Source organism: Desulfobotulus sp. (genome assembly GCF_034006065.1).
In the GTDB taxonomy this organism is placed as follows: Bacteria; Desulfobacterota; Desulfobacteria; order Desulfobacterales; family ASO4-4; genus Desulfobotulus.
The window spans coordinates 1-115,343 of sequence record NZ_JAVETM010000004.1; the positions used below are offsets into that span (position 1 = coordinate 1).

General features: G+C 56.0%; 90 protein-coding genes, 1 tRNA gene and 1 pseudogene (1 of these 92 running past the window's edge). 35 read left to right on the top strand and 57 right to left on the bottom strand.

What is annotated here, in order from left to right:
* Together RBR60_RS03040 and guaB are read right to left on the bottom strand one after the other, a co-directional pair.
* The coding region (locus tag RBR60_RS03040; protein ID WP_320354351.1) for a PHP domain-containing protein at positions 1-672 on the bottom strand (672 nt) is incomplete at its 3' end.
* Positions 673-971: 299 nt separating this feature from the next.
* Complete coding sequence (gene guaB / locus RBR60_RS03045) at positions 972-2,432, bottom strand: IMP dehydrogenase (protein WP_413815446.1); 1,461 nt, start codon at positions 2,430-2,432, stop codon at positions 972-974.
* 327 nt (positions 2,433-2,759) lie between these two features.
* Between guaB and RBR60_RS03050 the strand changes: the two genes are divergently transcribed.
* Positions 2,760-3,368 carry an L-threonylcarbamoyladenylate synthase gene (locus RBR60_RS03050; protein ID WP_320354353.1) on the top strand — a complete coding sequence of 203 codons (609 nt, stop codon included), beginning with the start codon at positions 2,760-2,762 and terminating at the stop codon, positions 3,366-3,368.
* 30 nt (positions 3,369-3,398) lie between these two features.
* Here the strand turns inward: RBR60_RS03050 and sppA are convergent, their stop codons facing one another.
* From sppA to RBR60_RS03105, 11 genes are all read right to left on the bottom strand, one after another.
* Positions 3,399-4,292, bottom strand: coding sequence for a signal peptide peptidase SppA (sppA, locus tag RBR60_RS03055; RefSeq protein WP_320354354.1), 894 nt, complete (start codon positions 4,290-4,292; stop codon positions 3,399-3,401).
* A gap of 217 nt (positions 4,293-4,509) precedes the next feature.
* A complete protein-coding gene (locus RBR60_RS03060; protein ID WP_320354501.1) occupies positions 4,510-6,225 on the bottom strand; it encodes a 30S ribosomal protein S1 in 1,716 nt (571 codons plus the stop codon).
* 251 nt (positions 6,226-6,476) lie between these two features.
* Positions 6,477-7,160 (bottom strand): (d)CMP kinase, encoded by a 684-nt coding sequence (gene cmk, locus RBR60_RS03065; RefSeq protein ID WP_320354355.1) that lies wholly within the window; start codon positions 7,158-7,160, stop codon positions 6,477-6,479.
* Positions 7,161-7,272: 112 nt separating this feature from the next.
* Positions 7,273-8,382 (bottom strand): histidinol-phosphate transaminase, encoded by a 1,110-nt coding sequence (hisC, locus tag RBR60_RS03070; protein WP_320354356.1) that lies wholly within the window; start codon positions 8,380-8,382, stop codon positions 7,273-7,275.
* A gap of 209 nt (positions 8,383-8,591) precedes the next feature.
* Positions 8,592-9,692, bottom strand: coding sequence for a chemotaxis response regulator protein-glutamate methylesterase (locus tag RBR60_RS03075; protein ID WP_320354357.1), 1,101 nt, complete (start codon positions 9,690-9,692; stop codon positions 8,592-8,594).
* Positions 9,679-10,185, bottom strand: a complete 507-nt coding sequence (locus tag RBR60_RS03080) for a chemotaxis protein CheW (RefSeq protein ID WP_320354358.1) — start codon at positions 10,183-10,185, stop codon at positions 9,679-9,681. Before RBR60_RS03080 ends, RBR60_RS03075 begins: the two co-directional genes overlap by 14 nt.
* Positions 10,178-12,868, bottom strand: coding sequence for a methyl-accepting chemotaxis protein (locus tag RBR60_RS03085; RefSeq protein ID WP_320354360.1), 2,691 nt, complete (start codon positions 12,866-12,868; stop codon positions 10,178-10,180). Before RBR60_RS03085 ends, RBR60_RS03080 begins: the two co-directional genes overlap by 8 nt.
* Positions 12,865-14,952 carry a chemotaxis protein CheA gene (locus RBR60_RS03090; protein ID WP_320354362.1) on the bottom strand — a complete coding sequence of 696 codons (2,088 nt, stop codon included), beginning with the start codon at positions 14,950-14,952 and terminating at the stop codon, positions 12,865-12,867. Before RBR60_RS03090 ends, RBR60_RS03085 begins: the two co-directional genes overlap by 4 nt.
* Position 14,953: 1 nt before the next feature.
* The gene (locus RBR60_RS03095) at positions 14,954-15,334 is read right to left on the bottom strand and encodes a response regulator (protein ID WP_320354364.1); all 381 of its coding nucleotides are present in this window, start codon (positions 15,332-15,334) and stop codon (positions 14,954-14,956) included.
* Position 15,335: 1 nt separating this feature from the next.
* A complete protein-coding gene (locus tag RBR60_RS03100; RefSeq protein WP_320354365.1) occupies positions 15,336-15,626 on the bottom strand; it encodes an STAS domain-containing protein in 291 nt (96 codons plus the stop codon).
* A gap of 9 nt (positions 15,627-15,635) precedes the next feature.
* A complete protein-coding gene (locus RBR60_RS03105) occupies positions 15,636-16,046 on the bottom strand; it encodes a response regulator (RefSeq protein WP_320354367.1) in 411 nt (136 codons plus the stop codon).
* A gap of 194 nt (positions 16,047-16,240) precedes the next feature.
* On the opposite strand from RBR60_RS03105, the gene RBR60_RS03110 reads away from it, so the two are divergent.
* Positions 16,241-17,437, top strand: a complete 1,197-nt coding sequence (locus tag RBR60_RS03110) for a DUF1343 domain-containing protein (protein WP_320354370.1) — start codon at positions 16,241-16,243, stop codon at positions 17,435-17,437.
* Between the two features lie 193 nt (positions 17,438-17,630).
* Positions 17,631-18,884, top strand: coding sequence for an ATP-binding protein (locus tag RBR60_RS03115; RefSeq protein ID WP_320354372.1), 1,254 nt, complete (start codon positions 17,631-17,633; stop codon positions 18,882-18,884).
* Between the two features lie 134 nt (positions 18,885-19,018).
* On the opposite strand, the gene rnhA is transcribed toward RBR60_RS03115, so the two are convergent.
* Positions 19,019-19,750 (bottom strand): ribonuclease HI, encoded by a 732-nt coding sequence (rnhA, locus tag RBR60_RS03120; protein WP_320354373.1) that lies wholly within the window; start codon positions 19,748-19,750, stop codon positions 19,019-19,021.
* Positions 19,751-20,098: 348 nt separating this feature from the next.
* Here rnhA and RBR60_RS03125 point away from each other — a divergent pair, with 348 nt between their 5' ends.
* The 6 genes from RBR60_RS03125 (at position 20,099) to RBR60_RS03150 (ending at position 24,188) form a co-directional block, all read left to right on the top strand.
* Positions 20,099-20,905, top strand: a complete 807-nt coding sequence (locus RBR60_RS03125; RefSeq protein ID WP_320354374.1) for an ABC transporter permease — start codon at positions 20,099-20,101, stop codon at positions 20,903-20,905.
* 6 nt (positions 20,906-20,911) lie between these two features.
* Positions 20,912-21,667, top strand: coding sequence for an ABC transporter ATP-binding protein (locus RBR60_RS03130; RefSeq protein ID WP_320354375.1), 756 nt, complete (start codon positions 20,912-20,914; stop codon positions 21,665-21,667).
* A 28-nt stretch (positions 21,668-21,695) separates the two neighbouring features.
* Positions 21,696-22,145 carry an outer membrane lipid asymmetry maintenance protein MlaD gene (mlaD, locus tag RBR60_RS03135; RefSeq protein WP_320354376.1) on the top strand — a complete coding sequence of 150 codons (450 nt, stop codon included), beginning with the start codon at positions 21,696-21,698 and terminating at the stop codon, positions 22,143-22,145.
* 35 nt (positions 22,146-22,180) lie between these two features.
* A complete protein-coding gene (locus tag RBR60_RS03140; protein ID WP_320354378.1) occupies positions 22,181-22,867 on the top strand; it encodes an ABC transporter substrate-binding protein in 687 nt (228 codons plus the stop codon).
* 124 nt (positions 22,868-22,991) lie between these two features.
* Positions 22,992-23,741, top strand: a complete 750-nt coding sequence (locus RBR60_RS03145) for a VacJ family lipoprotein (protein WP_320354379.1) — start codon at positions 22,992-22,994, stop codon at positions 23,739-23,741.
* 126 nt (positions 23,742-23,867) lie between these two features.
* Entirely contained in the window at positions 23,868-24,188 is a 321-nt protein-coding gene (locus tag RBR60_RS03150; RefSeq protein WP_320354380.1) for a YbjQ family protein, read from the top strand.
* Positions 24,189-24,291: 103 nt separating this feature from the next.
* Here the strand turns inward: RBR60_RS03150 and RBR60_RS03155 are convergent, their stop codons facing one another.
* From RBR60_RS03155 to RBR60_RS03180, 6 genes are all read right to left on the bottom strand, one after another.
* On the bottom strand, positions 24,292-25,035 hold the full coding sequence (locus tag RBR60_RS03155) for a hydrogenase (RefSeq protein WP_320354381.1): 744 nt from the start codon (positions 25,033-25,035) through the stop codon (positions 24,292-24,294).
* A 60-nt stretch (positions 25,036-25,095) separates the two neighbouring features.
* Entirely contained in the window at positions 25,096-26,604 is a 1,509-nt protein-coding gene (locus RBR60_RS03160) for a hydrogenase (protein ID WP_320354383.1), read from the bottom strand.
* Positions 26,604-28,025 carry a proton-conducting transporter membrane subunit gene (locus tag RBR60_RS03165; RefSeq protein ID WP_320354384.1) on the bottom strand — a complete coding sequence of 474 codons (1,422 nt, stop codon included), beginning with the start codon at positions 28,023-28,025 and terminating at the stop codon, positions 26,604-26,606. Before RBR60_RS03165 ends, RBR60_RS03160 begins: the two co-directional genes overlap by 1 nt.
* 11 nt (positions 28,026-28,036) lie before the next feature.
* On the bottom strand, positions 28,037-28,678 hold the full coding sequence (locus RBR60_RS03170) for a hydrogenase (protein ID WP_320354385.1): 642 nt from the start codon (positions 28,676-28,678) through the stop codon (positions 28,037-28,039).
* A complete protein-coding gene (locus tag RBR60_RS03175) occupies positions 28,675-29,595 on the bottom strand; it encodes a respiratory chain complex I subunit 1 family protein (protein ID WP_413815447.1) in 921 nt (306 codons plus the stop codon). The genes RBR60_RS03170 and RBR60_RS03175 overlap by 4 nt, the downstream gene beginning before the upstream one ends.
* 127 nt (positions 29,596-29,722) lie before the next feature.
* Positions 29,723-31,681, bottom strand: coding sequence for a proton-conducting transporter membrane subunit (locus tag RBR60_RS03180; RefSeq protein ID WP_320354389.1), 1,959 nt, complete (start codon positions 31,679-31,681; stop codon positions 29,723-29,725).
* Between the two features lie 731 nt (positions 31,682-32,412).
* On the opposite strand from RBR60_RS03180, the gene RBR60_RS03185 reads away from it, so the two are divergent.
* Positions 32,413-33,132, top strand: coding sequence for a glutamine amidotransferase (locus RBR60_RS03185; protein WP_320354391.1), 720 nt, complete (start codon positions 32,413-32,415; stop codon positions 33,130-33,132).
* Between the two features lie 146 nt (positions 33,133-33,278).
* On the opposite strand, the gene RBR60_RS03190 is transcribed toward RBR60_RS03185, so the two are convergent.
* Both RBR60_RS03190 and RBR60_RS03195 read right to left on the bottom strand, forming a co-directional pair.
* Positions 33,279-35,240 (bottom strand): ABC transporter ATP-binding protein, encoded by a 1,962-nt coding sequence (locus RBR60_RS03190; protein WP_320354393.1) that lies wholly within the window; start codon positions 35,238-35,240, stop codon positions 33,279-33,281.
* Positions 35,227-36,981, bottom strand: a complete 1,755-nt coding sequence (locus RBR60_RS03195; RefSeq protein ID WP_320354394.1) for an ABC transporter ATP-binding protein — start codon at positions 36,979-36,981, stop codon at positions 35,227-35,229. The genes RBR60_RS03190 and RBR60_RS03195 overlap by 14 nt, the downstream gene beginning before the upstream one ends.
* A gap of 218 nt (positions 36,982-37,199) precedes the next feature.
* On the opposite strand from RBR60_RS03195, the gene RBR60_RS03200 reads away from it, so the two are divergent.
* On the top strand, positions 37,200-39,248 hold the full coding sequence (locus tag RBR60_RS03200) for a site-specific recombinase (RefSeq protein ID WP_320354395.1): 2,049 nt from the start codon (positions 37,200-37,202) through the stop codon (positions 39,246-39,248).
* Between the two features lie 134 nt (positions 39,249-39,382).
* On the top strand, positions 39,383-39,643 hold the full coding sequence (locus RBR60_RS03205) for a hypothetical protein (protein ID WP_320354396.1): 261 nt from the start codon (positions 39,383-39,385) through the stop codon (positions 39,641-39,643).
* Positions 39,644-39,753: 110 nt separating this feature from the next.
* Here the strand turns inward: RBR60_RS03205 and RBR60_RS03210 are convergent, their stop codons facing one another.
* From RBR60_RS03210 to RBR60_RS03245, 8 genes are all read right to left on the bottom strand, one after another.
* Positions 39,754-40,650 carry an LEA type 2 family protein gene (locus RBR60_RS03210; protein ID WP_320354398.1) on the bottom strand — a complete coding sequence of 299 codons (897 nt, stop codon included), beginning with the start codon at positions 40,648-40,650 and terminating at the stop codon, positions 39,754-39,756.
* Positions 40,651-40,664: 14 nt separating this feature from the next.
* Positions 40,665-41,273: a superoxide dismutase gene (locus RBR60_RS03215; RefSeq protein ID WP_320354400.1), complete on the bottom strand. Its 609-nt coding sequence runs from the start codon at positions 41,271-41,273 to the stop codon at positions 40,665-40,667.
* 129 nt (positions 41,274-41,402) lie between these two features.
* Entirely contained in the window at positions 41,403-42,860 is a 1,458-nt protein-coding gene (locus RBR60_RS03220) for a protein adenylyltransferase SelO (RefSeq protein ID WP_320354402.1), read from the bottom strand.
* 48 nt (positions 42,861-42,908) lie between these two features.
* On the bottom strand, positions 42,909-44,660 hold the full coding sequence (locus tag RBR60_RS03225) for a uracil-xanthine permease family protein (protein ID WP_320354404.1): 1,752 nt from the start codon (positions 44,658-44,660) through the stop codon (positions 42,909-42,911).
* A gap of 54 nt (positions 44,661-44,714) precedes the next feature.
* On the bottom strand, positions 44,715-46,868 hold the full coding sequence (locus tag RBR60_RS03230) for a cation:proton antiporter (protein ID WP_320354406.1): 2,154 nt from the start codon (positions 46,866-46,868) through the stop codon (positions 44,715-44,717).
* A gap of 35 nt (positions 46,869-46,903) precedes the next feature.
* Positions 46,904-47,665 (bottom strand): imidazole glycerol phosphate synthase cyclase subunit, encoded by a 762-nt coding sequence (locus RBR60_RS03235; RefSeq protein WP_320354407.1) that lies wholly within the window; start codon positions 47,663-47,665, stop codon positions 46,904-46,906.
* Positions 47,666-47,873: 208 nt separating this feature from the next.
* Positions 47,874-49,319 (bottom strand): GntP family permease, encoded by a 1,446-nt coding sequence (locus RBR60_RS03240; RefSeq protein WP_320354408.1) that lies wholly within the window; start codon positions 49,317-49,319, stop codon positions 47,874-47,876.
* Positions 49,320-49,324: 5 nt separating this feature from the next.
* Positions 49,325-50,407: a patatin-like phospholipase family protein gene (locus tag RBR60_RS03245; RefSeq protein ID WP_320354410.1), complete on the bottom strand. Its 1,083-nt coding sequence runs from the start codon at positions 50,405-50,407 to the stop codon at positions 49,325-49,327.
* A 382-nt stretch (positions 50,408-50,789) separates the two neighbouring features.
* Here RBR60_RS03245 and RBR60_RS03250 point away from each other — a divergent pair, with 382 nt between their 5' ends.
* On the top strand, positions 50,790-51,929 hold the full coding sequence (locus tag RBR60_RS03250) for an ABC transporter substrate-binding protein (RefSeq protein WP_320354411.1): 1,140 nt from the start codon (positions 50,790-50,792) through the stop codon (positions 51,927-51,929).
* The gene (locus tag RBR60_RS03255) at positions 51,926-54,139 is read left to right on the top strand and encodes an ATP-binding protein (protein ID WP_320354413.1); all 2,214 of its coding nucleotides are present in this window, start codon (positions 51,926-51,928) and stop codon (positions 54,137-54,139) included. The genes RBR60_RS03250 and RBR60_RS03255 overlap by 4 nt, the downstream gene beginning before the upstream one ends.
* Here the strand turns inward: RBR60_RS03255 and RBR60_RS03260 are convergent.
* A complete protein-coding gene (locus tag RBR60_RS03260) occupies positions 54,121-54,807 on the bottom strand; it encodes a superoxide dismutase (RefSeq protein WP_413815445.1) in 687 nt (228 codons plus the stop codon). The two genes, RBR60_RS03255 and RBR60_RS03260, sit on opposite strands and share 19 nt — an antisense overlap.
* A 345-nt stretch (positions 54,808-55,152) precedes the next feature.
* Here RBR60_RS03260 and RBR60_RS03265 point away from each other — a divergent pair, with 345 nt between their 5' ends.
* Complete coding sequence (locus RBR60_RS03265) at positions 55,153-60,852, top strand: alpha-2-macroglobulin family protein (RefSeq protein ID WP_320354415.1); 5,700 nt, start codon at positions 55,153-55,155, stop codon at positions 60,850-60,852.
* A 78-nt stretch (positions 60,853-60,930) separates the two neighbouring features.
* Positions 60,931-63,120, top strand: a complete 2,190-nt coding sequence (locus RBR60_RS03270) for a transglycosylase domain-containing protein (RefSeq protein WP_320354418.1) — start codon at positions 60,931-60,933, stop codon at positions 63,118-63,120.
* Between the two features lie 8 nt (positions 63,121-63,128).
* On the opposite strand, the gene RBR60_RS03275 is transcribed toward RBR60_RS03270, so the two are convergent.
* The 8 genes from RBR60_RS03275 to RBR60_RS03310 form a co-directional block, all read right to left on the bottom strand.
* Positions 63,129-63,800: an ABC transporter ATP-binding protein gene (locus RBR60_RS03275; RefSeq protein ID WP_320354419.1), complete on the bottom strand. Its 672-nt coding sequence runs from the start codon at positions 63,798-63,800 to the stop codon at positions 63,129-63,131.
* Positions 63,793-64,968 (bottom strand): ABC transporter permease, encoded by a 1,176-nt coding sequence (locus RBR60_RS03280; RefSeq protein WP_320354420.1) that lies wholly within the window; start codon positions 64,966-64,968, stop codon positions 63,793-63,795. Before RBR60_RS03280 ends, RBR60_RS03275 begins: the two co-directional genes overlap by 8 nt.
* Before the next feature lie 10 nt (positions 64,969-64,978).
* The gene (locus tag RBR60_RS03285) at positions 64,979-65,374 is read right to left on the bottom strand and encodes a hypothetical protein (RefSeq protein WP_320354421.1); all 396 of its coding nucleotides are present in this window, start codon (positions 65,372-65,374) and stop codon (positions 64,979-64,981) included.
* Positions 65,375-65,647: 273 nt separating this feature from the next.
* On the bottom strand, positions 65,648-66,094 hold the full coding sequence (locus tag RBR60_RS03290; RefSeq protein WP_320354422.1) for a hypothetical protein: 447 nt from the start codon (positions 66,092-66,094) through the stop codon (positions 65,648-65,650).
* Positions 66,095-66,198: 104 nt separating this feature from the next.
* Positions 66,199-67,182, bottom strand: coding sequence for a rhomboid family intramembrane serine protease (locus RBR60_RS03295; RefSeq protein WP_320354423.1), 984 nt, complete (start codon positions 67,180-67,182; stop codon positions 66,199-66,201).
* 140 nt (positions 67,183-67,322) lie between these two features.
* Positions 67,323-68,171 (bottom strand): carboxylating nicotinate-nucleotide diphosphorylase, encoded by an 849-nt coding sequence (nadC, locus tag RBR60_RS03300; protein WP_320354425.1) that lies wholly within the window; start codon positions 68,169-68,171, stop codon positions 67,323-67,325.
* Between the two features lie 116 nt (positions 68,172-68,287).
* Positions 68,288-70,951 carry a valine--tRNA ligase gene (locus RBR60_RS03305; RefSeq protein ID WP_320354426.1) on the bottom strand — a complete coding sequence of 888 codons (2,664 nt, stop codon included), beginning with the start codon at positions 70,949-70,951 and terminating at the stop codon, positions 68,288-68,290.
* Positions 70,952-71,246: 295 nt separating this feature from the next.
* On the bottom strand, positions 71,247-72,971 hold the full coding sequence (locus RBR60_RS03310) for a hypothetical protein (protein WP_320354428.1): 1,725 nt from the start codon (positions 72,969-72,971) through the stop codon (positions 71,247-71,249).
* Between the two features lie 294 nt (positions 72,972-73,265).
* Between RBR60_RS03310 and RBR60_RS03315 the strand changes: the two genes are divergently transcribed.
* Positions 73,266-74,060 (top strand): RsmE family RNA methyltransferase, encoded by a 795-nt coding sequence (locus RBR60_RS03315; protein WP_320354430.1) that lies wholly within the window; start codon positions 73,266-73,268, stop codon positions 74,058-74,060.
* A gap of 207 nt (positions 74,061-74,267) precedes the next feature.
* A tRNA-Phe gene (locus RBR60_RS03320) sits at positions 74,268-74,343 on the top strand.
* Positions 74,344-74,473: 130 nt separating this feature from the next.
* Here the strand turns inward: RBR60_RS03320 and RBR60_RS03325 are convergent.
* The 5 genes from RBR60_RS03325 to panP all read right to left on the bottom strand — a co-directional run bounded on the left by RBR60_RS03325 (position 74,474) and on the right by panP (position 81,047).
* Complete coding sequence (locus RBR60_RS03325) at positions 74,474-75,250, bottom strand: amino acid ABC transporter ATP-binding protein (protein ID WP_320354433.1); 777 nt, start codon at positions 75,248-75,250, stop codon at positions 74,474-74,476.
* Positions 75,237-76,196 (bottom strand): ABC transporter permease subunit, encoded by a 960-nt coding sequence (locus RBR60_RS03330; RefSeq protein ID WP_320354434.1) that lies wholly within the window; start codon positions 76,194-76,196, stop codon positions 75,237-75,239. Before RBR60_RS03330 ends, RBR60_RS03325 begins: the two co-directional genes overlap by 14 nt.
* A gap of 135 nt (positions 76,197-76,331) precedes the next feature.
* The gene (locus tag RBR60_RS03335) at positions 76,332-77,114 is read right to left on the bottom strand and encodes an amino acid ABC transporter substrate-binding protein (protein WP_320354435.1); all 783 of its coding nucleotides are present in this window, start codon (positions 77,112-77,114) and stop codon (positions 76,332-76,334) included.
* A 297-nt stretch (positions 77,115-77,411) separates the two neighbouring features.
* The gene (gene lepA, locus RBR60_RS03340) at positions 77,412-79,205 is read right to left on the bottom strand and encodes a translation elongation factor 4 (protein ID WP_320354436.1); all 1,794 of its coding nucleotides are present in this window, start codon (positions 79,203-79,205) and stop codon (positions 77,412-77,414) included.
* A gap of 183 nt (positions 79,206-79,388) precedes the next feature.
* On the bottom strand, positions 79,389-81,047 hold the full coding sequence (panP, locus tag RBR60_RS03345) for a pyridoxal-dependent aspartate 1-decarboxylase PanP (RefSeq protein WP_320354437.1): 1,659 nt from the start codon (positions 81,045-81,047) through the stop codon (positions 79,389-79,391).
* Positions 81,048-81,561: 514 nt separating this feature from the next.
* Here panP and RBR60_RS03350 point away from each other — a divergent pair.
* Positions 81,562-82,116, top strand: coding sequence for a GerMN domain-containing protein (locus RBR60_RS03350; protein WP_320354438.1), 555 nt, complete (start codon positions 81,562-81,564; stop codon positions 82,114-82,116).
* Positions 82,113-84,143: an elongation factor G gene (gene fusA / locus RBR60_RS03355; protein ID WP_320354439.1), complete on the top strand. Its 2,031-nt coding sequence runs from the start codon at positions 82,113-82,115 to the stop codon at positions 84,141-84,143. The genes RBR60_RS03350 and fusA overlap by 4 nt, the downstream gene beginning before the upstream one ends.
* A gap of 13 nt (positions 84,144-84,156) precedes the next feature.
* Here the strand turns inward: fusA and RBR60_RS03360 are convergent, their stop codons facing one another.
* On the bottom strand, positions 84,157-85,599 hold the full coding sequence (locus RBR60_RS03360; protein ID WP_320354441.1) for a M48 family metalloprotease: 1,443 nt from the start codon (positions 85,597-85,599) through the stop codon (positions 84,157-84,159).
* Between the two features lie 151 nt (positions 85,600-85,750).
* Between RBR60_RS03360 and RBR60_RS03365 the strand changes: the two genes are divergently transcribed.
* The 6 genes from RBR60_RS03365 (at position 85,751) to RBR60_RS03390 (ending at position 93,444) form a co-directional block, all read left to right on the top strand.
* Positions 85,751-86,515 (top strand): AAA family ATPase, encoded by a 765-nt coding sequence (locus RBR60_RS03365; protein WP_320354443.1) that lies wholly within the window; start codon positions 85,751-85,753, stop codon positions 86,513-86,515.
* A 66-nt stretch (positions 86,516-86,581) separates the two neighbouring features.
* On the top strand, positions 86,582-87,478 hold the full coding sequence (locus RBR60_RS03370) for a ParB/RepB/Spo0J family partition protein (protein WP_320354445.1): 897 nt from the start codon (positions 86,582-86,584) through the stop codon (positions 87,476-87,478).
* Between the two features lie 17 nt (positions 87,479-87,495).
* The gene (gene ispH, locus RBR60_RS03375; RefSeq protein WP_320354447.1) at positions 87,496-89,223 is read left to right on the top strand and encodes a 4-hydroxy-3-methylbut-2-enyl diphosphate reductase; all 1,728 of its coding nucleotides are present in this window, start codon (positions 87,496-87,498) and stop codon (positions 89,221-89,223) included.
* A 53-nt stretch (positions 89,224-89,276) separates the two neighbouring features.
* Complete coding sequence (locus tag RBR60_RS03380; protein WP_320354449.1) at positions 89,277-89,819, top strand: MarR family transcriptional regulator; 543 nt, start codon at positions 89,277-89,279, stop codon at positions 89,817-89,819.
* A gap of 143 nt (positions 89,820-89,962) precedes the next feature.
* Positions 89,963-92,170: a FapA family protein gene (locus RBR60_RS03385; RefSeq protein ID WP_320354450.1), complete on the top strand. Its 2,208-nt coding sequence runs from the start codon at positions 89,963-89,965 to the stop codon at positions 92,168-92,170.
* Between the two features lie 344 nt (positions 92,171-92,514).
* Entirely contained in the window at positions 92,515-93,444 is a 930-nt protein-coding gene (locus RBR60_RS03390) for an acyltransferase (protein ID WP_320354452.1), read from the top strand.
* 63 nt (positions 93,445-93,507) lie between these two features.
* Here the strand turns inward: RBR60_RS03390 and RBR60_RS03395 are convergent, their stop codons facing one another.
* The gene (locus tag RBR60_RS03395) at positions 93,508-93,798 is read right to left on the bottom strand and encodes an integration host factor subunit alpha (protein WP_320354454.1); all 291 of its coding nucleotides are present in this window, start codon (positions 93,796-93,798) and stop codon (positions 93,508-93,510) included.
* Positions 93,799-94,323: 525 nt separating this feature from the next.
* On the opposite strand from RBR60_RS03395, the gene RBR60_RS03400 reads away from it, so the two are divergent.
* Positions 94,324-94,827: an acyl-CoA thioesterase gene (locus RBR60_RS03400; RefSeq protein ID WP_320354455.1), complete on the top strand. Its 504-nt coding sequence runs from the start codon at positions 94,324-94,326 to the stop codon at positions 94,825-94,827.
* A 49-nt stretch (positions 94,828-94,876) separates the two neighbouring features.
* Positions 94,877-96,550 (top strand): hypothetical protein, encoded by a 1,674-nt coding sequence (locus tag RBR60_RS03405; protein ID WP_320354456.1) that lies wholly within the window; start codon positions 94,877-94,879, stop codon positions 96,548-96,550.
* A gap of 180 nt (positions 96,551-96,730) precedes the next feature.
* Here the strand turns inward: RBR60_RS03405 and RBR60_RS03410 are convergent, their stop codons facing one another.
* The 3 genes from RBR60_RS03410 to trmB all read right to left on the bottom strand — a co-directional run bounded on the left by RBR60_RS03410 (position 96,731) and on the right by trmB (position 99,102).
* On the bottom strand, positions 96,731-97,627 hold the full coding sequence (locus tag RBR60_RS03410) for a glutamate--tRNA ligase family protein (protein WP_320354458.1): 897 nt from the start codon (positions 97,625-97,627) through the stop codon (positions 96,731-96,733).
* The gene (locus tag RBR60_RS03415; protein WP_320354459.1) at positions 97,621-98,331 is read right to left on the bottom strand and encodes a hypothetical protein; all 711 of its coding nucleotides are present in this window, start codon (positions 98,329-98,331) and stop codon (positions 97,621-97,623) included. Before RBR60_RS03415 ends, RBR60_RS03410 begins: the two co-directional genes overlap by 7 nt.
* 105 nt (positions 98,332-98,436) lie before the next feature.
* Positions 98,437-99,102, bottom strand: coding sequence for a tRNA (guanosine(46)-N7)-methyltransferase TrmB (trmB, locus tag RBR60_RS03420; RefSeq protein ID WP_320354461.1), 666 nt, complete (start codon positions 99,100-99,102; stop codon positions 98,437-98,439).
* A gap of 220 nt (positions 99,103-99,322) precedes the next feature.
* Between trmB and RBR60_RS03425 the strand changes: the two genes are divergently transcribed.
* The 3 genes from RBR60_RS03425 to RBR60_RS03435 all read left to right on the top strand — a co-directional run bounded on the left by RBR60_RS03425 (position 99,323) and on the right by RBR60_RS03435 (position 101,970).
* Positions 99,323-99,733, top strand: a complete 411-nt coding sequence (locus RBR60_RS03425) for a thioesterase family protein (protein WP_320354463.1) — start codon at positions 99,323-99,325, stop codon at positions 99,731-99,733.
* Between the two features lie 168 nt (positions 99,734-99,901).
* On the top strand, positions 99,902-101,299 hold the full coding sequence (locus tag RBR60_RS03430; RefSeq protein ID WP_320354465.1) for a TrkH family potassium uptake protein: 1,398 nt from the start codon (positions 99,902-99,904) through the stop codon (positions 101,297-101,299).
* 8 nt (positions 101,300-101,307) lie between these two features.
* Complete coding sequence (locus RBR60_RS03435; RefSeq protein WP_320354467.1) at positions 101,308-101,970, top strand: TrkA family potassium uptake protein; 663 nt, start codon at positions 101,308-101,310, stop codon at positions 101,968-101,970.
* A gap of 115 nt (positions 101,971-102,085) precedes the next feature.
* On the opposite strand, the pseudogene RBR60_RS03445 reads toward RBR60_RS03435, so the two are convergent.
* The 3 genes and pseudogenes from RBR60_RS03445 to RBR60_RS03455 all read right to left on the bottom strand — a co-directional run bounded on the left by RBR60_RS03445 (position 102,086) and on the right by RBR60_RS03455 (position 105,015).
* Positions 102,086-102,669, bottom strand: a pseudogene (locus tag RBR60_RS03445) (acetate--CoA ligase family protein).
* Complete coding sequence (locus tag RBR60_RS03450) at positions 102,600-104,189, bottom strand: acetate--CoA ligase family protein (RefSeq protein WP_320354473.1); 1,590 nt, start codon at positions 104,187-104,189, stop codon at positions 102,600-102,602. The pseudogene RBR60_RS03445 and the gene RBR60_RS03450 overlap by 70 nt, the downstream one beginning before the upstream one ends.
* 223 nt (positions 104,190-104,412) lie before the next feature.
* A complete protein-coding gene (locus RBR60_RS03455) occupies positions 104,413-105,015 on the bottom strand; it encodes a TetR/AcrR family transcriptional regulator (protein WP_320354476.1) in 603 nt (200 codons plus the stop codon).
* Positions 105,016-105,283: 268 nt separating this feature from the next.
* On the opposite strand from RBR60_RS03455, the gene surE reads away from it, so the two are divergent.
* Positions 105,284-105,970: a 5'/3'-nucleotidase SurE gene (surE, locus tag RBR60_RS03460; RefSeq protein WP_320354478.1), complete on the top strand. Its 687-nt coding sequence runs from the start codon at positions 105,284-105,286 to the stop codon at positions 105,968-105,970.
* 171 nt (positions 105,971-106,141) lie between these two features.
* Here surE and RBR60_RS03465 read toward each other — a convergent pair whose 3' ends face one another.
* Positions 106,142-106,447: a helix-hairpin-helix domain-containing protein gene (locus tag RBR60_RS03465; protein WP_320354479.1), complete on the bottom strand. Its 306-nt coding sequence runs from the start codon at positions 106,445-106,447 to the stop codon at positions 106,142-106,144.
* A gap of 24 nt (positions 106,448-106,471) precedes the next feature.
* On the opposite strand from RBR60_RS03465, the gene RBR60_RS03470 reads away from it, so the two are divergent.
* Positions 106,472-106,618, top strand: coding sequence for a hypothetical protein (locus RBR60_RS03470; RefSeq protein WP_320354480.1), 147 nt, complete (start codon positions 106,472-106,474; stop codon positions 106,616-106,618).
* A 183-nt stretch (positions 106,619-106,801) separates the two neighbouring features.
* On the opposite strand, the gene RBR60_RS03475 is transcribed toward RBR60_RS03470, so the two are convergent.
* Together RBR60_RS03475 and dnaA are read right to left on the bottom strand one after the other, a co-directional pair.
* Complete coding sequence (locus RBR60_RS03475) at positions 106,802-108,187, bottom strand: FAD-binding oxidoreductase (RefSeq protein WP_320354481.1); 1,386 nt, start codon at positions 108,185-108,187, stop codon at positions 106,802-106,804.
* A 99-nt stretch (positions 108,188-108,286) separates the two neighbouring features.
* Positions 108,287-109,663, bottom strand: a complete 1,377-nt coding sequence (dnaA, locus tag RBR60_RS03480; RefSeq protein ID WP_320354482.1) for a chromosomal replication initiator protein DnaA — start codon at positions 109,661-109,663, stop codon at positions 108,287-108,289.
* A 1,007-nt stretch (positions 109,664-110,670) separates the two neighbouring features.
* Here dnaA and pdxA point away from each other — a divergent pair.
* A complete protein-coding gene (pdxA, locus tag RBR60_RS03485) occupies positions 110,671-111,669 on the top strand; it encodes a 4-hydroxythreonine-4-phosphate dehydrogenase PdxA (RefSeq protein WP_320354483.1) in 999 nt (332 codons plus the stop codon).
* A 39-nt stretch (positions 111,670-111,708) separates the two neighbouring features.
* The gene (uvrA, locus tag RBR60_RS03490; RefSeq protein WP_320354484.1) at positions 111,709-114,543 is read left to right on the top strand and encodes an excinuclease ABC subunit UvrA; all 2,835 of its coding nucleotides are present in this window, start codon (positions 111,709-111,711) and stop codon (positions 114,541-114,543) included.
* Between the two features lie 103 nt (positions 114,544-114,646).
* On the opposite strand, the gene atpE is transcribed toward uvrA, so the two are convergent.
* Positions 114,647-114,931: an ATP synthase F0 subunit C gene (gene atpE, locus RBR60_RS03495; protein ID WP_320354485.1), complete on the bottom strand. Its 285-nt coding sequence runs from the start codon at positions 114,929-114,931 to the stop codon at positions 114,647-114,649.
* A gap of 146 nt (positions 114,932-115,077) precedes the next feature.
* Positions 115,078-115,343, bottom strand: partial view of a F0F1 ATP synthase subunit A gene (gene atpB, locus RBR60_RS03500; RefSeq protein ID WP_320354486.1) — the end only. It continues 424 nt past the right edge of the window; 266 of the gene's 690 nt are visible here — the last part of the coding sequence; the start codon falls outside the window, past its right edge; it ends in the stop codon at positions 115,078-115,080.

A 115,343-nucleotide genomic window follows, 5' to 3' on the forward strand; every position in this document is an offset into this window, starting at 1 on the left:
AAGCTCATGGGCCCGGGTGTCTTCGGCATCAAGGTAGTGGCAGTCATTGGTGGCCACCAGGGGAAGGGAAAGGCGTTTCGCCATATCCACAAGAAGGGTGTTGGCCTCCCGCTGGGGCATGAGTCCGTTTTCCTGAATTTCCAGGAAAAAATTCCCCTCCCCGAAAATTTTCTCGTAATACCGGGCCTTTTCCTCTGCGGCAGCCATCTGGCCCTTTAAAAGAAGCTTGGGAATTTCCCCCTGAAGGCAGGCGGAAAGGGCAATGATCCCTTCACTGTATTCGGCCAGAACAGCGTCATCCACCCTGGGTTTGTAGTAAAAACCCTTCATCTGGGCGATGGTGGCAAGCTTGCAGAGATTGCGATAGCCCGCGTTGTTGCGGGCCAGCAGCACCAGATGGGAAAGGCTTTTGGCATCTTCTGCGGTTTTGTCGGCAAGGCTGCGGGGAGCCACATAGCACTCGCATCCGATGATGGGCTTGATGCCCGCCTTGTTCGCCTTGTCATAGAATTCCAGCACACCGAACATGGTACCATGATCCGTGATGGCCACAGAATGCATGCCATCGGCTTTGGCTTTGGCAAACAGAGGATCCAGACGGATGGCCCCGTCCAGAAGGCTGTACTGGGTATGAAGATGCAGATGCACAAAATCCGGAACCGGCGTTTCCATGGCAACCCTTCCTTATTTTAAAACCCAAGGCGCAAGGCCCCCCCAAAAAAAAATTTTTGAGTCCAGGACATGAATGCCTTGATCCGAAACCTGGTGCACCTTTCATGAAGACGCTGCCTGCGGCCGCGTCTTCCAGATGCACCCTTTTTCAAAAAACTCCTGCCCCTCATAGCACAGGGAGAACGCCCTGTCACTTTCCCCTGGGACGGAAAAAAAACCCTACCTCCCGAAACAAACGGGAGACAGGGCTTGTCCTTTTTTCACTGCGCTGCGATCCGCATGGCCCATGGCCATCCGCCTTATTCCACCCGGTAGTTGGGGGCTTCCTTGGTGATGATCACATCATGCACATGGCTCTCACGCAGACCTGCGGCCGTGATCCGCACGAACCGGGCCTTTTCCCGCAGATCCTCAATGCTGTGCGCACCCACATACCCCATCCCCGCCTTGAGTCCCCCCACAAGCTGGTAGATATTCTCCGCAATGGTGCCCCTGTAAGGCACCTTGCCCACAATGCCCTCGGGCACCAGCTTGTCGTCTTCCTCCTCATCACCGAGGTAATAGCGATCCTTGCTTCCCTTTTTCATGGCTTCCAGGGAACCCATACCCCGGTAAACCTTGTAGGTCCGTCCCTGATACAGGATGGTTTCTCCGGGGCTCTCCTCTGCACCTGCCAGCAGACCTCCCAGCATCACGGAATGGGCGCCCGCACCAATGGCCTTGGTAATATCGCCGGAATACTTGATGCCACCATCCGCCACAATGGGAACACCATGCTTGTTGGCAACGCTGCGACAGTTCATGATGGCGGAAAGCTGGGGAACGCCCACGCCCGCCACAATGCGGGTGGTACAGATGGAGCCGGGTCCAATGCCCACCTTCACCGCATCCACGCCCGCTTCAATGAGGGCCTCTGCACCCTTGCCCGTTGCCACGTTGCCTGCAATGACCTGGGATTTCGGGAAGGCGCTCTTGATGGCTCTTACGGAATCCAGCACGTTCTTGGAATGACCGTGGGAGGTATCAATGCAGAGGACATCCACCCCCGCCTTGATCAGGGCAGCCGTTCTTTCCATCATATCCGGCCCCACCCCCACAGCCGCGCCAACACGCAGACGGCCCATGGCATCTTTGCAGGCAAGAGGATATTTCTTGATTTTCTCGATGTCCTTAATGGTGATCATGCCCGTAAGGCGTCCATCCTTATCCACCACAAGGAGCTTTTCAATGCGATGCTGATGCAGACGTTCCTTTGATTCTTCCAGGCTGATGCCCTCATGTACGGTCACCAGATTTTCCGAAGTCATGACCGTACTCACCGGACGGGTCATGTCCGTTTCAAAACGAAGATCCCGATTGGTCACAATGCCCACAAGCTTGTCGCCATCCACCACAGGCACACCGGAAATGCGGTAACGACTCATGACCTTGAGTACATCTCCGATGCGCGCCGAAGGGGAGATGGTCACAGGATCCACGATCATGCCGCTTTCGGATTTTTTCACCTGATCCACTTCCCGGACCTGCTCTTCAATGGTGAGGTTCCTGTGGATGATCCCCATCCCCCCGGTTCTGGCCATACTGATGGCTGTGAGGGATTCTGTCACCGTATCCATGGCCGCGGAAACAATGGGAACATTGAGAGTGATCTCACGGGTCAGCCTGGTGGAAACATCACAGTCACTGGGCACCACATCGGAATAATTGGGTAAAAGGAGAACATCATCAAAGGAAAAGGCTTCTTCGGGTGGCATGCTCATCATGGATACTCCTCCGGAATCGGTGGGTTCAAAACGCTTGTGGCGTAGGGGATACGTCCGCCAAGGGTAGCGGGGACGCAAATCAGATATAGGGGCGGCCGGTGGGAAGCCCCCTAACCGGCCGTGAAGACAGAGAAACCGGCCCATGGAAACGAGCCGGTCTGAATTTTGGGCGTATACCTAACAGACAAAAAGGTCTTAGGCAAGTTTTAAAAAGCCTGCTTGACAGGCCACAGAGCACCCTGTAGGAGAGATTCACCTGTATTTTCCTTCCTGTCCGCATCCTCCGCACCGGGATGCCAAAGACCCTGGCAATGGGAGACATCCATGCTTATCACCATTCATCCCCAAACACCCCAGCCCCGGCAGATCCGTCAGGTAGTGGAATGCCTGAAAGATGGCGGAGTGATCATTTATCCCACAGACACCCATTATGGCATCGGATGCGACATCCAGAATAAAAAAGCCATTGAAAGGATTTACCAGATCAAGCAGAAGGAAAAAAAAGAGCCTTTCAGTTTCATCTGTCCGGATTTAACCGACATCAGTCGTTACGCCAAGGTACACAATACCGCCTATCGCATTCTGAAACGCCTTCTGCCCGGACCTTATACCTTTATCCTGGAAGGCACCCGGGAAGTTCCCCGCATGATGCTCACCAAGAGGAAAACCGCAGGCATACGGGTGCCGGATCATGCCATCGCCCAGGCCATTGTGCGGGAGTTGGGCAACCCCGTCATCTCCGCGACCGCAAGCCGCCCCGGAGAAACGGTAGAAACCCATCCCAGCCTTCTTTATGAAATATTCGGATCCCAGGTGGATATGGTCATTGATGGCGGACCTGTTCCGGGAGAGCCTTCCAGCATCATTGACCTTTCCGGCGAAACACCTGAAGTGCTTCGGGAAGGCCTGGGCAAGGTGCAGGAGTTCCTTTAAGATCCAACTCCCTACCCCGCCAGATCAGAGTCATCGTCCTGCATCCGGCATCCAGAGAAACCCTGCGTTCAGGGAAACACGACGCTCCACAGCACTCACCAGAGCTTCGGCGCTGCCGTTGATGAGATCCCAGAGCCAGGAGCGTTCCCGCTCCGGGTATACGGCCTGCCAGCCCTTATCCGGAATTCCGGCCTTCTCCGCAGCCCACACCAGGGCATCCTCAAAGTTTCCCATGCGATCCACCATCCCCAGCTCCATGGCCTCTTCTCCGGCATAGATCCTGCCGTCCGCCAGAGCCGCCACGACCCCCTCCTCCAGATTTCGACCGGAGGCCACATCCCGGACAAACTGACGGTGAAGACGATCCACAAAGGCCTGGAGAATTCTGCGGTGTTCCTCTGAAAGCTCTTTCATAGGCGAAGCCATGTCCTTGTTTTCACCGCTCTTGATCACCACAGGCTCCAGACCGATCTTCTCCACAAGGCTGCGGAAATTCGTGTACCCCATGATAACGCCGATGCTGCCCGTTACCGTGCCGGCATTGGCCATGATGCCATCGGCCGCGGCCGCCGCATAGTAACCGCCCGAGGCCGCCACACTGCCAAAGCTTGCAATCACAGGCTTTTCTTGTCGGGCGCGACGGATGGCGGTGAAAATCTCCTGGGAAGGTCCCACCCCGCCGCCCGGCGAATCCACCCGCAGGACAATGGCCCGGATGTCCTTATCCTCCCGGAATTTACGGATGTCTTCAAGGATCTGGGAGCTGTCCGTGATGACACCGTAAAGCTCCACCACGCCTATGCGCTCTCCCCCAGGCTCGGATTTTGTCATCACTGCACCCACACGCAAAAGCAGGGTACTGCCCACAATCATGGCTGTCATGGCAAGAATAAAAAACAGGTAGGGATGTCTGCGCGAGAACATGGAGTTGTTTCCTCCGTGGATGGGATGGTGCGGTGTACGCGATATCGGTTTTTTCTGCGCTCCGCCAAAGAACCCAGGACAACACAGATAAAAAAAGGGCGTAATTTTCCGGCCTCCGGGACAGGGTCCATCCCATCGCCGGTTACGCCCTTCCGTAGCCGACAAAAAAACCCGAAACCACCCGGACAAGGCATGGTTTCGGGCTTGAACTTATTTTTTACTGATCCTTGTACTTCGCCTCAAGGGTTTCCTTGAGGGTTTCTCCAAGGGAGGAGGTGGGCTTGGCATTTTCCATGGATTTCAGGTAATCGCTCATAATGGCGTCATCATCTTCCATGTCCAGCCTTTTGATGGAAAGCCCGATACGGCGCTCTTCGGAGTTGATGTTCATCACCTTGGCGGTAATGGGCTGACCAACGCTGAAGGCTTCAGAGGGCGTTTTCACCTTTTCCGTGCTGATTTCGGAAATGTGCACAAGACCTTCAATTCCCTCTTCCAGCTCCACAAAGATGCCAAAATCGGTGATGTTGGTGATGGCCCCGCTGATTTCCGTACCTACGGCATAGCGTTCCTGGACACTCTTCCAGGGATCTTCGTGGGTCTGCTTGATACCCAGGGAGAAACGCTCGTTTTCTTTGTCAATATCCAGTACCACCGCCTGAACCGTATCCCCCTTCTTGAATACTTCCGAAGGGTGCTTGATGCGCTTGGTCCAGGAAATATCGGAAATATGTACAAGGCCGTCGATGTCGTCATCAATACCGATGAAGAGACCAAAGTCCGTAATATTCTTGATCTTACCTTCGATGATGGTTCCCACGGGGTATTTTTCGCTGATCACTTCCCAGGGATTGGTCATCACCTGCTTCATGCCTAAAGAGATGCGGCGGCTGTCCGGCTTGATATCCAGCACCATGGCATCCACCACTTCCCCCACGGTAAGCACCTTGGAAGGATGGCGGATCTTACGGGTCCAGGACATTTCGGAAACATGGATGAGGCCTTCAATGCCTTCTTCCAGCTCCACAAAAGCGCCATAGTCCGTGAGGCTCACCACTTTGCCCTGCACCCGGGTTCCCACAGGATATTTGCCTGCGGCAATGGTCCAGGGATCGGGGGTCAGCTGCTTCATGCCGAGGGATACACGCTCCCGCTCCAGATCAAAGGAAAGCACCTTGACCTTGATCTGGTCTGCAACGGAAAACAACTCCGACGGATGTTTCACACGGCCCCAGGAAATGTCGGTGATGTGGAGAAGTCCATCCACACCGCCAAGGTCCACAAACACCCCGTATTCCGTGATGTTCTTGACCACGCCGTCCATGACCTTGCCTTCTTCCAGAGCGGAAAGAGTCTTGGAACGGGCTTTTTCCCTGGCGTCTTCCAGAAGAACTCGGCGGGAAAGGACGATGTTGCTCCGTTTCCGGTTGAACTTGAGTACCTTGAACTCAAAGCTCTTGCCCACAAGTTCATCCAGGTTACGCACAGGCCGCAGATCCGCCTGTGAGCCAGGCAGGAAGGCCTGAAGACCGATATCGACGGAGAAACCACCTTTGACGCGGTTGGTGATAACCCCTTCCACCACGCCGTCTTCGTCGTAGATCTTCTTGATCTCTTCCCAGACCTTGATTTTTTCGGCTTTTTCCTTGGAAAGCACCACCCGCTCTTCTTCTTCATCCCAGAGCTCGATCATGACTTCCACTTCATCGCCGACGGCAGCCTCCACCTCGCCCGCTTCGTTTCTGAATTCGTGGGCAGGGATCATCCCTTCGGATTTATATCCCACATCCACCAGAACATACTCGCGGTCCACAGAGATGATTTTGCCCTTCACCACCTCGCCTTCGGCAAACTTGCCGAAACTTTCCTCGTACTCGTTGAGCAGCTCTTCCATGCTGGGAAGGGCTTCCCCGTCGAGTTCAAGATCGTCCATTGCTTCGTTGTCTTCGAAAGCGTCCATGTTGTTACGGTTTCCCATGAAAAGTTATCCCCCTAAGCGTTATTCATGCCTCTCCCCTTCCTTTTATTATTTGAGGATGGCATATCCTTTCTTTTTTATCAGAGTTGCAGAGGGGATACAAGACAAAATATTCCGTCTGTCCTCAGGCCCTTTCCGGACAGGCCGCCCCAGGCCTTTTTCCCAAAAAAAACCCGCCGGGAAACACGAACGCTTTCCCCGACACCTCATCTTCCCTGAATTCCGCTCTTGTCTCGGATGCAACGCATCATCATGGCAAGCACCTCATCCACCGTGAGTTCGGAGGCGTCAATGTGTACCGCATCGGGAGCCGCAGCCAGGGGCGCTAAATCCCGTCCCGCGTCCTGGGCGTCCCTGCGCTGCATATCCGCAAGCACATCCTTGAGATTCTGACCTGCATGGTCAGGCAGTTCGGCATGACGCCGCCGGGCGCGCACCAGAACATCCGCTGTCAGAAAAAACTTCACATCCGCCTGGGGAAACACCACCGTACCCATGTCCCGCCCCTCAAATACCACGTCCTTTTCCGCACCCAGCTGACGCTGCACATTCAGAAGAAAGGCCCGAACCTGGGGACGCTTCGCCACAGAGGAGGCGGCCATGGACATGGCCGGGGTCCGGATTTCGGCTGTGATGTCCTCCCCATTGGCCAGAAGCTTCAGGCTTCCGGAGCCATTGCGCTCCAGGTTCAGACGCAGATTCTGAAGGAAAGCACCCAGGGCTTTTTCGTCCTCCAGGTCCACATGCTGACGCTCGGCCATCCAGGCAACACCTCGGTATAAAGCCCCCGTATCCACATAGCGATAGTCAAGAAGATCCGCAAGTTTTCTGCTGATGGTGGTTTTCCCCGCGCCTGCGGGCCCATCAATGGTAATCACCATAGAATTCATAACAACAATCTGCTTTCTGTCATCTCTGGAAAACGTTACAGTTCCCTTAAACTCTGTCAGGCCCTTCTCATCTGCTCTTCACCCGCGCTTTTGCAAAAAAACTTCATGGAATTCATCCCTCATCTTCCGGAATATCCCCAAGCACGGCGTCCAGCGCGGCCAGGCATTTTTCGTTTTCCTCCCGAAGCCCTACGGTAATCCGGATGCAGCGGGGAAAACCATACCCATGCATGGAACGCACAATCACCCCCTTGCGCAGCATGGCATCAAACACCTTTCTACCCTCCCGCCGCACATCCACAAGAAAAAAATTCGCCTCACTGGGGTGGGCGGTCAGCCCCATGGCCGCAAGCCTTTCCTGAAACCAAGCCTTGCCCTCTGCCACAACCTCCCTGGTTTTTTCAAGGAAAGCAACGTCTTCCAAAGCCGCACAAGCCCCCACCTGGGCCAGAATATTCACATTAAAGGGCTGACGCACCCGGTGCAGCCAGCCCGCCACCTCCGGTGCCATCACGCCATAGCCCACCCGGATGCCCGCCAGGCCATAGGCCTTGGAAAAGGTTCTCAACACAATGAGATTGGGATAACGATCCAGAAGGGAGATCCCCGAATGGTAATTTTCCTTTTTCACAAACTCCACATAAGCCTCATCCAGCATCACCAGCACGGAGGAAGGAATGGCATCCAGGAAGGCACACAGCTTTTCTTCCGCAATGAAGCGACCCGTGGGATTGTTCGGGTTGGTCACAAAAACCAGACGGGTCTCCCCGTCCACCGCCGAAACCATGCTATCGAGATCAAGGTCCATGTTCCGAAGGGGCACCGGAACGGCAACCCCACCTGCGGTTTTCACCAGGATATCGTACATGAGAAAGGCCGGATGGGGCATGACCGCCCTATCTCCCATCCGCATGAACGCCCGCACGGCCATGGCGATCACATCATCGGAGCCATTGCCCAGCACAAGACAATCCGGCGTCACACCCAGATGACGGGCCAGAGCCTGGGTCAGGTAATAGGCGGATCCGTCGGGATACCGATGCAGTTTGAAAAGGGCCTTCTGCATGGCATCAAGGGCCTTGGGTGAAGGCCCCAGAGGGTTTTCATTGGACGCCAGTTTCACCGCCTGCTTCAGGCCGTATTCCCGCTCCAGCTCTTCCAGGGGCTTACCGGGAACATAGGGGTCTATGGCGCGGATAAATTCTGGTACGCATATCTGCATGGTCTGATCCTTATCATGTCGGGTCTCAACCCCATCAAACATCAACGTCCTGGATCCGGTCCGGACACAGGACGCCCTCTTCCTGCCGGTGGGCAGTGATTAAAAGGAACCAGGTCTTTTGTCAACGAAGAGCAGGATCAAAAAAGGCTGCCCACCTCCAACCACACCCCCAAAAAGGGCCGGAAAGAAATCCCAGGCCAGCCCATAACTTACAGGCTGTCTTCCGGAAAAGCATTCTTTTCACAATGCCCCAGAATTTCCTCCGCCATCCGGGAAAGGGGAACTTCCCGCATACCCGCACCCCGACGCAGGGCTTCTCCGGGCATGCCGTAGACCACGGAACTTTCCCTGTCCTGGACCAGGGTAAGGGCTCCGGCCTGCCGCATTTCCCAAAGGCCGGTCACCCCATCATCCCCCATACCCGTCAGGATCACGCCGATGGCATTGGGACCTGCGGCCACAGCCACAGACCGAAAAAACACATCCGCAGAAGGCCGGTGACGGGATACCAGGGGACCGTCTTTCAGACGGATCCTGTATGTGCGGTCCCTGCGCTCCACCAGGGTATGGCGGTTCCCGGGAGCCAGGTACACATGCCCTTCCCGGAGCATATCCCCCTCTTCCGCCTCCTTCACTTCACAGGCTACGCTCGTATTCAGGTCAAAGGCAAAATTCCGTGTAAAACGCGCTGGCATATGCTGCACAATCACCATGGCAGGGGCCTGCCTGGGCCAGTTTTCCAGAAGAAAACGCAGGGTGGAAATGCCCCCTGTCGAGGCCGCCACAGCCACCACGGGCTGGGTTCTCAGATTCATCCTGCCCGTGGAAGCCGCAAGGATGGCGTCTGCGGAAGCCAGAGAACCTCCGCGCAGAACCGGGTTGTTTTCCGCAGCCGCAGCCGCATGCACCGCGTCCAGGATTCTTGCGCCCGCCACATCCATGGAGGCCGCATCTTCCGCCTTGGGCTTGGGGATAATGTCCACAGCGCCCAGGGCCAGGGCTTCTTCGGCAATGGCGTCTCCCCTGCCTGCCGTAAGAGCCGAGCAGATCACCACAGGAAGCGGATGCTGGGCCATGATCCGCTTTAAAAACTTAAGGCCGTTCATACGGGGCATTTCCACATCCAGCAGGATTACATCCGGTACTTCCCTGCGGATTTTTTCCACCGCCCCATAGGGATCCGTTGCGGTCTCCACCCGGCTTATGGCCGGATCCTTTTCCAGGATGGAGCAGAGCATGCGCCTTGCCAGGGCGGAGTCATCCACCACAAGAACGCGTAAGCCCCTGCCTTCCTTTTCACGACGGATCATCAGCCTCCCCTCCATCCTTTCCCTTCTCTGCCCTGCGCACATCCCTCAATTCAGAACGCGTGAATATCCGTGCAATGTTGAGGAATAAAAGTACCTGATCCTCCTCAAGCAGTATGGCTTCCAGAAAATCCAGGGGGACCGGTACGCCCATCTGGGGCGGCGGGCAGAGGGCGGTTTCCGCAAAGCTTCTCACACTCTCCACTCCGTCCACCCGGATACCCGCGAGAAGCTCACGGTTTTCAAAGGGAATACAGACCACCACCACAGCCGTGTCTTCCGTATGGGGGGTATGGGCCATGGCAAACTTTTTTTTGAGATCCACCACTGGCACAATGCGGCCCCTCAGATTCATCACCCCTTCGAGAAAATCCGGCGTTTTTGGGATGGGGGTGATCCGCACATCCTGGAGAACCTCCTGAACCACGGTGATGGGCAGGGCGAACATGGTATCCAGCAGCCAGAAGGTCAGACACTGTCTTTGCCCTTCATCCATGGCGCTCCCTCCCATCGGTTTTCGGATCCTGGCCATCTCCCATACCCCAGTCCTCATCCAGATCAATCACCGCTCCGCAACAGGCGGGAAAGGCCAGAGGCTTGGCCCCTGCATTTTTGCTCCCCTCTGAGGCCTCATTTTTCCTTTTTACCTTTGACAGGGAATCCGCCAGAATCTTCCGCGCTTTCGCCTCCTCTTTCTGGGAGGGCAGAGGCGTTTTTTCCCCTTGGTCATCACTGAAAAAGGCCATGGCCTGCTGCAACTGCTCCGCCTGCTCCTCCATCTGACCTGCGGCGGCGGCCATCTCCTCCGCCACATGGGCATTCTGCTGAATAATTTCGTCAAGCTGCAAAATGGCCTGGTTGACCTGGGTCACGCCCTCACTCTGCTCCTGGCTGGCTGCCGCGATCTCCTGCACCAGGGCCGCAGTACGCTCAATGCCAGGCACAAGTTTTTCCAGCATCCCTCCGGCCTCGTCCGCCTGGGTCACGCTGGTTGCAGCCAGCATGCCGATTTCACCAGCAGCCTTCTGGCTTCGTTCTGCAAGTTTGCGCACCTCAGAAGCCACAACGGCAAAACCTCTGCCATGATCCCCCGCCCTGGCCGCCTCAATGGCCGCATTCAGGGCCAGAAGATTGGTCTGACGCGCAATCTCTTCAATCACGCTGACCTTGTCCGCAATGGCTCGCATATCCTTTACCGTCCTTGCCACGGAATCGCCCGACTTTCTGGCCTCCTCCGCAGCCCGGTTGGCGATGGCCCGGGTTTCTTTGGCATTTTCCGCATTCTGATGGATGATGGAACTCATCTCTTCCATGGAGGCCGAACTCTGCTCCGCGGATGCTGCCTGTTCCGAAGCACCCTGGGCCACCAGCATGGCCGTTTCTTTCAGTTCACTGCTGGCCGTCCGGACCTGAGCCGCCGCCTCCCTCACCTTGTTGACCACAGTACTGAGATTCTCCATCATTTCCAGCAAAGCCGCTGCGATGGCATCCTTTTCTCCGATCACGCCAAAGGAGGGGCGCAGATCCCCCTGGGAAACCCGATGGGCCAGTTCGGCGGTCCGCCTCAGGCCCACCAGCATCTGATCCATGGCCTGGGCCAGACGCCCCAGCTCATCTTTCTGATGCAGGCCAATGACAAGATCATACTGACCGGATTCAATTTTTCTCGCCGCATGGGCCAGCTCCGCCAAGGGTTTTCGAATCAGCCGGATGAGCATGCCTGCCGTGAAAAGCCCAAGAATCAGAGCGCAAAGACCCAGAAGACCAAAAAGCCAGCGGGTATGACTTGCCGCCTGGGCCAGCGCCTCCACCCCTTCGGTATGCAACCGCACCGTATCCCGCGCCTGATGAAGAACTCCCAACATTTCCTCAAACTGAGGCACAACAAGGGTATCGAACATCTCCCTGGCCTCTGCAGCACCACGATTGCGCTGGGCCACCTTCTGGATCACCTCACCCAGAAGAAGATCCAGTTCCGCCAAAGCGCCCATGGTTTCCAGTTCATAAAACCCCATGGCTTCTTCCACCCGACCCAGGTTGATGGCCTCTTCAATATGGCCTGCGGAAGCATACAGACGCTGCAGGGGGGCCCTCGCGGCCCTCAGCCCCTCTTCAATCCCCAAGCCCTCCGGCCAGAGGGATTCTGTGGTGATAAAACGCCCCAGAGCCGTGCTTTCCATGGAACCCGCCACGGAAAAAGAAAAGGGAATGCCATCGGAAAATTCAGCCGCCCTCCGTAAAAGGGCCTGATTCTGCTCAAAAAGGTACACCCCTGTTCCCAGGTACCATCCCCAGGGTTCAAAATACTTCACATACCCAAGCTTGGGCACATTCCTCTCTTCCCTGTAATGGGGCCAGGCGTAGAGAAGGTAGCCCTCGCCGGAGCCCTCCACCCTCTCATTGATTTTAATAAAAAGTCCTTTCAGATAACGGTGCTCCTCCCCCAGCTCCAGGTCCTGCAGTTCCGGGAAATAGGGATGGCCCACCATGCGAGGTCGCCTGTCATGCACCCAGACATAGTCCAGCCCGCCCTTGCCGTACCGCAAAGCCATCAACAGGGACAAGGCCTTTTCCTTGCGCTGGGCCTCCGTGAGTCCGGGTTCTTCATGACATTTCTTCACAATGGACTCCGCCTGCTGGATCACATTGCGCAAAAGATCCTGATACCGGAAAAGGGAGCCTGCGCCCAGGGCCAGCTGCTCTGCCACGCGCTGACCCCACACCTGGTTCTGCTGCTTAAAAGATTGAAGCTCCTGAAGAAAATCCGGATGATCGGGCTGATACCGGGTCAGAACCCCCAGCACCCTGCGGTGCAGCAGGCCGTACTGCCCCTCCATCTGAACAAAAAGGGGGGCCAGCTCCGGAATGCGGGCTTCCATCCAGGCGCGCTCTTCGCCAGCCAGCCAGGCCCCAAAGGCTGTGGCCTCCTTCTTCTTGTGCACCACAACCTTTTCCCCGCCCATGAGGTGGGCCCCCAGTCTGCGGGAAGCCTGCAGAAGCTCCACCTCTTTCACGGCCAGGATGCCATCCATGCGGCTTCCGTCAATCAGGGCGTTTCCCCGGTGGGCCATACGATCCACTCCCAAAAAACCTGTGAGGATCATTCCGGCAAGAAATACCAGCAGGATACCAAAACCAAGGCCCAGCTTCACGCCAATTCCCAGATCTTTCCACCTCATGGACCCACGCCCCTTCCTCCGCCCTCTTCTGAGCGGACGGCTTCCGCCACGGTGTTTGCCCTTGCTCCGGGGCCGCCCTTCCTGGTTTCCACACCGCCCCCCCCGTCCTTCTCCCTTTTTTCCGCACAGGCCCGACGCCATACGCCCTGAATATCCAGAACAAAGGCGATACTCCCGTCTCCCATCACCGTTGCACCGGCAATGCCATCTTGCCGGTCATCGTACCATGCACCCATGGATTTAATCACCACCTGCTGGACACCGCAAAGGACATCCACCACAAGGCCCACAAACCCGGCCTCTGTCCGGACAAACACCACCTGGGCGCCTTCTGTGCAAAGACTTTCCATGGCGAAAAAATCCGCCAGCACGATATAGGGCAGGGCGGTTTTCCGGAAACGGATCAGACGCTCCCGGGCTCCCACTTCCCTTTTCAGAGGTACAAAGTCCATGCAGGCCTCCACCTGGGAGATGGGAATGGCAAAAACGCTCTCCCCCACCCTTACCATGAGGCATTCCACAATGGCCAGGGTCAGAGGCAGGGATAAAAGCACCCGGGTGCCCTTTCCAGACTCGCTGGTCAGCCGGATTCTTCCGGCCAGAGCCTCCACCTGACGCCGCACCACATCCATCCCCACCCCGCGTCCGGAAACCGCTCCTACGGCAGCGGCGGTGGAAAGGCCGGGATAAAAAATAAGGGCGTCCACATCCCCGGCTTCCGGATTCTCATCCTCCCTGACCAATCCCCTTTCCCGCGCCCTGGACAGCACAGCCGTTCGGTCGATGCCCCTGCCATCATCCTCAACGGTGATCTCCACACGGCCTTCCACCGCAGCAGCGGAAAGTTTCAGCCTGCCTGCGGCGGTTTTTCCCTTCCGCCTGCGCTCCTCAGGCAGCTCTATGCCATGGCTTAAGGCATTGCGGACCAGGTGCACCAGGGGTTCCCCGATGCCGTCAATCAACCCCTTGTCAAGCTCCGTTTCCCCACCTTCCATTTCAAGGATCACCTCCTTGCCAAGGTCCCGGCAGAGGTCCCGCACCATACGGCGGAAACGGGCAAAGGTTCCGGCAATGGGCGTCATTCGCAGATTCAGAACACAATCTTTCAGATTCATGGCAATGCGGTCCAGCCCCTCGAGACATTCTTCCAGAACGGGAATCCGCAGCGTACGGTTCAGATCGTTGAGCCGGGCCTGCTGCATCACCAGCTCTCCCACAAGACTCATGAGGGTGTCCAAGCGAAAGGCCGCAATGCGGATATCTTCTCCTTCGGGGGGATGGGGCTCCACCGGGGGCTTCTCGCGGGAAAAGGAATGGCTTGCCGTTTTTCCGTCCGCATTTTCAGCCGGGGTCAGAGGGGAGGATGGGACTGGGGGCTCAAAGACCATGGCGGAAGGCAGAACCTCCATGCGAAGCACACTGTCTTCCGCCACAAAAAGAAAAACATCCTCGATCTCCTTTTCCAAAGCCTGGGTTTCCAGCACCATGTCAAAGGCCAGAAAACAGGTTTCTGGGGCAAGATTCTCAAGGTCGGGCACCTCATCGGTCACCACCCGCACCGAAAGGACGCCAAGGTCCCGCAACTCCTCAAGAACCATGCCCGGATCCATACCGGCTGTGAAAATGGCAGGAAAGGGTTTGAAGAAAATCGCGATTTTTCTTTTTTCCGCAGGGGACTGTTCGGGTTTTTCCGAAAGGCTGGCCGTGGCTTTCACCAGGGCTTGGGCAAGATCACGCTCATTCACCGCCCCGGTCTCCGGATCTTCCGCCAGAAGACGCAGGGCATCGGTAAGGCGCAGCACCAGGGAAATCAGTTCCGCGTCCGGATGCACCTTTAATTCCCGCACCCGCTCAATGAGGGATTCCAGTTCATGGGCCAGACCGGCAAGCCGCGTAAGCCCAAACATGGCGGCGGAGCCTTTCAGGGTATGAACCGCACGGAACAGGCGATGCACAGCATCCGGGTCCGAAGCCTCCGTCTCCAGGTCCAGAACCGCCGTTTCCATGTCGCTGAAAAGATCTGCGACCTCACTGCGGAATACATCCCCAAGCTCCTTTTGCAGGGAAAACTCCATATCCGTCATGTCAGGCTCCAGGAAGACCGATGAAACGTCGGATCAGCTGCTGAAGGGCATCCGGCTTAAAGGGTTTTTCAATCCAGGCGGAGGCCCCGGCCTCCCGGGCTTCCCGCCGTTTTTCCGGCTCCAGGGGATTGGTGAAAATAATCACAGGAACAAAACGACAAGCACCTTTGGCGCGGATCCGTCTCACAAGCTCAATGCCGCTGCATCCGGGCATGTGCAGATCCGTCACCACGAGATCCGGGCACAGACCCTGCTCCAGAAGAATAAGGGCCTGTTCTCCGTCTTCCGCCTCATCCACCCCATATCCGGCACGGGTCAGGGAAAAACGCACCAGCATCCGGATGCTGGGCGCGTCATCCACCACAAGAATCCTTTTGCCCATATCAGGCTTCTCCGCCGGAGACCGGGATTTCCTCTGACAGATCCAAGCCAATGCGCATGGCGGCTGCGCTCAGCTCAGGGCCGGGAATAAGGGAAAAGGAGAGTCCCCGCTTCACGCAGGTTCGGGAAAGGGCGCAGAGCATCTGCACAAAGGCCGTGTCACAGCGGCTGGCTTCGCTGCAATCCAGAATCAAACCCGGAGTCTCCTCCAGTATTTTCAGAACCTCGTCTTTCAGACCCGCCACCTCATAGATGGTCAACGGCCCCGAAAGCCTGTGGACAATGGCCTCCATGTTTTCCCTTTATACGCCCTGCATGGCTTCTGCGCCGCCAGTGCCGAGGTGCCGGTGATAACGGACGGCATTACGGACTTCCATACGCAGCTCGTTGTCATCCCAGGGTTTCTTCAAAAAGACATTCACAGTCCAGGAATTGAGTCCTCCCACCACCACTTCCACATCCGAATAGGCCGTCAACATGATACGAACGGTTTCCGGGGAATGATCCCGCACTTTTTCAAGAAGCTCAAGACCTGTCATGTGGGGCATACGCTGATCCGCCACAACAACCACAGGCTGAAGAAGGGGCAGGGCTTCCAGGGCTTCCAGGGGATTTTCAAAGGTGTGCAGGACATAACCGTCATTGCGGAACAAACGACGGAGACTCTGGAGGATACGGGGTTCATCATCCACAAAAAAAATGCAAGGGGTCATAAGCGTACACCTGGGGAGAGTTTCATTAGGGAACAAAAAAACAGGATCAGGGAGCCTGCAAAAGCAAAGGTTTACAACTTATGGAGATTTGTAGCACAATCCCGCTCCGAGGCAAAGAATATCCTTGTTCCGGGGTCCGGCCCCCAGGAAATCCGGGCCCCCAATTCTCCCCCCACCCCCACTACGGAGTTGGTATGATCCGCACAGGGCTTGAAAATCTTTTACAAAATCCCCCCGCCTTTCTTGCGGGAAAAAAACTCGGCCTTCTGGCCAATCCCGCTTCCATCGGTCCCGATTACCGCCATGCAAAGGAGCTCATCGCCAAACGCTTTCCCGGTCGGCTCTGCGCTCTTTTTTCTCCGCAGCATGGTTTTTTTGCTGAAAAACAAGACAACATGATTGAATCCGACCACAGCCGGGATTCCCTCTTGGGCATTCCCGTTTTCAGCCTTTACGGAGAAACCCGCATCCCCACCCAGGAGATGCTCGCCCATGTGGACGCCCTGCTTGTGGATATCCAGGATGTGGGAACAAGGGTCTACACCTTCATCCATACCCTCACGCTCTGCATGGAAGCCGCACGGGATGCGAATATCCCCCTGGTGGTTCTCGACAGACCCAACCCCATCTCCGGCATGCGGGTGGAGGGCAACGTGCTGGAGCCTGACCAGGCCTCCTTTGTGGGACGCCACCCCATCCCCATGCGCCATGGCCTCACCATGGGCGAATACGCCCTCATGGCCAACAAGGTCTTCCATATCGGAGCGGATCTTGCCGTCATTCCCATGACCGGCTGGCGCAGGGACATGTTTTTCCGGGATACAGGGCTGCCCTGGGTGCTGCCTTCGCCCAACATGCCCACTCCGGAAACCGCCCTTGTCTATCCCGGCCAGGTCATCTGGGAAGGCACCCAGCTTTCCGAAGGCCGGGGAACCACCAAGCCCTTTGAGTTCTTCGGAGCCCCCTGGCTGGACACCGGGGCTATCCTTAAAAATCTGCCCCAAGACGCCCTGGAAGGCAGCATCCTGCGCCCTCTCATCTTCGAACCCACCTCAGGCAAGCACGCAGGCACACCCTGCCATGGTTTCCAGATCCATGTGACCCAAGCCACAAAGCACCAGCCCTATTACCAGAGCCTCTGTCTGCTCAAGGCTGTGATGGATCGCCACCCCACGCATTTTGCCTTCAAGAATCCGCCCTATGAATACGAAATGGAAAAGCTGCCCATGGATCTCATCCTGGGAAGCAGGCGACTGCGGGAAGCCATTGCTGCAAGACAAAGCGTGAAGGAGATGCGGCAGAACTGGGAAAAAGACCGCCTTGCCTATTGCCGGAAAACCGCTGGCTTTCTTCTTTATGGGCCCAAAGGAGATTTTGATCCTGATTCTTAAAAGACCCTATGCTGCGTTTTTTTAAAATCCCCCCGATCTTTAAAAAAAATCCCCTGATCATCCCCCTTTAAGGGGAGCGGGTTTAAAAAAAGTCTAAACCCCGCCCCAAACCCTGCCGATGAGAATTTCAAACGCCCCGCAGCAAGGTCAGGGGGTTTTTTCACCCCGGCGGCGTTTACGAAAGGGGGACATCATGTTGCTTGAAGCCTTCAAAAAATACAAAGCCATCCGCAATATGGAGATAGGAGAAGAAGGGTATGGTCAGGTGGGTTCCCTTTTCCGGGATGAACACGACCGCCTCTGGCTGCACCTGAATGGCAAGGTTTCCAGACGTTATAACGGCAATCTCACACCCCTGATCCGGAGAACCGGAGAACAGCTTTTTTCCTTTGATGTCGACACCAGCGAAGATCTGTTTACACCTTTTCTCGCAAAGGCCCGCAATCTGGAGCGCCACGCCGATTTTCTCTGCCTCGACGCCCCAGCCGTTTTTACGGAAAAAGCAACCCTGCAAAGGCCGCAGCTGACTCAGGCCTCTCCTTCTCCCTATGGGGAAATCCTGGCGCCGCTTTTTCATATTTTCATGGCGCCTGAAGTCCTCAATGAGGTACTCATCCGGACCAGTGTTCCGGAAATCATCCGGGGAGACCTTCCCTTAAGCAGCGGTGTTATTCTCTATGGAGAAGGGGGCACGGGAAAAACGGCTCTGCAGAAGGCCATCGGCGAGGTGTATGAAAAGGCAGGCTGCCATTGTGCAGAGCTCAATGTGGCGGCCCTCAGTGAAAAATACATTGGCTCTCTGGCCCATAACCTGGATGCCGCCATTGCAGAAATTCTGGAAAAAACCCGTAAAAACCAAAAACCCGCCTTCATCTTTCTCGATGAGGCCACGTCCCTTGTCATGAACGGAGCCAGCCATAACAGCTCCGGCGTGGACTATTACCAGGAGGCTGTGGATGTATTGAAAAAATACATCGCCAATTATCCGGAACTGGTGTTCAGCATCACCACCAACGCAGATCCAGAAGTCTTTGACGACACCCTGGTACGGGACGGTCGCCTGGCACCCATCCGGATTCCGGCTCCGGGCCCAGGGGAAAAAGCCGCCATGTGGCGCTTTTTCCTGAAAAAATACGGTATATTCCAGGAGGTAAGCCCAGAGGAGGCCATGGTTCTTGCCCATGGTATCCCCCATGAAAAGGGGGCCTTCATCAGTCGATTCTGCAAGGACTACCTTGCCAGAAAAAAACTCGACATGGAAACCGCACGGGCGGGTTCCGCATCTCTGCTGGATGCCCTTGCAGCCGGCAACTTCATTACCCTGGATGCGGTAAGGCAAACCCTGTCCCTTGATATCCTCATCACGGACATACGGAAGACCCTTGATTTAAGACCTTCCAAACCTCAGAAACCCGCTGTGGGCTTTCTCAAAAAATCCGCAGCCTGAGAAAATCCCTTTCATCCGTGCCCGCACGGGGCGTGAGGATCCCGTAAGATCCCCTTGCAGCCAAGGCCTCACCCAAGCGTCAGCTTACCCCGTGCCCTCCCTCCTCCTCCTTGTGGCCTTGCGTCCCGGACATCCTATGGGGACGCGCCATAACCCCGGTCCGGCGGCAGATTCCCACTGCGGGCTGCCGCCTGGGCCAGGGTATCACAGCGCTCATTCTCCGGATGACCGCTGTGCCCTTTCACCCAGGCAAACCGCACGTCCATAGCCTCCGAAAGCTCCAGAAGCCTTTCCCATAAATCCGCATTCAGGGCTGGAGTGCCATCGGATTTCTTCCATCCCCTTGCCCGCCATCCCAGGGCCCATTTTTTTTCAATGCCCTGCACCACATATCGGGAATCCGAAGTAAGCAGAACCGGAAGCCCCCTGCCCTTGACCGCCTCCAGTCCCACAATGGCTCCCATAAGCTCCATGCGGTTGTTGGTGGTCAGGGAAAATCCACCACTGAACACCGCCTCGCTTCCATCCTCATAAACCACCACGCATCCGTAACCCCCAGGCCCCGGATTCCCGATGGCTCCTCCATCGCTGTACACGCGGATGGGACGATCTTCTGCCTCTGAAGAGGCCTGTAGCAGGGCCGAAGGGGGCTTAACCACCTTTTTTCCCTTTCCGCCGACAGGCAGTGTATCCACCGCCTGCCCCCGCATGAAGGCTTCAGCGTCTTCTTTTCGCTCAAACCCCTTATACTGCGCTGCGGGAAATCCCGTCACCTGAACCTGTGCACCCTCCGGCCCGAACCACTCCGTGTAGATTCCCGGTTTTCTGCCGCGCAGCACCGCATAGTATTTTTTCTTTGCCGCCAATGGGACCCCCTGCTTTCTTGCTGGCTTTCCATAAGAAATCATTGCTGAAAAAAGAAAGCCATGGTAAAAAATTTTTAAAATACCCGCCAAAAGAATCCCGCCAACGACACCCGCCTCCCTGATCTCAGGCGGCCGATGGGCCGCCGCCCGCCTTACTTCTGTCCATTTCTGCCCCCAAGTCTCTGGGCATGCGCAGGTCCTCCTGATTTTCCCCAAAAAAGAGCCCAAAGCCCCCTTCCCGTCCGGCCATCCTTGACACTCTCAAGGCTTTTCACATATAGGAATAAACACTGAACGGACGGATTCAGAGCCGCCTTTCCCCTCTTCTATGCAAGGACGAAAAAAACCATGACGCAGGAATCCCCCCCTTTCACAGGCATGCCCGCCGCTCTGGGCGCACTGGTTCTGGAGCGCATCCGCCTTGCCGGACATTTTGCCCTCTTTCTGGGGGCGGGTTTTTTTCACATTTTTTCCTGGCCCCTGCAAGCCCGTAAAATCCTGCAGCAGATCTATTTCATCGGTGCCAAGTCCCTTCTTGTCATCTGCCTCACAGGCCTTTTCACGGGCATGGTCCTGGGACTCCAGGGCTATTACACCCTCATCAAATTCGGCTCCGAAGGCTATCTCGGATCCGCCGTCGCCCTGACCCTCATCCGCGAACTCGGCCCCGTACTGACCGCCATTATGGTCACAGCCCGGGCCGGTTCCGCCATGACCGCAGAAATCGGTATCCTGCGCATCTCAGAACAGATAGACGCCCTTAAAACCATGAACATCCAGCCCATCCGCTTTCTCTTCAGCCCCAGGCTGGCCGCAGCCATCATCAGCATTCCCCTTCTTGCATCCTTTTTCAACGTGGTGGGTATCATCGGCGGCTATCTCACAGGCTCCAAACTCCTTGGCATCAATCCGGGCGTCTATTTTGCCAGGGTGGAATCCAGCATTCTCCTCAGCGATGTGACCGGAGGGCTTTTAAAATCCCTGGTCTTTGCCGTTGTGGTGGCTTCGGTCTGCTGTTACCAGGGATATTACACCCACAGACGCAAAGGCTCCTTCGGATCGAAAAGTGTGGGGCTCTCCACCACTTCCGCCGTTGTACAGAGCTCGGTGCTGATTCTCATCACCGATTATATCCTCACCTCCTTTCTCCTGTGAGACGCCATGGAAACGCCTCTGATCCGCCTTGTCAATGTTCATAAGAATTTTGGATCCAATGCCGTACTCCGCGGTGTTTCTCTGGATATCGCCGAAGGAAAAACCACGGCCATCATCGGAAAAAGCGGGGAAGGCAAAAGCGTGCTGCTCAAGCACATCATCGGGCTCATGCAGCCCAGCCAGGGAGAAATCCTCTACAGGGAAAAACCCATCCTGAAAATGGACAGAAAAGAGACCCGGGCCTTTCGCAGCCGCATGAGCTATATGTTCCAGGGCTGCGCCCTCTTTGATTCCATGACGATCTTTGATAACATTGCCCTGCCCCTTGTGGAAGGAACCCGGCTTTCTCCCGCAGCCATCCGGAAAAAAGTGCTCCTCCGGCTGGAACAACTGGATCTTGGGGATGTGGGCCGCCTCTACCCCTCCCAGATTTCCGGCGGCATGATGAAGCGGGTCGCCATGGCCAGAGCCCTGGTCACAGATCCCGAGGTGGTCCTTTTTGATGAGCCCACCACGGGCCTTGACCCCATCCGCAAAAACGCCGTGCACGCCATGATCGCGGACTACCAGCGTCAGTTCGGCTTCACCGCCCTTGTGGTCAGCCATGAAATCCCGGATATCTTTCACATCGCCCAGAACATTATCATGCTTGATGAAGGCCTGATTGTCTTTTCCGGCGTGTCGGAAGAAATCCAGGCCTGCCAGATCCCGGAGGTCCGTCGGTTCATCCGGGGTGAAAACCATTTAAAATCCATTGACTGATGGCCTCCCAACCCCCATGGAGTCTTTTATGAAAAAAAGCGCCCTTGAAACCACCGTCGGCATCTTTGTCATCATCGGCATTTTATGCACGGCCTACCTTACGGTCCAGCTGGGCAAGATGGAACTCATTGGCAGCAATTATTACACCATTGAAGCCCGTTTTGCCTCCGTATCCGGCCTGACCAACGGTGCCCGCGTGGAAATCGCAGGGGTGCAGGTCGGCAGTGTCAGCCGGATCTCCCTCGACCCTGAACGCCTGGTTGCCGTACTGCACCTGAAAATCCAGAAAAACATTCCCATATCCGAAGATACCATTGCCTCCATCAAAACCTCAGGACTCATCGGCGACAAATACATCCGCCTTTCCCCCGGCGGCTCCGACCTCCTCCTGGCTGAGGGTGATCTCCTTCTGGAAACGGAATCCCCCCTTGATATTGAAGATCTGATCGCAAAATACGTCTTTGGCGGTGTTCAATAGGCAGCAGACTAAAAAAAACAAAAAGGAGTTCTCCCATGGCTGCACTCCGGAATCTCTTGATTCTTTTTCTCTTATCCCTTGCTCTTCCCCTGGCTTCCCTTGCGGAAACAGGTCCCCTTGAAACCATACGGACCCGCATTGATGCCGCCATCGCCATTCTGCAGGATCCCACATACAAAGACGCAACCCCTGAGCTTGCCGAGCAGCAGCACCAGCAACTCTTTGATCATGTACAAGACATCTTTGACTTCAGAACCATCTCCATGCTGGCCACAGGCCGCAACTGGCGTCGTTTTTCCGAACCCCAGCAGCAGGAGTTTTCCGATCTTTTCGCAAAGCTTCTTGCCAACACCTATATCGAAAAGGTGCAGGACAATTTTAAAAACGAAAAGGTGGTTTATGATCAGGAAACCCTGATCAGCCAGGACAGATCCGAAGTCAGCAGCCGGGTGGTTCTCAGCCAGGGCGAGGTTCCCGTGCTGTATAAACTCCGCAATATCCGCAACGAGTGGCGCATTTACGATATTCAGATCGAAGGCATCAGCCTTGTGCAGAATTACCGCAGCCAGTTTGAAGACTTTCTTTTTCGCAGAGAACCTGCGGACCTGATCCGCCATATGCAGGCCAAAATCAAAGAACTGGAAACAAACCGCATCCAGCGCCGCAAGGATGGAAAAACCAGCGAAGAGGCCGACAAGGACAAAGCCCTGCGCATCCTCTGATCCCGCTTCTCTGGGGATCTATTCCGTTTCCGGGCCTCCTCCCTTACCCGGGGCAGGCCCTTTTTTTTACGGCTCCGGTAGTCCGCCAGGGCCTTAACGCCAAAAATCAAGGAACTCCCCTTCCATGCGCGCCTTCTCCCTTTTACTTTTCAGTCTTCTTTTTCTTCTCAACCTCCCTTCCCAGGCCCATGCCGAGGCCTACTGGGACCATGAGGACAATGATTTTTTTGCCGAACTTGAAGCCGAATACGCCACATCCCCAGGCCTTTACGTTGCTGACCCCCTGGAGTCCCTCAACCGGGGCATTTTCATTGTCAATGACCGCCTCTACTTCTGGGTCCTCAAACCTGTTGCCACAGGTTGGCGCACTGTGACGCCCTCTCCTGTACGCACAGGCATCCGCAATGCCTTTCACAACCTTGCCGCTCCGGTCCGGGTGGTGAACCAGCTGCTCCAGGGCAAGGGCAAGGCTGCGGCTGCGGAAACGGGGAAATTTCTCGTCAACTCCATCTGGGGCATTTTCGGGCTTATCGACGCCTCCCAGCAGATCCCCTCCCTCCAGGTACCTTCGGAGGATCTGGGCCAGACCCTGGGAAAATGGGGCATTGGCAACGGCTTTTACCTGGTCCTTCCCCTGCTGGGCCCCACCACCCTCCGGGACGGTATCGGCCAGGCGGGTGACTTTTTCCTGCAACCCACCACCTATGCAGATTGGGACACCCGCACCCGCCTTGGGGTGAAAGGCGGGCAGACCGTTAACACCACCTCCTTTCACATCGGTGATTATGAGACCATCAAGAATGCCTCGGTGGATCCCTACACAGCCATCCGCAATGGCTATATCCAGATGCGTATGCAGGCCATCAGCCAGTGAGAAGGGAAAAAAGGGTCTCCCTGCATCACGGAAACACCCAAACCATAACAACAACCTCTTTTATCCGCCCTCTTTCAGGATTTTCCAGGAAAATTCACAGCCATCTCCCACTTAAAGGAACCCATCATGATTATGATCATCACAACCACCAATGAAATCCCAGGATCACCTCCCTATACCATATTGGGCATGGTGGAAGGATCCGTTGTCTTCAGCAGGCACCTGGGTAAGGATATTCTCGCCGCACTTAAATCCCTGATCGGGGGTGAGCTCAAAGGCTACACCCAATTGCTGGAGGAATCCCGGAAAAGGGCCATGCAGCGCATGATCGCCCAGGCCCAGGCCATGGAAGCGGACGCCATCCTCTGCGTCCGATATTCCACCTCATCCATCATGGCCACATCTTCAGAAGTCCTTTGCTACGGAACAGCCGTTTCCTTCCGCTGATTCTTTTCACATCATAAAAAACCACTGAAAGCACAAGGCTGTCCCCCCTTTGCATGAAAGGAGAACAGCCTTATCGTCTCCCCGGTGTCTTCCAGAAAATTTCTTATTTAAAATAGTTCAGCAGGGCATGGAGGTTGGTCAAAGGATGGGGCGGACATCCGGGGATGAAAAGATCCACGGGAAGAATGCTGTCCAAGCCCTCACTCACTTCAGGGCTGCCCCGGAAAGGACCGCCGCTGAGGGCACAGCTTCCCACGGCAATGACCACCCTGGGAGAGGGAACAGCCTCAAAGGTCTGGAGCAGGGCTGTTCTCATGTTCCGGGACACAGGCCCTGTCACCACAATGCCGTCCGCATGGCGGGGGGATGCAACAAAATTGATGCCGAAACGGGCCAGATCAAAAAAGGGGGTGGCGAGAACATTGAGATCCGCCTCACAGGCATTGCAGCCCGCAGCCGACACCTGCCGCAGCTGCAGAGAGCGGCCAAAGAGCTTTTTGAAATGCTTTTTCGAGTGCGCGGCCAGCTCAGGCAGGCCCCCATCGGTCAGAAGGTGGGCCTTTTCCGCAACGGATATGCCGAAATCCCGGGTAAAGGTGACAAACTTTCCTTCGGAAATCCGCTCACAATCTCCGCAGAACACACAGCGGCCCATGTCAATGCGAAGGTTTTTTCCGTCAATGGCCTGCTGGGGACAGCTTTCCACACAGCGTTTTACCAGATGGGAAGGTGCTTTGGCATTCACCTCGGGTCTTCCCCGGTAGCGTTCCGGCAGGGTGATCCCTTCTTTGGGATAGGGGGATGTCCTGTAGCCCTGCTCCATTCTGTTTTTCAGTATTTTCAGCATGGTATTCTCTCATCTATCCGATATCCGAAGGCAGAACCGCCCTCAGGGAGGTCCGGATTTTTAAAGGTCAAAACCGCAGTAGGAGAGGTTGAAGCTCTTGTTGTTCAGGGGAAAATCCGAGATCTCCGTATTCCGCAGGGCCATGGACAGACCGTTCCAGTTGTGGAAAGAAGGGTCCTTCACCTTGTAGCGAAGAATGCCGCCCCTTTCATCGGTGAGAATGCAGTGGGAAACCTCACCCCGCCAGGCCTCATTGAGGGTGACCACAAAGGAGGAAGGGGTCAGGGCATGATCCCCGTTCTCCACACACCGGGTCACGATGGGGCCATTGAGAAGGGCTTTTACCATATCAAGGGATTGCAGAATCTCTTCGGCCCGCACCATGGCCCGGGCATGGACATCGCCTCCGGTTTTGGCGTTTTCGGGAATATCAATCCGTCCGTAATGCTCCGTCGGAAAAACCCGCCTTGCATCATAGGCCAGCCCACAGGCCCGGCCCGCAGGTCCCACAAGCCCCAGCTTCCGGGCATCCTCCTGACTTACAGCGCCGCAGTGGTCAAAACGGGCCTGCACACTGGGCGTGGTAAGAAGGAGTCGGATCACATGGCTCACCTGGGGGGCCAGCTCCCCAAGCCGTCTGTTCAGCTCTTTGCGGATCTCATCGGTGATGGCAAAACGCACCCCGCCGGGACGCACCAGCCCCTTACCAAAGCGATTGCCGCAGACGAGAAGGGAGAGGTTGAGAAAATCCCCCCGGAGCCGTCCGAAATAGCTGGCGGGCGGCAGAAAGGCCACATCTCCGCTCAGAGCGCCCAGATCGCCAATGTGATTGGCCAGACGTTCAAACTCTAAGGCCACGGTACGGATCACCCGGGCTCCCTCATCCGGAGTCAGGCCGGAAAGGGCCTCCACCGCCTGGGCGCAGCAGAGCCCGTGCCCCACGGAGGTGTCACCCGCAATGCTTTCCGCAAGCAGGGAAAGCCTGCGGGAAGAAGCACCCTTCAGCAGAGCCTCCACCCCCCGGTGCTGGTAACCCAGCTGGATTTCGAGGTTGAGCACCCGCTCGCCGATGCAGTTAAAGCGAAAATGCCCCGGCTCAATGACTCCCGCATGGACGGGCCCAACGGCCACCTCATGGATTTCTTCGCCTTCCACCCGGTAATAGGGATAGTTTCCGGGAATATCCTCCCTGTAGTCATTGCCGAACACATCGGCAAGGCCCCGCTCGTTGGCGTGGTAACGCACCATTTTCAGCCAGGGATGTCCTTCTGGCCGAATACCGGCCTGCTCTGCAATCTCCCGCTCAAAGAGATGAAAGGGTTCGCAGCGCAGGGTTAAGGCAGGATAGCTTTCCTCCGCCTCACAGCTTGCCACCAGCAGGCGGTCTGTCCGCAGCACGGCCAGGAGCCGGGGCCGCTCTTTTTCCATGAAGGCGAAAAAATGTACCACCTGTCCGCCCTTTTCCACAATGCGGCAGGCCCCCTCGCGGAAATCTTCAAAGGAAAGGAGGGGAAGATCCTCCCGCGCAAGAAGCGTGCTGTGGGAAATTTCCAGAAATTTCGTTTCCATCAGTATCCTCCTCCAATGGAGCGCACCGCAGCCGCGATGGTCCGGTACAGGGTCTCCGGCATCCAGAAGGAGAGAACCAGAGAGGTGGCCAGCAGGGCGTACTGGGGCCAGAGCATCCAGTTGGTGACATGCAGCCTGTGGGCCGTTGTGGTCTCGTCAAAGGAAATGGACATGATCTGATAGCAGAATCCCGCAAAAATCACGCAGAGACTTGCGATGAAAAGACAGGCCACCGCATGGTGACCGGCCTGAAAGGTTCCGATGATGATGAGCATTTCCCCGAGAAACATGCCAAAGGGCGGAAAACCGGAGATGGCGGCAAAACCTGCGAAAAAAACCACAAAGGTGCGGGGCATGCGGGTTACAAGATCCCCCACGTTCTGGATGATCCGGCACCCGTAGCCCAGGAGGATGTTCCCGGAGGTGAGAAAAAGGGAAGACTTGATAAGGCTGTGGTGGATGAGGCAGAGCATGGCTCCGTACACACCGATTCCTCCCACGCCGGTGCCAAAGGCGATAATCCCCATGTTCTCAATGCTGGAGTAGGCAAGAAGCCTTTTGTACTCACTCTGCTTAAGAATGTAGGTGGCTGCGGCCAGGATGGAAAGGATGCCGAAAAACATGAGGGTTCCGCCGGAAAAAGCCCCCAGACCTGCGGCCACCATGACCTTGTGGGTTTTGAAAATCCCAAGATAGGCGCAGTTGAGCAGCACCCCGGAGAGAAGGGCCGAGGCCGGGCTGGGGGCCTCGCTGTGGGCGTCGGGAAGCCAGGTGTGCATGGGGGCCAGGCCCATTTTGGTGCCATAGCCCACCAGAATGAAGACAAAGCCCGCCTTGAGCCAGAAGGGATCCAGACGGGTGGCCACATCCGTGAGTGCGGAAAAGGACACCGGAGCCTCCACATGCCCCGCATCCATGGCCACGGTGATGAGCACGGAACCGAGAAGGGCCATGGCAATGCCCACGGAGCAGATCAGCACATACTTCCAGGTGGCCTCCAGGGCCTTGGCCGTGCGGTAGGTGTAGATCAGAGGGGCGCTGGCCAGGGTGGTGGCTTCAATGGCGATCCACATGACCATGATATGGTCTGACACGGTGACCATGGTCATGGTGGAAAGAAAAAGCAGCATGGAACCGATGAAAACGGGCTCGGACTCGAGCTCCGCCATTTTGAGGTAGGAGGTGGAATAGATGGATACGAGGAAAAAAAGGAGAGAAATCACAATAAGGGAAAGGAGTCCCTCGGGTGTGACCGCAAAATAGGCCGGGTAAAGGGCCTCGGGTCTTAAGGCCCAGAGCATCAGGGAGAAAAAAAGATGGGCAACCCCTGTGATGACCAGCAGCATCCGGCCCATATTTTTCGGTATGAAAAAGGCCAGAACCCCCGTGATGAAGGGGATGAGAATAATGAGTTCAACCATGGATCACGCCCCTATTCCTTTAATGTACGGAGCAATGCCGTATCAATGTCGTCAAAGGTATGTTTGATGTTCTGGAGAATGATGGCCATGATCATGACCGCAGCCAGAATATCAAGGAGAATGCCGAATTCCACAATGTGGATGGCGCGGATGGAGAAGGTGGTGCCCACAAGGTAGATGCCGTTTTCCATCATGATATAGCCAAGCACCATGGCAATGGCGTTTCTCCTTGCAATGAGAATGAACATGCCCGCCACAAGGAGGGTGATGGTGGTGGGCATGAGCAGGACGCTCTCACTGCTGGAAGGCAGGGTGAAATTCCGGCTGACAAAGGTAGCGGCCACAATGAGGGCAAGACCGATGAGCACGGAGGCGTTGTAGCCTATGATGGGTTCCACCTCCCGCCGGATGGCCACCTTGCGGATGGCCATGTAAATGCACAGGGGAATGATGATCCCCCGGATCACCAGGGTAACGAGGGTGAAGGCAATGCCACCCAGCCCCGTGGTGTGATCCAGAAACAGAGGGGCCAGGGAAACAAAGACCCCCTGAAAGGCCACCAGCTTGATCAGTCCGGGCAACATGCTGGATCCAAAGGAAAAGAGGATGGAAAGCAGGACAAGGGCCAGTATGGTGTCAAGGGGTTCGATCATTTGATAAACTCCAGGGTGATGATGGTTGCAAAAACAGCCAGCCCAAAGGAGGTGATGACAAACCTCGGCACGCGATCCATCCGGAAACGGGCCACAACGGATTCCGTGATGCCCACAGCGCCGTACACCAGAAAGAGGGCCAGACCGAAAAGGGCCAGATCCATGAGAAAAAAGCCCGTATGCACGGGAATCACCAGCAGGGCCACAAGCGACGCATACAGAAAAAGCTTGCAGAAGGCTGCAAGCTCAATGAATCCGAAATCCGGGCCGCTGTGATCCAGCACCATGACCTCATGGATCATGGTCAGCTCCAGGTGTGTGGCGGGATCATCCACGGGTACCCGGGAGTTTTCCGTCAGAAGGACAATGAAAAGGGCAATGACCACAATGAAAAGGGGAGCCCCCGCCATCTGCCAGAGCAGACCGGGCTGAGTGCCACCCCAATAGGTGGCAAGGCTCAGGCCGCCCGTGAGTTTGTAAAAGAGTACCAGTACCATGAAGAGAGTGGCCTCACAGATGATGGGGAAAAAGGCTTCCCGCGCAGCCCCCATGCCCTCAAAGGGGGAGGCTGTGTCCAGGGCCGCAGCAATGGTGAAAAAACGGCCAAGACCCAGCAGATAAAAAAGAAAGATCACGTCTCCATGAAAGGAAACCACCGGAGCGCGACCCGCCATGGGCACAAAAAGAAGGGCCACCAGAACGGAAGCCAGGGAAACCATGGGGCCCAGCTTAAAAATGAAGGTGGTGCTGGTGCTGTAAACGGAGCCTTTCTGAAAAAGCTTGATCAGGGTGTAATAATGGATGAGAAGCGGAGGCCCCTTCTTACCGCCGAAAAGGGCTTTGATCTTTAAAATCAGCGCCGCGAAAAAGGGAGCCAGTCCAATGGCCAGCACCCAGAGTATCAGGGATTCAATCATCATGGATTCTCACCTGCTGGCGCTTCCATCCGCCAGAGAAGCGGAGTGCGCCATAGAAAATGGGTCAATGAATTTTTTCCATATCGTTTTTCTTCAAATTTTCCATGGCCTCAAAGGAGCCTGGAATTCAGATGAAAAACAGGAGCACCACAATGGTCAGAAGGATATAGCCCACATAAAGGTGGATATCGCCGTGCTGAATCCAGCGGAGCTTATCAAAAAGGGCCAGCACCGGCTTCACCACCACTGTGCCGAGATGCATTTCCGCGATATCCTTCACCTCGCTCCGGAAGTGGGTTTTTTCCGGAAACACCCCACTCACCGGAGGATGATCCTCGCTGAAAGGGGCCACGGGCCTGAAAAAGGCCACGATGGACGCTGCATAGGAGGTTCCCGTGTACTGCATCCTTGCCGTGGGCCGGGTGAAACCGCAACCCCAGGTGCCAGATCGGGTGATTTCCTTATTTTTGTACAGCAGCACGCGCAGCCCGAAAATCAGGGCAAACACCCCGATGAAGAGAGCGGCTCCCAGGCTGATGTTCGTGGTGAGGGTCAGAAAAGGCTCCAGGGAAAGATCCCCATATCCCGGCCCGATGCAGGCCGCACCCTTCAGGGCCATCTGAAAAAAGGGCCTTGGGAAAAGGCCGATGAGGATACAAGCACCCGCCAGAAGGGCCATGGCCCCCATCATGGCGGGCCCCTTTTCTCCATGGACATCCGTAAGAGACCTTCTCGGCTCTCCCTGGAAGACCACACCCATCACCTTGGTGAAGCAGGCCAGGGAAAGACCGCCGATGATGGCCAGGCTGATGATGGCAAAATGGCTGAGGAGAAAGGCCGTACGGTCGAGGCCAATACCCTGGAAAGCCCCCTGATAGATAAAGAACTCCCCTGCAAACCCGTTAAAAAGGGGCAGGCCGGAAATGGCCAGGGAACCGATGAGAAAGGTCACACCCGTCCAGCGCATGGTTTTCAGAAGCCCGCCCAAAGCATCAATGCGGCCCGTGCCCCTGCTGTGGATCACAGCCCCGGCCCCCATGAAGAGCAGGGATTTAAAAATGGCATGGTTCAGCACATGAAAGAGGCAGCCTGCAAAGCCCAGAGTGGCCATCACGGCATTGCCCGAAGAAACGCCGATCATGCCGATGCCCATGCCCATGAGGATGATCCCGATATTTTCCACGCTGGAAAAGGCGAGAAGCCGTTTCAGATCCTGCTGAGCCAGGGCATACACCACACCGATGATCCCTGAGCTCATTCCCGCAAGCAGTATAAGCTCTCCCACAATGGGGCTGTACAGCCCAAGATCCGTGTACACACGCAAAAATCCGTAGATGCCGGTCTTGATCATCACCCCGGACATCACGGCGGAAATGTGGCTGGGGGCTGCGGGATGGGCCTGGGGCAGCCAGATATGCAGGGGAAAAACCCCGGCCTTGGACCCAAAACCAATGAAAAAGAGGGCCAGCACCACAAATTTTGCTCCCTGGGGCAGTCCGGAGGCGGCAGAAAGGTCAAAGCTTCCCGTAAAGGAAAAGATCAGACCAAAGGCCGCAAAAAGAAACATGGCACCCACATGGGAAAAGACAAAATAAAGATACCCGGCCTTCCGGTTTTCCACGGACTCATGGTTGCAGATCACCAGAAAAAAGGAGGAGAGCGACATGACTTCCCAGGCCAGCATGAAGCTCAGCATGTTGCTCGCTGTCACCACAAGAGCCATGGACGCGATGAGCAGGCCGAAGAAGAGATAGCTGATGGCGGTTCTTAGGGCTTTTTCCGCCCCATCAAGGTAGTGGAAGCTGTAAAGCACAGCCACAAGGGAAATGGCAAAAACCGGAATGAGGAAAAAAGAGGACAGCCCGTCCATGCGAAAGGACAGGGAAAAGATATGAAGAAAGGGAAAGGAAAGGGTCTGGGTCTGCCCGCGAAGCAGGGTGAAAAGCGCATCCATAAGCCCCAGAAAACATCCCCCACCCATGAGAATGCAGGTGGTGGCCTTCATGCGTGCAAACCATCGCTGAAGCACCAGCGCCAGCCCCCCCCCAAAAACGACCGCAACAAGGGCCATGAGAAAAGAATCCATCCATACTCCTTTCATCCTGAGGAACCATTTAAAAAAGACCATTCACATAAGCCTATCTCACAAAGGGGGCTTTTCTCCCCCTTTCGTACGCAGATCCGATGGCCGGACACTAGCCAGTTTCCCGGAAGCTGTCCAGAAGCTCTTTTCACAGAAAATCAGGATGGTTGGGATGGTCCAGGATGGCAAATTCGATAAAACGCGATTTTCATTCGTTTATGGCGAAAAAAACCCGAAAATCAGAGGATCCAGCCGTATCAAAATACAAAAAGCTTTATTTTAAAACATTTGGAAACAGAAACATCTAAAAACCGCCATCCTTCAGCCCAAATGAGGATGGTGCAACGCAAAAACCATGACATAAAAAAACGCTTTTCCCCCTTCCGGAGAGCCGCCACAAAGAGCCTGGGATCCTCCGGAGTTTCCCAGCGGGTAATTTTTTTATCCTGAAATAAAGACCTGAATTTTTAAAAAAACTTTAAGCCTGAATTTTATTCATCAGAATAAAATTTTTTATCAAGAGCCCAAAGACTACCCTTTTTTCTGGGAGTCAAAGGCTTTTCTGGGGCAAGAGAAAAAGGAGGCGGGCAAGGCGTGAGGTCTTTCAGGAATCTTTGCCTAAAAAAAGGCAATTTGACAAAAAAATGCGAATTTCTGATAAGAAAGGCGAGAATTCCGGCTGAAACCAAGAGCCATCCGGCTCTCCATTTTTCCCTTTGCAGAAAGGACAGGCCATGCAGCCCCTTTACATCATAAAAACCGGCAGCACCTTTCCGGATGTGGTCCGGAAATTCGGAGACTTCGATGCCTGGGTTCAAACCGCTCTGGGACCGGTGAATTTTGAAATCCGAACCCTGGATGTGCACTCAGACCCCAAACTTCCGGAGGCGGAGGCCTGTGCAGGCGTCATCATCACAGGCTCCCACGCCATGGTGACCGATGCCCTTCCCTGGAGCCTTCGCCTTGAAGCCTGGATTCCCTCCCTTCTGGCCCGCAGCATCCCCCTCCTTGGCATCTGCTACGGTCATCAGCTCCTCGCCCGGGCAACGGGAGGGGAGGCAGGGTTTCACCCTCTGGGAGAGGAGATCGGAACCGTAACCATCCAAAGGCTTCCCGAAAGCCAGGACGATCCCCTGTTCGGAATACTTCCCCATTTTTTTCAGGTCCATGCCACCCATGCCCAGACCGTGCTGCGTCTCCCGCCCCAGGCGATCCGGCTGGCGGCCAACGACCATGAACCCACCCATGCTTTCCGCCTGGGTTCCTGTGCCTGGGGCGTTCAGTTCCACCCCGAATACACAGCGGACATCATGCGGGCCTATGTGGAAAAAGAAAATTCCACTCTGAGGAAGGGAAGAATACAGCGGGAAGACAAAGGCAATGGGGTGAGGGACACGCCGGAAGCGGCAAGGCTCATGCACCTCTTTGCCCGCCTGGTGGAAAAGGGCCTGTAAAAAACCCCGCTGCCCCCTTCTCTTGTCATGGGCAGCAGAGGACGGCCACCATGTTCTCTGAAAAACTTTCTGACCTGCCCGCATTCGGGCCTTTGGCCTGGACAGGGGAAAACAGTTAAAAACCCTTCCCCTCTTCCTGCTTTCTTTTATCCCAAAGGCCTTTCCGGAACCGCCCCTCCTTCTCCCAGGGCTTCCAGCTGCTGCATCCGCCAGTAAAGTCCCTGCTGGGCCATGAGTACCTCGTGACTGCCGGTTTCCACAATCTCCCCCTTTCGCAGCACCAGAATCCGGTCTGCATGCCGGGCCGTGGAAAGACGATGGGCAATGAGGATGGTGGTTCTGCCTTCCATAAGCCGGGAAAGGGCCTTCTGCACCACACCTTCGGAAAGGGAATCCACGTAGCTTGTGGCCTCATCCAGAATGAGAATTTCCGGATTCCGGGCAAAGGCCCTGGCAATGGACACCAGCTGACGCTCCCCACTGGAAAGGGGCCTGCCATCTTCCTCCAGCCGGGTATGGAGCCCCTGGGGCAGGCGGGAAAGCAGAAGCTCGCAGCCTGCAGCCTGCACAATCCTCTCCAGGGCCTCATCGGAAAGCCCCCCTGAATCCGCCTCCATATTTTCCCGCAGGGTGCCTGCAAACAAAAAAGGATCCTGCATCACCATGGCAAGACGGCTGCGCCAGCCCTCCAGGGAAAGCAGACGAAGATCCACGCCATTCACTGTGATGCAACCGTCCACAGGGTCCCAGAACCGCACAAGAAGATTCACAAGGGAGGTCTTGCCTGCGCCCGTAGGCCCCACAATGGCCAGGGTCTGCCCCCTTCGGATCTCAAAATTCAGGTTTTTCAGAATGGGATTATCCCTTTCATAGCCAAAGGAAAGATTGGAAAAAACAAGGTGTTCCACAGGGCCTGCATCCAGGCCGTCCTTCTTTCCCTCAGCCCCCAGGGGCTCGTCCAGAATCTGAAAAAGACGCTCCGCACTGGAAAAGGCATTCTGCAGGGTGTTGTATTTTTCCGCAATGTCCCGCACAGGCCGGAAAAACATCCGCAGATAGGAGATATAGGCCACAAGCACCCCCAAGGAGACCCCGCCCCCCATCACGCGAAGACCACCGTAATAAAGCACCAGGGCAAGCCCTACGGAACTTAACACTTCCATGGCGGGCATAAAGACGGCAAAAATCTTCACCTGTCGCATGCCTGCCTCATAATGCTTCCGGCTGATCCCGGAAAAGACCCGGTTGGTTTCCCTCTCCCAGCCAAAAAGCCGGATCACCGTCATGCCGCCGATGGTTTCGGAAAAACGTGCATTGATCTCCGCAATGCGCACCCGAAGCTCCCGGAAGGCCTTTCGCGAACTCCTTGCAAAAAAAACGGCTGTGAGAATCACAAGGGGCAAAACCACAAGGGTGACCAGGGCAAGGCGCACATCCAGAAGAAAAAGCATGATCACGATGCCAAAAAGCAGGAAAAAATCCTTAAACACAAAGGTCACCACAGAGGTGAACATTTCACTTAAATTTTCCACATCTCCTGTCACCCGCGTCACCATGCGGCCCAGGGGAGTTTCATGAAAATAGGAAAGGGGAAGCCTGCGCAGATGACCGAAAATGGCAAGACGGATGTCATAAATGATGCGCTGCCCCCCAAGCTCCAGGAGAAGGGTATGCACAAAGGCGATGCTTCCATGGACAATGGCCACAAAAAGGAGAATCAGGGCCAGCGTCAGCACGCCCTGCCTGTCCGCCTCCCGCAGGGCGCTTCGGGTTTCTGCATCCGCAAAATCCAGGCTTTCCCGGAATACGCAGATACCTTCACAGGAAAAGTCCAAAGCCTCGGGATGCCGGACAAGAAAGGCCGCCACCAGGGGATTTTCCCCATCCACGGCAAGGCTTTTTCCCGCAAGACCGCCCGTGGGCACAATGTGGCGATCCACCGCCTGCTGGGTAAGCCAGGGAATGGCAAGATCCAGGGCCGTGAGACCAAAAACCAGAAACACCGCCAGCCCAAACACCAGCATGTGGGGCCGCATGAAAGGAAAAAGGCGGCGCACAAGCCCCATGTCGTCCATCGGATGCAGCTTTTTTTCCTCATGGGGTCCCATGATCATCCTCCGACAGCTCGGCTTCCATGGCCTGAATCCGCCAGGTCCTCGCATAGTAATCATCTGTTTTCATGAGTTCGTCATGGCTTCCCATGGCCCGGATCCGCCCTTCTTCCATCACCACAATGAGGTCTGCCTGGGAAATGGCGGAAAAACGGTGGGACGCCACCAGGCGGGTGCACCCTTCAAGCTTGTCCAGGGCTTTCAGCATACGGGTTGCCGTCACCGTATCCACCTGACTTACGGGATCGTCAAGGAGCAGCACCGATGCAGGATGCAGAAGGGTCCGGGCCAGAGCCACCCGCTGCTTCTGGCCGCCGGAAAGGGTAACGCCCCTCTCTCCCACCAGAGTTTCCAGGCCCTGGGGCAGGGAGGCCAGGGTTTCAGAAAGCTCTGCCGCCTCACAGGCAGCTTCCAGGGCCTCTTCATTCACAGCTCCCAGGCCTGCAATGTTCTCCCGCAGAACACCGGAAAAAATCCAGGGCTCCTGGGGCAGAAATCGCACCTGACGCCGCAGATCCCCAAGGCAGAAACTTCGCACATCCACGCCATCCAGAAGAATGGTACCCGAAGAGGGATCATAGAGCCGGGCAAACAATTGCAGGAGGGCCGTTTTTCCGCTGCCCGGCGGGCCGGTTATCCCCACCCGCATACCCGGTTCAATTCGCAAAGAGATATCCCGGAGCACTTCCGGTCCTTCCCTGCGGAAGGAAAAAAACACATGCTCCGCCGCAAGCCCGCCCATGGCCTTATCCAGAGGCAGGGACGATGGCATCTCCCGGACCTCCGGGCTGCTTCCCATGACTTCGGCAAGACGTTCCAGAGAAGCCCGGCCCCGCTGGATCAGGTTGGTCATCCAGCCCAGCGCCATCATGGGCCAGGTCAGCATGCCCAGATAGGAAAGAAAGGCCACAAAATCGCCGGTGGTGATGCTGCCGTCCACCACCATGCGACCGCCAGCCCCCACCACAATGGCCAGGGCCAGGTTGGTGAACAGGACCATGGCGGGCATCATAAGGCCCGTGCTGCGGGCAAGGGACATGCGACGGCCAAGGTAGTCTGCGGAAAGACGCCTTAAACGTCCATCCATGAGTTCTCCCATGCCAAAGACCTTCACCACCCGGATGCCGGAAAAGGACTCCCGAACCATCTCCGTCATCTCCCCGAGCCCTTCCTGCACGGCGGTATAGTCCTTGTGCATGCGCGTTCCCATGAGCCGGGTGGTCAGCACAATGAAGGGCATGGGAATGAGGGCCAGGAGGGTCAGGGGACCACTGATCCAAAGCATGAAACCCACCGCAGCGCCCCCCAACAGAATGGCATCCGTGACCGCCACAATGCCCATACCTGTGGCCATGCGCACATTCATGATATCGCTGGTGGCCCTGGACATGAGATCGCCGGTGCGGTTTACATCAAAAAAGGGCGCATCCAGGGTCAGGACGTGGCCATAGAGCCTGTCCCTCAGCCCCCGTTCGATCCTGCGTGAGGTCCCGATGAGGCAATGACGCCAGCCATAACGGAACACACCGATGAAAAGGGCCAGGAAAATCACAAGAAAACCATAAAAAAGCAAGTCCGCATGCCCCGCAGATTCCTCGGCAAGGTCATCCACCACATGCTTGACCACCCGGGGAATCCAGAGCTGCAGGCCATCCACAAGGATGAGACAGAAAAACCCCAGAAGCAGAAGATGACGATTTTCCACAAGATGGGGCCGTAAAAGGGCATAGGGCTTCATGAAAAATTCTCCGTTGTCGTGCATGCTTTTTCTCAACCCAAGCATCTGAGAGGCACCATGCACCCCAGAGCCCTTCCGGTCAAGACGGAGTTTTAGTCGCCTTTGTTCACCTCTTCTTGTGCAGCCGGAAAAGATGCCCTATATTCCATCCACACTGCAGCGGAAAAACTGATCCTCCATCCCTGCCAACTACGGGCCTTTTTTTTCGGAAAAACCCCATGCAAACCAATATTCGCCCCACACCCCGGATGATTTTTGAAACACTTTCTTCTGAAAATGTTTCCGCAGTCCATCTTCTCCGGCTGATCGCGGACTGGCTGCGGCCCGACCCCAAAGAAAACACGGAAGCCATCCGCCAGCGCATAGAAGACCTTGACAAGGCCATGGAAGAAAACCCCGAAGCCAGCCGACTGCTTGCGGATATTCTGAAGAAATGGCTGGGAACGGCCAACTATTTCCTGGCCTTTGCCGTACTGGGCCTTTTTTCACGCCAGGGCTTTCTCCGGGAGTTGGGAAAACGCATGTACGAACACATCAACCCCGCTCCCCTCAACCGAGACAGCCTTTCCGACGCCCTCAGCCTGATATTCCATGAAAAGCATGACCCCCAGTGGATTCAAGCCCTTCCCGAAGAAAGCTGGCTGCACCTTTTCAGAATTCTCTGGAATGCGGAGCATGGAGATGCCCCGGCTCTTCTGGGAAAAACCATCAGCGAACTGCTCTATGCCCTGGAAATGCTCTCCATCTGGGTGGCGGGAGAAGAACTGGAACCGGACCTTGTGCGCCTGGAGCCCAAAATTATCGCCAGAGATTCGGCCTTTGTGGCCCTTCAGCGGGAGGTCTCCCGCTACTGCCGCAGCTATGAGGCCTGGATTGGTGGCGAGCGCCAGAGCCTTGAAGATGATGCCCACGCCCGGGTACTGCTGGATCAGTGCATGCAGGCCGTGAATGCCTTTCGTAAAAAATCCGTTTCCAAAGGCACCAGCATTCCCCTTTCCTATCTGCTGGAGCGCCTGGACCAGACCTTAAACCGCATTCACGACATCCTCAATCTGCTGAACCCCAAAGACCCCGACACATCAAGACAGACGGCCATCCGTCTTTTCCGGGAACTGGCCTGCGCCAGCCGCCAGCGTTACAGTGTGGGGGCTCTCTTCCAGCGCAACATCAAACTGCTTTCCCGGAGCATCACAGAAAACACCAGTGATCACGGCGAACACTATATCACCCGCAACCGCAGAGAATACCTTGCCATGCTCCGATCCGGCGCAGGCGGCGGCATTCTCATCGCCCTCATGGCCCTCATCAAAATCCAGATCATGGGCATGAAGCTTGCCCCATTTCCGGAAACCGTTCTGGTCAGCCTGAACTATGGCCTGGGGTTCATGCTCATTCACATCCTGCACTTCACCGTCGCCACCAAGCAGCCCGCCATGACCGCCTCCCGTCTGGCGGAAGCAGTACAACAGGGGGAACATGGCGGTGCCAACCCCAAAAAAATCGCAGCTCTTCTTGTGCAGGTAAGCCGCTCCCAGTTCATCGCCATTGTGGGCAATGTCAGTGTGGCCCTTTCTCTGGCTTTTGGCATCGGATGGACTTTCACCTTCTTCCAGGGTACCCCCCTCCTCAGCCCGGAAGCCCGCGCCTACCAGATTTATGAACTGAAACCCTTTGCCAGCCTGGCGCTTCTCCATGCCTGCATCGCCGGGGTCTGGCTCTTTGTGGCGGGCCTCACCGCAGGCTTTTTTGATAACCGCGCCGCCTATGTCGGCCTTGGAGCCCGCCTCAGAAACCACCCCCTTCTCCGCCGCATCCTTCCGGAAAAACTCCGCCACCGCTTTGCGGATTACATGCACGAAAACTACGGCGCCCTTGTGGGAAATTTTTTCTTTGGCATGCTTCTGGGCGGTACGGCCTATGTGGGACTTCTCCTCGGTCTTCCCCTGGGCATCCGTCATGTGGCCTTTGCCTCAGGAAATCTGGGGTATGCCATGTCCGCCTATTTTCCAGGCTTTCTGGAATTTGCCCTTTACTTCTTCTATGTTTCCCTCATTTCCTTCTGCAACCTCTGGGTAAGCTTCGGGCTTGCCCTTTACGTTGCCCTCAGGGCCCGTGGCACCCGCATCCAGAGCGCCTCCAAGGTCATGGCCGCCTTCAGAGAGCACATCCGGGGCGCGCCCTTTTCCCTTTTATTTCCGCCGCCTGAACCCAGAGAGGAGAAGACCCAGACGCCTGCAGCAGAAAAGGAAAAGGAAACCAAACCTTAAACTGGTTAACTTTTGTAAGAAAAATACTAAAAACATACTTGCTTTTCCCAAAAGGATGCCTTATTGTTGAATCAAGCTTTTTTGGAAGTGGAAAAAAGCCGGATGCCCTTAGCACCCAATCGAAAGGAGCAACCATGGAAAAAAGCACCAGAAAGGCAGAACGCAGACATCACAAGGCCAGAGTTCGCAGAAGAAGAATTGATGTTGTGGCCCACTGGAAAGCGCACAATCCCAGGGCTCGGGGCGTTGCCGTGGAAACCCCCACCGCAGTGGCGGGCTACAAGGAAAAAATTCCAGCTCTTCAGGATCTTCGCCACAAAGACTGGCGAAAAGATGCCATCCTCGCCTGGGACCTGAGCTTTGTACAGGGCAACCGGACCGTAGTATTTCACTGATCCACTTTCCTTATGACCTGGGCCCTCATGCGAAACCCGGGTTTCCCACAAGTCCTTAAAGGATGAAAATCCATAAACGATAAAGGAATCCTGGACAACCAGGATTCCTTTTATGCTTTCACGAGCAAGATGTTTACGCTTAAGCGGCTCAGAGCCACCTTACCCTGCTGCTCGGATTGAAAGGGAAAACTCTTCAGTACAGGCAGACCACTTCCCACCTCGCTGTCAAAACCCAGCCTGTAATCCATTTCCCCGCCACGGCGCAGGGCATTGTACAGGGCAAGCCCCGTCTGAGCAAAGGAAAGCCGCAAAGGCAAAACGATCTCATTTTCGCTCCCCGCCTCCCAGACACCTTTGCGCGCCACCTGGCCTTCAGCCACAGCATGACCGTTCAGGATCAGAGAATAATCAAAACGCTCCAGCATAAGGGAAAAGGCATTGGGATTTTCAAGTACAAGGTGCAGGCTCATTTCAGCCCCACCAAGGCTCATGCTTTGAAGATCAAGCCCTGCAACCCGTATCCTCGGAAGCTGGGGTATGGGAAGTTCTCCCTTGGTTTTCAGCGGTACTCTGAGGGTTCCGGCCACAGGGACGTCAAAACGCATCCCCGCTTCAATGGCATAGCTTAGGGTATTTTTCTGACGCAGATGACCCACAAGTTCTGCAAGTTCTGCAAACTCCAGCCCCAGGGGCAAGGTCAGTTTCTGCCGCTGCCCCGCCTCCAGGCGAATCCCCTGATTCTGTTCCCCGGACATCACCCTTGTCTCCTGGATATCCAGGGCATAATCCAGTGCGCCTACGAAAATACTGTAGGGATTGGGGTTAAAAACCTCCATCTCCACTTCCATTTCCGCGCCGCTGAGGCTTAAGGCCGTAAGGCGGGTTGCGGTAAAACTGGCCTCCGGTGTCTGCCACATGCCAGCATCTTTCATCACCGCACAGCCTGCGCCCGCAACCATAACAAAAATCCAGATACAGCATCGCAGCAGAAACACCGGCTTTTTCATTGCATCCCCTTTGCTCAGGAAGCATTCTCCAGGGCAAAACTCCAGTTGATGAGCCTGTCAAGTACGGCCTGAACATAATCGGCCCGACGATTCTGATAATCCAGGTAATAGGCATGCTCCCAGACATCCAGGGTCACAAGGGGCTTCATCCCAGAGGTGAAGGGCACTTCCGCATTGGCGGTTTTCACCACCTTCAGAACGCCCCCATCCATCACAAGCCAGGCCCAGCCACTGCCAAACTGAGTAAGGGCCGCATCCGAAAGGGCCTTTTTGCAGGCCTCCACACTGCCAAAGGCCGCCTCCATCTTCTCTTTCAGGGCCGCAGGGGGTTCTCCTCCGCCACCGGGTTTCAGGCTGTTCCAATAAAACGTGTGATTCCAGATCTGGGCCGCATTGTTGAAAATACCCGCTTTGTCCGGTTTTCCCGCCACAGCGGTGATGATTTTTTCAAGGGAAAGACCTGCGTATTCCGTACCTGCAATGAGCTTGTTCAGGTTGTCCACATAGGCTTTGTGGTGTTTTCCGTAATGAAATCCGATGGTGTTGGCGCTGATGACTGGATCCAGGGCGTTGTCCGCATAGGGCAGAGGGGGCAGAACGATGGAAGATGTTTCCTGACTCATAGCAAACCTCCTTGAATGATGTCGTTTACGATTGAACACCTCGAGAGATGGAAAATCAACACGGATTTTTCATTTCACAGTAGTGAAAAACCCAGGGTTTGCCAAGCATGAAAAAGGATAAGGCCAGACTCAAGTCCCGCAGAAGGTCTTTAACACCCTCTCTCCCGGCTCCGGAGGCAGGGCATGGTTTTCAAACCCCTCCACCACCTCAAAGGGATGGCGAAGCACACAAAGCAGATCCTCAAAGGGTGTCATATCCCCTTTTTCAGCCGCACGCAGGGCCGCTTCCACCCGATGGTTTCTGGGAATCACCGCAGGATTCACCCTGCGCATCTCCATCCCCAGCGCCCGTGCCTCCATCCCTTCCCGTCCAAGACGTCGCCGCCAGTGTGCAAGCCAGGCACGGCAGGCCTCAGAATTCTCAAAAAGGGCAACAAAGACCGAATCCTCCAGAAAACCCCCTGCAAGATCCGAGAGGAGACGGAACGCCAGGGTAAAATCCGCCCCATGAGCCTCCATGCACCGGAAAAGATCCTGAACAAGCCCTGCGTCTCCTGGCTCTTCCGTAAAAAATCCAAGCTTTCTGCGCATACCGGAAAGCCAGTAAGCCTCAAAGCGCCGGGGAAAATCCTGAAGCAAAGCATTGAGTTCCTCAAAGAGTCCCCCGTCATCAGGGGAAAGCAGGGTTTCCGCAAAACGGGCAAGGTTCCAGTGGACAATGCGCGGTTGGTTGGCATAGGCATAGCGGCCTCTTGAGTCAATGGAACTGAACACCCGATCCGGATGATAGTTGTCCATAAAGGCGCAAGGGCCAAAGTCCATGGTTTCTCCGGAGAGGGCACAGTTGTCCGTGTTCATCACGCCATGGATGAAACCCACATGCATCCAGCGGGCCACAAGGTCTGCCTGACAATCCAGCACTCTTTCAAACAGGGCAGGTACGGGGGAAGGACTTCCCTCAAGATCCGGAAAAAACCGATGGATCACATAATGGGACAGGGTACGGACGGCAGCCCCATCCCCCCTTGCCGCAAAATACTCGAAGGTTCCCACCCGCACATGGCCCGAGGCCACCCGGGTCAGCACCGCACCGGGAAGGGGGACTTCCCGCAGAACCGTCTCTCCCGTGTGTACCACGGCCAGGGATCGGGTGGCCGGGATGCCCAACCCGTGAAAGGCTTCGCTGATCAGGTATTCCCTCAGGGCAGGACCTAAGGGACAACGACCATCCCCGTTGCGGGAAAAGGCGGTTCGCCCTGCCCCCTTGAGATGAATGTCCCTGCGGATTCCGTTCCTGTCCAGCACCTCCCCCAGAAGAAGGGCACGGCCATCCCCAAGACTTGGAACAAAATGGCCGAACTGATGTCCCGCATAGGCCATGGCCAGAGGCTCCGCCCCCTGGGGAACCCGGTTGCCCGCAAAAATGGCAGCCCAGGTCTCTTCGGAAAAAAGCGTGGCGGAAAGGCCAAGGCTTTCGAGAAGCTCCGCATTCAGCTTAAGGAGCCTCGGAGCTTTCACGGGTATGGGGTTCTGACGGACATAAAAATGCGAAGGCAGGCGGGCATAGGTATTGTCAAAGGGAATCATGGAAGCACTCCAAGAAAAATAAGAGGGATGCGGTATCGGTGAGAAAACTCAGTCCACAGCCAGATGGTAGGTGATATAATTCACCCCACCGATGCGCAGATGCCGCAGCCCTGAGGCAAAGCGACCCAGAATCCTGAGACCCAGCAGATCGGGATCCATGGACGGCTCCCCCTTTCCTACCGCCTCCACCGCAAAGTCCAGGTCCTCCAGATCAGAGGTATCCACAAACTCCACATGCGCCCTGCCCTCTGAAAAATGCAGGATTATCTGAAGATGGGAGCCTTTGAAGGCTTTGGAGCTGCACAGATGCATAAAGAGCTCTTCTGTGGTGAGATACAGATGCTGGAGCATCTGTGCGGGAATCCTGCGGGCTGCGGCGTATTCATGGATGAAATCCTGAAGCTCCGTGATGGCTGCCGCCTGACGGTAAAAGATACGACGGGCCCTGCCCACGGGCTTCATCTGAAAAAGAAGGCTCAGAAGAATGGCGAAAAGTCCGCCTGCGGCTATGCCGTTGTTGAAAAAAGGCCCCAGCCAGGCGGGCATGAGATCGGCGAAAAAGAGTTTGTTCTGGAACACATATCCCATCCAGAAAGAGACACCGATGATCACCCCGCTTTCATAGTTGAGACCTTCGGAGGCGGCAAGCTGAATGCCTGTCACAAAAAGCATGGCAAGGAGAACAAAAAGAAAAGCACCCACCACGGGCGAAGGAATCGCTGTGAGGAGGGCGGAAATTTTCGGGGAAAAAGCCAGAAGTCCCAGAAAAAAAGCCACATAGAATCCTACTTTTCTCGACGCCACACCCGTGAGCTGAACTGCGGCAATGGCGTTGGAGTAGGTGGTATTGGGAAGGGTTCCTAAGGCCCCTGCCACGGCATTGGCCACCCCATCGGCATACATGGCACCCTGCACCCGCTCATAATCCACTTTGCGGAAATTACGCTCGGAAATCTTCTGGATGGCCATGCCATCCCCCAGGGTTTCCACCGCACCCACAATGGTCACCATGGCAAAGGCCAGGTAAAGGGCGACCCATTCCGGCCTGAAATCCAGGGCAAAACCCTGCCACTGCCCCTGGGGAAGCCCCAGCCAGGGACGCTGTCCCACAGCGGAAAAATCCGTAAGTCCCAGCCCCGCAGCCACAAGACTGCCCGCCAGCAGACCGATGACCAGACTCCAGAGCCGCAAATGCCTGTTGCCGAACACCGCCACGCCGAGAATCACCGCAAGGGTGGCAGCCGAAACCCAGAAACTGTACAGCGGGGGTGCCGAAGAACGGGCATTGGTCATCATATCAAGGGAGATGCCCAGGACACTCACCACAATGAGCATAATCACCACCCCGCCCACCAGCGGCGTGATGATGCGACGCATGGGGCCCAGAAACCAGGCAAAGGCCAGTTGCAAGGGTGCGGTCAACACTGCCATGGTGGCCACAAGGGCCATGCCGCCCATCTGGGCCGCGGCCAGACCGCAGGCGATAAAAGAACCGGAAGAACCGATGACCAGAAAATAGCCTGAGCCCACAACGCCGAAACGTCGGACCTGTATCAGGGTGCCGATGCCGCTGGCAAGGAGGGATGCGAAAATGATCCACCCGTATTCTCCGGGATCAATGCCCGCCATGCGAGCCACCACAATGGGCGTCACAGCGATGGGAGCCAGAACAAGCACCACCATCTGCAACCCCAGCAGCGCACTCATCCACTCCGGCGGATTCTCATCCACCGCGTACAAGAGGGGGGAGGTGGAGAGGGACGCATTTTTCACACCCTGACGAAATCCATTGCCTTTCATCTTTTCCTCCGGATCATCCAGTTCAAAAAAGAACCTTTTCCATACCATCTCAGCCTAAAGCACTTTCAGGTTTTTCAGCTTCCCGATGGCAGAAGCAACACCAATGACAATGAGACAGTCCCCGCCCAAAAGACGCTCTCCCGGATGAATGACGGTAATCCGCTCCCCTTTTCTGCGGATGCCCACCAGGGTCGCTCCGTATTCCTGGCGAAAACGGATATCTCCCAGGCTTTTCCCGGAGAGAGGAGAATCTTCCGCCACCGGAACTTCCGCGATCTCAAAGCGGTCCTTCATACCGGCTCCTTTCTGAACTTCCATCTGATTCAGTACCCGTTCCGCATCCTTCAGACCACCGGGAGGTCCCATGACCAGCAGACGGTCTCCGGGAAAAATCCGGAAATCCGGGCCTGGATCGTAGTGCATTCCCCCTCCCCGGCTCACGGCCAGGATGGAAACGCCGGTCAGGGTACGAAGGGGAATGTTCCGGATACGCTGGCCTGCGGAGGACGCATCGGAGCGAATCCGCACCTCAAGAAAGGAGATGGGCCAGTCGATGTTTTCCGGCAGAAAATCCATGGCATAGGCCAGGGCGTCGGCGGCCTGTTCCGTCGCATCCATGAAAGGCCTGAAGATCAGATGGGCTCCGGCGGCTTCAAAGGCAAGGGCCTCCTCTTCGCTGGTGGCGGTGAGGGCCAGTCTCCCATGGAAGCCCGCCTCCTTCAGATGGTGGGCCAGGGCGAGGTTCATCTCACGGGAGCGCACCGTGCTGATCACCCAGCGTGTTTTCTGAAGCGGCAGGTGCTCGTGCATGTCCGGATCCGCCACATCCCCGTAAAGTACGGCCATTCCCTTTTCCCGCCAGCGATCCAGGGTGGCGGGGTCAAAGTCAACCCCCAGAATCTCCTTGTTCCGCCGCAAAAGGTAGGCGGCAAGCCCGCTGCCATAATTGCCAAGCCCCACCAGGATCACATCCAGGGTTTCCTTTTCACCGGAAGAGTCAATGGCTGCTTCCCGGTGGGGATGGCGGCGCTCAAAAACTCTCAAGGGTTCCGAGAGAAAATGATAGAGGGAGCTGGAATACAGAATCATGTACGTGGAAATAAAAATGGTGACCACACCAACCAGGGTGATCAGCCCCACGGCCTCTGCACTGATATGCCCGAGGCTGAAACCCAGAGCTGCCACAATCAGGGAGAACTCGCTGATCTGGGCCACGGTGAGACCGGCCAGGAAACTCGTGCGGCGACGATAGCCCATATACCCCATGATGATCAGCACAATGAGGGGGTTGCCGATGAGCACGAAAACGGAAAAAACCATGGCGGACCCCAGCTGGGAACCCACGGCGGACCACTCCAGCCGCGCGCCGAGATCAATGAAGAAAAAGAGCAGAAGAAAATCCCGAAGGGTGGTCAGACGGGCTCCGATGGAATCCCGATACTCCGTGGGCGCCAGCGAGACCCCCGCAAGAAAGGCTCCCACTTCCTTGCTGAAACCCAGAAGATCGCTGGCAGCCCCCAGAAAAACGGCCCAGGCTATGGCAAAAAGGGTGAGAAGCTCCAGGGAATGGGCAAGGCGCTTCACCAGAGGAGGAAGGACGCTTTTCATTAAAAGGGCCACAAGCCCCAGAAATGCCATGCCCTTCACCACAATGAAAAGGGTTTCCCCATAAGCCGCCTTTCCCCCGGCCACGGAAGCGCCGAAGGTGGTCAGCCCCACCAGGGCGAGGATGGCTGCAATGTCCTGAACAATGAGAAAACCGATGGCAATCTGCCCGTGGAGGGAGTCGATCTCTTTTTTATCGGAGAGAAGCTTGACAATGATGATGGTGCTGGAAAAGGTGAGGGCCACGGCCACATAGGCCGCATTGAGGGGGTTCATGCCGAGGAGAAGGGCAAGGCCGTAGCCGATGATGGAGGTGAAGACAATCTGCCCGAGACCTGTGGCCAGGGCCACAGGTCCTGTGGTTCGGATCAGGGAAAGATCCAGCTTGAGTCCCACAATAAAAAGCAAAACCGCAATCCCGATCTCCGCCAGAAGCGCAATCTGCTCGTAGCTGTGGATAATGCCAAGAAAGGAGGGGCCTGCCAGAATTCCGGTGGCAAGAAACATGATGATCAGCGGCTGACGCAGCTTCTGGCCCACCATGCCCGCCAGGGTGGCCAGACTGAGAATGGCGGCCATCTCTAAAAAGGCGCTTTCCTGCATCCTCTCCCCTCCCCCTCGTCTTAAAAAAATCCACCTCAGGCCAGATTCACACCCTTTTCCCGGAGGTAGGCTTTCAGGTCCGGAATGCGGATCATACCGAAGTGAAAGACCGAGGCGGCCAGAAGAATGTCCGCTCCCGCGACAACCGCCTCATGGAAATGCTCCAGGGTTCCCGCACCGCCGGAAGCCACCACCTGAGCGGATACCGCCGCCCGGATGGCCCGGATCACGGGCAGATCATAGCCCGTTTTCGCCCCGTCCCCGGCCTTGCTGGTGGGCAGGATCACAGGAACACCGTAGCCGTCCACTCTTTTGGCCCACTCCACCGCATCCCAGCCTGTGGCCGTGCGGCCCCCATCAATATAGACCTCATACCCTGAAGCCATGGAAGGATTCAGATCCACGTCAATGGCTACGGTGAGCCGGTCTCCGCCAATGGCCCGGATGAGATCCGGGATGAGACCGGGGTTTTTGAAGGCCGCACTGCTCACGGAAATTTTATCGGCTCCGGCTTTCAGCACGGCCTCCGCAGCCCCGGGATCCGCAATGCCGCCCCCCACGGTAAAGGGTACGGTGGTGACTGCAGCCACCCGGCTGACCACATCCAGCATGGTCTTTCTGCCTTCCACGGTGGCGGTGATGTCAAGAAGGGCCAGCTCGTCCGCCCCGCTTTCACAGTAGGCTCTGGCGCAGGCCACAGGATCGCCCGCGTCCTGGATGTTTACAAAATGAACGCCCTTGACCACACGGCCGTTCTGCATGTCAAGGCAGGGCATGATACGAATGGGGGAGGCCATCGGATCTCCTCTTAGTCTTGAGAAGTCATGGGAAAAAGATGGCCTCTTTTCTCTAAGGCATCCCGGAAAGGGCATACCCAAAAAAAGGCCATCGTCACAGGTGCAAGAGCTTTAGCATATTTTCTTCCAAAATACAGGGGACGGTTTGATAACCGCCCCCTGCATACTCAAAAAAACAAAACCCCATGGCTTTGCAGCGAAAATCCCCCTAAAAACTGCCAAAAAGGGTTCCCAGGGTGATCAGCACGATCAGAGCCAAAAAAGGTGCAAGCATGGCCGTCATGGCCAGATCAAAATAGGATTCCTTATGCGTAAGACCCGTGATGGCCAAAAGGGTGATCACCGCACCGTTATGGGGCAGGGTATCCAGCCCGCCCGTGGCCACGGCCGTCACACGGTGCAGAAGATCCGGACTGATGCCATGGACCGCTGCCATCTGCACATAGGCATCCCCCAGGGTGGAAAGGGCGATACTCATGCCGCCCGAGGCCGACCCTGTCATACCGGCAAGAATGTTCACGGATATGGCAAGGGAGATCAGAGGATTCTCTCCGCCAAGGCCCACCACACCGTCGCGGATCACCAGAAATGCGCCCAGAGAAGCAATCACAGCACCGAACCCCACAAGGCTTGCCGTATTGAAAATGGGCTGAAGGGAGGCATTGGCCCCGCTGTCCATGGACTGTTTGAGCCCAGGCAGGCGTTTCAGATTGGCCACTGCCAGCACCCCAAGGGAAAGGACTAGGGCCGCAATGACCGACCAGATCCCCCTCACCTTGTCAATGCTGGTTTCCCCGTAAAGGGGCAGGGAGAGGTAATCGGTGTCCATGCGGGGAAAAACCAGGGCGGTGAAAATGAGGTTCGCACCAATCACCAGCACCAGGGGCAGCACAGCAATGAAAAAGGAAGGCGGCGCAGGCGGCTTTTTTTCCACCGGCAGCTCCATCAGGTCAAAACCCTCGCAGGCGGCCCTTTCCCTCAGATCCTTATCCGGCGTGAATTCCCTGTCCCTGTGATCGCCGTACCCGTCGGCCGCAAGTTTACGGGCGCGATACTGAAGCCAGACCATGCCCAGGACAAACATCACAAAGGCCGTGATCAGACCAAGTCCCGGTGCGGCAAAGGGAGAGGTGCCGAAATAGGGCATGGGAATGGCATTCTGGATGGCGGGTGTTCCCGGCAGGGCCGTCATGGTGAAGGTGAAGGCTCCGAGGGCGATGGTGGCGGGAATGAGCCGTTTGGGAATGTCCGCCCGGCGAAAAAGGGCCGCAGCGATGGGGTACACGGCAAAGGCCACCACAAAGAGGGATACCCCGCCATAGGTCATCACAGCGCAGGAAAGCACCACGGCGAGAATGGCCCGGCCTGATCCCAGCTTCGCAATGATGCCGTTGGCCAGCACCTCAGCACTGCCCGAATCCTCCATGAGCTTGCCAAAGACAGCGCCCAGAAGAAAAACGGGAAAATAAAGAGCAATGAATCCCGCGGTGGCGCCCATGAAAATCTGGGTATAGCTTGCAAGCACCCGACCCTCCAGACTGGCAAGAACGGCAAAGCATGCCAGGGCCGGAGCCAGAATCAGAAGACTGATGCCACGATAGGCAAGGTAGATCAACAGTCCCAAGGTGATGAGAATAACAGAAATCCCCAGCATGGCCCTTACACCCCTTTCTTTTTCTGAGCCGAGGTGTCCTCCACCTCCGGCGGTCTGAAGCTGTCTGTAAAAAGGCTTTTCAGGTCAAAGGTGGAGCGTACCCCGAGATCCGCATAATGGCGGGTCAGAAAACGATCCGCCCAGGCCCTGCCCCGATCCTTCAGATGCACAAGATAAGCCCATTCCGCGTTCATCTTGCTCGATGCCTCCATACCCCTCAGATCCTCATGGGCATGGATGAGGTGCACAAAAATATCCCGGTAACGTTCGGATTCCAGTTTTTCCGAGGCAATGACCTGGTGCAGAAGCTCAATGGCCCTCAAATCCTTGATGAGGCTGGCGTTGAAGGTGATTTCGTTGATACGGTTGACAATCTCCCGGCCCGTCCTCGGAAGGGTATCCCGGACCAGGGGATTGATCTGCACCACAATGAGATCCCTTGTGGCCGTATCCTCCACCAGAGGATGCAGGGCCGGGTTCCCGATGTAGCCCCCGTCCCAGTAGGCTTCCCCGTCAATTTCAACGGCCTGGAACAGAAAGGGCAGACAGGCCGAGGCCATCACCGTATCCACGGAAAGTTCCGGCTGGGTGAAGGTCCGGCCCCTGCCGGTGCGCACATTGGTGGCCGTTACAAAAACCCGGATGTCGGTACAGTGGTTGACGTGGTCAAAATTGACCCTGGAAGCCACCAGATCCCGCAGCGGGTTGATGTTCATGGGGTTCAGCTCGTAGGGAGAAAACTGGCGGGTCAGGTGTTCGAAAAAAAGATAGCTGAAGGAGCGGTCCAGGGCATAACTGTTGGTCATGCGGTCCCAGAGACTGCGCTGGATGGGGGAAAACAGAGCTGCGTCACTCACGGCTTTCCAGAAATCCGCCAAGGCTTCCCGCGCCCCTCTTCGGCCCGCGCAATCCAGGCCTTCTGCCACCACAACGGCATTCATGGCCCCTGCACTGGTACCGCTCAGGGTGGCAATCTCGATTCTCTCATCCTCCAGCAGCCGATCCAATACCCCCCAGGTGAGAGCGCCATGGGCGCCGCCGCCCTGCAGGGCCAGATCCACGATCTTGCGGTCTTGTCTTACGGTCATTGCGGCCTCCTTTTTTTGCGTTGCAAGATCCATATACCTGCAAGAAGGGCAATTTGTCCAGCATCACAGACTCTGCAATGCACACACAAAGGGCGAACCCCCTGGTCCAAAAAACCGGACTGACCGCCCCCCCACGCCACCACCGACAGCAACCTTGACACAGCCAATCCTTGTGGGATACCTTGTCTTCAATGCTCAAATGACCCGAATCCCTTCCTTATTTCACCCGGTAATAAACCCGAAACGCCACGGTTCTCTTGACGCTTCCCTCTTCTGCACCGGAGGTCTCCTGAACTGGCAGTTTCGTTTTCCCTCCATCAGGAAGACACCCGCAACCTCTCTCCCTGCGGACAAGGTTTCCTGAAGAAAAAAAAGGTGCGCCATGGCCAAAGGAATCTCATTTTCATGGTTTGTAGTGGGCCTCGCCAGTCTCCTGCTCTGCGCCTGCGAAAAACCGCCCATCCGCATCGGATTTTCAGGAACCCTCACTGGCCCCTACGCGGATCTGGGGGTGCATGGACGCAACGGCGTTCAGCTGGCTCTGGAGGAAATCAATCAGAAAGGCGGGGTGGCCGGTCGTCGTCTGGAACTGGTGATCCGGGATGACAAAGGGTCCAGTGACGGTGCGATCCAGGCGGACAGGGAGCTGATCCAGGCAAAGGTCGCCGCCATCATCGGCCACATGACCAGCGCCCAGTCCGTGGCCGCACTCCCCCTCATCCAGCAGGCAGAAATGGTACTCCTCAGCCCCACCACCTCCACACCGGAATTAAGCGGCATCAAAGACTTTTTTTTCCGGGTTCAGCCCGCAACGGACAAGGTGGCCATGGCCCTGGCCCGCCATGCGGTCCTGGAAAAAGGTTTTCTTCACCTGGGAACCGTCCGGGATTTAAGGAACAAAGCCTTTTCCGAGCCCTTTCACCATTTTTTCATGAAGGAATTTCAGGCCCTGGGCGGAACCCTGCACCTTGAAAAAACCATTTCTCCCGCAGAAACGCCGGACTGGGAAGGCCTGGCCAGGGAACTCAGCCAGATAAAACCCCAGGCCCTGCTTGTCATTCTTTCGGCAAGGGATGCCGCTGCCCTTGCCCAGACCCTGCATGCCCGCAACCTATCCCTTCCCCTGCTCAGCTCCAACTGGGCCATGACAGAGGATCTTCTCACAGCAGGGGGAAAAACCGTGGAAACGGTCATTTTTGCCGCCCACACCTTCCGTGAAAACCCAAGCCCCCAATACCAGATGTTTTTGCAGCGCTATTTTGACCGTTTCGGTCATCTGCCCTCCTTTGCTGCGGAATATGCCTATGACGCCATGCATATTCTCGCACTGGCCCTGGAAAAAACACGGGGAAAACGGGAGGGACTTCCCCAGGCCCTCACCCATACTCAGGACTATCCTGGTCTGCACTGGCCCATTTCCCTGGACGCCTTCGGGGATACCCTAAGCCCCATTTACATCCTGGAGGTGCAGGAAGGACGCTTTGAGTCCATTCGTCAGATCCTGCTGGAGCCAGCCCCATGAGTCCTCCCGCCCTCAGTAACCTCCTCCGCCGTTACCTGGCCTGGCGCCTGCTTCTGCCCGCAGTGCTGCTCATCCTGGGCATCGGCGCCCTTCTGGGCTGGCAGCGCTGGTTGGGCATCCAGAGGGAACAGCATCTCCAGACCCTTGCCATCTCCGAATATGTCGCTACCTACCTCGCCTTTTCCGCAGAAATCGTTAACCTGCTGGCAGAAACCGCTCCCATGTCCGTTTTCCCGGCCCTCGCCGCCGAATACCTCAGAAGCACCGACTCTCTGGAGCGCATCCTCCTGCTCACGGAACAGGGCGAAGTTCTGAAGACCTTTCCACCGCTGGGCCTTCTCAAAGACTACTCCCGTCTCATTTCCATGCGACAACGCAGCCCGAACACCGCAGCGCTCCATATCTCTTCCCCTTACCTTGCACCCCTCAGCGACCAGATCACCGTCAGTCTCTTCAGCAATGTGGTAGACCAACGCATGGTGGTGGGCGAACTGAACCTCCTCAGCCTCCAGAACTTCATTGCAGGTCTGGGTCAGATGGAGGCGGGATCCTTGATTTTCGTAACAGATCGTTACGGCACCCTGGTGGCCCATCCGGACAGAACCCTTGTGGATCAGCAGACCAATCTTGGCAGTCTGAGGCCGGTGCGCCTGGGGCTGGAAGGAGAGACGGGATTTCTCGGCATTCACCCGTTAGACGGTCTCCCTTACCTGTTCAGTACGGCTCCGGTCAGAGACGGGCAATGGGTGGTTTTTACGGCCTGGAACGCCCGCAAGCAGTTTTTTCCCGTTTTCACCGTGCTGGGAGCCCTCATGCTTCTCCTGCTCCTCCTGCTCGTCACAACGGTCTGGATGCTCAAACAGAATCTGGATCGGGAAGTATCCCGGCCCCTGGCCCTTTTTGCCCAGGCCATGGACAGGCTGGAACGGCAAGATCCGGAGGCCATGCAGACGATCCCCCGGTCTGCCGACCTGCCTTTCCATGAATTGCAGGTACTCCGCCGGGGGGTTCTTGATATGGCCCAGGCCATTGCCCTGCGGGAACAGGCCTTACGTCTCAGTGAAGAACGGTTCAGAACCCTTGCGGACACCCTCCCGGAAAGCGTATTTGAGGCGGATCTAAGCGCAAAACTCACTTATGCGAATCGTAACACCCTTGTCCGCTTCGGCTACACCCAGGCGGAAATGGATTCGGGACTCCGCCTCATGGACTTTGCTGTGCAGGAAGAACACAATCTGATTTTTGATTACACCTTGAAAATCTTCCGTGACGAACAGCTCCCTCCCCTTGAATTCCGGGCCCAGTCCAAGGTGGGGGAAACCTTTCCCGCCCAGCTGCACACTTCGCCCATCCGCATCCATGACCGCGCCTGCGGACTGCGGGGCTTTATCGTAGACATGACCCAGACAAGACAGAAACAGGCACTGCGCCTCGAAATGGAGCGTCGTTTCCTCCATTCGCAGAAGCTTGAAAGTCTTGGCGTACTCGCCGGTGGCATTGCCCACGACTTCAACAACCTGCTCATGATCATTCAAGGCAACCTGGAACTGGCCATGGCCGCCATCCGGGACAGCACATCGCCTCCCTACATTCATATGGCCCAGGCCAAGGAAGCTGTGCAAAGGGCAGCGAACCTCACCCGCCAGATTCTGGCATACTCCGGAAAAGGGCACTTCATGGTACAGCCCATTGAACTCAACGCCTTTATCCGTGAAAACAGCCCCATGCTCCAGGCTGTGATCGCCAAGGGGCGGACCCTCACCCTGGATCTTTGCCAGAAAGAACTCTGGACTATGGCGGATCCCGGACAATTACAGCAGGTCTTCATCAACCTCACCACCAATGCATCCGAAGCCATGGAAGAAGCCCAGGGGACCCTCACCATCCGCACAGGCAGTCGTTTCTGTGATGCGGATTTTCTGAGCCAAAGTCAGGTCATGGAAAAACCCAGACCCGGCCGGTTTGTCTATCTCGTGGTGGAAGACACAGGCTGTGGCATTGCACCCGAGAACAGGGACCGGCTGTTTGAACCCTTTTTCACCACAAAGGCCATGGGCCGCGGTCTGGGACTGGCGGCCGTGCTGGGCATTGTCCATGGCCATGGAGGCGCTCTTTTCGTGGAAAGCCCCCCCGGCCATGGTTCCTTGTTTCAGGTTCTTTTACCCGCCACACCCCAAAACCGTCCTTGCTCTCACCGGGCCGATGCCTGAGCCAACCGCAAAGCCGCCTCCTCCCAGTTCACCACATGCCAGAACGCATCCACGTAGCGTGCCCTGCGATTCTGATATTGCAGATAATAGGCGTGTTCCCAGACATCCAGGGCCAGAATGGGAAAACCGCGCCTTTCAACCGTATCCATCAGGGGATTGTCCTGGTTGGGCGTGGACGTCACAAAAAGGGAGCCATCACTGGCCACACAGAGCCAGGCCCAGCCACTCCCAAAACGTGAAAGCGCTGCCTGGTTGAAGGCTTCCTGAAATGCGCTAAAGGAACCAAAGGCCGCGTCAATCCTCAAGGCCAAATCTCCCTGGGGAAGCCCTCCGCCTTCCGGAGAGAGAATCCTCCAGAACAGGGCGTGATTATAATGTCCACCCGCATTGTTGCGCACCACCTCCGGCAGACGGCTCGCCTGCCCCAGAATTTCCTCAAGGCTTTTTCTGGCAAGGGGCGTGCCTTTCACCGCAGCCACCAGGTTCTCAAAATACGCGCGGTGATGTCCATCGTAATGCAGGGCCATGGTCTGCCGATCCATGTAAGGCTCCAGGGCGTCATAGGCATAGGGCAGGGGCTCAAGCCGCCATGCGGGCACGCCTCCGTCCCGTGTACAGGAAAACACAAAGGCCATGGTCAGGACCAGGGGAAAAATCCATCGTTTCATCGCAACCTTCCATCCAGGACCCTTGATCTTTCGATCCGAAAGGAAAGGGCCCTCTGATTCCCACCGGATCGGCAAAAGCAACCCAAGGCCAGGCCCTAAAGCGCCTTCTTCATACTGGGGATGCATCCTTGATCCATGATTCTTAACACCTTCCGGGCAGGCCGGGCAAGCATTGCTCCCCAAAGATCCTTAAAAAATAAGCCCCCTTTCTCCTTTAAGCCGAGCCTGCCTCCCCCTGCCATAAAGATTCCCCTGTTTTTCTTGAATCCCCACGGCCCTGTGTTATATAAGGTTCGTTAAGCCCCTTTTGCATCCACCCTTCCCCGTGCTGTGAGGATTTGCCCCATGTATACCCGAGTACCTGCCCTCCTTTTTTTCCTCCTTTTTTTTCTCTGTTCCTCCCTCGCTTCCGCCAGTCCCCTCCTGCGCATTGTCCCCCAGGGCGAGGAAGCGCCAACGGATCAGCGGATCCGCCTGGAGTTTGACCGTCCCATGATTCCCCTGGGCCAGGCTGCCCCTGCGGATGTTCCCGTACGCATATCCCCAGCCATTCAGGGCCAGTGGCGCTGGACCGATCCCCAGACCTTAAGTTTCCGGCCCGACCCCGAAACAGCGCTTTCACCCGCCACCCTGTACACTCTTGAGGTGGAGCCAGGCCTTGTGGCTCTGGATGGCACGCCTGTGCCCGCACTCCGGGACCACCATTTCGCCACCCCAAGGCCCCGCATTGAGCATGCCTTTTTCCGGAACTGGCTGGACGCCAGAACGCCGGTTTTTGAAATCCACGCCAACCTGCCCCTCACCCGGCAATCCCTCATGGAAGCACTGGCTTTCCGCGTGGATCAGACCCTTTACCCCGTCACCGCCCAGGCCTCAGGGGAAAATCCCGACCCGGACATCGCCACCCGCTGGGAAATTCAACCCGCCCAGCCCCTTCCCCAGGATCGCCAGGTCGTCCTTATGGCAAGGTCTGGACTTCAAACCCCCTCAGGATCCCTGACCGGCCTTGAAGCGCCGGAGCTGCGTACCTTTGCCACCTTTCCCGCCCCCCGTTTCCTGGGAATCCGGTATACCACCCGCGAAGGTCAGACCCTTCTTGCCCCGGCTCTCCCTGCGGAACAAGGTGCCCAGCAATCCATCGCTCCCGCGGATCCGGAAAGTTATATGGAGCTGGTCTTCACAAGCCCCGTACGCATCAGGGACGCCGCAGCACATATCCGTTTCGAACCCGCCCTCACCCTGGCTCCCCCCTGGGAGGGATATTACGACTTTGATCCCACCCAGACGCCGCACAGCAAGGGAGATACCTACAGTCTCTCCCTGCCTACAGCACCTCTTCCTGTGAAAGCCTATGCCATCACCGTCCATGGGACCCTTTCCGACGCCTTTGGCCGGAAAGTGGACCGGACCCGTGTCGCCCATTTCACCACCGACCACATGAAGCCCGCCTTTTACTTGCCCAACAACACGGCGGTGCTGGAAAAAAACATCCCCTCCGAACTGCCCCTGGCCCTCACCAATATTGAAAATTTCCGTATCCTGGGAACCGTGCTGGACGGCCAGGGCCTGCGGGATGTGGATTCCGGCCCCCAGGCACTCCGGCTTCCGGAAAACAGCCCCCGCACCCTTGCGGCGGGCATCCGGCCCCTCATACCGGAAAGCGGCGTGATAAGCGGTGAGATCACCACCCGCCCCCAGGTGGATACCTGGGAGGGGGCAGGTCGTTTTCTTGCCATCGTATCGCCCTGGCAGGTGGTGGCCAAAATCGGCCATTTCAACAGCCTCGTGTGGGTCACAGACCTGACCACGGGCCTGCCTGTTTCCAACGTCCGGATCCGGATCCGGGAAGGCCGGGATGAAGGACTCCAGCTTGAAGAAAAAAACATTGCCGAAGCCCTCACCAACAGCCATGGAATCGCCCTTCTGCCCGGCACCGCAGCCCTGGATCCGGAACAGCGCATCGCAGGCCGGGGAGAGTACCGGGAAGACAAGCCCCTGTGGTTCCTGGAAGCCCGTCTGGCCGCAGATCTCGTCCTCTTTCCTCTGGACTGGCGTTTTGTCGTCCATCCCTGGCGGCTGGCCAATCCTCCCGTAGATTCCAGTGCGGAAGCCCCCCTGGGCCACATCCGCGCCTGGGGTCTGACCCCCCAGGGAATTTATCGCACAGGCGAAACCATGGACTGGAAGCTCTACGTCCGCAACCAGGATCTCACGGGACTGATTCCACCGCCCCTTTCCGGCTGGACCCTGAAACTTGTGGATCCCAGGGATCAGGAAATTTTCATCCAGGAAAACCTTGTACTGTCCGCTTTCGGTGCCGTACACGGATCCGTTGTCATTCCCGAGGACGGGGCCGTGGGCCGCTACCGCTTCCTGCTTTCCCACAAGGACAACCCCCGGATCTTCACGCCCCTTTCCGTCATGGTTACCGATTTTTCAACAGCGCCCTTCCGCACTTCCGCGGAAATATCGGCAAAGCAGACAAAACCCGGTGAGACCGTCCAACTCAAAGCCGCAGCCCAGCTCCACGCAGGCGGTGCGTATACCGATGCGCCGGTGCGTATCCGCAGCCATATCCGGCCCCAGCCCTTCAGCCCCGCCAACCCCACCCTGAAAGACTTTTACTTTGACAGTCTGAGCGGCAAGGAGGAGATTCCCGACATCCCCCTTGCGGATATGGGCAGAAAGCTTGACGCGCACGGTAAGGCCAGTCTTTCCGTCCAGATTCCTGAAACAGACCTGGCCTTTGGCCTTCTCATGATGGAAGCCGCAGTCAGCGATGAGCGGGGAAAATCCGTCAGCGCCACCCGGAGCATTCCCTTTGAGGGTCGGGACAGGCTGGTGGGCATACGGGCCCTCAACTGGATGCAGCAGGCGGGCAGAGCCGCCGAATTCCGGCTGGTGGTGGCGGATTCCCAGGGCCGCGTCATTCCCGGAGTTCCCATCCATTTCACCGCCGAGCGCCAGGAAGTCTCCGTGGTCCGGGCCAAAGGTGCAGGCAATGCCTACACACCCCGGCACAGCATCCAATGGAAACAGGTGGCTTCCACCCGGATTCTGTCAGGAAAAGAGCCTGTGGATGGCGTCTTTGTACCGGACACGCCCGGCCTCTGGCGGGTAACCGTGGAAATCCGGGACAAGGCCCAGCGCATCCATAAGACCCGCCTTCCCGTGTGGGTGGCGGGCAAGGGAGCCGTGGTATGGGAGAATGAGGAGGATCAGCGGCTCGAACTGATACCGGAAAAGGACACCCTCAGGGTGGGGGATACGGCCCGCATTCTCGTAAAAAATCCCTTCCCCGGCGCAACCGCCCTCATTACGGTGGAACGTTACGGCATTCTCAGCCACGAAGTCCGGGTTCTTGAAGACGCCGCCCAGATTCTGGAGCTTCCCATCGGACCTGCGGCCCTGCCGGGATGCTATGTTTCCGTCTCCCTTCTCTCTCCCAGGGTGGGAGAGGCCCGCATACCGGAAGAAGGACCGGATCTGGGTAAACCCGCCTTCCGCAGCGGGTATCTGCGCCTTACGGTCACCGCACCGGATCAGCGCATCCCCATCCAGGTAAAAACGGAAAAGGAAAGCTATAAGCCCGGAGAACAGGTCACCCTGGATCTTTCCCTTCCCGGAAATCTTTATGGAAAAACCGAACTCTGCGTTGCCGTTCTTGACAGCGCCATCTTTGATCTTCTGCCCCAGGGCAGAAAACACTTTGATCCCCACACGGGCCTTTACACTCCCGTGTCCGCCATGGACCTTGAAACCTATGCCCTGCTGACACGTCTTCTCGGCATGCAGCGCCTGGACGCCAAAGGCGCCACACCGGCCGGGGATGGCGGCGGCCTGCGACCCAGGGAAAATTTCCGGGGTGTGGCCTACTGGAATCCCTCCCTCCTTCCTGACAAAGAGGGAAAGATTCGTGTTTCCTTCAGCGCACCCGATAATCTCACCGGCTGGGAAGTCCTGGCCATGGCCGTCACCCCTGGGGAACGTATGGGTACGGGCCATGCCCTTTTCCGTGTCAACCGCCCCACGGAAATCCGGCCCGTCATGCCCAACTTCCTGCGCAAAGGCGACCAGGCCCAGGCGGCCTTCTCCGTATTCAACCGCACGGAAAAGGCAAGGGAGATTGAAATCCGGGCACAGGTAAAAACGGAAAATCTGCCTCCGGAAACGCAACACTTCACAGCGCCCCTCGCCCCTTGGGAGCGCCGCATCTTCTCCTTACCCCTCAATGCCTCCTCTGCCGGACTCCTGCGCATGGAAGTTTCTGCAAAGGATGACCTGGATGGCGATGCCATGGCTCATACCCTGACCATAGAGGATCCTGTTTTCCTGGAAACCCAGGCCCTTTCCGGCGTTACGGAAGAACGGGAAGAAATCATTGCCCTGAAGGTTGCAAGAGATGCCAGGACTGATGTCGGCGGTCTGGGCATCCGTCTTTCCCCCAGCCGCATTTCCGCCGTGGAGGAACCCCTTCTCTTTTTAAAGGATTATCCCTATGCCTGCTGGGAACAGCAGCTTGCCCGGGCCATGGGAGCAGCGCTCTACCTTTCCATGATGGACTACCTCCCCGATGAGGTAACATGGAAAGAAGCTGAACAACTGCCTGCGGAAATCCTTGCCCAGGCAACGCGGTTTCAGAGAGAAAACGGCTCCATGGCCTATTTTCCTGCTGCGGGCGGAGGAGAGAATCCCTTCCTTTCCGCCTTTACGGCGCTCATTTTTGCAAGGCTTTCGGATTTTGGTTTCATGCCGGATCCCCTTGTGCATCAGAAACTCAACCTGTATCTGGATACCCTTTTGCGTAAAGACCTCACGCAAACGCCCATCCTCAATCGCACCTCACGCATGATGATTCTCCTGGCCCGGGCCGGGCAGACGGACAGCGACGCCCAGCTTTTCGAGCGGTTGCGTCCCGACCCCGCCACAGACGGTCTCTTTGCAACGGCCCTTTATCTTGAAGCCGCCGCCAGAAGCGGACTGCCCTATGCGGAGCTGGCCCCTGTGGTGAACAGCCTGCTTGCCCGCACCCACAAAAGCGCTTCCGGGCTTGCCGTTCAGGATGAAAAAAGCCTTGCCCATCCCTGGCTCATGGGTTCCCATACCCGCACCCAGGCCGCTGTTCTCATGGCCATGATCCGCCTTTCCCAGATGCCCGATGCGCCCAAGGAACTCAAAGGCTACCCCGCCCTTCTTTTGGCTGAGCTTCTTGAAAAACAAGGGGCCCTTGCCCGCTGGCAGGGCACCCAGGACAATCTTTTTGCCGCCATGGCCACAGCAGAGTACGCCCTGACCTATGAGACCGGGAAGGTTCACATGGACCTGGAGGTCCGGGATGGCGCGGGCCTTGAAGGCAGCACCCGATTCCGGGACATCCGGGACACGGCCGTACGTTTCACCCGCCCCATGAACGAAAAAGACCCCGGTCTCCACAGGGAAATCCGCATTCACAAAAAAGGCAGAGGACCTGTCTACTACACCGCGGCCCTGCGTTTTGCCACGCAAACGGCAAAGGATGCGGTGGATAACGGAATCCACGTCCGTTTCCGGATTCTTCACATCAACGACCGTCCCGTGGAAGAGGGTAAAATCCCCACCCTCTCCAGGGGAGACCGGGTCGAACTGGCCTTTGATATCCGCAACACCCAGCTTCTGCATTTCATCATGGCGGAAATTCCTCTACCCGCAGGCCTTGAGGCGGTGAATCCCCACCTGGCCACAAGCCTGGACCTGGAAGAAGGCCGCATCCCGGATCCGCCTGAAGGCATCCGCCATGGCAGTCCCTGGCCCTTCTACCACCAGGAACTGCGCCATCAGCAGGTACGTTTCTTTGCCGAAGAACTTCCCGCCGGAGTCTGGCGCCTGCGCTTTACAGCCCAGGCCATTGCCGAAGGCAACTTCCAGATGCCCGCCCCCCACGCCCAGGCCCTGTACCGTCCGGACATCTGGGGTCGGGATAGCGATCGCATCCTCAGCATCCAATCCTCCAGGCAGGAAGAGCCCGGGGCTGAAACGGCAGGCCATTCCGTCCCCCTTCTTCCTTAAAAAACAAAAGGGCCTTCCTTATTTTAAGGGAAGGCCTTTTCTTCTTTCACCCAATCGCGCCAGCGGTGGATCCTTTCCATGAAAACCAAAAAACGCCTTGTCCTTTTGGGTCTCCTTCTCCTCCTTCTTGCCCTGACAGCACTTTGGCTTGCCCCAGGCCTCAGACCCCTGCCACCCAACCTCCATCCTGTGGAAAACAACCACCGCATCCGGCTTCAGGACCGCTATGGCACAACTCTGAGCCTCAGCCGGGAGACAAGCCTCAACACCAGCGATTCAGCCGAACTGGACACCATTCCCCTGCTCCTGCGCCAGGCCATCCTCATGGCCGAAGACCAGCGTTTCTTCCGTCACCGGGGAACGGACTGGCGGGCTGTGGCCCACGCCCTCTTCCAGAATTTCAAAGCCCGGAAAAATATCAGAGGTGCAAGCAGCATTACCGAACAGGTGGTGCGCATCCTCCATCCAAGGCCAAGAACCCTGCGCTCCCGCATTCTGGAAAGTGTGGAGGCCCATCTCCTTGAAAAAAAAGTATCCAAGGCGGACATTCTCACCTTTTATCTCAACCAGGTTCCCTATCCTGACCGTTCCAGAGGCGTGGTGCAGGCCGCCCGGGATCTCTTTGACCGGGATCTTTCCACCTTAAGCGCCAACGAAATCCTCACCCTCGCCGTACTGCCCAGGGCTCCCCAGGGCCTTCATCCCGAGCGTCATCCCCAGCGCCTGGAAATCCGTGTCCAGGCCCTGGCCCTGCGCATGGTCGAGGCGGGCCTCCTGGAGGAAAGGGCCCTGGCCCATGCCCTGAAACCCGCAACTCTCCACAAACCCGCCCTGAGCGTATACGCTCCCTTTTTCATCCGCTTTGTACGGGACCATACCCCAACCCTGCCCCCCTCTTCTCACCTGCGCACCACTCTGGACGGCCCCCTCCAGAAAAAAATCCAGGCTCTGCTGGACAGCCGGGTGGACCTTCTCCGCAACCAGGGCCTTATCAATGGCGCGGCCCTGGTCCTTCATCACAAAACCGGAGAAATTCGCGCCTGGGCTGTGGCAGGTAACGGGGATGAAAGGCCCGGCGGTCGGATCAACGCCGTTCTCACCCCCAGGCAACCCGGTTCCACCCTCAAACCCTTTGCCTATGCCCTGGCCCTGGAAGCCGGATGGACAGCGGCCACCATCCTGGCGGATACTCCGATCAGCACCCCGGTGGGAAGGGGCTTGCACGATTATCAGAACTACTCCCGTAACACCTACGGAGCCCTGCCCCTGCGGGATGCCTTGGCCAACTCCCTCAACCTCGCCGCCATCCGCACGGTGCGCCATGTGGGAACGGGCGCTCTGCTGAATACCCTGAAGCGCTGTGGCATCCAGTCTTTAAATCGCCATCCGGATTTTTACGGCGACGGTCTCGTTCTGGGCAACGGCGAAGTCTCCCTGCTGGAACTGACCCAGGCCTATGCCGTCCTTGCCCAGGATGGCCGGAAACTCCCCCTCCGCTTCCTCGCCCTCCCCCTCCCCTCCGCCTCCGGAACCGCCCAGATTTTTCAGACCGACACGGCCCGGCTCATCGCCCATATTCTTTCCGATCCCGAAGCAAGGAGACGTGAGTTCGGCCCTCTTCTTTCCTTTCCCGTTCAGACGGCTGTGAAAACCGGAACCAGCTCGGATCACAGGGATCTCTGGGCCATGGGCTTTGACCACAGCCACACGGTGGGGATCTGGATGGGAAATCTCGATCGCAGTGCCACCCAGGGCCTGGCCGGAGCCTCAGGGCCCGTCCCTCTCCTGCGCGCCATCTTTGCCGAACTCAACCGGAATCAGCCCACCCAGGGACTCCCGCCTCCGCAGACCCTGGTGCTGGGGGATGTCTGCATCCAATGGAATGCGGAAAACCAGTGCACGGCTCTGCGCAGCGAATGGCTGCCCCCCCAGGTTTCTCTCCCTTCCGACAAGGAAGAAAGGGATCAGAGCATTCGCCTGGCAAGGCCCACAGATGGCCTCCTCCTTGCCATGGATCCCAGAATTCCCCAAGAGCATCAGCGCCTTCCCCTGACCGTGGAAGGGGTTCGGGAAAAAGCCCGTTATGCCTGGCTGGTGGATGGCATGCTGTTTGAGGAAAATGACCACCCGGAGACACTCTGGCCCTTAACTCCCGGAAATCATGAAATCCAAGTGCGGATTTTCCGGGAAGGCAGGCAACCCATTGAGCGCAAAGCCCAGATCCGTGTCATGGGCGCGCCTTTGGCTTCCGACGGCAAAAACGGCTGAACGGCTTCTCAGGCCTGGACCATGGCTCCGTCTTCAATCCGCACCACTGCCTTGCACTGCTTCACAAGATCGGCATTATGGGTGACCATCACAAGGGTCATCCCCTCTTCATTCAGTCTTTCAAAAAGCTCCAGAATCCTCTCCGCATTGCGGGAATCAAGGTTACCCGTGGGCTCATCCGCCAGGAGGATAGAAGGCCCGTTAATCAGGCTGCGGGCAATGGCCACCCGCTGCATCTCTCCCCCTGAAAGTTGACCTGGCAGATGGTAAAGCCTCTGGCTCAGCCCCACCTTTTCAAGCAGGTTCAAGGCTCTTTCCCTTTGTTTTTTTCCGGTGAACAGGGAAGGAAGGGCCACATTTTCCAGCACATTGAGGGTGGGAATCAGAAAAAACTGCTGAAAGACAAAACCAATGACAGTTCGCCGCAGGCGGGTGAGGCCCGCTTCGCTCTCTTCCTGCACCTCCCGGCCATGCACCAGAATCCGCCCCCCGGAAGGCCTATCCAGGCAGCCCATGAGGTTCATCAATGTGGTTTTTCCCGAACCCGAAGGCCCCACCACAGCCACAAAGTCCCCTGGGAAGAGGGAAAAGGAAATATCCTTGAGAGCATGAACGGTTTCTGAACCGCGACGGTATTGCCTGCACACATGTTCCAGGCGGATGATGGCTTCCTCACTCATTTCTCAGGACCTCCATGGGAACAATACGGGCCGCGCGGAAGGCGGGGTACAGAGAACAGATCAGCCCCACCAGGGTACACAGACCAAAGGCCATCAGGGCGATGCCAGGATCCGGCCGGGCAATGGGGCCTGTGGGTACATAAGCCACAAGCATGGTCCGCATCAGCTTTCCGGACACAGGGCTCAGCGCCATGCCCAAAAGAGCCCCAAGGCCGCTGCCCATGAGCGCAATGGCAAGGGTTTCAAGGGAGATAAGACGGAAAAGATCATAACGGCCAGCGCCAATGCATTTCAGGTAGGCCATCTCCCGTCGGCGTTCCAGCACAGCCATGAGCATGGTATTGACAACGCCAAACACGGAAATGAGAAAGGCCACCCCCACCATGACAAACATGATGGCGCGGGTGGCGCTGAAAAAACGAAGAATGCCGTCACTGAGCTCCCTTGAACCGATGACAAAATAATCCGCTGGCATGGAGGCGAGAATGCGGTTACGCACCACATCCATGGCCGTGATATCCGCCAGCTTCACCGCCACAGCGGAAAGTTTTCCTTCCCGCCCCACCAGTTGCTGGGCTGTGGCCAGGGGCAGAAAAAAAGTGCTGTCCTCCTGACCATAGGTGGGATGGAGAATGCCCGCCACCTCAAAGGTTCTGTCAAAAAAATCCAGATGGATGGGGCTTCCCACCCGCGCATGCTGCATACGCGCCAGCTCTGCGCCCAGAATCACCGAATCCATTCCCTCAAACCAGCCGCCGGAAGCGTACCGCCAGTCGGGTTTCACCCTTTCCACGGCATCCGTGATCCCCATGAAGATATCCGTGCGTGCGCCGTCCTCCGCAGTAAGGGAAAAAAGTTTGAAGGGCATCACCGCATCCACCTCCGGCAGGGCTCCAAGTCCTGCAACGATGTCTTCGTCCACATAAACGGGACTGAGCCCGCCATGGGCAACGACGGATGCGGCTTCAATGGGGCAGCCTTCCTTGGTGACATACAGATGCACGCCCGTACTGTGGACAAGCTCCTGGGTCACCGCAGTGGAATAACCCTTATCCAGAGAGAGGACCAGGGTGAGGGTTGCGGCGGACACGGCAAGACTGAGACCTGTGAGCAGGCTCCGCACGGGATTGCGGCGAAGATTGCAGAGGGCGACCTCGATAAAAGACATGGCTTCCCTCCTATTCCATCTTCAGGCCCAAGGCGGAAAAAACCACACGCTCTTTTCCCGTGATCACCTGTGCATAAACGGTTATGGCCTTGCCCCGCTGAAGTTTGGGGAACTTGAATCCCTGGGAGAAAATGGTAGCCGTATGGACGCCATCTCTGAAGGTGAAATCACACAAGGCCGGGCACTGACTGGCCACAAAACCTTTCATGACAAGCACTTTTCCGTCATAGATCGAAGGATCCTGAAAAACGCTCTGCAACCGGATCACGGGCGCTCCTTCGGGAATTTCGAGCCCCAGCTGCACCTGGGCCCCCACCCTCTGGACCGCAAAACCTGAAACCAGAAGAACAAAGAGCAGAAACCAGGAGATCCCCTCCCGGCGGCATGGATGAAAAAAGGATTTCATCTTTTTTTCCCTTTCATAGCAAACGCTTTCATAGATTTTTTACCTTTGCCCGACAAAACCTGGGGTCCCAGAAAAAAGGACACGGCTGTGCATACCGCCCGCACGGCGGCATCCGGGGTTCTTCCCCTCTGACAAGGGATGCCCCAGGGGAAAAGGGACGCAAGCCCGGAAAAATCTCCTCACTGTCCAGCAGCGGGCTTTAAAAGACAATGGGCAACGGGCAGAGAAGATCCGGGGTCAAAACCCCGAAAAATCCTTTTTAAGAAAAGGGCATCAAATCAGAAGAACGGTGGAAGCGATGTGGGGAGGCGTGGGGGTGAGATGCTTGGAATAGGAAAAGGCCAGAGCCCAGGAAATCCGGGGATTCTGCGGCCCAGGAAGGCATGGGGTCAAAAGGGCATGGCGAAAGATCGTGTCCAGACCCTGCAAAACCGGGGGCAGGACAGCGCTCTCCCCTTTTTCAGGAGTCGTGGTGCAACAGCAGTCCATCCTCAGGGGGTCACAGGCAGAGAGAGTCTCGCTGGCTTCAGAAGGGGGAGCTGAGGGTGCATCTTCTGAACCTTCTGCACAGCAGGAAACCGGAAAGGATTCCGTCGTTTTGGGCTGGGGTTCCCCAAAGGCGGGAATCGTATCCGACCCCATGGTGCAGCCGCAGGCATGAATCAGGGATGGTGCGAGTAGAGATAGCAGGAGTACAAAGACTCCAAGTCTCATCCCCATCCGATTTTCCCTTCCCATCATGTCCATGCCTTTCCGTCCTCCTCAGAAGGATTCATAAAAAATCCTGAAGAAAAATAATCGGATCTCCGAACAAAGTCAATGCGTCAGAAATGCGTATCCCCATCCATCTGGCGCACACGCACCTTCAGGTACAAATCCCCGCTACCGCCATCGGCCATGCGTCGCCCCAGTCCCTTCAGCCGCAGTTTCTGACCATCCTGGGTTTTGGGAGGCACGGTGATCTTATAGAGCCTGGAATAAAAACCCCAGGGAATATTGACCCTTTTGGTACATCCGGCCAGGGCCTCAAAGGGAGAAATGACGAGGGTGCCATACATGTGCGGTGTATCCTGCGGTGCAATGGGACGAATGGTCTGCAGGCCCGGCGTTTTGCGTCGCTGGGTGACCTGACGCACCCGGGTTGCAAAATGGCCTTCGGGAAACTGGACCAGTACACGCACCAGGAGGGCACCCACCACAAAACCTCCGATGTGCGCCCACCAGGCCACGCCGCCTCCACCGCCCATGGCGTTGAATACCTGGAGAAAAAACCAGAGGCCCATGTAAACAAAGGCTGGAATTTCAATGAAAAGGGGAAAAATGAGAATGGGGATGAGCGTAAGGATGCGGGATGCGGGATACAAAATGAAATAGGCGCCCATTACCCCCGCAATGGCGCCGCTGGCCCCCACAACGGGAATGGGAGAAGAAGGATAGACCATGAAATGGGCCAGGCCCGAGGCCAAACCACATCCCAGGTAAAAGGCCAGATACCGCAAAGGCCCCAGCCTGTCTTCCACATTGTCTCCGAAAATCCACAAGGTCCACATATTGCCGATGATATGCAGCCATCCGCCATGGAGAAACATGAAGGAAAACAGGGTGAAAGCCTGATGAAAAAATCCCCATCGTCCGGAAATAAGGGGATCCGTATACCGCGCAGGCACAAGCCCCCACTCCCAGATGAAACGTCCCATCTCTGGCCCTTGCCCCAGTTGCATGAAAAAAACAAGGACATTCACCACAATGAGAATCTGGGTAACCACAGGCCGGTTGCGGGAAGGCTGGGTATCTCGGATGGGAATCATGGCCTCTCCTTCAGATAAGGGCGCCGGATGGGTAAGGCTTGCGGATCGTCAGAGGGGAGAGTTCCGGAATTTCTTTCTCCTTTGCAGCAATGGGGGAGCCAGAATGCCCGTTCTGGCATCCCCAGCCCCCCTCACCCCCTTCAGCGAAAAAGACCGCCCGGCGGTGCAATGCGCATGCTCAGATCCACAGCCCTTGCCTGATGGGTGAGGGCCCCTGCGGAGATGATGTTCACACCCGCAAGGGCCAGGGTTTTCATGCGCTCCGGCGTCACCATGCCGGAAACCTCCACAAGACTCCGCCCCCCGATCCGACGCACAGCTTCGGCCACCATGGCGGCATCCATGTTATCGAGCAGAATCACATCCGCCCCTCCGGCAACCGCCTCATCCACTTCTTCCAGGGTTTCGGCCTCCACCTCAATCCGGATCAGATGAGACACCCGCTTTCGCACCGCAGCCATGGCCTGGGCAATTCCCCCTGCGGCGGCAATGTGATTGTCCTTGATCAGCACTCCGTCATACAGTCCCATGCGATGATTGGCAGCTCCGCCCACCCGAACCGCGTATTTTTCCAAGACTCGCCAGCCAGGCGTCGTTTTCCGGGTATCCACCAGAAGAATACCGCTTTCCTCCATCCCCGCGCCAAAACGCCGCACATGGGTGGCGATCCCGCAGAGACGCTGCAGAAAGTTAAGCGCTGTCCTCTCTCCGGTCAGAAGAGCCCGCATCCGGCCCTCAAGTCTTAGGAGCAGGGTGCCCGATTCCACAGGACTCCCTTCGGCAACCAGAGGAGAAAAGACCACATTCTTATCCAGTTTTTCAAAAACCCGCTGGGCCACAGAAAAACCCGCAGGAACCACCCCTTCTTCCTTGGCGAGAATCAGACCCTCTCCCATGGCTTCTTCGGGTATGATGGCCTCTGTGGTGATGTCTCCTGTGCCGATATCCTCTTCCAGGGCCAGGTCAATCAGGCGTTCAACGGCATACATTGGTTTCTTCCTTTATCAGAGCGCCTGACCTCAGTCAGGCGCTGAAAAATCCTTCATTCCTGCCGGTCCCAAAAGCCCTCCTGGGCTGAAAAGGCTTCTGTCCCCTTATTTCCAGCTCACACCATGCCCGCAATGCGATCCCGATTGGCAAGAAGCTGGGCCCGTTTTTCCACAAGCTCCTCGTACTGGGCCTTCACCTTTTTCACCACAGGCTCTGGCGCCTTATCCACAAATCCTGAATTCTCAAGCTTTGCAGCTATCCCGCCCAACTCCTTGTCCACCTTGGCCATGGCCTTGTCCAGGCGCTCCACTTCTTTTGCAAAATCAAGCACCCCTTCCAGCAGCACATAAAGGGCCGAACCCGAAACAATGCTCGTGGCGCTGGCTCTGGGTCGTTCACCCACGGGCATCACATCCAGGGTATCCAGACGCGCCAGCAGTTTCATGAGATCCTGATGCTGGGTCAGCATTTCCTTCTGAAAGGGATTGTCCGTATGGAAAAGGGCATTCAGGGCCTGGGCAGGGGAAAGATTCATCTCACCCCGGATGTTCCGCACGCCAGTCACAAGTTCAATGACAAATTCCATGGACACTTCCGCCTCAGGCGAATAAGCCAGGCGCTGGTTGTCCCAGTTCAACGTGGGAAAATCCGCCTCCATGATGGAACCGCGCCCGCCAGGGAGCTTCTCCCAGATTTCTTCGGTCACAAAGGGAACGATGGGATGAAGAAGAATCAGGGTGTCACTGATCACCCGATAGAGAACCCCCTTGGTGGCCCGCATGGCAGCATCTCCGGACTTGCCAAAGAGGATGGGTTTGATGGCCTCCAGGTACCAGTCACAGAATTCGTTCCACACAAAACGATACAGAATGGAGGCCGCATCGTTGAAACGGTAGGTATCCAGGGCCTGCTGCGCCTGGGCGCCCACACTGTGCAGACGGGAAAGAATCCACTGATCCGGCAGGGATATGGCCTTGGGATCAAAACTGTCATAGGCCTGATCCAGGTGCATGAGGGAAAAGCGGGCCGCGTTCCAGAGTTTGTTGATGAAATGGCGGTAGCCCTCCACCCTTTCCTCGGACAATTTGATGTCCCGGCCCATGGCCGCAAAACTTGTCAGGGTGAAACGGAAGGCGTCCGTGCCGTACTTTTCGATGACTTCCAGAGGATCAATGACGTTGCCAAGGGATTTACTCATCTTCTTGCCCTCTGCATCCCGCACCAGGGCATGGATGTAAACGTCCTTAAACGGCACCTCATCCATGAAGTGGGTTCCCATCATCATCATGCGGGCCACCCAGAAAAAAAGAATGTCAAAACCTGTCACCAGTACGGAGGTGGGGTAAAAGGTTTTCAGAAGATCGGTCTTTTCCGGCCAGCCCATGGTGGAAAAGGGCCAGAGGGCGGAGCTGAACCAGGTGTCCAATACATCACTTTCCTGGGTCAGAGCTGTTCCGCCACAATCCGGGCAGGTCTCAGGGTCCGCTTCCAGCACAAGAAGGCGGCCGCAGTCCTCACAGGTCCAGGCGGGAATACGGTGCCCCCACCATATCTGACGGGAAATACACCAGTCCCGGATATTGCGCATCCATTCATAATAGGTTTTTGTCCAGTTCTCCGGGTAGATACGGGTTTTTCCCTCTTCCACGGCTTTCAGGGCCTTGTCCGCCAGAGGCCCCACCTTCACAAACCATTGCAGGGAAAGGTTGGGTTCCACCACGGTCTTACAACGGTAGCAGTGGCCTACACTGTGGGTAAGATCTTCCTTTTTGACGAGAAGTCCCTGTTTTTCAAGCTCCGCAACCGCCCTTTCCCGGGCGACAAAACGATCCAGTCCTGCAAAAGGCCCCGCATGGGCATTCATACGGCCATCATCGTCAATGGCCTTGATCTGCTCCAGACCATGCTTGATGCCAAGCTCAAAGTCATTGGGATCGTGGGCCGGGGTTACCTTCAGGCAACCCGTGCCAAATTCCCGATCCACATAGCTATCCCGGATCACGGGAATTTCCCGATCTGTGAGCGGCAGCTTCACGGAAGCGCAGGAAAGGTCCGCATAACGCTCATCTTCCGGATGCAGGGCCACGGCCGTATCGCCGAAAAGGGTTTCCGGACGGGTGGTGGCCACCACCAGAGAACCGGAGCCGTCTGTCAGGGGATAGGCGATGTGATACAGAAAAGAGGCCTTTTCCTCATGCTCCACCTCAAGATCGGCAAGGGCTGTGTGGCAGCGAGGGCACCAGTTGATGAGGTAATGGCCCTTGTAAATGAGACCTTCTTCATAAAGTCGTACAAAAACCTTGCGCACGGCCCTGGAGAGTCCCTCATCCATGGTAAAACGCTCCCGATCCCAATCACAGGAAGCGCCAAGCCGCTGAAGCTGATGAATAATGGCGCCACCGTATTCCTTACGCCATTCCCAGACCCGATCAATGAAAGCATCCCGGCCCAGGTCATCTCTGGATTTACCTTCTGAAGCCAGCTGTTTTTCCACCACGTTCTGGGTGGCGATGCCCGCATGGTCCGTTCCCGGCATCCAGAGTACGTTTTTACCGCAAAGCCGCTGATAACGGCAGAGAATATCCTGAAGGGTATTGTTCAGCGCATGACCCATGTGCAACTTGCCCGTGACATTGGGCGGCGGAATCACAATGGAAAAGGCCTCCCTTTCCCCATCCCTGTCCTTTGCAGCAAAAAGTTTGTTCTCAAGCCAGTACCGGTACCAGCGTGCTTCCACCTCATGGGGCTCATACCCCTTATCCAACAGAGCTTCGCTCATGTCCCTTCCCTCATGCATCCTGAAGAATATTCAAAAAAAACCGGTTTCCGATGAAAACTCCGGTCACATGCCCCAAAAAGCGGTCCGGATACGGGATACCAGAAAACGGGCCGCAAAAAAAAAGGATTATGAAATAATCCCTTTTTTTGTGCAAGTTTTTGATCCCCCAGGTGTGGATGATCTCATAATCCGCCGGAATCCGGGCTGCAAGGCTGAAGGCTCTGCGTGATGTTCGAACTTCCCAGGCCATGCCGACGCAACCCTCACCGGGCCTTACGTCCTATACGAACCCATCTCAGTCTTCATAGAGATTTTTCTTCAGGCTGTGGATTTCCTTTTCCACAGCCCGCTCCACAACGGACATCAAGGCGGCATCAAGCTTTTCGGAAAAGACCTTGCGCACCACCCGCTCCAGCATGGCTTCAAAATCAATCTCAGAAAGCCGTTCTTCCATGAGTTCCATGGGAGTCAGGTCTCTTTTTTCATCGGAAGAACGACTCACCAGGGGAACAAAATCCGTATCCGGCATCCAGGATTCTTCCGCAAGGTCATAGGCTTTGCCCGTTTTCCCGGAAACTCCGCTTTCAGGCATCAACGGAACCTCGGAAAAACCCCCTTCCTCTCCCTGCCCATCCATCTCAGGCGTCACTGCATCCAGCCCCAATCCTTCCAGGGCTTCTTCTGGAAATTCGGTGAAGACCTCCGCTTCCAGGTCACGCATTCTCTCTTCAGGGAGGGACTGCCTTTCCCCGGAATCCTTTGCTCCATCGGGTGTTTCCAGCAGATCGTCCAGGTCCAGCAGGTTTTCCTCAAACATCGCATCGTCCACCTCAGCAGAAGACAGAAGATCCTTCTCCTCCGGAGTTTCTTCCACCCCTTCCAGATCCTGGGAATCTCCTTGGGCAAGGACCGTTCTTTCCTGGGACTCCCGGTCATTCAGATCTTCGGAAAAGCTCTCTGAAAGGGGTAAATCCCGAAGATTTTCTTCCTGCGCCGCCTTCTCATTTGCCCCGTCCAGGCTATCCAGAAAATCCCCAGCCAGGGAAAGGTCCAGCGCATCCGCCTCCTGGGGAGGCACTGCCTTTTCCCCCTCCCCATCCAGGCTATCCAGAAAATCCGCGGCCAGGGAAAGGTCCAGCACATCCGCCTCCTGGGGAGGCACTGCCTTTTCCCCCTCCCCGTCCAGGCTATCCAGAAAATCCGCGGCCAGGGAAAGGTCCAGCACATCCGCCTCCTGGGGAGGCACTGCCTTTTCCCCCTCCCCATCCAGGCTATCCAGAAAATCCGCGGCCAGGGAAAGGTCCAGGACATCCTCTTCCTGGGGAGGCACCGCCTTTTCCCCCTCCCCATCCAGGCTATCCAGAAAATCCGCGGCCAGGGAAAGGTCCAGGACATCTGCCTCCTGGGCCTGGAATGCATGGGCAGGCGGCCTTTCAGATTGAAGATCGCTGCGGAGCATATCCGTAACCGCGCTCATTGCCCTGTCCGGTTGATCCGATCCATCCTCCAGAAAATCCCCCACATCCAGCAGATCCAGGGATTCTTCCTCCCGGAAGCCAAATCCCGAATCCGCCCGGATTCCAGACGCAACGTCTTTGCTCGCAGCAGAAGCAGAAAAATCCGGGACATCCTCTGCGCCGAGATCCTGCTCTTCCATCCAGTCTTCCGGTTCCAGGGCCTGGGCAAGATCACCCTGGGGATCGGGTGGGGGGGGGAAAACGAGTCCGGAAGGGATCTCCTCCTTGCCCGGTCGGGGGAGATCCGAAGGACTGCCAAGCAGAATATCCTCAATCTCAATAAAATTATCGTCTTCTCCGGACAAGCCTTCGGTATGCGGAGGCATCTGGGCCCTGTCTTCCGGATCCGGGATCTCCGAAACCACTTCCAGAACAGGCTGTGGAAGAGAATCCCGCGCACTTCCTTCTGCCTGAAGACTTACGGCAAGGTCCGAAAGATCCAGGTCATCGGTCAATCCATCATTTCGGAACGACGCAGCGCTCCCTTCAGGCTTATCCTTCATAAGGTCTCCGCTTGTATGGCTGGGCAGATTGGCATTGTAGATACCGCAGGAAAGAAAAAAAGCGACGATATCCCAAAAAAACCCCTTGTTCGGGGCCTAAGATACCACGCGACAGGCTCTGACAGCAAACAAATGATGCAGGCAATATTTCATATGAGAAAAATTCTGTCAAGAAAGCGAACTTGCCCTTTCCGGCAAAATCAGTATAGATTTTGCGGGCCTGATGCCCCGGAGTCCTTCCATCCTCCCCGCACGCCCGGATGAGACCGCCATGCCATTCAACAAGGAGTTTCCATGCCCCGCATCCCCGTTTCCATGCCCCAGTTTCCACCGGATACCCTGACCCTGACAGGCCAGGACGCCATACATGTCCGCAATGTTCTGCGCATGCAGCCCGGAGACCTTCTCTGCCTTTTTGACGGCAGAGGCAATGAATACGACACCCGCATCACAGCCGTGGACGGAACAGGCGTCCACCTCAGGCTCTGCGGCGCCAGACGGTGCATTCCAGACTCTCCTGTGCATCTGGACATTGCCATTGCCCTGTTAAAAGAAAAAAAAATTGACGACCTGATCCGCCCCCTCACCGAGCTCGGGGTGCGCACCCTCCGGATTTTTTCCGCCAAACGCAGCGTGCCTGTCCTGAGAGAAGATAAGGTCAAAGCCCGTCTGGAGCGCTGGCAGCGCCTTGCCACCGAAGCCCTCAAGCAGTGCGGTGCAGGCCATATGCCGGATATCCTTTTCCACGATACCCTCTCCCCCCTTCTGGAAGATGGGCAAGAGCATGAGATGCGGATTCTTTTCTGGGAAAGCACCCGGACCAGCCCATGGCCCGGCCCACACGCCCGGCCCTCGCGCATCCGCGCCGTATTCGGGCCTGAAGGCGGGTTTGAGACGAGCGAGGTCGAAGCCTTCCAGAGAGCGGGGTATGAGATTCTCGGCCTTGGGCCCCGTATCCTCAAAGCGCCCACCGCTGTCCTCGCAGGCAGCGCCCTTTTGCAGTTCCGCTACGGAGACCTTTCCCATCCGCCGCAGGTTCCCTTCTTTCCCCCAGAAGATTCTCCGGAGCCTTCCCCCAAATCGTCCTGAAAAAAAAGAGCAGCCGGACCGCCCTTTACGAAGATAAGAAAAACAAGGACTGAAAAAGAATGTTTTTCCTTTAATGCCAAAACCTTGAAAACTCTTCCCCAGGCCCTGGACACGCATACGATCCAGGGCCTGGAAACTTTTTATACCCGCAAATAAAAATATCTTGACACTCAGAGCCATTTTCCTTACAAAGGCTTCGTCTTGAGCGCCCAAGTAGCTCAGTCGGTAGAGCAGAGGACTGAAAATCCTCGTGTCGGTGGTTCGATTCCGCCCTTGGGCACCATAAAAAAAATTAAAAGTCCTGGACCACGTGTCCGGGACTTTTTTTATTCCCACCCCCCTGCTCCGAAAAAGAAAAAAGGGATGCCGATACAAAACCGACCCCCCTCTCTTTTTCCTTCAGAATCTCAAGCCTACAAACAGCGAGACAAAAAGGCAGATATCCGCTCGTTCTCCTGGCAGGTTCCGAAAAAATCCCCCGGTTTGCCGCTGTCCACAAACACGCCGTTTTCCATAAAAATCACCCGGTCTGCAATCTCCCGTGCAAAGCCCATCTGATGAGTGACAATGATCATGGTCATGCCCTCCCTGGCCAGAGCGCGGATGGTGTCAAAGACCTCTCCCACCAGTTCCGGATCCAGGGCGGATGTGGGCTCATCAAAAAGCATCATCTTGGGTTGCATGGCCAGAGCCCTTGCAATGGCCACCCGCTGTTTCTGTCCACCGGAAAGCGTGGCGGGAAACACATCCCTTTTATCCGAAAGCCCCACCTTTTCCAGCATGAGACAGGCCAGCTCCCGGGCTGCGACCTTGTCCATTCCCTTGACCGTAACCGGACCTTCCATGACATTGCCAAGAACGCTCATGTGGGGAAAGAGATAGAAATGCTGAAACACCATGCCGATCTCCGAACGCAGGCGACAGATATTCTTCTGGCAGTCCGGCACCCGTTTTCCCTTGCGGGTCACATACCCCACATCCCTGCCTTCAAACAGGATATGCCCCTCGTCAATGCGCTCCAGCATGTTCACACTCCGGAGCAGGGTGGATTTTCCCGATCCTGAGGGTCCGATGATCACCACTTTCTCCCCAGGAGCCACACTCAGGCTCACATCCTTCACCGCTGTCAGACTGCCGTATCGTTTAACAATACCCCTTAATTCGAGAACCGTGTTCTTACCGTTTTTCATAAACCCCCACCCGCCTTTCAAGGGTCTCAAAGCAGAAGGTAAAGACCGTGGTAAAAAGAAGATAAATGCAGGCCGCCAGGATCAGTACATTGACATTGAAATAGGCATTGAACATCTGATCCGCAGCACGCATCAGCTCCACCATGGCAATGGTGGACACAAGGGCTGTGTCCTTGATCAGGGCAATGAACTCATTGCCCACGGGCGGAATCAGGCGCTTGTAGGTCTGGGGGATGATCACCCGCCGCATGGCCTGCCCGTAGGTCATGCCGATGGCTTTGGCTGCCTCCATCTGACCATGGTCGATGCTCTCAATGCCTCCCCGGATAATCTCCGCAAGGTAGGCTGAATAGTTGATCCCAAGGCCCAGCAGGGCAGCGGTCAGGGGCTTTAAGGTGATGCCCAGGCTGGGAAGGCCGTAATAGATGAAAAAAAGCTGAAGAAGAAGCGGAGTTCCCCGGAAAAACCAGATGATGAACCAGCACAGCCCGGAAAGGGGGGGAATTCGACTGATGCGGCCCAGGGCAATGAGCAGTCCGCCAAGGGGAGAAACCAACATGGTGACCACAACCAGGGTGAGGGTCATCATGGCGCCCTGAATCAGGCTGGGCAGAAAAAGCCAGGCATCCTTGATAAAAACGCGGTAGGCAGGCAGACGCTCCCGCTCCAGGGAACGCAGAAAATTAGCCGCTTCCACATTCTGAGGATAAGGATCCAGAATCTCACGGCAGGCCGCCATGGCTTTCTCATAATCTTTCAGGGCATGAAAAATCCGGGCCATTTGCATACGGCTGCGCACAAAGGGTGCAAGCTCACCACCTTCCGAAGGCGGGGCAATGACGGCCAGCCGCTCTGCGGCCTCCACCAGATCCCCCATGACCATGAGATTATCCGCCTCCCGAAAAATACGGGCGGTGTCCGCATGGAGGGGAAAGGGAGAGACCAAAAGCCCTAGAGGAGGAGGACCGGAATGAAAAAACGTATCATGCTTCTCCTTGAAACACCGACGCCCGCATGGATTTCCTGCGGGCGTCGGGCGGACAATCAACAACCAAAAAAAGGACAGCGCTTCCCAAAAAAATTACCAGGCCGCCTTATCAACGATATTCTCACCGAACCACTTTTCAGAAATCCGTCCAAGGGAACCATCGGCCACCATGGCATCCAGCTCCGCCTGCACCCGATCCCGGAGGCTCACATCCGCCTTGCGGAAAGCCACACCAAAGGGCTCTTTGGTGATAAAGCCCTTAAGGGTTTTGTATTTACCGATGCGCTTGGAAATGGCATCGCGTCCCACCACATTGTCAATGATCACAGCGTCCAGGCGACCGCTTTCAAGGTCAAGGAGGGCCTTGGGATTGTCCACATACTCCCGCACTTCCTTGGGCGCATTGGGCAGCTTGGCCACCGCATTAAGAGCGCTGGAACCCTTCTGTACGCCAATGACCATCCCCCCCAGGTCCTGATAGGAGGCAAAACGATTTTCATTAAAGCGCACCACCACCACCTGGCCGTCCATGATATAGGGTTCCGTAAAATTCACCTGCTCCGCACGAGCTTCGGTGATGGTCATACCGTTCCAGATGCAATCAAACTTTCCGGAATTCAGAGAATGAATGACCCCGTCCCAGGCCGTGGGATGCCATTCAATGGCAATGCCAATCCGCTTGCCCAGCGCTTCTGCGGCGTCAATATCAAAGCCCACCAGCGTACCATCCTCCAGACGGTAGCCCATGGGGGCAAAGGCATCATCAAGGCCAATGACAAGCTTACCCGCCTGCTGAACCCTTTCCCAGGAACCACCGGCATGGGCTGTCACAGCCAGCGCCAGTACACAAAAAAGCCCGACAATCATCCGTTTCATAACCATTCTCCTTCACAAGGTTGGCTGCGGCCAAAGGGTCAGACCATTTGACCGGAAAACAAGTATCCTGAATCCATGACAAAAAGCCCCTATCTCAATGCCGGGACTTTGGCAAGACTTTTGTGCGTTCGCCCCCCATCTCACAGGGCCTTTTTCCAATCCTTCCGGCATCCCCAAAGGCAAGAAGGCCCCTTTCCAAAAAATCCCGGCCTCCCCTGAAAAATCAAGATGCATCACGGGCAAATCGCCTGGTTGCCTGTACACCTGGTTGAAGGCAGGCCACCCTAAAAAAAGCCCTCAATCTCCTGTCTTCAGAACGGCAAGGAAGGCGGACTGGGGAATTTCCACCTGGCCCACCATTTTCATCCGTTTCTTTCCCTTTTTCTGCTTTTCCAGAAGCTTACGCTTACGGCTGATGTCTCCGCCGTAGCACTTGGCCGTCACATCCTTTCGGAAAGCAGAAATGGTCTCCCGCGCGATGATCTTACCGCCGATGGCCGCCTGAATGGGGATCTTGAACTGCTGGCGCGGAATTTCCTCCCGGAGCCGCTCGCAGGCCATGCGGCCTCTGGGCTCAGCCTTGTCCTTATGCACCAGCTGGGCCAGGGCATCCACCTTTTCTGCGTTCACCAGAATATCCACCTTCACAAGGTTGGTTTCCCGATACTCCAGCATTTCATAGTCAAAGGAGCCGTAACCCTGGGTGATGCTTTTCAGTTTGTCATAGAAGTCATAGACCACCTCGCCCAGGGGAAGCTCAAAGATCATTTCGAGCCGGTTGGAGGTGAGATACTGGTAGTTCCGGTTAATTCCCCTACGCTCCATGCAGAGCTTCATCACAGCGCCCATGTAACGATCCGGCACAATGATATTGGCCTTGATAAAGGGTTCCTTCACGGATTTGATCAGGGTAGGATCGGGATAGAGGGCGGGGTTGTCCACCACCTGCATCACACCGTCCATGAGTTCCACCTGATAACTCACCGAAGGGGCCGTAATGATCAAGGAGAGATCAAACTCCCGCTCCAGACGCTCCTGCACCACTTCCAGGTGCAGCATGCCGAGAAACCCGCATCGGAATCCAAAGCCTAAGGCTGCGGAGCTGTCCTTTTCATACATGAGGGCTGCGTCATTGAGTTTGAGTTTTTCAATGGCAATGGCAAGCTCCTCATAGTCATCGGAAGCCACAGGATAAATGGAGGAGAAGACCACGGGCTTGGCCTCATGGAAACCGCCAAAGGGTTTGGCGCAGGGTTTTCTGTGCAGGGTTACCGTGTCTCCGCAACGGGTGTCGCTCACGGTCTTGATGCCTGCGATCATGTACCCTACCTGGCCTGCGGAAAGCATTTTCTGAGGATTGCGCACAATCTGAAAGAGCCCCACCTCCTCCACCCGGTATACGGCATTGTTGCTCATGAAACGGATTTCATCCCCTGCCCGGATGCTGCCATCCACAATGCGCAGATGAACGATGGTGCCCCGGTAGGGGTCGTAATGGGAATCAAAGATCATGGCTTTGAGAGGCGCATCCCCATCCCCTTCCGGTGGGGGAAGCTGAGCGACAATGGCCTCCAGCAGTTCATCAATTCCGATCCCCTCCTTGGCGGAGGTCAGGACAGCGGCGTAAGGATCCAGCCCCAGGTCATCGGCAATCTGCTCCTTGGCCCATTCCACATTGGCGCTGGGAAGGTCGATCTTATTGATTACGGGAATGATGGTGAGGTTATGTTCCATGGCCAGGTAGAGGTTGGCCAGGGTCTGGGCTTCCACCCCCTGGGTGGCATCCACAAGGAGAAGCGCCCCTTCACAGGAGGCCAGGGCGCGGGACACCTCGTAGGTGAAATCCACATGACCGGGCGTATCAATGAGGTTCAGGGAATAGGTTTTCCCGTCCTTTGCCGTATAGGGCAGACAGACGGTCTGACTTTTGATGGTGATTCCCCGCTCCCGCTCAATGTCCATGGAGTCCAGAATCTGATCGTGAAAGTCCCGGTCCGCAATGATCCCCGTTGCCTGAATGAGACGGTCCGAAAGGGTGGATTTACCGTGGTCAATGTGGGCGATAATGCTGAAATTTCGAATATTCTTCATGGAATATGTCATCACCTTCTAAAAAAACGGCTGTCTTGAGCCGCAAAACAGATTTGAAGCGGCATTTTGCCCATAAAAAAACGGGCAGCCGACTGTACCGGCAATCCGCTTTTTTATGAATCCCCGTTGTTTGTACCCAATAGAGATCTTTGTGTCAATTCACAGCCATCACATTCACAGCCATCACAAGGAACCCAGGCCTACCTGAGCATCTCCGTAATATTCCCTGTAGATGGCTTCCTGCTCATCGAGAATTTCCCGTAAAATCGAAAGCGTTGTCAGGGGATTCATCAGAACGGCGCGCAAGACCACCGTTTCTCCACCGCCAGGGACACCCTTGTCAATGGCCGTTCTGGAAACAAAGCTTTTACCTGACTCCCGCTGCACCCGCTGGATGGTAATATTGATATCATTAATTTTTTCATTCAGGGCCGTTCGCTCGGCTCCGGAAGAACGCAAAAGGGCTTCCTTCAGGGGCGTGGGGCAGAAGCGGTAGGTCAGAATATTCAGCTCCGGCGCGGTCACCAGCTGGAAGTGATCCCTTCTTCGGATTTCTTCCGCAAATTTGCGGGCCAGATCAATGCCATGGTCAATGAGCATGCCGTAGCCCTTACGCCCCATCACCTTGAGGGCGGAATCCAGCACGAGGGAATTGGCCTCCCGTGTTCCTGAAAAGGTCTTGATGCCCAGGTCCACGGATCCCCGGCGGATAATGTAATTGGCATGATAACTGATGGCATCCAGATGAAAGGGACTGCGGAAATACACCATACCGCAGGTCATGGGCATGTAAAACTGCTTATGTCCGTCAATGGTGACGGAGTCGGCCAGCTCCATGCCGTCCAGCAGATGGCGGTAGCGGTCGCTCATCAGGGTGGGCCCCCCCCAGGCCGCATCCACATGAAAATGCACACCCGCCTCCCGGCAGATTTCCCCCATCTTGCGCAAAGGGTCCACGGTTCCTGTTTCCGTGGCTCCCGCAATGCCTACCACAGCAAGAATACGGGTTTTGGGGTCCGCCTTGTATTCGGCAATCTTGCGGCGAAGGGCAGGCAGGCAGATCCGGTTTTCCCCATCCACATCAATGGTGATCAGGCTCTGGTTGCCCAGACCGAGGACACCGATGGCTTTTCTTAAGGAATAATGTCCCCGCCGGGAAACCAGAATCACACAGCGCTCAATGCCGTAGGCTCTGTACGCCTCACTGAGGCCTTCGGCCTCCACGCCTGCAAACCCCTCTTTGGGCCCCAAAAGGGTGTTTCTTGCCACCCACAGAGCCGTCAGGTTGGCGGCTGTGCCTCCTTCGGTAAAAGTTCCCAGGGTGGCTTCCGTACTCTGAACATGGGTATTGTAAAAAGTTTCATCAAAGCCGTAGATCAGACGATGCAGCCTGGCAAGGACCTGACGCTCCACAATGGACACCACCTTGGATGTCTCCAGCTTCACCACATTCTGATTCAAAGCCGCCACAATGGCCTTGAAAAGCACCATGAAAAAAGGAATGGCCGAGGTCATGTGCCCCACAAAATAAGGAGAGGATACATTCACAGCCTGGGGCGCAATGCGGTCAATGATATCGGAAATGACTTCGGGTAGCTTTTTTTCCGGATCAAAACAGAGGGTGCTGTCCATGTAACCAAGGGCCAGCTCCTTCAGCCCGATCTCTTCAGTCACACCCACATGCTTGTGGAGAAACTCCTGCAATCCAAAAAGAATCTGCTCCATGTAGCCCACCAGCTTGGCACGGTCGGCTTCGCTGTCCGGCTGGATAAAAAGCCGCAGCATCTGCTCCCACTCACCACTCCTTGCGGAAGGTGTTTCAAAACTCAGTCCCTGTCGCATGGTCCCCGCCCCATGGTCTTAGTTTTCCGGAATACGCCTTCCCCAAAGCCTGCCTCCCCAGCAGTCCGCATCGGGTAACTTTATCTCCGGCCATTTTCCTTCCCTTATTTCCCCAATCCTCTTTCTTCGATTTTCCTGCTGTCTGCACGACATAACAAACAAAAAGAAAATAACGAAATCTTTTTTTGCATATCTGTCTTTTTATTTGAAAGTGCGGGCATGTAACCATGTCTGAGAAAAAAAAACAACGCCCCCGCCCCTTTTTTTCATCCGTTTTTTACGGCGGAAAGCCCGACAGTCCTGGGTGTTGACACAAACTTCCGTTCACCGTATCTTTGGTTGTTTTAATGTTCGGGGCTTGTGGGCTTTCCGGATCGGGGAAAAATGGCATCCCCCATGCCGAGATCTGAAAATTCCTGCATCCGCAGGAGAACCCATGCCGCCCTGCGCAGCGGGGTTCCTTATTTTCTTGCCCTGACGACCCTAAGGCCCCCTTCATCCCCATGGAGTGCTCATGAAACTTTCTCCCCTCCCTGTTCTGGTCATCGGCGCCCTTCTCCTTGCCCTTGGCTTCTGGGCAGGGACATGGATGTCAGGATCCGATCCGGAAAAACAGCCTGCGGCCCGGCGTTCCCTGCCCGCAGAGGATGACAGAGAAAGGGTCTACCTTTATTTTATCGATGCTTCGGATCAGTATCTTTTTACAGAAACCAGAGACATGCTTCTCAGAGGAAGCCCCGGAGAAAAAACCCGCAGCATTTTCGAAGCCCTGGCAGCCGGGCCTGTGGGAGAAGGTGCATCTCCCTTGCCCGAAGACTCTCAGCTTCTGGCCGTTTACATGGATGGGGACATGGTTGTCTTGAACCTTCACCCCGCCATCCGGGACAACCATCCCGGCGGCAGTCATGCGGAGCTCTACACCATTTATGCCCTTGTGAACTCCCTTGTAATCAACGTACCGGAAATCCGAAAGGTGAAACTCCTCATTGCCGGCCAGGAACAGGATACTCTGGCAGGCCATATCGATATCCGGCATCCCCTTACCGCCAATATGATGATTGTACGATGACTCAGATCAAACTCTCCCAGATTCGCAATATCGGCATCATGGCCCACATTGATGCGGGCAAAACCACGGTTACCGAACGCATCCTTTATTATACGGGGCGATCCCACAAACTCGGTGAAGTGCATGACGGCGAGGCCATCATGGACTGGATGCCCGATGAGCAGGAGCGGGGCATCACCATCACCAGCGCTGTCACCACCTGTGAGTGGAAGGATACCCGCATCCAGGTCATTGACACCCCAGGCCATGTGGACTTCACCATTGAAGTGGAGCGTTCTCTCCGGGTACTGGACGGAGCCATCGGCGTTTTCTGCGCTGTGGGTGGCGTACAGCCCCAGAGTGAAACCGTGTGGCGTCAGGCTGACAAATACCATGTCCCCAAAATCGCCTTTGTCAATAAAATGGACCGCATTGGCGCAGACTTTGACGGGGTGATCCGCCAGATCCGGGAAAAACTCGGCGCAAATCCCATTCCCGTGGCCCTGCCCCTGGGATCCGAAGACCGCTTTTCCGGTATCATCGACCTCTTACTGATGAAGGCCGTTATCTGGGATGAGGCCTCCTCCGGCACCACCTACACCCATACGGATATCCCCAAGGATATGGAGGAAGAAGCCCGGGCAGCCCGGGACAAACTGCTGGAGGCTGTGGCGGAAATGGATGACGCCCTCATGGAAAAGTACCTGGGGGAAGAGGAAATTTCCACAGAAGAAATCCAGAGTGTCCTGCGTAAAGCCACCATAGGGCTCAAGGCCGTCCCCGTACTCTGCGGCTCTGCCCTGAGAAACAAAGGCATCCAGTCCCTTCTCGACGCCATTGCCGCCTACCTTCCCAGCCCTGCGGACATTCCACCCGTGGAGGGCGTCATCCCTGGCACCGAGGAAAAGGTGCATTTTGCCCCGAAATCCGCAGAACCCCTTTCCGCACTGATCTTCAAGGTCGCCATGCCCGAAGGCCGTAAGCTTGTGTACGCAAGGATTTATTCGGGAAAACTCAAAGAGGGAGACGAGGTCTTCAATCCCACCCTTAACCGCAAGGAAAGGGTTTCCCGGATCCTGCTCATGCATGCCAACAAAAAGCAACGCATTGAATCCGCAGGCCCCGGAAGTCTTGTCGGCCTTGTGGGCCTGAAGGATTCGGCCACAGGTGACACCCTCTGCCGCGCCGACCATCCGGTTATGCTGGAACGCATTGACATTTACGAGCCGGTCATTTCCCTTGCCATCGAACCCAAAACCCATGCGGACCAGGAAAAACTGGAGCAGGTCACAGCCAAGCTTCTGGACGAGGATCCCACTCTGCGGATGAAACAGGATCCGGACACAGGCCAGACCATCCTTTCGGGCATGGGCGAACTGCACCTCGAAGTCATTGTCAGCCGCATGTCGAGGGAATTCAACACCCAGGTCAATGTGGGCCGTCCCCAGGTTGTACACAGGGAAACCCTGGCCGCAGAATCCAAAGGGGAAGCGGCCTTTGAGCGGGAAATCACGGGTGTGCGCCATTTTGCCAAAATCAGCCTGCTCCTGCGGCCCCTGGAACGGGGGGCTGGCATACGCTTCACCTCCCGCCTGCCCGAAGGTCGCCTGAGACCCCAGCTCCTTGGGGCTGTGGAAAAGGGCGTCCGCGAAGGATTTGGATCCGGCCCCCACATGGGCTACCCTGTCACAGACCTTGAGGCCTTCATCCTGGATGCGGAAGTCCGGGAAGGCTGCGATACGGAGTTGGCCTTCACCATTGCTTCGGCCATGGCCTGCCGCCAGGCGCTGATGCAGGGAGAAACCCTTTTGCTCGAACCCATTATGAATGTGGAGATTTTTGTACCGGAACAGCATATGGGCGAGGTGATCGGCGACATCAACAGCCGGGGTGGAAAAATCGAGGGCATCACCCCCAAATCCGGCATCCAGGAAATCCAGGCCGTGGTTCCCCTCAAGAAGATGTTCGGCTATTCCACGGATCTGCGCTCCGCAACCCAGGGCAGGGGGAACTATACCATGGTCTTCTCCCACTTTGACGCCCCCTGACAAAAAGGAGAGGTCAGCGTTTCTGGGCCGCCTGGCTGCGCAGCCCTCTGCGGACCTCCTCCCGCCTTTTTTCGGCATCCGCCCGCTCCGGAGCCCCCTCCGGAAGCAGGGTCAGGCTGCGAGCATAATGGAACTCCGCATTGGCAAAGTCCCGGAGACCTTGGTGGTAGCGTCCCAGATGGTAATGGGCCAGGCCATCCTTTCCCATCTGTCCCCAGACTTCTCCTGCGGCATAGTGGGCGCCGATGAGGTCCGGTGCCATTTCCATCACCCGATCCAGGGTCTGGATCGTCTTTTCATAGCGGCCCACTGCCGCATAGGCCCGGCCCAGATCAAAAAACACTTCCGGGTCTCCGGTTTCTGGGGCGACAACCTCCAGAAGCCCGATGGCCGCCTCCGGACGCCCCGCCCGGTAACGCACCCGTCCGAGATCCGCCAGAACCAGGGGATCCATGGGGCTTTTACGGGCAACGGCTTCCATGAGGGCAAGGGCTTCCTCCCGCTCCCCTTTTCGGATCAGGGCCAGGGCCAGGGCATGCTGCACAAAAAGATCTTCGGGATCCTTCACCAGGCCCTGACGCAATTGGTTCACGGCCATTTCCACATCTCCGTAGCGCCCCAGCAGACGGGTGCGGATTTTTCTGAAACGGATAGGGTCCGAAGGATCCGCCTTGGGAGAATGGGTCAGGGTTTTCTGCCGGGACTCCAGCCAGGAAGCCACAAAGGCAATGCGCTCTTCCGTACCCGGATGGGTTCTCAGGTAGATCGGCACATCATCTGTGGTATACCACTCCTGGCCACGGATCTTGCGCAGTACCCGCAAAAGTCCTTCTCCGCCATAACCCGCCGCACTGAGATAGCCGAGGCCCCGTTCATCGGCCTGACGCTCATTCTCACGGGTATAGGATAAAAGGGCCGAGTGCCCCGCAGCCTGGCTTCCCAGAATCAGTCCCACGGCGGCATCGGGGCTGGCACCTCCCAGAGCGGCCAGAATCCCTGCGGCCATACCGGCGAGGGTGCCCATGCCCACCTTACGGGACCGGCTCACCAGCTCGGAAATATGACGGCAGCTCACATGGGCGATCTCATGGCCCAGGATCCCGGCCAGTTCCGCTTCTTCTTCCATGGCCAGAATCAGGCCCGAATGGATATAAATATGGCCGCCGGGACCGGCAAAGGCATTGTAGGCCGGGTCCAGCACCACATCAAAGGTCATGGGAAAGGGAGGATCTTCCAGGGTATCCACAATCCGCCGCCCCACTTCCCGGACATAGGCCGTGATCACAGGATCCCGGACCAGGCGCTGGGAGGCCTGGATGTACTGCACAAACTCCTTGGCCAGCACTTCCTCCTCCTGCAGGGTCAGGGAAAAGGCCGGTAAGGAAAGCCCGAGGATGGCAAAGGGCAAAACAAGGACCCGAAAAACACGGTTGACAGCCTGCTGTAAAAGGGACATGAATCGTCCTTTCCGTCATGGATTGCGGCCTTTGGAAACAAGCCCACAAGACCCGCCGCTTCCCGCATCAGCCCCTTTGCACGGGCTTCCTGCGCCGTCCCCGGAATCCTTGCTTTGCAATTCACAGGAACTATGGTAGAGGCATCTTGTTATGACACAGATCATCTGCATCGCCAATCAGAAAGGAGGAGTGGGTAAAACCACCACAGCCATCAATCTTGCTGCGGCCCTCGCCCTCTCCGCCAAAACCACCCTTCTTGTGGACTGCGATCCCCAGGCCAACGCCACCACGGGCATTGGCCTCGACAAGTCCGGACTTAAAAAGACCCTCTACCATGGTCTCATTGGCGAGGCCGAGGCTGTGGATCTCATTGCCACCTGTGACATTGAAGGGCTGCACATTCTCCCCTCCCGGGTGGAACTCATCGGTTTTGAAGTGGAAATGATGGGTGCAGCAGACAGGGAAAAGCTTCTGCGCCGTCTCCTGGAACCCCTGCGGGGACGTTACGATTACATCCTGCTGGATTGCCCCCCCTCCCTAAGCCTGCTCACCCTCAACGCCTTTACCGCTGCGGACACCGTACTCATTCCCCTGCAGAGTGAATTCTATGCCCTCGAAGGCCTGGGGCAGCTGCTGCAGACTGTCAAGCGGGTGAAAAAGAGTCTCAATACGGAACTGCGCATTGCAGGTATTCTCCTCACCATGTTCGACGGTCGCACCAACCTTTCCACCCAGGTCGCCGAAGATGCAGAACAGTACTTCAGGGATCTGATCTTCAAAACCCGGATCCCGCGGAATGTCCGCCTGGGGGAAGCCCCCAGCTTCGGTCAGTCCATTTTCACCTATGCCCCTGCATCCAAGGGAGCCCAGAGCTATATGGAGCTGGCCGAAGAAATGATGGGGCTCAGCCCCTGATCCTCCGTCCCCCAAAACGCGCATCCTCCGCCCCAGGGCCGGGGGATGCTGTGGAACGATCCCAACATGACAGACTCTGAATCTTACCGGAAAACCAGAAAAAAAAGCGGTCTTGGACGCGGGCTCTCCTCCCTCATACCAGACATTGAAGCTGCGGATAAGGCCCTTACCCAGCCCCAGACCCCGGAAACCCTTCCCATTGACGCCCTGCGGCCCAACCCTTTCCAGCCCCGCACCCATTTTGATCCCAAAAGCCTCGAAGAACTTACCGCCTCCATCCGTGAGGAGGGCATTCTTCAGCCCATTCTTGTCCGCGAGACTTCCGCAGGCTATGAGATCATCGCAGGAGAACGCAGGGTCAGGGCCGCCCGCATGGCAGGGCTCGCCACCGTTCCTGTCATCTTCAGGGACCTGGATGATCGCCGCATGCTTCAGATTTCCATTGTGGAAAACATCCAGCGCAGCGCCTTAGGCCCCATGGAAGAGGCCAGGGCCTATCAACGCCTGGTCAGCGAGTTTGCCATGACCCAGGAAGCTGTGGCTCTCTGCGTGGGCAAAAGCCGCTCCAGCATTACCAATTTCATCCGTCTGCTGCAACTGCCCCGCGAGGTGCAGACGGCGCTGGAAGAAGAACGTCTTTCCATGGGTCACGGACGTGCCCTTCTCGCCCTGGAAGATGAGATCCTCCTTCTGACCGTCTTCCGGGAAGTCCTCGAAAAGGGTTTGTCTGTCCGGGAATGCGAGGCGCTGATCCGGAAAAAACTCAACCCGGAACGCCCCTCTTCTTCTCCATCCTTTCCCCTTCCCGAAGAGTACCGGAAAACTGCCCAGCGCCTTTCCCGGTCCTGGGGAACAAGCATCCGTATCCGGGGAGACCGCAATGCGGGAAAACTGGAAATTCCCTACACCAGCGCCGAAGCCTTTGAAAATCTGATCCGAAAACTGGAAAGTCTCGGATCCTGAACCCCTTTGGAAACGTCATGCATATTCAGATCGCAAAAACCGCAGGATTTTGTATGGGCGTCCGCAGGGCCGTGGACATGGCCATTGACGCCGCCAACCAGACCAAGGGCTCCATCTGCACCTACGGCCCCCTCATCCACAATCCCCAGGTGCTGGATATTCTCAAGGAAAAGGGCATTCCCACCCTTTACCAGATTCCGGAAAAGGGCGAAGGCACTGTGATCATCCGGGCCCACGGCGTACCTCCGGATACCCGTGAAAAACTGGAAAAAGCAGGCTTCCGGGTGATGGACGCCACCTGTCCCAGGGTCATCAAGGTGCAGACCATCATCCGCAAACATGCCCAGTCCGGCTTTCATGTCATCATCGCAGGGGATGAGGATCACCCGGAGGTCACCGGTCTTCTGGGTTATGCCGAAGGCCGGGGGCATGTCATTGACAGCATCGAAAAGCTTGCCGCTCTGCCCTCCTTTGAAAAGGCCATCCTTGTGGCCCAGACCACCCAGAATACCCGCTTTTATGCCAGCGTACGGGAATGGGTAAATACCTCCGCCCCCCATTATAAGGTCTTTGACACCATCTGCGACTCCACGGAAAAACGCCAGGCTGAAACCCTGGCCCTGGCAAAGGAAGTGGATCTCGTTCTGGTGCTCGGAGGCAAAAATTCCGGCAACACCCAGAGACTGGCGGAAGTGGCGGCGGAAGCAGGCACACCCAGCCTGCACATTGAATCTGTGGAAGAAATGGATCCTTCCGTTCTCAGGGGAAAAAAGCGCATCGGCATCACCGCAGGCGCTTCCACTCCCAACTGGATTCTGCGTCAGGTGGTCAATACCCTGGAGCAGTTGTCCTCGGAAAGCCATGCCTTGCAGGGAAAGCTTAAAAAACTCCAGCATCTTCTGCTCAGCACCAACATCTACCTCTCCCTCTGCGCCGCCGCCCTCACCTACGCGGCCAGCGTACTTCAGGGTTTTCCCCACGAGATCCGCTATTCCCTCATCGCAGCCTTTTATGTACTTTCCATGCAGATTTTCAATACCCTCACCAGCATTCCCTCAGACCGGTACAACAATCCGGAAAGGGCTCAGCTTTATGAAAAGGGTCGCAGCTTCTTTTTCATCCTCGCCACCCTCACAGGCCTCGCTGGGTTGGCCGCAGCCTTACAAGCAGGACTTTTTCCCTTTCTCCTGCTCTTTTTCATGTCCCTTTCCGGCATTCTCTACAACGCCCCCCTCATCCCTCCGCGTTTTCAGGTTTCCCGCATCCGGAGCTTAAAGGATATTCCAGGCTCCAAAACCATCCTCAGCGCCATGGCCTGGGCCATGGTCTGCGCCCTTTTGCCTTCCATCGGCATCCGGGGCTATGCAGATGCGGCAACCCTGGGAGCCCTTGTCTTTGTGGGCATTCTGGTTTTTGTTCGCACCGCCTTCTTTGATATTCTTGCCATGCAGGGCGACCGCATTGTGGGCAAGGAAACCCTTCCCATTCTTCTGGGAGAGAAAAAAAGCCTGCAACTACTCAATCTCCTCCTCACCGCGCTTTCCCTGGGGTTTTTTCTCCTTGTCGCGCTGGAGATCTTTCCCTTAGCAGCCCTTCTCCTTGTAACGCCGCCCTTCCTTCTGATATGGATGCTGGGAGCGGAGGCCACAGGCCGCATCACCGCAGATGTTCACCTGGCCTTTCAGACGGAAAGCCTTTTCATTCTGACAGGCCTTCTTGCCGGCATCACCCGCATCCTTTCATAAGGGATGCCTCTTGCCTTTGGGCATTGTAAGGACGTCAAGGAGCTTTTTTTATCATGTTCCCCAACGAAAACGATCCGCGCAACCTTTCACGGGAAGTCCTTGTGGCCCTGCGCCGCATCACCCAGGCCATTGACCTGCACTCCCGTCAGCTGGTGCGCAGCCATGGGCTCACCGGGCCCCAGCTCATCATTCTTGAGGAAATCGCCAGACACCAGGAAATTGCGGTTACGGAACTGGCCAGGGCCATCAGCCTCAGTCAGGCCACGGTCACCGGAATTCTCCTCCGCCTGGAACGCCAGGGGCTTGTTTCAAGACTCCGGGGTACCCGCGACAAACGCAACACCCTCATCTCCATCACCCAGAAGGGAAAAGCCATCCTTGAAGAAGCCCCCCCCCTTCTTCAGGAAACCTTTGTCCGGTGTTTTGCCCAACTTCCCCAGTGGGAACAACTCATGATCCTTTCCAGTCTGCATCACATCGTGCACATGATGCAGGCAAAAAGCATTGACGCCTCCCCCTTCCTCGTCACCGGTCCCATTCACAAGGATCCGGACCCGGAAGAGGTCTGCCATGTTCCCCGTATTCTTAAGGGCTGAAAAAAGACTAAAGAAATTCATCCGAACCAACGATCTGCTGTACTGAGGATAAAAAAGCATGGCCTGAAGCCACAGAAGCCCGAAAAAAACTTAATCCTAAAGCATGCAAAAATCCCTGCATGCGCACAAGGGAACATCTGCCTATGTCTGCCCCCCTTTTTTGCATCTGTGGAGCCTGCAATGTTCAGCACACCTTTCCCTCTTCCCGCCAGGGAGAAAAGACGGAGTGCACGGCCTGCGGCGCCCCGATGCGGATCCCTGCGGGCAGTCTGCCCCTTATTCTCCAACTGGCCCTGCACGCCGGAGAAATTCAGGCGGAAGCCATCCCAGAACTCATGACCCGCTTTCAGGATCTGCGTGCCACAAACCCCAAGGCGGATATGCTGGAGGTACTCAGACAGCATCCGGGCATGACGGAAAATCGTATCCGGAAACTCGAAACCGCCCGCAGACTCTGGCTTCAGCGTAACCGGGAAAAACGCTTTGCCGCCGCCGCCCTCCGCCTCAACTGGCTCCGCCAGGAAAACCTGGACCAGGCCTTTGAAATTCAGAAAATCATTTTTCAGAAAAACGGAAAAATGCTCGGCCTTGAGGAAATTCTCGTACAAAAAGGATTTCTTCGGCCTGAGCAGCAGGAAGCCATTGCCAGGGCCCTTGAAAAGGCCCAGCCCTCCCAGGAAAAAATGCCGGAACCAGCCCCCCCTTCTCCTCCTTCCGAAAAAACCCCGGAAAAGGAAAAACCCCTTCAGGAAGACGCCCCTTCCTCCCTTCCTGGGGAATCCCTGGATGAGGCCCTGATTCTTCACATTTCCGAAGACAATCTCGAAGCCTTCATTGAAATGGCAAGACCCATGCCCGAATCCACAACGGCCCAGGACATCCTGACCTGGATTCAGGCCAAAGATATTGCCTTCGGCCTGGTGGACATCAGCCTCATCGAGGGCTTCATCAAGTTTGAAATGGTCCGCCGTTCCCGCTTCAAGGTCGCCCAGGGCAAAGCCCCCCAGCCGGGTCGCGACGGAAGTGTACGCATTCACTTTCCTTCGGATTTTCTTTCCAGCGGTGCCGTACTCAGCGAAGATGGACGCATTGATTTCAGGCAAAGGGGCAGCATCCCCCACGTGGCCCAGGGTACCCTCCTTGCAGAAAAAACCCCGGCCATCAAAGGACAGGTAGGCATTGACGTCTTTGGCCACATGCTCCCTGTGGAAGCGGTCATTGATCCCCCCCTCAAGCCCGGAACCGGAGTCTACACCAGCGAGGATCGGACAAAAATTTTTGCAAAAATCAATGGGCAGCCGACCCTGCGCGCCTCAGGCGAGGTTTCCGTGATCGATGAAATTCTCATCAAAGGGGATGTGGGGTATGAAACCGGCCATATCCAATATGGCGGCAAGGTACGTATCCTCGGAAAAATCCCTGCGGGTTTCCGGGTGGAAGCCCACCAGGTCACTGCGGAATCCGTGGATGGGGGTCTTATTCTGGCCAAAGGCGAAGTGGTGATCACCTCTGGTGTCACAGAAGGCGAAATACACACCGAAGGTGACGTCCGCGCCCGGTTTATCAATAAATCCAAAATACGAGCCCTGGGCAACGTGGTGGTGGTGGGTGAGGTCATTGATGCGGATATTGCCTGTTCTGGGGGTTGTGATATCCGCCTGGGCAAGGTGATCTCTTCCCGCATCGCAGCCCGGCAGGGCATTGAGGCCCACACCATCGGCACGGAAGTGTCGCCCCCCTCCACCATAACCATCGGTGTCGATCTCCCCTTGCAGGAAAAACTCGCCCAGGCGGACAAGCACATTCAGCAAAAAAGAGATCTTCTTGCAGAAAACCAGTCCCGCCTTGCCGACCTTGAAGCCGAGGAAAAAGCCCTCCTTGCGGGCATTACCGAATCCGCCCAGATTCAGGACCGCTCCGGCCTGAGGCTCAGGCTCATTGAAAAAGGCCGTCTGGAGGAAGCGGAAACCCACAGCGCAGAGGTCCCCACCCTGACCCGGACCCTTAAGGCCGCCATGGACAATGCGGAAAAAAAACTGGCCGCCTTTTTCAGTCGTCAGGACGCCCTGGAAGAAGACAGGCAAAAAGTGGAGGCGGATATCCAGAGTTCTCAGGAGGCTCTGGACGAAGCCCTTCAGGAGAAAAAAGCGCTTGAGATCTGGTCGGAAGAACGTCAGCCCATTCCCCTCCTTCGCATCAATGGCAAGGCCCACCCCGGCACCCGCATTGTGGGACCCAAAGCCCAGGCCGCACTTCAGGAGATCTGCTCCGCCGCCATGATCCGGGAAGTGGAAATCTCGGATGCGGAAAACAAAGAGTATGTGATACGCATTGTGCGCCAGCGGCCGTAAGCTTGCCCTGTGCGCCTTCTCCCGTTTGGACTAAAATCCTGGGCTTTCGCCCCATGAAAAACGCTTTCCGGATCTCTCTTAAGTGAGGGGGGGCTTGCCGGTTGGAGTCGTCTTTAAGCCTTCCAAAGCCTTCTCATTCTCCCCCTCCACGCGCAGCGGAAAACCCGGATCACCCTGCAAACCCCATTTGTCAAAGGAATGTAAGCAGCCTGCAAAGGGCTTGAACCTTCCGGAATCCACTGTTATAAATGAGTCTTACACCATGACCTGACAAAGGGGCCCGTACACCCCAGGCCACTGCCCAGGTCCAGAGGCCAGCTTCCCCCCTCACATAAGGATACACCATGCATGTCCTCGTTCCCCCCGCCCTGAAGGGTCTTCTGGTTATCAGCATCATTGCCCTCTCAACCCTCATCCACTTTGTCCCCCTGCTCTTCATTGCCTTTTTGAAACTCCTGATCCCCTGGAACCCCTGCCGCATTCTCTGCACCCGCATTCTCATCCACATCAGCTTCAGCTGGATCCGCGTCAACAATTGGGTCTTTTTTCTTTTTCACAAGACCCGGTGGGAGGTGCGAGGCGGTGAGGATCTTTCCCCTGAGGGTTGGTATCTTGTTCTCTGCAACCACCAGAGCTGGGTGGACATCCTGGCCCTTCAGAAGGTTTTCAGCAGAAAGATTCCATTTCTTAAATTTTTTCTCAAACAACAGCTCATCTGGGTCCCTGTCATGGGCTTGGCCTGGTGGGCCCTCGATTTTCCCTTCATGAAACGCTACAAAAAAGAGTATGTGCTCAAGCATCCCCATAAAAAAGGCAAAGATCTGGAAGCCACCCGCAAAGCCTGCGAGAAGTTCCGCACCACACCCGTTTCTGTCATGAATTTTGTGGAAGGCACCCGCATCACAGAGGCAAAGCATCAACGCCAGAAGAGTCCCTTTCAGGGACTTCTGAGACCCAAGGCCGCTGGAACGGCCTTTGTACTCTCCGCCATGGGAGAACAGATGAACAAAATCGTGGATGTCACCCTTGCCTACCCCCAGGGGATCCCCACCTTCTGGCAGTTCATCTGCGGCAAGACCCCTCTGATCCGCATGCACATTCAGACCCTGCCCATCCAGGAGCATCTCCGGGGTGACTATTTTAATGATGAAGCTTTCCGCACTTCCTTTCAGAACCAGCTCAATACCCTGTGGTCGGAAAAGGAAAAACGCCTTGCCCGCATGCAGGCGGCAGTCTGGGTGGAGTCCGATCAGGAAAAACAGCAGGCTGCCTGAAAAAATTCTCCCCTCCCTGGAACCCTGCTTTGTTTTTTTGCGTTCCAGGGAGGAAAGGCGTCATCAGGGACCATTCTCATTGATGCGATCCCGCAGCACAGCCGAACACTTGAAGGTCACCACCTTCCGCGCATCAAGGACCATATCTTCTCCTGTGGCCGGATTGCGTCCTTTTCTGGGATGTTTCTCCTTCACACAAAACTTTCCAAAACCGCTGATCAGCACATCTTCCTGGGATTCAAGGCTCCGTTTCAGGATCTCAAGGAGAATTTCCACAATCTCGATACTCCGCTTCCGCGGAACATTCATGCGTTCCTGAACAGCATCCACCACATCATTTTTGGTCAAGGTCATTGTTGTTTTCCCTTTCCAGCGTATCCACCCGACGGACTTCGCAGCATGTAAAAAAAATTTTTATGTGCAAGCCTTCACACCTTCGCATTTAAAAAAAGTCTAGACTTTCCTCCCAAGAGTTCCCAGGCATCTGATTCTGTCCCGGCCGTGGGACTTTCACCTTTCGCACGCTTTCCTGACATCTGCGGGACTCACCAGAAAACGTTTGGGTATTGCGGAAAGAAAGCATAGGGATCTTTTAAAAAAAATCAAGCATAAACAGGCTTTTGCATAAAACTTATCGCTCTTGCCTGATATATCAGAAGACAACAGCAAAGGGTCTTAAAATTCAACGTCCTAAAAACGGATATATCGGCTCAATGGGGCGAACCTGGAATTGACAAGTCAGAAAAACGGGCACTATACTGGCACCCAAATCACCCTGCCCTTGCATGAAAACAGGCATGGGTGAGATATCCTTATCCCTTTTTCGCGGCCGCAGGCCTCTCATCAGGCCCTCAGGCGCAGATGCCAGGAGAAGCTCCCATGCAAGGAAAAACCATCCGGGAAAGCCGTGTGATCCTTTCCCATCTCATGCTGCCGGAAGACACTAACCCTGCGGGGAATGTCCATGGCGGTGTGATCATGAAATACATTGACAACGCCGCAGGAGTGGTCGCCGTACGCCATGCGCGTAAACTCTGCGTGACAGCCTCTGTGGACCGCCTGGATTTTCATAATCCCGTTTTCATCGGCAATCTGCTCATCATCAAAGCCAGCCTCAACCTTGTGGGCAGCACCTCGGCCGAAGTCGGCGTACGCGTGGAAGCCGAAGATGTACTCACAGGCAAGATCCGCCATGTGGTTTCCGCCTATCTCACCTTTGTCGCCCTGGACGATCAGATGAGACCAACGACCATGCCCCCCCTTATTCTGGAAAACGATGAGGAAAGAAGACGAAACAAAGAAGCCATAGACCGCCGCAAAGTTCGCCTTGCAGAAAAACAAAAGGAAAAAATCTGCCAGCACAGTCCGGAACTCTGTCCCTGACTTTCCGGGGCGCTCCGGGAGCGCCCCGCCCATCCCAGGGGAAAAAATCATGCGCTTTTCCATCCTTCGCCCATTCCTTTTTCTGTTCAGCTTCTCAGCCCTTGTGTGGCTTTTTCTTCCTTTGGTTTCCGCAGACCCTGTCCAGAGTCTCCCCCTTCCCCCCTCCTCCCACCCGCCCTCCGCTCTGGAAACCCTCAAGGATCTCCAGCATTCCATCCAGGCCCTTGAAAACAGTATCCTTGAAATGGAAACGGCCTATGTAAAAACCCCCATTGAAGAACGCAGACAGGCCATACGCGCAGAACTCCGACGGCAGCTCTCCCTTCGGGATGCCTACCAGCGGGAATTTGAATCCATTGCCACGGGCATGGAGATTGAAGGCACAGATGGCGGCCCCATCCGGGCCTTTCGCCTTGAAGAAGAAATCATGGAGGTTCTGCGTCCTCTCATCGAAGGCCTCAAGCAGATGACTTCAAGGCCAAGAGAGCTGGAACGCCTGCGCAAGGACCTTGCCTTTTATGAAAATACACTTCCTGGAATCCGACAGGCCATTGCCAGGGTCAGTGCTTTCAAGGAGGCAGCGAAAGATCCGCTTTTAAAGCAGCACCTTTCGGAAACCCTCTTGTCCTGGCATGAAAAGGAGAAGGAAACCTTAAGGCAGATCCGAAGGCTTTCCTTTCAGCTGGATCAGAAAACCGATCCCAAAGAACCCATGCTCACATCCCTGCAAAAGGGATTCATGACCTTTATCAAAACCCGGGGGCGTAACCTTTTTCTCGCCTTTTCCGCCTTTGTGGGCACCTTTCTGTGTTTAAGGCTCCTCTACTGGCGATGGACCCAGAATCAGAAAAAATCTCCGCCCCCCCTCCATCACCGCCTGCTCCAGCTCGTCTTTCACAGCACCACGGCCTTGGCCTCCATCAGCGCCGCCCTCCTCCTTCTCTACGCCTTTGGCGACTGGATGCTCCTCAGCATCGCTCTTTTGCTTCTCATCGCCCTGGTCTGGTCCGCGCGCAACGGTATGAGCCAGTTCTGGGAGCAGGGCAAGCTTATCCTCAACATGGGCACCCTGCGGGAGGGTGAACGCGTCATTTACCAGGGCCTTCCATGGAAAGTGGAAAGGTTGGCCCTGTATGGGGTTCTCGTCAATCCTGAGCTGGAAGGCGGCATCCTGCGCATGCCCCTGAAACATCTCATCGGCATGCAGTCCAGGCCCTTTATGCCCGAAGAGCCCTGGTTTCCCTCCCGCAAACACGACATCCTGCTACTGGAAGGCGATCAGATTGCAAGGGTGATCCTGCAGACACCGGAACAGGTGGTGGCGGAACTGGAAGGAGGCGCACAGCAGACCTGGCCTGCCGGAGTTTTTCTGGGGCTCAGCCTTTGCAACCTCAGCCGCACGGGCTTTGGTATCCGCATTGTTCTTCACCTGCACCGCAGGCTTCAACAGGACATCACGGAAAACATTCCCCGCACGCTCAAGGCCTTCATGGAAAAAAAGCTCGCAAGCCACACCGCAGGCAAGACCTTATTGGATCTTGAGGTCTCTTTTATGGAAACCGCGCCCTCTTCCCTGGATCTCAGAATTTTTGCGGCTTTTCCACCGGATGCGGCAGCCCAATACCTCTGGTTGCAACGCCACCTGCGAAAGGTCGCCTTGGAGGCCTGCACCCATCTGGGCTGGGAAATTCCTCTGCCCCAACTTACTCTCCACAGCGGGTGAAGATCCCTGCGCATCCATGAAAGCCTCTTTTTGCTCAAAAAAGCCTTCCCAGGGCATATCCCCGATAAAACCCCCCATGTCCTGTTCCACGACATTCAGGCCCCATGGTGAATCCACTCCTGGGCCTTCAAAGGCAAAGATGGAAAAAAGAGGGGGGAAAGCGCTCCTATGCCCAGGTTTTCAGAAACCCGCCTCCCCAAGGGCATGCCCAAGGTCTCCGAGGCTTGCGATCCTCCGGGAATCCAGTTGCAGAAAATCCGCCACCAAACGGTAAACATCCACACAGGAAAGTCCCTTTTCCCGCATATCACAAAGCGCATGATCCCCTTTGGATTTGGATAATTTCTTTCCGCCTTCTCCGGGAATCAATCCATGGTGTACAAAAACCGCCTGAGGAAAATATTCAAGGCCCAGAACACGGGCCAGAAAAAGCTGAGCTGCTGTGGAAGAAAGAAGATCCGCCCCCCGCACCACCAGATTGATGGCCCAGGCCTCATCCTCCAGAACCGACGCCAGGTGATAGGCAGCAAGATTTTCCTTGCGCCACAGCACAAAATCCCCGAAATCCGCATCCACCCGGATATGCTGACTCCCCACACCAAGCACGGTCTGCGGAGGCACATGCAGCCGTACGGTGGTTTTTCCCGGCTTCCATGACAGACCCCGGTTTCTGCACAGTCCGGGATAAACAGCCCCGAACCCCGCAGAAGCAATGCTTTTCCTTGAACAGTCACACACATAAGCAAGCCCGTTCTCCAGAAGGGGAGAAAGACTTCTGGCATAGAAATCCATGCGTTGCATCAGGGAAAAGCGTGCATGAAAATCCTCAGGCCCCGAAGGCCCCGTATCCCAGTCCAGCCCCAGCCAATCCAGGGAATAAAAAATATCCTCCACCACCTCAGGCCGGACGCGGATGCCGTCCATATCGTCAATGCGCAGATGCAGACGCCCCCCTCTCCGTCGCACCAGAAGCCAGGTGAGAATAAAGTTCAGAGCATTTCCGATATGGAGAAAACCACTGGGAGTAGGGGCAAAGCGGGAGATGGGAAGGGCTGGCAGGATAAACGGTTTCAGCATCCCACACCCGCAACAAGAAAAACGCCCTTTTCAAGGCTGCGGCGCGCCCGGGCCATCAACTCTTCCAGGCTGTCTCCCGGCCTGTAGGCGGCCACGGACCACAAAAGCTGTAAATCTTCGCAGAAGCCTTTTCTTTTCAGGTGTTCTTCTATGCGCCTGGCAAGAATCCCTGCCTCTCCATCATCGCCTTCCACCAGGATGCCCAGGGTTACCCCATCCATGGGAATCAGGGCATCGGTGAGACGGATCTCCTGGCGTGACACCAAAAGGATGGTGGATAAACGATCCCTTTTCTTCCGGGCCCAGGAGAAAAAGGCTTTTTTTTCCTCCGCCTGCCATCGGCAGAGAACAAAGGAAAAGGCTCGCCCTTCCCTGCGCTGACGGTAAACGGCCTTTTCAAAAAAATCCTCGGCCCGCTGCTGCACCACAGATGAAAACAAGGCCTGGTCCTTGCTGACGTTCCGGGCCAGGGCAAAACAAAAAACAAGGGACACAAGGGCAGCCCCCAGGGCCAGAAGGGTGTTGCGCAAGAAAATCCAGGCGAGAGTGCCAGGATCCGCAAGCACCTCAGGGCCCAAAGCCGCCATGGAGGCAAGAAGGGCCTCCACCTCCTGCGCGCTCCTGTACTGGGCGAGGCAGAAAAAAATTGTCAGTATCCAGAATCCCCATCCCCATGGCCCCATACGGGAAAAAAAAGATGCCATCCCCCAAAACCTCCTCCATGCTTTTTCCCATGGCGTTGTCATGGCATTACAAAGGCCTCGCACCCCATGGCTTCAGAGCATTCTTCATATCCCAATCCCCCGCCTTCATTCCAGACAAAACTCCATGAATTTCACAGAAAAACCTTTTTTACGAAACTCCAGCTCAAAATGACTTTCCACATCCACAATGTCCGGATCATCAATATCAGAAGCATGGAGATTGTCCGTGGCCCTGCACAACCTGGCCCCCGCCTTGTCCAGATTCTCAAGGGTATAATCATAAAGCCCCCGATGATCCGTCTTGCAACGGATCATCCCTCCGGGCCGGAGAAAAGAACGGTAAAGATTCAGAAAACGGGGGGAGGTCAGCCTCTTTTTCCCCGTAAGATTTCCAGGGATGGGATCCGGGAAGGGAATCCAGATAGCCTCTGCAAAATCTGCCGGAAAATAGGCGGGAAGATGGTCAATGCGGGCCCGCACAAAAAAAACATTTTCAAGTCCCTTTTCCTCAGCCCGGCTGGCCCCTACCCAAAGCCGATCGGACTTCACATCTACGCCAATGAAACTTTTTTCCGGATAACGTTCCGCCAGCCCTACGGTATATTCGCCCTTTCCACACCCCAACTCCAGGACCACAGGCCTGCCGGGCTCCAGCAGATGCGCAGGCCAGGACGGTTCAAGGGCAATGGGATCCACCCCCTTGAGTTTTGGGAAAAATACCCGATCCATCTGCTGTATATCCTTGTAACGAAAACTTTTCTTCCTTGCCACGCAGCGCCTCCATGAAAATTGACAGACATTCACGGAAAGCCTCTTAGCAGAATATGGAAACCATGGAAAGCAGGGGCTTGGCTGTCTCTGATGAAAAAGACTTTTCACGCCGCATGGGGATTGACAAGGCGGAGCCCGGCTGTTAGGCATGGGGCCCGCGCCATGGCGGCGGACGCCAGGCTGATCTGACAAAAACATATTGAAAAACAAGGATTTTATTATGAATGGCGTGCCTGTCATCCGTATCCGAGGATACCACACCGACCTCTACGGCCATGTGAACAATGCCCGCTACCTTGAGTTCCTTGAAGAGGGACGCTGGCGTCTTTTTGAGGATTTTCTCGACCTTGACGGGTGGATGAAAAGGGGCTTTTCCTTTTTTGTGGTCAACATCAATATCCACTACAAGCGATCCATTGAGCTGCATGAAACCATCGAAATACATTCCGGCATTCTCCGCTATGGCAACAAATCCGCCGTGCTGCGCCAGAAAATCTTTTTGCAAGGTACGGACATTCTCTGCGCAGAAGCCGATGTCACCTTTGTGGTCATTGGCAAAGAAACCTCCGGAGCCCTTCCCATCACAGGAGAAATCCGCGAGCGTTTATCTCCTCTCCCCATGGCTTCCTGAAATCCCTCCACCGGCATGCCTGCGCAGATCGTAAAAAACCATGGCTTTTTTCATCAAAAAAGAATAAAGATGCCGCTTGCGGGAACCTCTTCCCATGAAAAGGGCTGGGACACCCGATCCCAGCCCCTCTCATCCGCCATACGTTTCCTGAAATGGATAAGGATGCCCATGCCCTCCTTTGCCTTCTCTGGTCCCTCCAGACCCCTTCGATGGATACGCGCCTTTTTTCAGACGCCCTCCCGCATTCCGGTCACAGGATTTCTTTTCATCATCCTCACAGGCACCCTGCTTCTCAAACTTCCCTGGGCCACATACCCGGACCTTTTGTCCTGGACAGACGCCTTTTTCACCGCCACTTCCGCAACCTGTGTCACGGGTCTTGTGGTGTTGGATACGGCGGAAACCTTCACGCCCCTGGGAAGGGGCATTGTTCTCATGCTGATCCAGATCGGCGGCGTGGGTACCATGACCCTTTCCACCCTCATCCTCATGGCTGCTGGCCGCAGACCAGGCATCCGGGACCGAAACCTCCTCCAGGACACCTTCACCCATGGAACCGATAAAAGCCCAGCCCGCATTGTCAGCGATGTCCTGCGCCTTACCCTTGTTGTGGAAGCCCTGGGCGCCCTCGGTCTTTTCATTCGCTTTCTCTGGGATATGCCGCCTTCGGAGGCCCTGGGCCATGCGGTCTTTCACAGCATCAGCGCCTTCTGCAATGCAGGATTCGCCCTTTTCCCCGACAGCCTTGTGGCCTACAGACAAGACAAGGCCGTCAATCTCATTGTGGCAGCGCTTATCATTACCGGTGGATTCGGCTTCCTTGCCATCGCGGAAATCCGGGACCAGATCCGGACCCGCCCCCAGCGCCTCTCCCGCCTCAGCCTCCACACCCGGCTGGTGCTCAGTGTAACCCTTATCCTTCTTTTTTCCGGAACCCTTCTTTTTTTCCTCATGGAATCCCGCAACACCCTTTCATCCATGGGCCCAGGCCAGAGTCTCATGGCCTCTTTCTTCCAATCCGCAACCCTGAGAACCGCAGGCTTCAACACCCTTCCCTTTGAGCAAATGACTTCCGTCACCCTCTTTGCCTGCCTTGTCTTCATGTTCATTGGCGGCAGCCCCGGATCCTGCGCCGGAGGGGTGAAAACCACCACAGCCGCAACACTCTTTCTCCTGGGGCTCGCGCGCCTCCAAGGTCGGGAGAGACCCCAGATTTTTTACCGGAGCATTCCCGAAGCCAGCATCACCCGCGCCATGAGCGTCTTTCTTCTCAGTCTTTTTGTCATTGGTCTTGCCATCATGGGGCTGCTCATCACAGAAAGCCACGCCCTGCCCCATCCGGAAAGCAAAGGTCTTTTCCTTGAAATCGCCTTTGAGGCCACCAGCGCCTTCGCCACTGTGGGGCTTTCCACAGGTCTTACCCCCAATCTTTCTGTGGCTGGAAAGTGGATCGTCATCTTTCTCATGTTCACAGGCCGGGTGGGGCCCCTTGTACTGGCCGTAGCCATCAGTCGTAAAAGCGGCAGCCGTTTCCGTTATGCCGAAGAACCCATCATGATCGGATAGGATATCCCATGAAACAGTTTGCCATTATCGGACTTGGCAGTTTTGGATTTTACCTTGCCACACGTCTCTACCAAAAAGGACACGAGGTCATTGCCATTGATAAGGATGCCTCCCTCATCCAGGAAATCCGGGATCAGGTCACACAAGCCATCATCGCAGACGCCACAGATGCCAAGGCCCTGGAAGCCATCGGCCTGCGCGCCATGGATGCGGCCATTGTATGTATGGGATCCATTCTCAGCGAATCCATCCTTGCCACCCTCAACCTGAAAGAAATCGGATGCAAAGTCGTGTATGCCAAGGCGCACAGCGAATCCCATGGTCGCATTCTTGAAAAAATAGGCGCAACGGAAGTTCTCTTCCCGGAAAAAGACCAGGCCATCCAGCTTGCAGAACGCCTGCATACACCCAACATGCTGGATTTTCTTCCCTTTGCCGAAGATCATGCCATTGTGCAGCTCACAATACCCAAACCCTTTGTGGGAAAATCCCTAAAAGACATCAACCTCATCAATCGTTTTGGCATACAGGTGGTTGCGGTTCAGGAGGTTTTACCTGACCGCCTCAACATGATTCCAAAGGCCGACTACGTTCTCAAAAAAGGCGACAATCTCATCATTCTCGGCCCTAACCGCTCCATCGAAAAACTCCGAAAAAATTATCCTGAATAAAAAAAGGGAAAAACCCTTTTCTGGGCTCCTCCCCTTTCTTTTTTTAATACCCTGCGGCTCCGGACATACCGGACTGCGATCCGCAGGGCTCTTTTTAAAATTTTAAAAACCTTTTTCAGCGCACAATGCGCGCCCGAACATCCAGGGCCATGGCCCTGCCATCCCTGAAAATCCGCACCGGATTCAGATCCAGCTCCACAATCTCCGGATGGGCGGCCACAAGGGTGGAAACCCTGGAGACCAGAGCAGCAAACGCGCCCGTATCCACTGCCATGCCCCCCTGGCACCCTCAAGGAGGGCATAGGATTTCAAGGCTTTAAGCCGCTCTTGCACCTTTTCAGGGGATGCGGGACAAAGCAGGTTGTCCACATCCTTGAAAATCTCCACAAAAACACCGCCATACCCAAAGAAGACCACAGGTCCGAAAGCCGCATCCAGGCTTGCACCCACAAACATATCATGCCCTTCCTCAGCCATTTGCACCACACGCACCCCTTCAAAACGCGCACCCGGCAGATGGCGCAAAAGGGAGGTGCGGATGGCTTCAAAGGCTTCCCCCACGGCTTTGGGGTCTCTGAGTCCCACCTTCACCCCTCCCACATCGGATTTGTGCAGGGCATCCGGGCTGATCACCTTAAGCACCACAGGATATCCCAGCCTATCCGCCGCAGCCACGACTTCCTCAGGACTTGGGGCCACAAGGCTTTCCGGTGTGCCAATCCCATGGGCGCGGAGGACTTCCAGAAATTCCTCCCCCACATCCCCCGCATGGTTCCCCAGAGCCCCCTCACCGCATCTGTGGTTTCAGCCAGAGGCGCTGCGTTTTCCCCGGCCAGGGCTGCACGGCGGGCGTGGTAGTCCCGCTGCATGGCCAATGCCCGGATCATGGATTCCGGACTGTTGAAAAGGGGATAGGGGAAATTACGTTTTAGCCTGTCCAGGGTCGGTGAGGTCCCAAGGATCACCGCGCCCAGGGGTTTTCCGGAAGAACGCACGGCACCGATGGCCTCCCGTGAAATATCCGTCTGGAAAAGACGCGTGAACACATCCTTTTCCTCCTTATGGGGCATATCCGGCCACTGGCTGAAGAAGATGGCTCCGTCCACCCCTTCGCTGTGCAGCACACCGTGAAAAATGGAGGCATAGTGGGACATATCATACACATCCCCCAGATCCAGGGGGTTGGAGAACTTGATGATCCCCGCATTCCCCTTTTTCTGCATGTCGTCATAAAAGGCCTCGCCCGGATCCGCCATGGAAAATCCGTTTTTCTCGCAATTATCGGCCATGATGACACAGCCTCCGCCGATGGGACTCATGATCATCATCCGGTTGCCCCTCAGGGGCGGCAGGTCAAAGGCCTTGGCCGCATCAATGAAATCATTGAAGTGGTGCAGACGAATAATCCCTGCCTCCTTAAAGGCCGAATCCATCACACTCTCATCCGAAGCCAGGGCCGCCGTATGGCTCATGGCGGCCTTCTGGCCCGCCTTTGTGACACTGGACTTGTAGATAAGGATGGGCTTTTCGATCTTTCGCGCCGCCTCCACCAGGGCCCGGCCATCCACCACAGACTCCAGATACATACCGATAACCCGGGTATCCGGATCCCTTCCAAGGTATTCCAGAATCTCAATTTCCGTAATATCCAGCTTGTTGCCGATGCTTGCAAATTTGGCCAGGCCCACATTTTCATTTCTCAGCTGATTCCACTGGAAAATCCCCAGTCCCCCACTCTGGGAAATCAGTGAAAATCCCCCTGTGGGCGGCTTATGGATGGGCACAAAGGGCAGACAGAGTCCGTTTCTTGTATTGGCCACAGCCAGGCAATTGGGGCCCACAAAACGAAGCCCGTATTGCCGTGCGCACTCCACGGTTTTTTGGGCCAGGGCTTCCCCTTCTTCTCCCAGTTCATTAAAACCACCGGAGAGGAGGGTTAAATAGCGGATACCGAACCGACCGCAAGCTTCCACGGTTTCGGGAACATAACGGGCGGGAATGAGAAGGACGGCAAGATCCGGAACCATGGGAAGCGCTTCCACGCTCCCATGCATGGAAATGCCATAAACCTGGGTTTCCTTGCCTCCGGGATGCACGCCGAAAATACGTCCCTTGTATCCCCATCGCAGGAGGTTTTCCAGAATCAGACGGGGAATGTTGTCCGATTTGGCAGACAGACCGAAAATGACGATGGACTCAGGATAAAAAAGTTTTTCCATGTACCGCTGACCTCCTTATTCCCAATGGATCTGCTGTTTTTTTAAGTAAACAATACTCACCTTTTGTGCCCCAAAAAAGCGCGCGGAATCCAGGCCGCAGACAAGCAAGCGCAGACAGTCGCCTCAGCCATTTTCTACCCGGAACCCACATGAAAAGACGGATCCGGGACAACGCTTCCCTGCACATGCAGGGTGCCCCCGTAGGCGCTGCCCCGGATCCGTACTATGTGGAAGGCCCTATGCCCTCGCGAACAACGGTGATCAATTGGCCCGCCACCCCCGCCACATCCAGCTCTCTGTGAAAAAGAACTCCCCAGAGGCAGGTATGTTCAATGGCCCCCAGAAGGATATCCCGCAAAAAACGAACATCCAGGTCCTGGCGGAAATCGCCGGAAGCCATGCCCTCTTCCAGCACGCCCTGCAGCATACGACTGTATACCCGAACACACCCATAGGCCCGGCTCGTAAAAAAATCCGGCAGGCTGCGTACCTCAATCAGGATGATGCGCGCAAAAACACGCTGGGTGGCATACACGGCAACGGTTTCATCGATAAAGGCATGCAATCGCCCGAAAATATCCTTTTCAAGATCCATTCTGGCGCGAATACGCAGTATCACGCCTTCAAACATTTCCTCCAGCACCTGATAGAGAAGATCCCTTTTGTCCTTGAAATATTTGTAGATCAAGCCCTCAGTCACTCCGGCCACCCGGGCGATTTCCGCAGTGGTGATGGCGTCAAAGCCCTGTTCTTCCATGAGCAGACGGAGCGCCTGCATGATTTTGATTCTGCCTGGGGGTTGTTTTCTGGATGGGACAGCCATCATGGGGCCTCTTCGGCGTGGGGTAAGAATCCGGATTAAAAAGTGAGTATTACTTACCTTATGCAAAACAACGGGGTCAAGATTTTTTTTCAAGCGAAATCAATATTTTATATGAACACATCTTCTGAAATAGAATTGCAATTCAAAAAGAATAAAGCCTATCCCGCCTCCGCCCGCCCTTCTCCCTTTTCTTCTCCGACATTCATTGCTATGTCTCACCCAGGAACCGCTCTTTGAGCCGCAACCTCCAAAGGAAAGTCTTTCCAAAATCATGAAAACCTTTCTTCTCACCAACGATGATGGCATGGATGCCCCAGGACTTGAGGCCCTGGAGGCTGCACTCCGCCCCCTGGCACGCGTGGTGGTCCTGGCCCCCGCCCACCCCCAGTCCGGCATCAGTCACAAGGTTTCCCTCTGGGAGCCCGTGGATGTGGTCAGCGAAGGCAAAGACAGATTCCGGGTTTCCGGAACCCCGGCAGACTGCGTCCGCATCGGGCTTCGGCAGATTGTCCCGGAAGCGGACTTTGTCTTTTCCGGCATCAATATCGGAGCCAACCTGGGCTACGACATCTACCTTTCCGGCACCGTGGCCGCAGCCCGGGAAGCCGCTTTCCAGGGCAGACCCGCCATGGCCCTTTCCCAGTACATTGCCTCAGAAAAAACCGACTGGCAGGCTGCCACCAGAATTCTCCATCATCTTTTGCCGGAACTTCTGGAGATTTCCCTGGAAAAAGGCGAGTTTTTCAACCTCAACCTCCCCGACGCCTCCATTCTCCAGACAAAAATTCCGGACTGGCAATTCTGCCCTCCGGAAAAAACGCCCTACGACACCTGCATCCGTCTCAATCATCAACAGTATGCCTACACCACCGACATCCACGCAAGACCCCGGCCGCCAGGGTCAGATGTGGATGTCTGTTTCGGCGGACAGATCGCCCTCACCCGCCTTTCCATATGAGAAACATAAAGGCCTGCCATGGGAAACCATGGCAGGTTCATATCGTTTTTACGGATCAAGACCCATCCGGAACACCCCATGGGATTTCACATTTTCCGGAAGCGCCTCCTTCTTTTCACCCGCGCATCGCAAATAAAAATCCGCGATGCGCACAAGCCTCAAGACCAAGGATCAGGAGGGTTTTTCTCCTTCTGCCGTTGACACCATGATGGAATCGCGAATTTTTTCCAGACTTTTCGGTCCTATGCCCTTAACGCGCAACAGATCCTCCACCCGCGTATAGGGTCCATTGGCTGTGCGCTCTGCAACGATGCCTTCCGCAAGGACCCGGCCAATGCCCTTGATCTGCATCAGTTCTTCCACACCCGCCCTGTTCACGTCCACCTTCCCTTCCTCAGCCAGAACCATGCCCGCCATGCCACAGATCCAGAAAAGGGTCATCAGGGCCACAACGCATTTCTTTCGCAATCCAATCATGAAACAATACCTCCGCAATTGAGAATGAGTGAAATCGCCGACCTGAAAACGGCCAGCGACAAGGATACGCCCTGGATACAGATCACCCATGGCGAGATCCGGATGCAAAAATGCTTTTCCCGCATTCCGCCGAATCCCGCCCCAAGGCAGAATTCCCCTTGGCAACGCTGAGAAACGCCAAAGCATTTCCATGGCAAAGGAATTCTGTCATTCTTCTTTTAAGGATACAGATGCTTATATTGTATAACGTATTGCGAAGGGAAATTTAAAACAGATGGGTGAAAAGGGCAAGGATTTTTTCTGAAAAAACGCGCCGGACATCCGAAGACAGACCCCGAAGGGGCACTGCGATTTTCAGAAAATCTTGTGAGGATTCAGAATACCCGCAGGATCAAAGGCTTTTTTAAGCCGCAGCATCAAGGCCTTTTCATCAGGACCAATTTCCATGTCTATATAAGGCTGCTTGGAAAGTCCCACCCCATGCTCACCCGACAGGGTGCCCCCGATTTCCAGGGTATACCGGAACAGGGCCTCCACCGCCCAGTTTGCCCGGCGCAGGGCCGAAGGGTCATTTTTATCCAGCATGATGTTAAAATGGATATTCCCGTCTCCGGCATGGCCAAAGCTCACCATCATCAGCCGGGTTTTCTCCCGTAACTCCCGGATCTTTTCCACCACATCGGGAATTCTTGAACGGGGCACCACAATGTCTTCATTGATTTTATGCGGGCCATAGCGGAAAAGAGCCGGAGATATCGCCTTTCTCGCAGCCCAGAGACGCTTGGCCTCTTCCGGAGAAGCCGCAACACGGACTTCCCTGGCTCCCATGCCCCTGCACAAGGCTGCCACATCTTCGGCCATGGCTGTCGTTTCCGCGGCCCGGCCATCCACCTCAATGATGAGCATGGCCCCTGCATCCACGGGAAGTTCTCCCGGCATACGGGTTTCCGCGCAACGAATCGCCGCCTGATCCATGTATTCTATGGTTCTTGGAATCAGTCCCCTTCGGATGATCTCCGAAACCGTGGCTGCAGCCCTGTCCATGGTATCGAACACCACGGTAAGGGTACGGACGGATTCGGGCAGTGGAAGAAGCCTTAGCGTCATGGCGGTAATCACCGCCAGGGTGCCTTCAGATCCCACAATCAGACGGGTCAGGTCATACCCCACCACGCCCTTGGCGGTCTGCACCCCTGTGTGGATGATCTCACCTGTGGGTAGCACGGCTTCAAGGCCCAGGACATAGTCCCGGGTAACCCCGTACTTCACGGCTCTGGGCCCTCCTGCGCACTCGGCAAGATTCCCGCCCAGGGTACAGAAAGCAGAACTTGCCGGATCCGGAGGATAAAAAAGCCCCCTTTGTTCCACAGCGGCATGGAAATCCGCCGTCACAACACCGGGTTCAACACGGGCTACCAGATTGTCCGTATCCACAGAGAGGATCCGATTCATACCCGCCATCACGAGCACCACACCACCGGCCACGGGAATGGCGCCTCCGGTCATACCGGATCCTCCGCCCCTTGGGGTCACGGGAATTCCGTGGCGGGTGGCTGCCTGCATCAGGGCTGAAATCTGCGCCACATCCCTGGCCCGCACCACGGCATCGGGAAGCGCACGTCCGGATGCCGCATCATAGCTGTAAAGGAGACGATCCGCTTCCGCATCGGAAAAGGCCTCCGCCCCCACGGCCCTCTGCAGTACATCCCGCATCCGCCATCCCAGTTTTTTCTGCGTCACAGAACTGCCTCCACAAAAAAGGGAGCCTCGGGCTCAAAGGGGTTTCCCTGGATTTCACCAGGGCTCTTTCACAAATAAAGACAGGGGTATCCGCCAGGCTTAAAACTCTCCGGATTCAATCTTACGCACCAGCACTTCCAGCTGACGCGCAACAGCAGTCTTTTCACGAACGCCCTTTTCCACAGCATTAATGGCGTGGATGGCTGTGGCATGGTAGCGGTTGAAGCTACGGCCTATGGCCTGAATGGATTGGTCCGTATATTTTCTTGAGAGGTAGATGGCCATCTGACGTCCCCGCACCAGGCCCTGTTTACGGGACTTGGAAATCATTTCATCGGGAGACACCCCGAACTCCCGGCAGACCAGAGCCTTGATTCCCTCCACCGTGATCTGACGCCTGCGGCAGGCAATGGTCTTCACAACACTTTCCGCCAACTCCAGATCAATGGGGGTTCCCAGAAGAGAATGTTTCGCGGTCACGCCGATCAGCCCGGACTCCAGCTGACGGATATTGTCCTCCAGCTCGCCTGCCAGATACTCCATCACCCGCATGGGGACATCCACAGCGCTTTCACGGCACCTTTTCTTCAGAATCCGCAGCCGGGTCTGAAAATCAGGCTTTTCAATGGGAGAAACAAGACCGGAAGAAAAACGGGAACGGAGCTGATCATTGAGTTTGGGGATTTCAGACGGCAGGGCGCATCCGGAAAAAATAATTTTTTTATCCGCCTCAAACAGATAATCAAGGGTCATGGCCAGCTCCTGCTGGGTTCTGTCCTTGCCTGTGAGGAAATGCACATCCTCCATCAGAAGTACATCGCACTGGGTTCTGTACTTTTCCTTAAACACATCCATGCTGCCGGAGCGCAGGGCCCCCACCATCTCGTTGGTGAAATCTTCAGCCGTCACATAGTAAATGCGATCCTGGGGCGATTGATTCAGAATATGGTGACCCACGGCCTGGGAAAGATGACTTTTACCCATCCCCGTATTGGATGAAAGAAAAAGGGTTTTCAGGTTTCCGCCTCCGCGCTGGGCCGCCAGGGAAAGCGCCGCAGAATAGGCAAAGTCATTGTTCTGGCCCACCACAAAACGGTCAAAGGTGAAATTCTTCCGCAGCATTCTGCCATGGACCAGCCTGGAAGCCACCTGGGGCAGCTCCATCTGTCTTTCCCTCTCCTGCACAAGCTTAGGAGCCTTGGGCCGTAAAGGCTGAAGGCCGGGCCGTTCGCCTCCTTCGGAAACGCCAAAGCGGATTTCAAGCCCTTTTCCCAGGGCCCGCTCCACCTCGCCCCGGATCAGAGCGCCGTAATGCTCCTGAATCCGTTTCTGGGAAAAGGCGTTGGCGCAGGTCAGTTCCACCGCATTGTCTTCACAAACACCAAGACCAATGGGCTCTATCCACATCCGGTAACTGTGGGCCGGCACATGGTTTTTGATACTTGTCTTGATACGGTCCCAGATGATGGCGTCCATATATCCCTGACTTCCTGATCTTTCACGTTCATCGATAAAAACCTGAACCCAGCATTGCCAGGGCACAGGCAAAAGCTCCCTTATCCCTTTCTGATCAAGGTAAAGAAGGGCTTACATGCATTCAAAAGGTCTGGCCGGATTCTTAATTTCAGAGCAACAACGCCGACAGCCCGCATATCCACGCCTCATGGACGGGCTGTGGTCCTTAGAAAAGTCAGACTGTACATAATCCACCCCTCCTTCCACGTCAAACCCGACCCTGCGGTGCTGGCGCTTCTTTGCCCGATGGGAGCAATCAGAAAATAAGAATCTGATTTTAAAGCATTTTTAAACGAAAGAACCGACAGGTCTTCAAAATTACACCCTTTTCATGCACAGGCTTCTTTTCATAAGAATTTTAAGAAGATCCCCATGGATCCGGCAGACCCAGCAATTTAATAATCTCTTGTTTTTGTCGATTTTCTCTGTTTTTTATTGAATATCTACCTTATCGACATACAAAGCCCTGTTTATCCATTCCTTTTTAACCCCGGATGAACAATGTCCAAGTTCCGAAAAGACCGGGGAAAAGCCTTGAAAGCCATGAACATCCTTGGGGACAAAAGAGGTCAATAAACAGCCTAAAGAATTGATTTAAAATAAAAATAATTTTTAAAACAAAAGCAAAAACCCTGCACCCGAACCTTTTTTTCCAAACAGGCTCCCCACATCCTACGCCCCTGCACATCCATCAACCTTTCCGCATACAGCTACATTTTTGCATGTTTTCCCGCAAATTTGATGGAAAATAGTGTATTTTCAAGACCACCGTGAAGGACTCTCCCAAGCCCCTGCCCTCCCTTTGCCCCAGGACTCCTGCCTTGCCTTTGATCCGGAAGCGGAGATTTGAAAAATAAAAAAAGCCACATTTTTTTTTGCCTTCCTTGCGATAGAGACGTAATGTTCTATGTTTTGTATCCTATGCCGGGCAGCTTTCCCGTCATGACACCCAAGGAGCCAGAAACCCTATGCAGCCACTCATTGCCATCACCATGGGAGACCCCGTGGGCATCGGCCCGGAAATCACCGTCAAGGCCCTGGCCGATCCTTCCGTACACAACCACTGCCGTCCCCTGGTCCTGGGAGATCCAGGCGTTCTCCAGGCCGCCATGACCCTGACGGGCAGGCATCTGCATATCCGGGAAATCCAGGCAGCAGATCAGGCGCTTTTTCAGCCCGGAACCCTCAATGTCCTTCCCTTGAGCCGCCTTGCCCTCCCTCCCCTCTGGGGGCGACCGGACAAGGCCACAGGAAAGGCCATGGCCCACTACATTCTCAAAGGAATCGACATGGCCCTCACAGGGGAAGCGGCCGCTCTCGTCACAGGTCCCATCAATAAATACGCCATGAACCTCTCCGGTTACCCTTACAGCGGACATACGGAACTCCTTGCCGAGCGCACGGGAACCCGCGACTATGTCATGATGCTGGCCGGAGACCGTATTCGGGTCAGCCTCGTCACCATCCACACAGCCCTGCGTCAGGTGGCAGACCTCATCACCCAGGAAAAAGTCCGCACCACCCTGCGCATCACACACAGGGCCATGGTGGAGCGTTTTGGCGTGCCTGCTCCCGCCATCGCCGTGGCAGGCCTCAATCCCCACGCCGGAGAATCGGGCATGTTCGGCGATGAGGAAGAACGCATCCTCCAGCCCGCTCTGGAACAGGCCCGCAGTGAAGGCATTGATGCCCAGGGCCCCTTCCCTCCGGACACCCTTTTTTACCACGTGGACCAGGGACGCTTTGATGCGGTGGTGGCCATGTACCATGATCAGGGCCTCATTCCTTTTAAAATGCGCCACTTTGAAGACGGGGTGAACACCACCCTGGGCCTTCCCATTATCCGCACCTCCGTGGATCATGGAACCGCCTATGACCTTGCCGGCAGGGGAAGGGCGGACGAACGGAGTATGCTCGCGGCCATCCGCATGGCCGCCCTCCACGCCAAAAACACCCAAAGCCGGTAAACCAATGGCCTCAAGCGCCGCAACGAAGGACCAACCCCCATGGAAACCCAGCAGATCCGCATCCGGGGCGCCCGGCAGCACAACCTGAAAAACATAGACGTCAATCTCCCCAGAAATCAGCTTGTGGTGATCACCGGACTTTCAGGCTCCGGCAAGTCCACCCTGGCCTTTGACACCCTCTATGCCGAAGGCCAGCGCCGCTATGTGGAATCCCTTTCCACCTATGCCCGCCAGTTTCTCGGCCGCATGGACAAGCCGGACGTGGATACCATTGAAGGCCTTTCTCCGGCCATTGCCATTGAGCAGAAAACCGCCAGTCACAACCCCCGCTCCACCGTGGGCACGGTCACGGAAATCTACGATTACCTCCGTCTTCTCTATGCCCGTGTGGGCCTTCCCCACTGCCCGGAATGCCATCAGCCCATCTCTGCCCAGAGCCTGGATCAAATCATGGAAAGGCTTTCGCAGATTCCGGATGGCAGCCGGATTCTCGTTCTGGCCCCCCTTGTCACCCAGCAGAAGGGCACCCATGAAAAGCTCTTCGCCAGGCTGAAAAAGGAGGGCTTCGCCCGGGTGCGCATCAACGGGGAGATCCACGACCTTGATGAGCTTCCGACCCTGGCCAAAACAAAAAAACACACCATCTCCGTTGTGATCGACCGCCTTGTAATCCGGGAGGGCCTGGAAACCCGACTGGCCGACGCCATTGAGCTGGGGATGCAGCAAGGCACCGGGGTGGTTTCTGTACTGATCACCGACACCCAGGAAGAGCTTCTTTTCAGTGAAAAAGCGGCCTGCCTGACCTGCGGCATCAGCTTCCCCGAGCTGACGCCCGCAAGCTTTTCCTTCAATGCACCCCAGGGCGCATGCACCAGTTGCGATGGTCTAGGCAGCCTCACCACCTTTGATGCCGAACTCATCGTACCCGATCCCTCCCTTTCTTTACGGGAAGGTGCCGTGCTCCCCTGGGCGGGACGAAACTCCGTGGCCTTTTCCGAATTTCTCGAAGCCCTTACCGCCCACTTTGAAACCGACATCTACACCCCCTTTGAGAAGCTTCCCAAGGCCTGCCAGGACGCCATTTTAGAGGGTACGGGCAAGGTGCAACTCCCCTTTTACTATGAAAAAAACGGACGGAAGATCGCCTATAAAAAAAGCGTGGAAGGCGTCATCCCCAATCTCGAGCGCCGATATCTGGAAACGGATTCTCCCCAGATGCGCGAAGAAATCCAGCAGTACATGACCTTCAAACCCTGCACCGCCTGCCAGGGGACAAGGCTCAACCCCCTGAGCCGCTCCGTGCGGGTGGCGGGAAAAACCATTTCAGAATTCACAGCCCTCTGCGTGGATGAGGCCCTTGCCTTCACCCGGAGCATGAATCTTCAGGGGAGCAAAACCCAGATTGCAACCCCGATTTTAAAGGAAATCACCGACAGACTTGGCTTTCTTGCCAACGTTGGGCTGGGCTATCTCACCTTAAACCGCAGCGCCACCACCCTTTCCGGCGGGGAAAGCCAGCGCATCCGGCTCGCCACCCAGGTCGGCTCCAAACTCACCGGCGTTCTCTATGTATTGGATGAACCCAGCATCGGCCTGCACCAGCGGGACAACCTCAGGCTGCTGGCCACCCTCATGCAGATGCGGGATCTCGGAAACACCGTCCTTGTGGTGGAACACGACGAAGATACCATACGGGCTGCGGATTTTGTGGTGGACATGGGGCCCGGCGCAGGGGTACATGGCGGAGAAGTGGTCTTTGCCGGAACACCCAAGGCCATGATGAGCTGTGCCGCCTCTCTCACCGGCCAGTTCCTTTCAGGCAAACGCAGCATCGCCGTACCTTCCATCCGCCGAAGCCCCAGAGGCTTTCTGCGGGTGGTGGACGCTTCGGCCAACAACCTCAAAAACATCACAGCGGAATTTCCCCTGGGCTGCCTGACCTGTGTCACCGGCGTTTCCGGATCCGGAAAATCCACGCTTGTGCTGGAAACCCTGAACAAGGCCCTGGCAAGGCGCTTTTACCGATCCAGGGGCGTGGTGGGAAAGCACAGCCACATCGAAGGACTGGAGGCTGTGGATAAAGTCATCAACATTGATCAGTCTCCCATCGGCCGCACCCCCCGGTCCAATCCCGGCACTTACACGGGGCTTTTCACCCATATCCGCGATCTTTTCGCCCAGACCGCAGAAGCAAGGGCCAGGGGGTACAAACCCGGCCGCTTCAGCTTCAACGTGAAAGGCGGACGCTGTGAGGCCTGCACCGGCGACGGCATTCTCAAAATTGAGATGCACTTTCTTCCGGATGTCTATGTGGCCTGCGATGTCTGCCAGGGGCAGCGCTACAACAAGGAAACCCTTGAGGTACGCTACAAGGGCAAAACCATTGCTGAAGTGCTGGATATGACGGTGAATCAGGCCCTTCAGTTTTTTGAGAACATCCCCGCCATCCGCAATAAACTGGAAACCCTCTCCGATGTGGGTCTGGGTTATGTGCGCATCGGTCAATCCGCCACCACCCTGTCCGGGGGCGAAGCCCAGCGCATCAAACTATCCAGGGAGCTGAGCAAACGCGGTACAGGAAAGACCGTGTACATCCTGGATGAGCCCACCACAGGTCTCCACCTTGAAGACGTGGCAAGGCTTCTTTCCGTCCTTGATCGGCTGGTACAAACCGGCAACACCGTCATCATTATCGAGCACAACCTGGATGTCATCAAATACGCCGATCACATCATTGATATCGGTCCGGAAGGCGGCGACGGAGGCGGTGAGATTCTTGCGACAGGCACGCCCGAGGCTGTGGCGGAAGCAGAGAACTCCCACACCGGCCGCTTTCTGAGACCGCTTCTCGGTCTTCCGGAAGAACCTGTCTGAAAAAAGACAAAAAAATAACAGGAAAAGGACCCCCCTTTGGCAGGAGAGGTCCTTTTCCTGTATTTGTTTTTCTCTGCCCCCCTGTAAAGGGGGTTTTATCCTTTTACTTTGCGCCCAGAAGGGAGGCGATCACCTCGGCCTGGGGGTGAGCGTAAATCAGGATCAGGGACACAACCAGTGCATAGATACACAGGGATTCGATCATGGCAAGACCGATGAGCATGGTCACGGTTACCTTGCCGGAAGATTCGGGGTTGCGGGCGATGCCTTCAACAGCAGCCTTCAGACCCATACCCTGGGCCAGACCACAAAGGGATGCGGCAATGGCCAGACCGAAACCAGCAGCGGTGACGCAAGCGATGAAAAACTGCAGTGCATTTGCTTCCATTGTAAAGCCTCCTTGACTTCTTTCAGTAAACCCCAACGATAAAGTGATTGGATGGTATCGAAAAAACAGGCCCCCAAGTATTGCCTGTTATTCGCAAGATTCAAAAAGGGCAGGCCGACCGGACCGCCCATCCCGCCCACAGGCCATCAGTGCGCATGCTCCATGGCACCGGTAAAGTACATGACCGAAAGCAGAAAGAATACAAAGGCCTGCACCAGGGCCACAAAAATACCCATGGCCATAATGGGCAGGGGAGCAAAGAATGCGCCTGCCAGGAAGAAAAGGATCATGAGAACCAGTTCATGCCCCATCATGTTTCCGAAAAGACGGAAGGAAAGCGAGAGAACGCGGGCCAGATGACCGATGATCTCAATGGGAAGAATGATGGGGATCATCCACCAGACCGGTCCGG

Excerpts from the sequence above, each read along its gene's own strand:
- cmk (WP_320354355.1), bottom strand. The coding sequence starts at position 7,160 with ATGAATTCTATGGTGATTACCATTGATGGGCCCGCAGGCGCGGGGAAA.
- RBR60_RS03400 (WP_320354455.1), top strand. The coding sequence starts at position 94,324 with ATGCAAGGAAAAACCATCCGGGAAAGCCGTGTGATCCTTTCCCATCTC.
- RBR60_RS03050 (WP_320354353.1), top strand. The coding sequence starts at position 2,760 with ATGCTTATCACCATTCATCCCCAAACACCCCAGCCCCGGCAGATCCGT.
- RBR60_RS03180 (WP_320354389.1), bottom strand. The coding sequence starts at position 31,681 with ATGGATTCTTTTCTCATGGCCCTTGTTGCGGTCGTTTTTGGGGGGGGG.
- RBR60_RS03450 (WP_320354473.1), bottom strand. The coding sequence starts at position 104,189 with ATGGAAAAACTTTTTTATCCTGAGTCCATCGTCATTTTCGGTCTGTCT.
- dnaA (WP_320354482.1), bottom strand. The coding sequence starts at position 109,663 with ATGGACGCCATCATCTGGGACCGTATCAAGACAAGTATCAAAAACCAT.
- RBR60_RS03110 (WP_320354370.1), top strand. The coding sequence starts at position 16,241 with ATGATCCGCACAGGGCTTGAAAATCTTTTACAAAATCCCCCCGCCTTT.
- RBR60_RS03235 (WP_320354407.1), bottom strand. The coding sequence starts at position 47,665 with ATGGCCTCCCCCATTCGTATCATGCCCTGCCTTGACATGCAGAACGGC.
- RBR60_RS03240 (WP_320354408.1), bottom strand. The coding sequence starts at position 49,319 with ATGCTGGGGATTTCTGTTATTCTCATCACCTTGGGACTGTTGATCTAC.
- RBR60_RS03140 (WP_320354378.1), top strand. The coding sequence starts at position 22,181 with ATGGCTGCACTCCGGAATCTCTTGATTCTTTTTCTCTTATCCCTTGCT.
- RBR60_RS03220 (WP_320354402.1), bottom strand. The coding sequence starts at position 42,860 with ATGATTCCCTTTGACAATACCTATGCCCGCCTGCCTTCGCATTTTTAT.
- RBR60_RS03145 (WP_320354379.1), top strand. The coding sequence starts at position 22,992 with ATGCGCGCCTTCTCCCTTTTACTTTTCAGTCTTCTTTTTCTTCTCAAC.
- RBR60_RS03170 (WP_320354385.1), bottom strand. The coding sequence starts at position 28,678 with ATGATCGAACCCCTTGACACCATACTGGCCCTTGTCCTGCTTTCCATC.
- RBR60_RS03150 (WP_320354380.1), top strand. The coding sequence starts at position 23,868 with ATGATTATGATCATCACAACCACCAATGAAATCCCAGGATCACCTCCC.
- RBR60_RS03130 (WP_320354375.1), top strand. The coding sequence starts at position 20,912 with ATGGAAACGCCTCTGATCCGCCTTGTCAATGTTCATAAGAATTTTGGA.
- RBR60_RS03100 (WP_320354365.1), bottom strand. The coding sequence starts at position 15,626 with ATGGAGGCCATTGTCCACAGGCTTTCGGGGCCGTTGACCATCTATGAG.
- RBR60_RS03210 (WP_320354398.1), bottom strand. The coding sequence starts at position 40,650 with ATGAAAAAGCCGGTGTTTCTGCTGCGATGCTGTATCTGGATTTTTGTT.
- RBR60_RS03380 (WP_320354449.1), top strand. The coding sequence starts at position 89,277 with ATGTTCCCCAACGAAAACGATCCGCGCAACCTTTCACGGGAAGTCCTT.
- RBR60_RS03080 (WP_320354358.1), bottom strand. The coding sequence starts at position 10,185 with ATGGATGAAGGGCAAAGACAGTGTCTGACCTTCTGGCTGCTGGATACC.
- RBR60_RS03465 (WP_320354479.1), bottom strand. The coding sequence starts at position 106,447 with ATGATTGGATTGCGAAAGAAATGCGTTGTGGCCCTGATGACCCTTTTC.
- nadC (WP_320354425.1), bottom strand. The coding sequence starts at position 68,171 with ATGTATGCCGTTGAACGCCTGATTGACCTGGCCCTGGAAGAGGATATC.
- RBR60_RS03215 (WP_320354400.1), bottom strand. The coding sequence starts at position 41,273 with ATGAGTCAGGAAACATCTTCCATCGTTCTGCCCCCTCTGCCCTATGCG.
- pdxA (WP_320354483.1), top strand. The coding sequence starts at position 110,671 with ATGCAGCCACTCATTGCCATCACCATGGGAGACCCCGTGGGCATCGGC.
- RBR60_RS03310 (WP_320354428.1), bottom strand. The coding sequence starts at position 72,971 with ATGAAGGATAAGCCTGAAGGGAGCGCTGCGTCGTTCCGAAATGATGGA.
- RBR60_RS03305 (WP_320354426.1), bottom strand. The coding sequence starts at position 70,951 with ATGAGCGAAGCTCTGTTGGATAAGGGGTATGAGCCCCATGAGGTGGAA.
- RBR60_RS03260 (WP_413815445.1), bottom strand. The coding sequence starts at position 54,807 with ATGAAACGATGGATTTTTCCCCTGGTCCTGACCATGGCCTTTGTGTTT.
- RBR60_RS03250 (WP_320354411.1), top strand. The coding sequence starts at position 50,790 with ATGGCCAAAGGAATCTCATTTTCATGGTTTGTAGTGGGCCTCGCCAGT.
- RBR60_RS03335 (WP_320354435.1), bottom strand. The coding sequence starts at position 77,114 with ATGAAACGGATGATTGTCGGGCTTTTTTGTGTACTGGCGCTGGCTGTG.
- RBR60_RS03095 (WP_320354364.1), bottom strand. The coding sequence starts at position 15,334 with ATGGGCAAAAGGATTCTTGTGGTGGATGACGCGCCCAGCATCCGGATG.
- RBR60_RS03390 (WP_320354452.1), top strand. The coding sequence starts at position 92,515 with ATGCATGTCCTCGTTCCCCCCGCCCTGAAGGGTCTTCTGGTTATCAGC.
- RBR60_RS03105 (WP_320354367.1), bottom strand. The coding sequence starts at position 16,046 with ATGACCCCTTGCATTTTTTTTGTGGATGATGAACCCCGTATCCTCCAG.
- RBR60_RS03165 (WP_320354384.1), bottom strand. The coding sequence starts at position 28,025 with ATGGTTGAACTCATTATTCTCATCCCCTTCATCACGGGGGTTCTGGCC.
- hisC (WP_320354356.1), bottom strand. The coding sequence starts at position 8,382 with ATGCAGATATGCGTACCAGAATTTATCCGCGCCATAGACCCCTATGTT.
- RBR60_RS03290 (WP_320354422.1), bottom strand. The coding sequence starts at position 66,094 with ATGGGGATGAGACTTGGAGTCTTTGTACTCCTGCTATCTCTACTCGCA.
- RBR60_RS03190 (WP_320354393.1), bottom strand. The coding sequence starts at position 35,240 with ATGGGACCCCATGAGGAAAAAAAGCTGCATCCGATGGACGACATGGGG.
- RBR60_RS03280 (WP_320354420.1), bottom strand. The coding sequence starts at position 64,968 with ATGTCTTTTATCGAGGTCGCCCTCTGCAATCTTCGCCGCAATCCCGTG.
- RBR60_RS03350 (WP_320354438.1), top strand. The coding sequence starts at position 81,562 with ATGAAACTTTCTCCCCTCCCTGTTCTGGTCATCGGCGCCCTTCTCCTT.
- RBR60_RS03115 (WP_320354372.1), top strand. The coding sequence starts at position 17,631 with ATGTTGCTTGAAGCCTTCAAAAAATACAAAGCCATCCGCAATATGGAG.
- RBR60_RS03205 (WP_320354396.1), top strand. The coding sequence starts at position 39,383 with ATGGAAAAAAGCACCAGAAAGGCAGAACGCAGACATCACAAGGCCAGA.
- RBR60_RS03470 (WP_320354480.1), top strand. The coding sequence starts at position 106,472 with ATGAGTGAAATCGCCGACCTGAAAACGGCCAGCGACAAGGATACGCCC.
- RBR60_RS03275 (WP_320354419.1), bottom strand. The coding sequence starts at position 63,800 with ATGAGTGAGGAAGCCATCATCCGCCTGGAACATGTGTGCAGGCAATAC.
- RBR60_RS03285 (WP_320354421.1), bottom strand. The coding sequence starts at position 65,374 with ATGAAATCCTTTTTTCATCCATGCCGCCGGGAGGGGATCTCCTGGTTT.
- RBR60_RS03225 (WP_320354404.1), bottom strand. The coding sequence starts at position 44,660 with ATGAAAGGCAATGGATTTCGTCAGGGTGTGAAAAATGCGTCCCTCTCC.
- RBR60_RS03410 (WP_320354458.1), bottom strand. The coding sequence starts at position 97,627 with ATGCTGAAACCGTTTATCCTGCCAGCCCTTCCCATCTCCCGCTTTGCC.
- guaB (WP_413815446.1), bottom strand. The coding sequence starts at position 2,432 with ATGAGCATGCCACCCGAAGAAGCCTTTTCCTTTGATGATGTTCTCCTT.
- RBR60_RS03200 (WP_320354395.1), top strand. The coding sequence starts at position 37,200 with ATGCAAACCAATATTCGCCCCACACCCCGGATGATTTTTGAAACACTT.
- lepA (WP_320354436.1), bottom strand. The coding sequence starts at position 79,205 with ATGAAGAATATTCGAAATTTCAGCATTATCGCCCACATTGACCACGGT.
- uvrA (WP_320354484.1), top strand. The coding sequence starts at position 111,709 with ATGGAAACCCAGCAGATCCGCATCCGGGGCGCCCGGCAGCACAACCTG.
- atpE (WP_320354485.1), bottom strand. The coding sequence starts at position 114,931 with ATGGAAGCAAATGCACTGCAGTTTTTCATCGCTTGCGTCACCGCTGCT.
- RBR60_RS03415 (WP_320354459.1), bottom strand. The coding sequence starts at position 98,331 with ATGGCATCTTTTTTTTCCCGTATGGGGCCATGGGGATGGGGATTCTGG.
- fusA (WP_320354439.1), top strand. The coding sequence starts at position 82,113 with ATGACTCAGATCAAACTCTCCCAGATTCGCAATATCGGCATCATGGCC.
- RBR60_RS03125 (WP_320354374.1), top strand. The coding sequence starts at position 20,099 with ATGACGCAGGAATCCCCCCCTTTCACAGGCATGCCCGCCGCTCTGGGC.
- RBR60_RS03435 (WP_320354467.1), top strand. The coding sequence starts at position 101,308 with ATGAAACAGTTTGCCATTATCGGACTTGGCAGTTTTGGATTTTACCTT.
- RBR60_RS03255 (WP_320354413.1), top strand. The coding sequence starts at position 51,926 with ATGAGTCCTCCCGCCCTCAGTAACCTCCTCCGCCGTTACCTGGCCTGG.
- RBR60_RS03315 (WP_320354430.1), top strand. The coding sequence starts at position 73,266 with ATGCCCCGCATCCCCGTTTCCATGCCCCAGTTTCCACCGGATACCCTG.
- ispH (WP_320354447.1), top strand. The coding sequence starts at position 87,496 with ATGCATATTCAGATCGCAAAAACCGCAGGATTTTGTATGGGCGTCCGC.
- surE (WP_320354478.1), top strand. The coding sequence starts at position 105,284 with ATGAAAACCTTTCTTCTCACCAACGATGATGGCATGGATGCCCCAGGA.
- RBR60_RS03405 (WP_320354456.1), top strand. The coding sequence starts at position 94,877 with ATGCGCTTTTCCATCCTTCGCCCATTCCTTTTTCTGTTCAGCTTCTCA.
- RBR60_RS03155 (WP_320354381.1), bottom strand. The coding sequence starts at position 25,035 with ATGCTGAAAATACTGAAAAACAGAATGGAGCAGGGCTACAGGACATCC.
- RBR60_RS03395 (WP_320354454.1), bottom strand. The coding sequence starts at position 93,798 with ATGACCTTGACCAAAAATGATGTGGTGGATGCTGTTCAGGAACGCATG.
- mlaD (WP_320354376.1), top strand. The coding sequence starts at position 21,696 with ATGAAAAAAAGCGCCCTTGAAACCACCGTCGGCATCTTTGTCATCATC.
- RBR60_RS03265 (WP_320354415.1), top strand. The coding sequence starts at position 55,153 with ATGTATACCCGAGTACCTGCCCTCCTTTTTTTCCTCCTTTTTTTTCTC.
- RBR60_RS03185 (WP_320354391.1), top strand. The coding sequence starts at position 32,413 with ATGCAGCCCCTTTACATCATAAAAACCGGCAGCACCTTTCCGGATGTG.
- RBR60_RS03230 (WP_320354406.1), bottom strand. The coding sequence starts at position 46,868 with ATGCAGGAAAGCGCCTTTTTAGAGATGGCCGCCATTCTCAGTCTGGCC.
- RBR60_RS03160 (WP_320354383.1), bottom strand. The coding sequence starts at position 26,604 with ATGGAAACGAAATTTCTGGAAATTTCCCACAGCACGCTTCTTGCGCGG.
- panP (WP_320354437.1), bottom strand. The coding sequence starts at position 81,047 with ATGCGACAGGGACTGAGTTTTGAAACACCTTCCGCAAGGAGTGGTGAG.
- RBR60_RS03425 (WP_320354463.1), top strand. The coding sequence starts at position 99,323 with ATGAATGGCGTGCCTGTCATCCGTATCCGAGGATACCACACCGACCTC.
- RBR60_RS03090 (WP_320354362.1), bottom strand. The coding sequence starts at position 14,952 with ATGACGGATATGGAGTTTTCCCTGCAAAAGGAGCTTGGGGATGTATTC.
- RBR60_RS03360 (WP_320354441.1), bottom strand. The coding sequence starts at position 85,599 with ATGTCCCTTTTACAGCAGGCTGTCAACCGTGTTTTTCGGGTCCTTGTT.
- RBR60_RS03430 (WP_320354465.1), top strand. The coding sequence starts at position 99,902 with ATGCCCTCCTTTGCCTTCTCTGGTCCCTCCAGACCCCTTCGATGGATA.
- RBR60_RS03325 (WP_320354433.1), bottom strand. The coding sequence starts at position 75,250 with ATGAAAAACGGTAAGAACACGGTTCTCGAATTAAGGGGTATTGTTAAA.
- RBR60_RS03370 (WP_320354445.1), top strand. The coding sequence starts at position 86,582 with ATGACAGACTCTGAATCTTACCGGAAAACCAGAAAAAAAAGCGGTCTT.
- RBR60_RS03060 (WP_320354501.1), bottom strand. The coding sequence starts at position 6,225 with ATGGACGATCTTGAACTCGACGGGGAAGCCCTTCCCAGCATGGAAGAG.
- RBR60_RS03365 (WP_320354443.1), top strand. The coding sequence starts at position 85,751 with ATGACACAGATCATCTGCATCGCCAATCAGAAAGGAGGAGTGGGTAAA.
- RBR60_RS03175 (WP_413815447.1), bottom strand. The coding sequence starts at position 29,595 with ATGATTGAATCCCTGATACTCTGGGTGCTGGCCATTGGACTGGCTCCC.
- sppA (WP_320354354.1), bottom strand. The coding sequence starts at position 4,292 with ATGTTCTCGCGCAGACATCCCTACCTGTTTTTTATTCTTGCCATGACA.
- RBR60_RS03085 (WP_320354360.1), bottom strand. The coding sequence starts at position 12,868 with ATGAGGTGGAAAGATCTGGGAATTGGCGTGAAGCTGGGCCTTGGTTTT.
- RBR60_RS03385 (WP_320354450.1), top strand. The coding sequence starts at position 89,963 with ATGTCTGCCCCCCTTTTTTGCATCTGTGGAGCCTGCAATGTTCAGCAC.
- RBR60_RS03455 (WP_320354476.1), bottom strand. The coding sequence starts at position 105,015 with ATGATGGCTGTCCCATCCAGAAAACAACCCCCAGGCAGAATCAAAATC.
- RBR60_RS03270 (WP_320354418.1), top strand. The coding sequence starts at position 60,931 with ATGAAAACCAAAAAACGCCTTGTCCTTTTGGGTCTCCTTCTCCTCCTT.
- RBR60_RS03195 (WP_320354394.1), bottom strand. The coding sequence starts at position 36,981 with ATGAAGCCCTATGCCCTTTTACGGCCCCATCTTGTGGAAAATCGTCAT.
- RBR60_RS03075 (WP_320354357.1), bottom strand. The coding sequence starts at position 9,692 with ATGATCCGTCGTGAAAAGGAAGGCAGGGGCTTACGCGTTCTTGTGGTG.
- RBR60_RS03295 (WP_320354423.1), bottom strand. The coding sequence starts at position 67,182 with ATGATTCCCATCCGAGATACCCAGCCTTCCCGCAACCGGCCTGTGGTT.
- RBR60_RS03245 (WP_320354410.1), bottom strand. The coding sequence starts at position 50,407 with ATGACCGTAAGACAAGACCGCAAGATCGTGGATCTGGCCCTGCAGGGC.